Source organism: Cupriavidus sp. MP-37 (assembly GCF_020618415.1).
Classification (GTDB): domain Bacteria; phylum Pseudomonadota; class Gammaproteobacteria; order Burkholderiales; family Burkholderiaceae; genus Cupriavidus.
Map to the genome: position 1 here is coordinate 3,088,628 of NZ_CP085344.1, position 114,019 is coordinate 3,202,646.

Below are 114,019 nucleotides of genomic sequence, written 5' to 3' on the forward strand. Positions count from 1 at the left end.
CCAACGAGCCGTACCAGACCGACGCCAACGCCGGCCTGGTCACCAAGGGCACGCCGTCGACCAGGCAGGTGCACCAGGCTGGCGCCGACCGCAGGCTGGTACAGGTGCCGGTGGTGGACTGCAACGAGCTCGCCTCGTCCAAGCAGGCCACGGTGGCCTCCTGGGCCTGCATGCTGCTGGTGCAGCCGATGCAGGAACCCAGCGCAAAGGACGTGACCTACATCGAGTACCTCGGCGACTCGAAGGACCCGACCAGCCCGTGCGCAACCCAGGGCGTGCCCGGTTCCAGCACGGGCAATGGCCCGCGCGTGCCGGTGCTGGTGCAATAGGAGCCGATCATGAAGCGATGCTGGCAACGCAGGTGCAATCGACGCGGCGCGGTCGCCGTGGAGTTTGCGCTGGTCCTGGTGCCCTTGCTGATGCTGGTGACCGGGGTGGCGGAGTACGGGCGCGCCATCTACCAGTACAACGCCCTGGCCAAGGCCACGCGCGACGCGGCGCGCTACCTGTCGCAATACGCGCCAAGCGAGCCGAATTATCCGGTGGAGCAGGCAAAATGCGTCGCCGTCTATGGCAAGACCACTTGCGGCGGCACGGCGCTGGTGAAAGGCCTCAGCACGTCCATGGTGGTGGTCTGCGACCGCGTCGACGCCACCGGCTGCGCCGGCAAGCAGTATGCCAACGTTGCCATCTACGAAGGCGGGGGCAGTTCCGGCACGCCGGCGGGGACAATCAACCTGGTGGAGGTGAAGATTTCGGGCTTCACCTACTCGCCCATGCAGAGTTACCTCAATGTGGGGGCGCTCGCGTTCTCCGATATCGCAACGGTAATGAGGCAGGTGCTATGACCCCGCTCCGCACCCCGCGCCTGCGTACGCGCCAGACCGGCGCAGCCGCCATCGAGTTCGCCCTGGTCGCCAGCATTTTCTTCATGCTGCTGATCGGCATCGCCGAGTTTTCGCGCGTGCTGTTCTACTGGAACACCGCCGGCGAAGCCACCCGGCTGGGCGCGCGCATCGCCGTGGTCTGCGACGTCACCGATAGCGCCCTCAAGGACCGCATGACGCATCTGATGCCCTTGCTGAAGGCCAGCAATATCCAGGTCGCCTACGAGCCCAGCGGCTGCGACGCCGACGATGACATGGCGCGCAATTCCTGCCGCTCCGTCACCGTCAGCGTGGCCAATGTCACGGTCAAGACCTTCATTCCGGTGGTGCCGATCACGGTGTCGCTGCCTCCGTTCACGACCACGCTGCCGCGGGAGAGCCTCGACTCCTCCACCGGCGGCAAGATCTGCAACTAGCGCGCACGAGCCAGGAGCTCATCATGCTCAAGATTCTGATCGTTTCCGAAGACGCCAACCGCCTGGCCGAGATCCACCGGATCAGCGCCGCGGTGGGCAACTTCCAGGCCATGACGCTGCAGGAGGGCCTGGGCCGCTTCCCCCTGCATGCCAGCCGACTGCGCATGGCGGACCTGCTGGTCCTGGAGCTGCCCGCCATCAGCCCGCAGCAGATGCAGGCAGTCGAGATGCTGCGCCAGCAGCATCCCGAGCTGCCGTGCATCTTGATCACGCCGGCGCCCAACTCGGAGGTGCTGATCAAGGCGATGCGCGCCGGCATCCGCGACGTGCTGCCGTGGCCGCTGGACAAGGTCCAGCTGGCCGAGGCGCTCAGGCGCGTCGAAGCCGCCCACGTGCCGCGCGCGCAGGACAACGGGCAAGTGATTTCCGTGATTTCCTGCAAGGGCGGTGCCGGCACCAGCTTTATCGCGGCCAACCTCGGCGACGCGCTGGCGCGGCATCTTGGCAAGCGCGTACTGGTGATCGACCTGAACCGGCACTTCGGCGACCTGACCTATATCGTCAGCGACAAGGTCCCGCCGTCCACGCTGCCCGAAATCTGCAGCCAGATCGACCGCATGGACAGCGCCTTCCTCGAGGCCTGCCTGGTGCACGTGGACAACGACTTCGACATGCTGGCGGGCGCGTCGGACCCGGTCAAGGCCAGCCAGATCCAGAAGGACAAGCTGGAGTGGATCCTCTCGGTGGTACAGCCGGCCTACGACTTCGTGATCTTCGACCTGGGTCAGAGCATCGACCCGCTGTCGATCGGCGTGCTGGACCACAGCGACCGCATCTGCGTGGTCGCCGAACCCGCAATCTCCTTCGGCCGTCCTGGCCGCCGGCTGCTCGATATCCTGGGCGCCCTTCACTACCCCGCCGACAAGGTCCGCCTGGTGCTCAACCGCACCGGCCGCAAGCACGAGATGCCGCGCGCGACGATGGAAGAAATCTTCGGCATGAAAGCCGCGTTCACGCTGCCCGACGACCCGGCCGCGGTGGACGAAGCCATCAGCCACGGCGAGCCGGTGGCCAAGCTGAGCCGGCGCAGCGCCATGACGCGCGCGCTGCAGGCGATGGCCACGCAGCTCTGCACGCCGGCCGAGGCCGAGCGGCGCAGCCGCACCGAAACCGCATCGCCGCTGCGCCGGCTGATGCTGCGCGCGAAGAGCACCTGATTGCACCGATTGCAGCCGACCGGCCACGGTCATCCGCACCCGCCAACGAGGAGTCCATCATGTCGATCCGAGAACAACTGGCCAATGCCGAGCCTGCCTTCACCGTCAACGGCCACGCCGCGATCCAGTTTGCGACCTCGGCCGCCTCCGTCTCGGGTGGCTACCATCAGCTCAAGCGCGACGTGCACGAAACCGTGCTCGACCGCGTCGAGCTGGAGCGCCTGGCGCGCTATCCGCAGGAACAGGTGCGCCAGGAGATCACCGCGCTGGTCAACCTGATCGTCGACGAGCAGAAGGTGCTGCTCAACGACAACGAGCGCCGCCAGCTGACGGTGGAGATCTACGACGAGATGTTCGGCTTCGGCCCGCTCGAGCCGCTGCTGAAGGACCCCACGGTATCCGACATCCTGGTCAACACCGCGCGCCAGACCTACGTGGAACGGCGCGGCAAGCTGGAGCTGACCGATGTCCTGTTCTACGACGACGCGCACCTGATGAAGGTGATCGAGAAGATCGTGTCGCGCGTGGGGCGCCGCATCGACGAGACCAGCCCGATGGTCGATGCGCGCCTGCCCGACGGCTCGCGCGTCAACGCCATTATTCCGCCCTCGGCCATCGACGGGCCGCTGCTGTCGATCCGTCGCTTTGCCGTGAATCCGCTGCAGGTGGCCGACCTGGTCAACTTGCGCAGCCTGACGCCGCCGATGGCGCAATTGCTGCAGGCGCTGTCGCAGGCCAAGGTCAACGTGCTGGTGTCCGGCGGCACCGGCAGCGGCAAGACCACGCTGCTGAACATCCTGTCCGGCTTTATCCCGGAGGACGAGCGCGTGGTCACGATCGAGGATGCCGCGGAACTTCAGCTGCGCCAGCCCCACGTGCTGCGGCTGGAAACGCGCCCGCCCAATATCGAGGGCAAGGGCGAGATCACGCAGCGCGCGCTGGTGCGCAATGCACTGCGCATGCGGCCTGACCGCATCATCCTGGGCGAAGTGCGCGGCGGCGAGGCGCTGGACATGCTCAACGCGATGAACACCGGCCATGAAGGCTCGCTGACCACCATCCACGCCAACACCCCGCGCGATGCGCTGACGCGGCTGGAGAACATGGTCAGCATGGCGGGCCTGACCATGCCGGCCAAGGCCATGCGGCAACAGATCGCCTCCGCCATCACCGTGATCGTGCAGGCCGCGCGCATGACCGATGGCCGCCGCAAGATCATCAGCATCCAGGAGATCACCGGCATGGAGGGCGACATCATCAACATGCAAGAGATCTTCACCTTCCAGCGCACCGGGGTGGACAAGGACGGCACCGTGCGCGGCAACTTCCGCGCCACGGGGGTGTATCCCAAGTTTGCCGAGCGGCTGCGCGTGTTCGGCGTTGGATTGCCGGATGACACCTACGACCCGGCCAAGCGCTACGAAGTCTGACCTGCCAGGGCCCATACCAATGCGATCCATCCGGGGGAGCTACCCATGAGCACGATCTTCTACGCCTTCGGCATCCTGCTGTTCGTTGCCGTGGTGCTCTGCGTCGAGGGCATCTACCTGTGGTGGAACAATGCCCACGGTCCCGCGGCCAAGCGTATCGAAGCCCGGCTGCGCGCGCTGTCGGCCGGCGGACACGTCGGTGCCGAGCAGCTCTCGATTCTGAAGAAGCGCATGCTGGCCGACTCGCCGCGCCTGCAGCAGTGGCTGATGCGCGTGCCGCGCATTGGCGCGCTCGACCGCTGGCTCGAGCAGTCCGGCAGCACCTGGTCCGTGGCGCAGCTGCTGGGCTACTGCGCCATGGTGGTGTTGTGCACGCTCGCACTGATTCCGCTGCTGCCCGTGCCGGCCTCGCTGGTGCTGCTCGGCGCGGTGCTGACCGCCATGCTGCCGGTGCTGCATGTGGTGCGCCTGCGCGGCAAACGGCTCAAGCAACTCGAGGCGCAACTGCCCGATGCGGTCGACATGATCAGCCGCGCCCTGCGCGCCGGGCACTCGTTCAGCGGGGCACTCAGCATGGTCGGGCAGGAAATGAAGGCACCGATCGGGCCGGAGTTCCGCACCACCTTCGAAGAGATCAACTACGGCGTGGCGCTGGACGAAGCCATGACCAACCTGGCCATACGCGTGCCGGTGGCCGACCTGCGCTACTTTGTCATCGCGGTCCTGATCCAGCGCGAAAGCGGCGGCAACCTGGCCGAGATCCTCGACACGATCGGCACCATGGTGCGCGAGCGCCTGAAGCTGTTCGACAAGATCCGCGTGCTGTCGGCCGAAGGCAAGATGTCTGCATGGGTGCTGGGACTGCTGCCCTTCTGCACCGCGGGCCTGATCCTGTTGGTCAATCCGGGCTTCATGAATGTGCTGTGGGAAGATCCGCTGGGGTTGCGCCTGATCGGCGGGGCGCTGGTGTCGATGAGCTTCGGGGTGCTGTGGATGCGCAAGATCATCCGGATCCGGGTCTGAAACCGGCTGCGGTCACCTCAGCGCAGTACGAGAAGAAGCAGGCCTTGGACAGCCATACTGACGGGAGTCCATCATGCAAGAGATTTTCCAGGGGTTCCAGGGCGACCAGATGATCGTACTCGTTCTGGTCTTCGTGGCGGCGTTCGGCACGGTATTCGGCGTGCTCTATGTGTTTGCGCCCCACCGGCTGCGTGGGCGGGCCGAGCAGATCGCCGGCCAGGCCGGGCCATTCGAGGCCGACTCGGGTCGGCAGCAGGCAGTGATCGAGCAGCTGGTGAAGTGGGCGCAGCCGGTATCGCGGCTTTCGCTGCCCAAGGAGGGCTGGGAGAATTCGCAGCTGCGCGTGCGTTTCATGAATGCGGGCTGGCGCAGTGCCAGCGCCGCACCGCTGTACTTCGGCGCCAAGACCGTCCTGGCCGTCGGGCTGCCAATGCTGGGACTACTGGCGGTCAGCAGCCAGCCCGGGCTGCAGAACCAGCAGCTGATGTTCGTGCTGCTGGCAGTGCTGGGCGCGATCGGCTATTACCTGCCGAATCTGGTCCTCGCCCGCAAAGTCTCCCAACGCCAGCGCACCGTCTTCGAAGAATTCCCCGACGTGATCGACCTGCTGACCGTCTGCGTCGAAGCCGGCCTCGGCCTGGACGCGGCGCTGATGCGCGTGGCCGACGAACTGGCGCTGCGCTGCCCGGTGCTGGCCGACGAGCTGCAGCTGATGCTGCTGGAACTGCGCTCGGGTTTCTCGAAGGAAAAGGCCCTGACCAACCTGTCGCTGCGCACCGGGGTGGAGGACGTGGACAAGTTTGCGTCGATGCTGGTCCAGGCCGACCGCTTCGGCACCAGCCTGGGTGAGTCGCTGCGCGTGCTGTCCGACATGCTGCGCACCAAGCGCCGCATGCGCGCCGAGGAGCAGGCCGCCAAGATTGCGCTGAAGCTGCTGTTCCCGCTGATCTTCACCATCTTCCCGTCATTGCTGCTGGTGCTGCTGGGACCGGCCTTCATCCAGATCTATCGCGTGCTGCTGCCAACCATGGCGGGACAAGGAGGATAAAACTCCCGGGAAACCGCGACCGTTTCCCCCGGCTGTCTCCCGGTGCAATGCCGGCAAGACAGTCACTTGCCCGGAACCAGGTTCCGGGCTTTTTTGCTTTCCGGGGCAAACCCGAGGGCTTGACCGGACGGGCTGGCTTCTGAAGAATGCAGGCAATCCCCCTGCCGGCGCCGAGACCCTGCAGCGCGCGCCCTACCCGCCCGGAGTCCCGATGAAGCTACGCATCCTGAGCGACCTCCACATCGAACACCACTTGCCGGAATCGGTGCCCCCGTGCGACGCCGACCTCGTGGTACTGGCCGGCGACATCGCCAACGGCCGCGACGGCATCGACTGGGCCGTCAGCACGTTCAGCCAGCCGGTGGTCTATGTGCCGGGCAACCACGAGTACTACGAGAGCAATTTCGAGGTCGTGGACCAGCAGATGGCCGAGGCCGCCGCCGCGCATCCCCGGGTGCGCCTGCTCAATGGCGCGGTCGCGGAATTCGACGGCGTGCGCGTCATCGGCACGACCTGGTGGACCGACTACACGCTGTTCGGCACCGACCGGCGCGACGAGGCGATGCAGGCGTGCGCAAAGGCAATGTACGACCACCGGCTGATCGAAATCCGCGGCGATGACGGCCACATGCGCCAGTTCACGCCGCAGGACGCGCTGGCACGCCACCTGGCCGCGTCTGGCTGGCTGCAGGCGCAGCTGGCGCTGCCCTACGCCGGCAAGACGGTGGTGGTCACGCACCACGGCCCGGATCTCGGCAGCCTGGACCCGCGTTTCTCGCACGATCTGGTCTCCGGCGGCTTCCTGTCACGCCGGCCCGACCTGGTGGCGCAGGCAGACCTGTGGATCCACGGCCATACCCACACCAGCTTCGACTACTGCGTCGACAATTCGCGCGTGGTCTGCAATCCGCGCGGCTATGTCAGCCGCCGCACCGGCGAGGTGGAGAACAAGTCCTTCGACTGGTGCTGCGTGGTCGAGGTCTGACCCGGCCTGGCCTGCTGTCTGCCGCGCCGGCGATCCAAACGTCGGCGATCCAAAGAAAAACCCCCGCGGGCTCGCACCCGCGGGGGTTTTTCATGACAGCCTGCCCGTGAAGGCAGTCGGTCGGCAATGAATTACATCATGCCTTCCATGCCGCCCATGCCGCCCATGCCGCCCGGCATTGCCGGAGCCGACTCTTCCTTCGGCGTTTCGGCCACGGCGCAGTCGGTGGTCAGCATCAGCGAAGCCACCGAAGCGGCGTTCTGCAGTGCGGTGCGGGTGACCTTGGTCGGGTCCAGCACGCCCATTTCAACCAGGTCGCCGTACTCGCCCGAAGCGGCGTTGTAGCCGTAGTTGCCCTTGCCTTCGATCACCTTGGCAACGACCACCGAAGCTTCTTCACCGGCGTTCAGCACGATCTGGCGCAGCGGCTCTTCCATCGCGCGCAGCACGATCTTGATACCGGCGTTCTGGTCGGCGTTGTCGCCGGTCAGGGCCGAGATCGCGGCGCGGGCGCGCAGCAGGGCCACACCACCGCCGGGGACGATGCCTTCTTCCACCGCAGCGCGGGTGGCGTGCAGGGCGTCTTCCACGCGGGCCTTCTTTTCCTTCATTTCGACTTCGGTGGCAGCGCCAACCTTGATCACGGCAACACCGCCGGCCAGCTTGGCCACGCGCTCTTGCAGCTTTTCACGGTCGTAGTCCGAGGTCGCTTCTTCGATCTGGGCGCGGATCTGCTTCACGCGGCCTTCGATGCCAGCAGCGTCACCGGCGCCATCGATGATGATGGTGTTTTCCTTGCCGATCTCGATGCGCTTGGCCTGGCCCAGGTCCTGCAGCGTGGCCTTTTCCAGCGTCAGGCCGACTTCTTCGGCGATGACGGTGCCGCCGGTCAGGATGGCGATGTCTTCCAGCATGGCCTTGCGGCGGTCGCCGAAGCCCGGGGCCTTGACGGCGGCGGTCTTCAGGATGCCACGGATGTTGTTGACCACCAGCGTTGCCAGGGCTTCGCCCTCGACGTCTTCAGCGATGATCAGCAGCGGGCGGCCGGCCTTGGCCACTTGCTCCAGCACCGGCAGCAGGTCGCGGATGTTGCTGATCTTCTTGTCGAACAGCAGCACGAACGGGTTGTCCAGCTGGACAACTTGCTTTTCCGGGTTGTTGATGAAGTACGGCGACAGGTAGCCGCGGTCGAACTGCATGCCTTCCACGACTTCCAGCTCGTCGGCCAGCGACTTGCCGTCTTCGACGGTGATCACGCCTTCCTTGCCGACCTTGTCCATGGCTTCGGCGATGCGCTCGCCGATCGAGGCGTCGCTGTTGGCCGAGATCGCGCCAACCTGGGCGATTTCCTTGCTGGTGGTGGTGGGCTTGCTGATCTTCTTCAGCTCTTCCACGGCCGCGCCGACAGCCTTGTCGATGCCGCGCTTCAGGTCCATCGGGTTCATGCCGGCGGCAACGTACTTCATGCCTTCGCGCACGATCGACTGGGCCAGCACGGTTGCGGTGGTGGTACCGTCACCGGCGTTGTCGCTGGTCTTGGAAGCCACTTCCTTGACCATCTGGGCGCCCATGTTCTGCAGCTTGTCCTTCAGCTCGATTTCCTTGGCCACGGACACGCCGTCCTTGGTCACGGTCGGGCCGCCGAAGCTGCGCTCCAGCACCACGTTGCGGCCCTTCGGGCCCAGGGTCACCTTGACTGCGTTGGCGAGGATGTTCACGCCTTCGACCATCTTGGCACGTGCGGCGTCGCCGAACACTACGTCTTTTGCTGCCATGTTCTGAATCTCCTGAAATCTGTACGGGTGGGGCTACAAGTAACGGATTACTTGTTGACCACGGCCATGATGTCTTCTTCGCGCATGACCAGCAGTTCCTGGCCATCCACCTTCACGCCCTGGCCGGCATACTTGCCGAACAGCACGCGATCGCCGACCTTGACGTCCAGGGCGATGTTGTTGCCCTTGTCATCCTTCTTGCCGGGACCGATTGCCAGCACTTCGCCTTGATCGGGCTTCTCGGCAGCGTTGTCGGGAATCACGATACCGGACGCGGTCTTGGTTTCGTTGTCCAGACGCTTCACGATCACGCGGTCGTGCAGAGGACGCAGATTCATACGGACTCCTAGATACAAAGTGAGTTTTTGATCACAAATCGGCCGGCTACCGAGGCGACGGCCGTCAGAAATGTTCAGGTGTCGCAGAGGGCTGTTAGCACTCCCCCCTGACGAGTGCTAATTATAGGGACGGGGTGGGGGCATTTCAAGACAGGTGCCGGATACGGGTTTTCCCCCGGGTGAGCGGGGCACTTGTAGGAACAAGGCCGACCTCTGATCGGCGCATGCCCGACAGCGCGAAGCCAACCCGCTGCCTAGACTGGCCTTGTCGCCGCGTGGCCTGCCAGGCAGGCCGGTGCGGCATACGTGGCGCCGCGCCTGCCAGGCCGGCGCTTCCGACCCTAACCCTGGAGGTATTCCATGGATCCGAAACAACCCGCTCGCCATACCCGAATCGCCAGCGTGATTGCGGCAGGCCTGGCAGGCCTCAGCTGTGCCGCCGCCATCGCCCAGACCACCACCACGCCCGCCACGCCCGCCACCCCGGCCACGCCGGCAAGCCCTGCCGCGCAGGGCATGCCCGCAACCCCCGCAACGCCTGCCGTGCCGGCCACCGCGGCCAGCCCCGCCGGCGGTCAGGGCGTCGCTCCCGGTGTGACCCAGATCCAGCCGCCGAAGGACCCGCTGGTCGAGCGCCGCGAGGCACGCCGGCAGGCCGCCGCCGAATACAAGGCGAAGAAAAAGGCCGCCAAGGGCGAGTACAAGGATGAAGTCGGCGCTGCCAGGCAGGAACGCAAGGTCGAGAACAAGGCAGCGGATGCCGCCGCGCGCCAGGAAATGACTGCGCCGAAGCAGTGATGCAGCGGTCGCGGTGAGCGCCGCCGCGCCAATGCAAACGGGCCCCGCGGGGCCCGTTTTGCCGTGTCAGTCGGCCAGTCCGCTGGCGTCGATATAGCCCAGCGCTTCGGTGACGGCGCGCCGCGCCTTCAGCACGTAGCAGACCCGCCGCTCCTGGATCGACAGCGCCAGCACGTCGGCCTGCACCAGCTCAGAGAACACATGGCCGGCACGCCCCAGGCTCAGCCGCGCCACCTGCGCCAGGTCGGTGGCCGGCAGCCCGGCCTCGCCTGCCTCAAGCAGCGCGCGGCAGATGCGGATGCGCGCGGGTTCGGTCATCAGCGCCAGCGTCAGCGTACTTTCCTGGGTCTCCATGATCACACCTCGGTCTCCGGGCACGGCTCCCGGGCCGGGCGGTCATGCGGCGTCGGGGCGATGCGGGGTCATTCTTGCCACGCGCCTGGCGCACGCGGTTTTCCCCGTTCTACGCGGCTCGCCCCGCAAAGGCAATAGGGTGCTGCCACGGCCGGGCGGGCACTGGCGCGATTACAACAGCGCCAGTGCCGCCCGGCCGCGCTCAGGCCAGCACAAACGGCAATTGCCGCTGGCGCTTGCCGGTCAGCGTGAACAGCGCATTGGCCACCGCCGGCGCGATCGGCGGCACGCCGGGTTCGCCCAGCCCGGTGGGGTTGTCCTGCGACGGCACGAAGAACACGTCCACCACCGGCGCGTCGGTGATGCGCGGCGGCGGATAGTCGGGGAAGTTGCTGTTCTTCACCGCGCCGTTCTCGATCTCGATGGCAAACCCCGGGCGGGTCATGGCCAGCCCGAACACGCAGGCGCCCTGGATCTGGGCCTCGGCCGACAACGGATTGACCACGCGGTTGGCATGCACGCCGGCGGTGACGCGGTGCACGCGCGGCTCGCCCTTTACCAGCGACACGTCGACCACATAGGCCACCACGGTGCTGAACGACTCATGCACCGCCACGCCCCAGGCATGCCCCTTGGGCAGCTTGCGCTTGCCGTAGCCGGACTTCTCCACCGCCAGCTGCAGCGCGGCGCGATGGCGCGCGTGCTTGTTCTCGTCGAGCCGCGCCAGGCGGAACGCCACCGGGTCCTGCCTGGCGGCGGCAGCCATCTCGTCAGCCAGCGTTTCCTTGACGAAGGCGGTATGCGTATTGCCGACCGAGCGCCACCACAGCACCGGCACATCCACCTGCGGGTGGTGCACCGACATCTGCAGCGGCAGGTCGTAGTCGTTCTCGACAATGCCTTCGGTCATGGTGGCGTCGACGCCGTTCTTGACCATGAAGGGCTCGAACGGCGTGCCCTTCAGGATCGACTGGCCGACGATGGTGTGCTGCCAGCCCACCACCTTGCCCTGCGCGTCCAGGCCGATGCGGGCGCGGTGCAGGTGCAGCGGGCGGTAGTAGCCGCCGCGGATATCGTCCTCGCGGCTCCACACCACCTTGAGCGGCTCGGTGTGGCCCGCGGCGACCCAGGCCTTGAGCACGTTGGCCGCTTCGACGATGTAGTCGGAGGTCGGCACCGCGCGCCGGCCGAAGCCGCCGCCGGCCATCATGGTATTGAGCACCACCTTGTCCGGCGCGAGTCCGAGCGTGCGCGCCACCGCGGCCTGGTCGACGGTCTGGAACTGCGAGCCCACCCAGACCTTGACCGACTGCACCTTGCCGCCGGCCACCTGGGGCTGCAGCGTGCAGTTGAGCGGCTCCATCGGCGCGTGCGCCAGGTACGGAAAGCGGAAGTCGGCCTCGATCTTGCGCGGCGCGCGTTGGATCGCCGCGGCGATATCGCTTTCGCCCGCGCCCTCGCCCGCGCGCGCGACCGTGCCGGGCTGCCCGGCGAGCTTCGCGTATTCATCGAACAAGGCCTGCGACGAGACCTTGGAGCCCGCGTCTTCCCACTGGATCTCGAGCGCATCGCGGCCCATCTTGGCGGGCCAGTAGCCGCTGGCGATCACGGCCACGCCGCTGCCGCCGCGGTCGACCGGCACCTGCAGCACGCCGCGCACGCCTTGCACCGCGCGGGCCTTGTCGGCGCTGAAGCTTTTCACCTTGCCGCCAAAGCGCGGCGGACGCGCCACCACGGCCACCACCATGCCCTTGAGCTGGGTGTCGATGCCGAACGGCGTGGTCGCTTCCATCTTGCCGCGCGCATCCAGCCGCGGCGTGGGCTTGCCGACGATGCGGAACTGCGCCGGATCCTTCAGCGTGACCTGCTGCGGCACCGGCAGCTCCATCGCCGCCGGCGCCAGTTCGCCGAAGGTGGCGCGCTGGCTGCCGGACGTGACCACGCCCTGCTCGACCTTGCAGCTGGCCGGGTCGACCTTCCAGCGCTGCGCCGCGGCCGCGACCAGCATCGCGCGGGCGCGCGCGCCGAGTTCGCGGTACTGCTGGAACGAGTGGTTCAGCGCGGTCGAGCCGCCGGTCATTTGCATGCCAAAGCCGCGATCCTTGTACGGGTCGCCCGCCGGCGCCAGTGCCGCGCGCACGTTGCGCCAGTCGGCATCCAGCTCTTCGGCCAGCGCCATCGGCAGCGCGGTATGCACGCCCTGGCCGAATTCGAGCCGGTTCACGGCCACGGTCACGGTGTTGTCCGGCGCGATCACCAGGAAAGCCTGCGGCGGCGACGGCGGCGCCTTGGGCTTGGCGCCTTCCTGCGCCTGCGCCAGCGGTGCCACGCCCAGCGCCAGCCCGCCGCCGGCGAGCCCGGTCAGCTTGAGGAAACTGCGGCGGTCCAGCGTCGCCACGCCGACGTCCGCACGTGCCTCGCCGCTATTGCCTGCCTGGCCGCCGGCCAGGGCTTCGATGCCTCGGATACGCATATCGGTTCGCTCCCGCTCAGGCCAGCGCACGGGCGGCGTCTTTGATCGCCGCGCGGATGCGCTGGTACGTGCCGCAGCGGCACAGGTTGCCGGCCATGGCCTGGTCGATGTCGGCGTCGGTGGGCCGCGGCTTGCTGCGCAGCAGGCCGACGGCGCTCATCACCTGGCCGTTCTGGCAATAGCCGCACTGCGCGACATCGTGCTTGATCCAGGCATCCATCACGGCGCGCCCGACGCGGTCGGTGCCGATGCCTTCGATGGTGGTGATGCGCGCACCGGCCACCGCGGAGGCCGGCGTCACGCAGCTGCGCGTGGGCTGGCCGTTGACGTGCACGGTGCAGGCGCCGCACGCGGCCATGCCGCAGCCGAACTTGGTGCCCGTCATTTCGAGGTTGTCACGCAGCGCCCACAGCAGCGGCGTGGACGGGTCCACGTCGACTTCGCGGGTCTTGCCGTTGACGTTGATGGAGAGGGTGGTCATTTTGGGGGACACTCCTTGGGTACGTTGCCCGCTGGTCATTGCCTTTGCGCGCAGCCTGGCGCAACGGACAAGTGAGGATAGTGCAATTTCCGGCACCTTGCCGGAGGCTTTGCGCACTACCGTGCCCGTCAGCGCCGGCTGCACGAACTTTGTGCAAGGAACCGCTGTCCCTCATGGATTGCCTTGCGATCCCGGCGGGACCCGGTTCCTGCCGCTGAAACAGTGCCATCGACTATTCCAGAAAACGCGTTGCCCGCAGCCGGCACCACCCCGGCCTCGAATGCCGCGGCCACGCCCGCCATCTCCGCCTCCGCGGCAGCCCGCGCCCGCGCCACGCAGTCACCTGCGGTGGCGCGGCTCGACAGCATCCAGGCCTTGCGCGGCCTGGCCGCCGCGCTGGTGGTGGTCTACCACTCCGGACTCACGCTGGGCGGCACCAATGCGCCGGTGCTGAACTGGCTGACCCACAACGTGATCAAGCGCGGCCATGTCGGCGTGGATGTGTTCTTCGTCATCAGCGGTTTCATCATCGCCTGGGTCGCGGTGCTGGCCCGGCCCCGCCCGGAGCGTCCGCTCAGCTTCATGATCCGGCGCCTGTGCCGGCTGGCGCCGCCGTACTGGACCATGTCGGCGCTGCACGCGCTGCTGCTCAATCCGGTCACGCCGGCGGTGTTCGCCGCGTCGCTGGCGTTCCTGCCGACTGCCACCAGCCATGCGCCTTACTACGGCTATCCGGCGCTGTACGTGGGCTGGTCGCTCAACTACGAACTGGCGTTCTACGCGGTGTTTGCGCTCGGGCTGCTGCTGGCCGGGCGGCGCGCGCTGCTGGTGGTGCTGGCGGTGTTCGCGCTGTTCACGCTGTTGCTGCCGTGGTGGCGCTTCGGCACGCTGGTGGCCGATCCCGCGCAGGGCTACCCGTTCGCGGCGCCGTGGCTGGCCATGGCCAGCAATCCGCTGGTGCTGGAGTTCCTGCTGGGCTGCGGGCTGGCCTGGGCCTATGCGCGCTGGCGGCACTGGCTGACACCGGCACTGGCGCTGGCGTTGCTGGCCGTCGGCAGCGCGGCGTTCGCGCTGTCGCTGCCGCTGGTCGGGCCGGACTTCAGCCTGGCGGGTCGCGGCCTGCCCGCCGCGCTGCTGGTGGCCGGCGTGGTGGCGGCCGAGCACACCGGCATGCTGCGCGTGCCGCGCGCGCTGATCTGGCTGGGCGAACTGTCCTACGCGCTCTACCTGACCCATCCCACCGTGATCGAGGCGGTCAAGCGCCTGATGCCCGAGCTGGGCCCGGACCAGACCGCGATGCAACTGCTGCGCTTTGCCATCGATGCCGTCCTCGCGCTGGCGCTGGCCTGGCTGCTGCACCGCTGGGTCGAGCTGCCCGGCATCGCCGCCGGGCGCCGGCTGGCCCGCGGCTAGCGTTGCGGCAGGCCGGCCAGGAACAGGTACAGGGCGGTCAGTTCGGTATCGTTCATGCGCCCGAAGGAATCGAACGGCATCACCCGGCTGAGCGCGGTGCCGTCAGGGCGCTTGCCGCTGCGCATCATCTCGATAAACGCCGCGGGCTGGCCGTAGCGCGCCATCGCGCCGCCGGGCACCGGGCGCAGGTCCGCGGCCGGCGGCCAGTCGGGCGGCGCACCCGGGATTTTGCCGCCGCGAAACGCCGGCCCATGGCATCCCAGGCAGACGTTGGCCACGTAGGCGCCGTAGCGGGGCGTCGGCTCCGGCACCATTGCCTGCTGCGCCGGCAGGCTGTGGTCGATCTTGGACGCTGCATCCTTCACCACGCCCACGCCATACAGTGCCCGCACCGGCCACGGCATGGTGATCTCGGCCGGCGCGCCCATCGCCGCCGGCAGGCTGCGCAGGTAGCCGATCAGGGCGCCGAGATCCTCGTCGCTGAGCCGGTTGTAGTCTTCACTGGGCATCACCAGCAGCGGGCGCAGCGACGGCGCCACGCCATGGCGGATGCTGCGCACCCAGTCCACCGGCTGGTAGGCGGCGATGGCCGGATTGGCGGGGGTCAGGTCCGGCGCGCGCACGCGCAGGCCGCCGGGGTCGTCGATCACCTGCTTGCCGCCCCCGCCGGCGCCATGACATTCCATGCAGCCGCGCGACTCATACAGGTACTTGCCGTGGGCGATGGCGGCGGGATCCTCGCGGATGGCGACCGGGGCGACCTGGATCTCCACCACGCGCTGCGCCTTGCGCTCGCCCACCCACGCCGCGGCGAACGCCGCCGCGGCCACGACCGCAGCCGTGCCGGCAAGCCCCCATGCCGCCCTCCGCAGAACCCGCGCCATTTGCCGCCCCCTGTCCGCCGCACTGGATGCAGCAGCTTGCCGCCAGGGGCCGGGGGGCTGTCGGTGGGCAAGGCCACACAGGGCAGCGCCCGCCGCGCTCAGGCAAGCCCGGCCGGGGCCCGGTCGATGAAGCCGGTCATGCGCGCCAGCCGGCCATCGGCCGACACGGTGGCAAAGTCGGTGCCGACCACCAGCGCCTCCTCGCCGGCGGGGCCCAGCTCCCAGGTAAAGCGCAGGTGTTCGCCGTGCGCATCGACCGGGCTGACGCGGGTGAAGCGGAAACCGGGAAACTTCGCCTGCACCGCGGCGATCATCGCGTCGATGCCGGCATGGCCATCGCCCCGCATCAGCGGATCCACATAGCTCGCCGTTTCCGTCCACGCCGCCGCGATCAGCTCGCGCCGGCGCGCGGCATCGGTCTCGTTCCAGGCGGCGAGGTAGCGGTCGGCGAGCGTGGCAGCGTGTTCAGCCTGGGGGGACTGGGTGGCAGCGGACATGGCTTTCTCCTTGGGTTGGGGTGGTCAGGGTCTGGGAGGCCTGCGTCAGGCCATGGCCGCATGATCGGCGCGGGGGCGCAGCGGCGCGATTACCGGGGAGGTTATCGGCGCGGATACCGGCATCGAGGAACCCCGCGCTTGCCGCGCCTACCAAAAAATCGCCCCCAACACCAGAGGCAAGTAACCCCCAACCTGCCCCCTGTCCTGCCGATGGCCGTGCGCTTATCCTCGCTACATTGCCCCTACGCTGGGCGGCAGTCTGTCCGGGCGTTTCGGGGGCATGCCGCCGGGCGCGCCGGTCATGCCGCCTCCTTCCCGAACCCCATCGCACCGCCTTTGCACCGTTCTGCTCCATGACGCCCGACACGGCCCCGCCGAGCCTTCCGGCCGCCCCAGCCCCTTCCGCCGCGCCGCGCCGCTGGCTGCCCTTGCTGCTGGCCGGCGCCTGCTACTTCGTGCTGGCGGCGGCGGCGCTGTGGCTGGCGCGGCTGCCCGGCACCGTGGCCGCGGTGTGGCTGCCCAACGCGTTCGGGCTGGGCCTGCTGCTGAACCGGCCCCGTGGGGAGGGGCCGTGGCTGCTGGCCGGCATGCTGGTGGCCAGCGTGCTGGCCAACCACGGCGCCGGCGACAGCGTCGGCACCGCGCTGATGCTGACCGGCGCCAACCTGGCCGAGATGCTGTCCGCGCTGCTGCTGTTGCGGCTGCTGGACCGGCATGGCGTGACCGGACGCCACGGCCCGCTGGCCGCATTCGCGGTGATGCTGGCGGTCGGCGGCATCCTGGCGCCGATGGTGGGCGCCAGCGCCGGCGCAGCGGCCATCGCCGCGGTCAAGGGCAGCCGCTTCGCGCCGGTGTGGTGGACCTGGTGGCAGGCCAGCGCGCTCGGCATGGCGCTGCTGCTGCCGCTGATGCTGTCGATGACCGCGGTGCGCGTGCGCGCTGCCGCCGCGCGGCCGATGCTGGCGCCGCAGGCGGGCGCGCTGGCGCTGAGCCTGGCCATCGGCGCGCTGGCGCAGTGGCAGGGGCACGACCCGTTCGCGGCGATGTCGCTGCCGCTGGTGCTGCTGGCGCTGGCCGGCAATCCGTTTGCCACCGCGCTGCTGGCGCTGGTGGCGACGCTGTGCCTGCAGGCGCTGATGCTGCTGTCGCATCGCCATGAAGCGGTGCCGCTGTCGGCCGCGGTGATCATGGTGCTGCCGGTCTGCATCGCCTACCTGGCCGAGCAGAACCGGCACGGCCGCGCCAGCCTGCGCAGCAGCGACAAGCGCTTTCGCCAGGCCATGGAGCATTCGGCCATCGGCATGGCACTGGTCGACATGGATGGCCGCTGGCAGACCGTCAACCGCGCCATGACCGAGTTGCTGGGCTACAGCGCGGCCGAGCTGCGCGAGCTGAGCTACCAGCAGCTGACCCACCCGGACGACCTGACCGGCGACCTGCGCCAGGTCGCCAACCTGTTGTCCGGCAAGGTCGAGGCCTACCGCCTGGAAAAGCGCTACCGCCACAAGGACGGCCACTACCGCTGGGTACTGCTGGCGGTTTCGCTGGTGCGCGACGAGCAGACCGGCGAGCCGCAGCACTTCATCACGCAGGTGGAAGACATCCACGCGCGCAAGCTGGCACAGCAAGAGCTGGAACGGCTGTCGCGGCGCATCCAGCTGGCCGTCGAGGCCGGCGGCGTCGGCATCTGGGAATGGGACCTGGCCAGCGCCGGCATCACCTGGGATGCGCGCATGCATGCGCTGCACGGCACCGATCCCACCGGCGGCGCGCCGCTGTCGGAGCAATGGATCGCGCTGCTGCATCCCGAAGATGTCAGCCGCGTGCGCGGCGAGATGCGCCGCGCCATCCGCGGCGAGGCGGCGTTCGACACCGAATACCGCATCGTGCGCCCGGGCGGCGAGGTGCGCCACGTGCGCGCCATGGCGATGGTGACCCGCGGCGCCGACAGCACTGCGCACGCGCTGGTGGGCACCAACTGGGACATCACCGAGCAGCGCCGCCTGACCGAGGCGCTGTTCGAGGAAAAGGAGCGCCTGCATATCACGCTGCGCTCGATCGGCGATGCGGTGATCTGCACCGACGCCGCCATGCACGTGACCTTCATGAACCCGATCGCGGAGCAGCTGACCGGCTGGACCATGGCCGGCGCCACCGGGCTGCCGCTGGAACGGGTCTTCCGCATCGTCGACGAGAGCACCGGCGAGCCGATCCCGAGCCCGGTCGAGGCCTGCCTGCGCACGCTCACGCCGGCCTACCTGCAGGAAGGCGCGGTGCTGCAGAGCCTGACCGGCGAACGCCACGACGTGCAGGACTCGGCCGCGCCGGTGCTGACCGCGCGCGGCGAGGTGCTGGGCGCGGTGCTGGTGTTCCAGGACATCACCGCCGCGCGCGCGCTGCAGCGCGAGCTGGCGCGCTCGGCCATGCACGACGCGCTGACCGGCCTGCCCAACCGCACCTGGTTCGAGAAGCGCCTGCGCGAATCGTGCGAGGCGGCGCGGCTGCACGGCCATCGCGCGGCGCTGTGCTTTATCGACCTGGACCGCTTCAAGATCGTCAACGACACCGCCGGCCACGGCGCCGGCGACGTGCTGCTGCGCGAGCTCGGCTACCTGATCCGCCACCATGTGCGCCCGGACGACGTGCTGGCGCGCCTGGGCGGCGACGAGTTCGCGCTGCTGCTCAAGGACTGCACCGTCGACCAGGCCGAGCAGGTCTGCCAGGGCGTGATCGACGCCATCCGCGGGCGCCGCTTCCCGTGGGAGGGGCGCGTGTACGACGTCGGCGCCAGCATCGGCATCGCCGCCATCGACCTCGACGTGCCGCCGGTCAGCGAACTGATGAGCCGCGCCGACGTGGCCTGCTACGCGGCCAAGGCCGCGGGGCGCAGCCGGGTCTCGGTCTACCGCCGCGACGAGAGCGACGCGCGCCGCCACCACCGCGAGCTGGAAGTGGCCGCCGGCATCCACTCGGCGCTGGAGGCCAACCGCTTCCGCCTGTTCGCGCAGGAGATCCGCGCGCTGCAGCCGGAACAGAACGCGGACGGCAGCGCCCACCGCCATATCGAGATCCTGGTGCGCATGGTTGACGAGCACGGCGAGCTGATCCTGCCCGGCGCCTTCATTCCCGCCGCCGAGCGCTACGACCTGATGGGCCATGTCGACCGCTGGGTGATCCGCAACGTGCTGCGCGGCTACGGCGAACGGCTGGGCGCGGTGCCGGGCTTGTCGGTATCGATCAACCTGTCGGCCAACTCGCTGGGCGAGCCCTTCCTGCTGCCGTTCCTGCATGCCGAGCTCGAAGCCAGCGCCCTGCCCGCCAGCCGCATCCGGCTGGAAATCACCGAAACCGCGCTGATCAACAACATGGCCGCGGCCAACCGCCTGGTGGCGGAGATGCGGCGCGCCGGCTGCACGGTGTCGCTGGACGACTTCGGCTCGGGCCTGTCGTCGTTCGCCTACCTGAAGCAGTTCCCGGTGGACTACCTCAAGATCGACGGCAGCTTTATCCGGCAGCTGGCCGACAACGCGGTCGACCGCGAGATCGTCAGCTCGATCAACGACATCGGGCACCGCCTGGGCGTGCGCACGGTGGCGGAATGGGTCGAGGACGAACGCACCCTCGACGCGCTGCGCGCGATCGGCGTGGACTACGCGCAGGGCTATGCGATCGGGCGGCCGGTGGCGCTGGACGTGTTCCTGGCCGGGCACGCGCAGCGCAACGCGCAGGCCTCGTAGCGGGTGCGCCGTGCCGTGATACATTCGGCGCCTGTCGCATGGCCGCCTGGCCGAATCCAAGGGGAACCCGTTGTCGCTCGTGTCCGACCCGATGCCGGCGCCGCTCTATGCGCGCGTCAAGCAGCACATCAGCAGCCGGATTGCTGACGGCAGCTGGCCGCCCCATCACCGCGTACCGTCCGAGACCGAGCTGGTAGAAGCGCTTGGCGTCAGCCGCATGACCGTGCACCGCGCGCTGCGCGAGCTCACCGCCGAAGGCATGCTGGTGCGGCTGCAGGGCGTCGGCACCTTCGTGGCCGAACCCAAGCGGCGCACCGCGCTGTATGCGGTCAACAATATCGCCGACGACATCGCCGCGCGCGGACACCGCCATCGCGCCCGCGTGGTCAGCCTGGAGGCGGAGCGCGCCGGTCCGGCGCAGGCCGCGGCGCTGGAGGTCGCGCTGGAGGCGCGGGTGTTCCATTCGGTGATCGTCCACTACGAGGATGACGTGGCAATCCAGCTGGAGGACCGCTATGTCAACGCCGTGGTCGCCCCGGACTACCTGGCGCAGGACTTCACCAAGGAAATTCCCTACCAGTACCTGTCGCGCATCGCCCCGCTGACCGAGGGCGAGCATGTGGTCGAGGCCGTGCTGGCGCTGCCGGAAGAGTGCCAACTGCTCGCCATCGAACGCGGCGAGCCGTGCCTGCTGATCCGCCGCCGCACCTGGTCCGCCGGACGCGTGGTGACGTCGGTGCGGCTGGTGCATCCGGGGTCGCTGCATCGCCTGGAAGGCCGGTTCACGTCCTAGGCCCGGTGCCGAAACCGCAACCTTTTCCCCGCTTGTAACGAAAGCGGCGCATCGCGCGCCCTCATCCTACGGGATTACCCCGATTCATACGTACTTGTATATACAGGAACATACATGCCTATGCGTTGACCAAAGCGCGCGTTCCAGACCCGCCAGACCGAAGGAGTTTCCCGTGACCCAGACCCCCACCCAACCTACTCGCTTCCGCGACACCGAAATCCGCGCCCCGCGCGGCACCGCGCTGACAGCCAAGAGCTGGCTGACCGAAGCGCCGCTGCGCATGCTGATGAACAACCTCGACCCCGAGGTGGCGGAGAACCCGAAGGAACTGGTGGTCTACGGCGGCATCGGCCGCGCCGCGCGTAACTGGGAATGCTATGACCGCATCGTCGAGGCCCTGACCCGGCTGGAAGACGACCAGACCCTGCTGGTGCAGTCGGGCAAGCCGGTCGGCGTGTTCCGCACCCACCGCGACGCCCCGCGCGTGCTGATCGCCAATTCCAACCTGGTGCCGCACTGGGCCAACTGGGAACACTTCAACGAGCTCGACGCCAAGGGCCTGGCCATGTACGGCCAGATGACCGCCGGCAGCTGGATCTACATCGGCAGCCAGGGCATCGTGCAGGGTACGTATGAAACCTTCGTCGAAGCCGGCCGCCAGCACTACGGTGGCGAGCTGAAGGGCCGCTGGGTGCTGACCGCGGGCCTGGGCGGCATGGGCGGCGCGCAGCCGCTGGCGGCGACGCTGGCCGGCGCCTGCTCGCTCAATATCGAATGCCAGCAGAGCCGCATCGATTTCCGCCTGAAGACCCGCTATGTCGACGAGCAGGCCACCGACCTCGACGACGCGCTGGCCCGCATCGACCGCTACACCTCGCAGGGCAAGGCGATCTCGATCGCGCTGTGCGCCAACGCCGCCGAAGTGCTGCCCGAACTGGTGCGCCGCGGCGTGCGCCCCGACATGGTGACCGACCAGACCAGCGCGCACGACCCGCTCAACGGCTACCTGCCGGCCGGCTGGAGCTGGGACGAATACCGCGAGCGCGCGCAGCGCGAGCCGGCCGTGGTGGTGAAGGCCGCCAAGGCCTCGATGGCCGCGCACGTGCGCGCCATGCTGGATTTCCAGAAGCTGGGCGTGCCGACCTTCGACTACGGCAACAACATCCGCCAGATGGCCAAGGAAGAAGGCGTGGCCAATGCGTTCGACTTCCCCGGCTTCGTGCCCGCCTATATCCGCCCGCTGTTCTGCCGCGGCATCGGCCCGTTCCGCTGGGCCGCGCTGTCGGGCGATCCGCAGGACATCTACAAGACCGACGCCAAGGTCAAGGAACTGATCCCCGACGACGCGCACCTGCACCGCTGGCTCGACATGGCGCGCGAGCGCATCAGCTTCCAGGGCCTGCCGGCGCGCATCTGCTGGGTCGGCCTGGGCCTGCGCGCCAAGCTGGGCCTGGCGTTCAACGAGATGGTCCGCAGCGGCGAGCTGTCGGCGCCGGTCGTGATCGGCCGCGACCACCTGGACTCGGGTTCGGTCGCCAGCCCCAACCGCGAGACCGAGGCGATGCAGGACGGCTCGGATGCCGTCTCTGACTGGCCGCTGCTCAACGCCCTGCTGAACACCGCCAGCGGCGCGACCTGGGTCTCGCTGCACCACGGCGGCGGCGTCGGCATGGGCTTCTCGCAGCATTCCGGCGTGGTGATCGTCTGCGACGGCACCGACGAGGCCGCCGCGCGCATCGCCCGCGTGCTGCACAACGACCCCGCCACCGGCGTGATGCGCCATGCCGACGCCGGCTACCAGATCGCCGTCGACTGCGCGCGCGAGCAGGGTCTGGACCTGCCGATGCTGGGCGGCTGAGCAGCGTTCAGTTCAAGTCAGAACCCCGTGTTCGCTCCCCTCTCCCGCTTGCGGGAGAGGGGCGGGGGTGAGGGCGGGCGTTCGCAATGACGACACCCCCTCCTCCATGGAGACGCCTGCCCTCACCCCCGGCCCCTCTCCCACTGGCGTGGGAGAGGGGAGCAAGCAACGCATTTCACAGGAGACAACCGCATGCCATCTGATACCACTGTGCCCGCCTACGATGGTGTCGCCGGCGCCCGGGCCGGCGCCCACACCCCAGCCCTGTCGCGCACGCGCGCCATTGCCGCCATCACCATCGGCAACGGCCTCGAGTTCTACGATTTCGTGGTCTACAGCTTCTTTGCCACGCTGATCGGCCGCCTGTACTTCCCCGTCGACAACCCCACCGGCCAGCTGCTGATGTCGTTCGCCACCTTCGGCGTCGGCTTCCTGATGCGTCCGCTCGGCGGCCTGCTGATCGGCATGTACGCCGACCGCGCCGGGCGCAAGCCGGCGGTGGCGCTGACGCTGTGGCTGATGGGCCTGAGCTCGCTGATCTTCGTGGTAACGCCGACGTACGCGCAGATCGGCATCCTCGCGCCGGTCATGGTGGTGGTCGCGCGGCTGGTGCAGGGCTTTGCCATCGGCGGCGAGATGGGCGCGTCGACCGCGCTGCTGCTGGAGTACGCCGACGACCGCACGCGCGGCTTCTATACCGCGTGGCAGCCGTTCAGCCAGGGCCTGGCCGCACTGTTGGGCGCCGTTACCGGCCTGGTGCTGAGCAACCTGCTGGCACCCGCCGAGCTGGAAGCATGGGGCTGGCGCCTGGCCTTCCTGATCGGCATCCTGGTGATCCCGGTCGGCCTGCTGATCCGCCGCCGCCTGGAAGAGACCGCCACGCCCGCGCACCACGGCGAGCACGCCGCGCAATGGCCGCTGCTGCGCCGGTATGCGCGCGAGGTCTTTGCCAGCATCCTGCTGATGATCGGCCTGGCCTCTTCCACCTATATCGTCGTCTATTACCTCAGCAACTACGCCGTCAGCGTGCTGAAGATGCCGCTGTCGCTGGGCATCTGGGCCGGCTGCATCGCCGCCGCGGTGCAGGTGGTGCTGTCGCCGTTCGCCGGCTGGCTGGCCGACCGCGTCGGCCGCAAGCCCGTGGTGCTGTGGTCGCGCGTGGCGCTGCTGGCGATGGTCTACCCGGCCTTCGTGCTGATCAACGCCGAGCCCTCGCTGGCGCGGCTGCTGGTGGTGGTGGCGTGCCTGTCGGTGCCGATGTCGATGACCGCGCCGGCGTCGATGGTGCTGGTCAGCGAGGTGCTGCCCAGGCGCCTGCGCGCCACCGGCCTGTCGATCGCCTATTGCGTGGCCATCGCCATCTTCGGCGGCTTTGCGCAATACTTCTCGACCCAGCTGATCCAGGCCACCGGCGACGTCAACGCTCCGGCGCTGTACGTGATCGGCTGCGGCCTGGTGTCGCTGCTCGGCCTGCTGATGGTGCCTGAAACGCTGGGGCGGCGGCTAAAATGAGCGACCTGGCAGAGCTCGCGCCGGTAACGGACGCGACCGCCCTCACCCGCGACGATACGGTCTGGCGCGGCCGCCGCGACATCGGCGAGGCCGGCGACACCCGGCGCCTGTTCGATGTCGTCGCCGGCCCCGCCACGCCGCGCACGCCCGGCGTGCCGGTGCTGCTGGGCTTTTGCTGCGACGCCGGCGTGGTGCGCAACCAGGGCCGGCCCGGTGCCGCCGGCGGCCCGCGTGAACTGCGCCGCGCGCTCGCCGGCGTGCCGGCGCACGGCATCGGCCGCCTGATCGACGGCGGCGACATCCACTGCGCAGGCGATGCGCTGGAGTCCGCGCAGCAGCGGCTGGCGCAGGCGGTGGCCGCCGAACTGGCGGTCGGTGCCTGGCCGCTGGTGCTGGGCGGCGGCCATGAAGTGGCCTGGGGCACGTGGCAAGGCCTGCGCATGCATCTGGACGCGCGCGGCGACCGCGGCCGCGTGCTGATCGTCAACCTCGACGCGCACTTCGACCTGCGCGGCAGCCGCCCCGCCAGCTCCGGCACGCCCTTCGACCAGATCTCCGCCGACTGCCGCCAGCGCGGCCTGCCGTTCGACTACGCCTGCCTGGGCGTCAGCCGGCTCGCCAACACCGCCGCGCTGTTTGCGCGCGCGCACGCGCTGGGCGTGCGCCATGTCGAGGACACCGAGATGCAGGAGCGCCATCTCGACGCGCGCCTGGCCGAACTGGAGCGCTGGGTCGCCGATGCCGACCACGTCTACCTGAGCATCGACCTCGACGTGCTGCCCGCCGCGGTCATGCCCGGCGTCTCGGCCCCGGCCGCCTATGGCGTGCCCCTGGCCGTGGTCGAAGCCATCGCCACGCTGCTGCGCGACAGCGGCAAGCTGCGCGTGGCGGACCTTGCCGAGTTCAATCCGGCGTACGACCGCGACGGCTGCGGCGCGCGGGTGGCGGCAAGGCTGTGCTACCGCTTGCTCGGCGGCTAAATTTGCATCATCGCCAACGCACCGACGGTGTACTCCCTCTCCCCTCACGGGGAGAGGGCCGGGGTGAGGGGCGGTCTGGCAAGGCACCACCTCAGCAAGGCCCCCGGTTTTAAACCCAAAACCTCAGCCGCCGACCCACCCCGCCCTCACCCCTCTCCACCCGCCCAAACCCCCGGGTTTACACCTAGAACCCCGTTCGGTTTCCCGAACGAGGTTTCCGCCCACGCATCCGGTTTCCCGAACCGTGCGCCGGCATCACATCATTTTCCCCTTTGTATTCAACAGCTTGCATAGTGCCGGCGGCACCTTCGCGCTGGCACGGCGCGTGCAATATAGGCCGCCGCTCACAGCGCCAGACAGGTACGCCGGCACGCTGCCAGCATCCCGGCCGATGCCAAAAAACAAAGGAGGACACACCCATGACCGACCCCGCCTTGCCCACCCCCGTCGCCATCCCGGCGCACCTCCGGCACCTGTTGCCGCGCTGAACCTGACACGGCCGGCCCGGCGCCCCGACGTCGCCCAGCCTTCCTGCAATACACAGTCGTCCGTCCCGCCAGCGGGAACGGTCGCACAGGCCTGATCCACGATGAAACTGAATCGACTGCCCACCCTGATCTTCATTGCGATGCTGCTAGGCGTGCTGGCCGGCACCGCCGCGCACAACCTGGCGCCGGATGCCGCCACCGCCAAATCGATTGCGAACCACCTGTCGATCCTGACCGACATCTTCCTGCGGATGATCAAGATGATCATCGGCCCGCTGGTGTTCGCCACGCTGGTGGCCGGCATCGCCAGCATGGGCGACGGCCGCGCCGTCGGCCGCATCGGCATGAAGGCGATGATGTGGTTCATCGGCGCCTCGGTCACCTCGCTGCTGCTCGGCCTGGTCATGGCCAACCTGCTGCAGCCCGGCCACGGCATGAACCTGGCGCTGCCCGCGGCGGACGCCACCTCGAACCTGAAGACCGGGGCGCTGAACCTGCGCGACTTTATCGCGCACATGTTCCCCAAGAGCTTCGTCGAGGCCATGGCGCACAACGAGATCCTGCAGATCGTGGTGTTCTCGCTGTTCTTCGGCTTTGCGCTGGGCACCGTCAAGGACGGCGTCGGCAAGCCGGTGCTGCAAGGCATCGAGGGCCTGGCCGACGTGATGCTGAAGGTCACCAACTACGTGATGGCGTTCGCCCCGGTGGGCGTGTTCGGCGCGATCGCGGCCGTGATCACCGCGCAGGGCTTGGGCGTGCTGGTGGTCTACGCCAAGCTGCTGGGCAGCCTGTACCTGGCGCTGGCGCTGCTGTGGGTAGCGCTGATCGGCGGCGGCTACTGCTTCCTGGGCCGCGACGTGTTCCGCCTGCTCAAGGGCATGCGCGCGCCGCTGATGATCGGCTTTGCCACCGCCAGCAGCGAATCGGCCTATCCCAAGGTGATCGACCAGCTGACCCGCTTCGGCGTCAAGGAGCGCATCACCAACTTCGTGCTGCCGCTGGGCTACTCGTTCAACCTGGACGGCTCGATCATGTACACCTCGTTCGCCGCGCTGTTCGTGGCCCAGGTGTACGGCATCGAGCTGTCGCTGAGCCAGCAGATCACCATGCTGCTGGTGCTGCTGGTCACCAGCAAGGGCATCGCCGGCGTGCCGCGTGCCTCGCTGGTGGTGGTCGCCGCGGTGCTGCCGATGTTCGGCCTGCCCGAGGCCGGCATCCTGCTGGTGCTGGGCATCGACCACGTACTCGACATGGGTCGCACCGTGACCAATGTGCTCGGCAATGCGATTGCCACCGCCGTCGTCGCCAAAAGCGAAGGCGCCATCGGCGCGCCGGTACCGTCCGAGGAGGATGAACCCGCCGCGGATACCACCACCGGCCTGGCACCTGCCCAGGTCCTGGCGGCCAAGTAACACCGTCCGCCAGGCGTGCCAGGGCCCGGTTGCCGAACAGGCAACCGGGCCTTTTTGCATTGCGGCGGCCGGCACCCCCCGTTGGTGTGGTAAAAGTAGGCTCCCGCGCCCGGCTGCCGCCCATTGCCGGCGCGGCGGCTTTGCCACCTGCCTCGCCCAACACCTGATGACCGGCCCGCTACACCCTCCCGGCGATACCCCCAGCGCCACCACCGCCAGCCCTGCCGCCTCCGGGACTTCGGCTGCCTCGGCCCACGGCGCGCGCCTGCCCCACGGCCTGCGCGGCGCCGCGCCGCTGCTGGCGCTGCTGGCGCTCGCCGTGCTGGTGGGCCTGGCCGGCGCGCTCGGCTACCGCTACACCTACGACACCGCGCTGGCGCGCCAGGCGGAACGCGGCCAGGTGCAGCTGCGGCTGTACACGCAGGCGCTGGAAAGCGAGCTGGCCCATTACGACTACGTGCCCGGCCTGCTGTCGCTGGACGAGCGCATCGCCGCGCTGCTGCTGCGGCCCGACGACGCCGCGCGCACCGCGCGCGCCAACGAATACCTGAGCGCCCTCAACACCCGCGCCGGCACGCGCGTGATCTATGTGCTGGATGCGCATGGCAAGGTGCTGGCCACCAGCAACTGGCAGCGCCCGGACAGCTACCTCGGCGAAGACCTGAGCTTCCGCCCGTATTTCCGCGCGGCCATGGAGGGCCAGCTGGGCCGCTTCTACGGTGTCGGCACCACGCGCAGCGAGTCCGGCTACTACCTGTCGGCGCCCTTGGGCGAGCGCGACAACCCGGTCGGCGTGGCGGTGGTCAAGATCGGCCTGGAGCCGCTGGAAAACCGCTGGCAGGGTGCCGACAGCCAGATGCTGCTGACCGACGAGAACGGCGTGGTGATCCTGGCCTCGGACCCGTCGTGGAAGCTGGCCGCGCTGCGCCCGCTGTCGACCGACGCACGCGAGCGCCTGGCGCGCAGCCTGCAGTACAACCGCGCCCCGCTGCCGCAGTTGCCGCTGACCCTGGTGCGCAAGGTCGACCACGGCAATGGCAGCAGCAGCGACGAGCTGGTGCGCCTGCGCCGCGGCCCGCCGATGCTGGCCCAGCATGCCGCGCTGCCCGGCACCGACTGGCAGCTGACGCTGCTGACCAATACCTCGCAGGCGCGCGTGGCCGCGCTCAACACCGCGGCGCTGGCCGGCGTGCTGACCGCCTTCGTGCTGCTGCTGGGCGCCGCCTGGAACGTGCGCCGGCGCATCATCAACGAGCGCCTGGCGGCGCGCGCGGCGCTGGAGGCGGCCAACAGCGAACTCGAGCGCAAGGTGGCCGAGCGCACCGCCGACCTGTCCACCACCAACCAGCGCCTGCAGGCCGAGGTCACCGAACGCATCCGCGCCGAGACCGTGCTGCGCCAGGCCCAGGACGGGCTGCTGCAGGCCGGCAAGCTGGCCGCGGTGGGGCAGATGTCGACCGGCATCGCGCACGAGCTGAACCAGCCGCTGGCGGCGCTGCGCACCATCTCCGGCAATACCGGCAAGTTCCTCGAGCGCGGCGACTACGCCACGGTGCGCGCCAACCTCGACACCATCATCGGCCTGGTCGAGCGCATGGGCCGCATCACCGGCGCGCTCAAGTCGTTCGCGCGCAAGCCCGGCAACGGCAGGCGCCAGGCCAGGCTGGCCGAGGCGGTGGACAACGCGCTGTTCCTGCTGCAAACCCGCGTCGACGCCGTGCAGCCGGCGCTGCAGCGCGATGTCGACCCGGCCCTGGCGGTGGTGTGCGACCCCAACCGGCTGGAACAGGTGCTGGTCAACCTGCTCGGCAATGCGCTCGACGCGGTCGCCGGCAGGCCCGAGCCGCGCATCGCGCTGCATGCGCACGTGGCCGGGGGCATGGTCCACCTGACCGTGCGCGACAACGGCGCCGGCCTGTCCGAGGAAGCCTTCGCGCGGCTGTTCGAGCCGTTCTTCACCACCAAGCCCGCGGGCCAGGGGCTGGGGCTGGGCCTGACGCTGTCGGCCGGCATCCTCAACGAGAACGGCGGCAGCCTGTCCGCCACCAACCATCCGGACGGCGGCGCCTGCTTCACGCTGGTGCTGCCGCTGGCGCCGGAATCGAATTCACAGGATGCCGAACATGCCGGCTGAGCTGAACGTACTGGTCGTCGAAGACGATGCCGACGTGCGCTTGGGTTGCGAGCAGGCGCTGCGCCTGGAGGGCATTGCCACGCGCGGCGTGGGCAGCGCCGAAGCCGCGCTGCGCGAGGCCGGCCCGGGCTACGCCGGCGTGGTGGTCAGCGACATCCGCCTGCCCGGCCAGGACGGCATGGCGCTGCTGGCGCAATTGCGCGCGCGCGACCCCGCGCTGCCGGTGATCATGATCACCGGCCACGGCGATGTGGGACTGGCGGTGCAGGCGATGAAGCAAGGCGCCTACGACTTCCTGGAAAAACCGTTCTCGCCCGAGCAGCTGGTCGACGCCACCCGCCGCGCGCTCGAACAGCGCCGGCTCGCGCTCGAAGTATCAGAACTGCGAGAACGGCTGGCCGGCCGCGAGAAACTCGAGACCCGGCTGATCGGCCATTCGCCCGCGGTCGAACGGCTGCGGCGCCTGATCGCGGACCTGGCCGGCACCGACGCCAACGTGCTGATCCACGGCGAGACCGGCACCGGCAAGGAACTGGTCGCGCGCTGCCTGCACGAGGCCAGCCAGCGCCACGCGCGCAACTTTGTCGCGATCAACTGCGGCGGCCTGCCCGAGCAGCTGTTCGAAAGCGAGATCTTCGGCCACGAGGCCGGCTCCTTCACCGGCGCCGCGCGCCGCCGCATCGGCAAGATCGAGCATGCCGAAGGCGGCACGCTGTTTCTCGACGAGATCGAGAGCATGCCGATGCCGCTGCAGATCAAGCTGCTGCGGGTGCTGCAGGAACGCGTGGTGGAGCGCCTGGGCTCGAACCAGCCGGTGCCGGTCAATACCCGCGTGGTGGCCGCCACCAAGGCCGACCTGCGCGCGCTGTCCGATGCCGGCCAGTTCCGCGCCGACCTGTACTACCGCCTCAACGTGATCACGCTGGAGCTGCCGCCGCTGCGCGAACGGCGCGAGGACGTGCCGGCGTTGTTTGAACATTTCGTCGCGCAGGCCGCGTTGCGCTTCGAGCGCGATGCGGTGCCGGCCACGCCGGCGGAACTGTCGGCGCTGGTGGCCTACCCGTGGCCGGGCAATGTGCGCGAGCTGCGCAACCTGGCCGAGCGCCACGTGCTGGGGCTGGGCTGCAACCCCGGCCAGGGCGCCACCGCGCCCGAGGCCATGCCGCTGGCGCAAGCCGTCGAGCAGTTCGAGCGCGCGCTGATTGCCGACGCCATGCGCCGCCACGATGGCAACCTGAGCCGCGCCAGCGAAGCGCTGGGCGTGGCCAAGACCACGCTGTTCGACAAGGTGCGCAAGTACGGATTGTGAAACTGGCGGTAACGCGGTGTTTGAAGCGGTACCGGGAATCGGAACCGTTTGCGCGGAAACGTTACGTGGAACTGTGAAGCGCCCGCTGAATTCAGCACGCGCTGCAAACATTGCAGTCATGGGAACCATGACGACGCTGGCAGGTCTGCACTGACAACCCTGTTGTCATCACAATGCACTCAATGTGCGTTAAGAAACAAAAGCCCCGCAGATTTATGTTTTTTCCTACAGATACTTTGTCGTTTGCGGCATATTATTAGCTTCCAGCAAATCCGGCATGAAGACATCCCATACATTGGGATCGCGCTGCGCTTGCTGGAAATGCAGAAAAGATCAAAACAACCACAAAAAGCAGCCTGGCCGGCGGGGGAGCGGGCCGGGCACACAGGGTCAGTCAACTGTTGGCAGTGACAATCGCGCGGCGCCAGTGCCAGGGGCCGCGTGCGCCATGACGGCGCGACTGCCATATGGACTACGGGTGATGGGATGAAACTTGATCCGGCACTGGCTGAAAAGCCTTACTACAGCACGCGTACAGCGGCAAAACTGCTCAACGTCTCACTGGGCACGGTCCAGAAGATGGTCGAGCGCGGCGAACTCGGGGCCTGGAAGACCAACGGCGGCCACCGGCGCATCCACAAGGAAACCGTGCATCGCCTGCTGGCGACGCGCATCGGGCCCGAGTCGGCATCGCCGCACGGGCTGGACCTGGTGGTGTTCCACCCCAACCACCAGGAGGCACAGCGCATCCACAGCCAGCTCGGCAAATGGGGGCTGCCGCTCAAGAGCGTGGTGGTCGACGATGTGCTCGACACCGTCATCACCTCGGTCAGCGAGCATCCGCGCGTGGTGCTGTACTACGTCGACGAGCTCAACGACGCCGAGTCGGCCACGGTCGAGAAGCTGCAGAACTTCTTTGCCAGCCAGCACGTGATCTTCGCAGTGATCACCAACCGCCAGGCCTATGACGGCGTGGCCGATGCGCTCCAGCACTGGGGCATCATGGTGTTCCTGAAGACGCCCTCGCTCGAAGAGGTCAAGGGCTTCCTGCGGGCGCAGCTGATGATGGGCCGCGCCGCCTGAAGCCTCAGGTCACGCTTCAGGCCACGGCCGCCGGCCGTGGCAGTGGCCGCCCGGCGCCGCCGCCGTCGGCCTGCGCCAGCATCCAGCCGTACAGGTTGCGCGGGTCGGGCGGCATCGCCACCAGTTCCACCGCCGTGCCGGCACGGTGCGCCTGCGCCGCGGCGTAGAGCCAGCGCAGCGCGGCATAGTCTTCCAGCGCAAATCCCACCGAATCAAACACGGTCACCTCGTCCGCCGCGGCGCGGCCGGGCGCATGGCCGGCCAGCACCTGCCACAACTCGGTCACGGGCGCGTCGGCAGGCAGCTGCTGGATCTCGCCCTCGATGCGGGTCTGCGGTTCGTACTCCACCACGATGCGCGCGCGGCGCAGGATCTCGGCATGCAGCTCGGTCTTGCCCGGGCAATCGCCGCCGACCGCGTTCAGGTGCATGCCGGGCCGCACCATGTCGGGCGTCAGGATGGTCGCGCGGGTCTTGTCGGCGGTGACGGTCGAGACGATGTCGGCGCCGGCCAGCGCGGCCCCGACCGAATCGGCGCGCCGGATGGCAAGGCCGGGCACGGCGGCAAGATTGCGCATCAGCCGCGCGGTGGCGGCGGGGTCGATGTCATAGGCGGCGATCTCGCGCACGCCCAGCATCGCGTGGAAGGCCAGCACTTGGAATTCCGCCTGCGCACCATTGCCGATCAGCGCCATGGTGGCCGCGCCCGGCCGCGCCATGGCGCGCGCCGCCAGCGCCGAGGTGGCCGCGGTGCGCAGCGCGGTGGCCAGCGTCAGGTCCGCCAGCATCAGCGGGAAGCCGGTTTCGACCTCGGCCAGCAGGCCGCACGCCATTACCGTCGGCATGCCGTGCTGCGCATTGCGCGGATGGCCGTTGACGTACTTGAACGCATACTGGCTGCCGTCGCTGACCGGCATCAGCTCGATCACGCCGCGCGCCGAATGGCTGGCCAGCCGCGCGGACTTGTCGAAATCGGCCCAGCGCGCGAACGCCTGGCGCACCTGCGCGGCCAGGTCGACGATGGCGGCCTGCGGGCCGATCGCGGCCACCAGCCGGGCGACCTCGGCCGCGTCGAGAAACAATGTTCGGACGGTGTTCTTCATGACCCTCTCCCTGGCTGTTCCTGCCCTGCCCTGCGCTCAGGCGGCCGCCGCGGCGAGGCCGCGTCCGCTGCTGCGGTCCAGCCGCAGGGTCATGCAATAGGCGCCGCCGCCCGACAGCATGTACGGCGACAGGTCGACCTCATGCAGCTGGTAGCCGCGCCGTCCAAGTTCGGTGCGCAGATGCGGCGTGGTGCGGGTCATCACCACCTGGTCGTCGAGGTTGACGGCATTGACGCTGAAATGGCGCAGGTCGTCGGCGCTGGCCTCGATGCGCAGCCGCGCCGGCACGCGCGCGCGCAGCTCGCGCAGCGCCGCTGTGCTGAACGCCGGCGGGTAGTACAGCACCTCGCCGCCCGACAGCGGGCAGAAGCACACGTCGAGGTGGTAGCTCTGCTCGGTGGCCAGCTCCAGTGGCACCACGTCCTTGCCGAAATAGCGCGACACCGCCAGCGCCGCCTCGTGCGAAGAACGCGGCCCGAACCCGGCCCAGAAATGCCCGCGGCCCGCGTCCCAGATACAGTCGCCGGCGCCTTCCTGGTAGCAGCCTTCCGGCAGCAGCGCGACTTCGTCGAGCAGCCCCCGCGCGCACAGCTTGCCGAAGATGTCGGCGAACGGCGCTTCCTCGCCGCGGCGCTGCGGATAGCGGAAGCGCGCCAGCAAGGCGCGCCCGTCGAGCACCACGGCGGCATTGGCCGGGAACACCATGTCCGGCAGCCCGGGCGCGCCGGGCGCCACCTCCACGGCGAAGCCCGCGCGGCCGAGCGCGTCGCGCAACGCCTGGAACGACTGCATCGCATTGCGGTGCATGCCGTGCGGATCGCGCGCCCAGGCGGCCGGGTCCATCCACGGATTGATGCTGTAGGACACGTCGTAGAAGGTCGGCTCGACTAGCAGGATGGTCGGGGTCTGGATCACGGCGGCTCCTGGTTGCATGGCGGGGCGACGGGCTTCCGTTTGGGAAATCCATCCGTCGATTGAATTCTGGTGCAAGCCCGCGTTAGCCAAAAGCCAGCAAACTGCCCGCTTTGCGCCTACCATTGTTCAAAACGCCAGGTTCCGCTGTCGTTTTGCCAATCGCCCCAGCCCGCCCCCGACCCGCACTTACCGCCCATGGATGCCACCGACCAGCAACTGATTGCCCTCCTGCGCGACAACGCGCGCACCCCGGTGACGGCATTGGCGCAAGCGCTGCGGGTGTCGCGCGCGACCGTGCAGAACCGTATCGACAAACTGGAACAGGAAGGGGTGATCGTCGGCTACACCGTGCGCCTGCGGCCCGAGGCCGAGGCGCACCGCATCCGCGCCTGGATGACGGTCGCGGTCGAAGGCAACAAGACCCGCGCCGTGCTGCAGGCGCTGCGCGGCGAGCCCCACGTGCAGGCGCTGCACACCACCAACGGCCGCTGGGACATCATCGCCGAGCTGCGCGCCGAGACGCTCGAGGCTTTCGATCGCGCGCTCGACCGGATCCGGCTGATCGACGGCATCAGCGCCACCGAGACCAGCATCCTGCTGTCGACCTACAAGTAGGCAGGGCTCAGGCCGCGGCGCGGCCGCGCAGGCGCTCGCGCCGCGACTCTTCGTGGAACACGCTGCCGCTGGGACGCAGCAGGTCGCGCAGCGACACGATGCCGGCCAGGCGCATGGTTTCCACGCTTTCCACCACCGGCAGGCGCGCCACGCTCAGCGCCGCCATGCTGCCGGCGGCGGCGCGCGCGGTCTGGCCCGGCAGCAGTACGTGCGCGGGCGCGCTCAGCAGGTCGCGGCAACGCATGCCGGGCGGCACCTCGCCCGCGGCCAGGGCACGGATCGCCGTGCGTTCCAGCATGCCGAGCACGCGGCCATCGGACACCACCGGGTAGGCGCGATGCGCTGCGTGTTCGCCGAAATAGCGCACCATCGCGTCCGCGACCGGCAGGTCAGCGTCGATCGCCACCACCTCGCGCGTCATCAGTTCGTCCACATGGGCGCGCTCGAGCGGATCGACACTGTATTCGCGGTAGATATGCAGGCCGCGCCGGGCGATTTTCTCGGTCATGATCGAGCGCTTCATCGCCAGCACCGAGAAACCGTACGCCACCGCGGTGGTCAGCAACAGCGGCAGCAGCGCCTGCGTGTCGTGGGTAAGCCCGAAGGCGAAGACGATGGCGGTCAACGGCGCGCCCAGCACGCTGCCCAGCACCCCGGCCATGCACACCAGCGCCCACAGCTGCGGCGAACCACCCGGCAGCCACGGCGCCAGCACCACGCCCAGCCCCGCGCCCAGCATCAGCAGCGGCGCCAGCACGCCGCCGGAAGTGCCCGAACCCAGCGCGGCGATCCAGATCACGGCCTTGACCGCCAGCAGCGCCAGCGCGATCTCGATGGCGATGCGGTTGTTCAGCAGGTCGCCGATCACGTCATAGCCCACGCCCAGCGCGCGCGGCTCGAAATACCCGCCGATGCCGACCACCAGCCCGCCCAGCGCCGGCCACCACATCCAGTGCAGCGGCAGGCGCGCGAACGCGTCTTCGGTGCGGTACAGCGCCAGCGTCAGCCCGGCGCCCAGCACGCCGCACAGCAGGCCGGCCAGCACGCACGACAGCAGCGCCGGCGTGCCCGCCGCCGCGGTCTGCAGCGGAAACAGCGGACCGGCCTCGAACAGCAGCGGGCGCAGGAACCCGGCCACCGCGCACGCCAGCGCCACCGGCAGCAAGCTACGCGGGCGCAGTTCGAACAGCAGCAGTTCCACCGCCAGCAGCACCGCCGCCACCGGGGTGCCGAAGATCGCAGTCATGCCGGCGCACGCGCCCGCGACCAGCAGCGCCTTGCGCTCGCCCGCGGTCAGGTGCAGGTACTGCGCCAGCAGCGACGCCAGCGAGCCCCCGGTCATGATGATCGGCCCTTCGGCGCCGAACGGCCCGCCGCTGCCGATCACGATCCCCGACGACAGCGGCTTGAGCACCGCCACCCGCGGCGACATCTTGCTCTTGCCGAACAGCACCGCCTCGATCGCCTCGGGAATGCCGTGGCCGCGGATCTTGTCGCTGCCATAGCGGGCCATCAGGCCGACGATCAGTCCGCCCACCACCGGCACCGCGATCACCCACGCACCCAGCGCATGGCCCGCCGGCGAGCGCTCCGCCAGCGACAGCGTCTGGTAGAAAAACAGGTTGGTGAAAAAGCGGATCAGGTTCACCAGCACGTCCGCAGCCACCGTGCTGAGCGCGCCGATGCCCAGCGCGATGACCGATAGCAGCAGCAGGCGGCGGTTGACGGCATAGTCGCGTTTTTCGACCGGCATGACAGACGACATTGGTGAGGACTCCTGGCTGGTGGGCGTGCTGGCACGCTCTTGTGCGGTGCGGCATGCCCCAGAAGCGGGATGCGCTGCACCAAAGGCGGCCAAATATATCACCCCGTGATATATTACGCGCACCATTCCAAAGCGCCCCCCGTCCCGAGAATGCCAACCGCCCCCGTCTCCGCCCTGGCGCATAACGCCCGTGCCTGGCTGCGCACATTTGTTCCGTTACCCGTCGCCGCCAGCCGCAAGGAGCGCCTCAAGAGCTGCTTCGGCGCCCTGCTGGGGCTGCTTTGCACCGAATGGATCAGCCACCAAACGCTGGGCGGCTTCAATCCCTGGTTCGTCGCGCCAATGGGCGCCTCGGCGGTGCTGCTGTTCGCAGTGCCGTCCTCGCCACTGGCGCAGCCTTGGTCAATCATCGGCGGCAACCTGATCGCAGGGGTGGTCGGGGTAGCCTGCGCGCGCTGGATCCCCGACCCCGGCCTCGCCGCCGCCGTCGCGGTAGCCGTCGCCATCGCCCTGATGTTCCAGTTCCATTGCGTGCACCCGCCCAGCGGCGCGGTGGCCATCACCGCGGTCTTCGGCGGGCCCGCCGTCAGTGCGCTGGGCTTCGGCTTCGTGGCGGTGCCGGTGCTGTTCAATTCGATGCTGCTGCTGATGATGGCGCTGGCCTTCAACAACCTGTCGCGCCGGCGCTACCCGCATCGTCCGCCCGAACCCGCGGTGCAGCATGGCACCAGGGACGTGCCGCCTTCCCAGCGCGTCGGCGTGACCCGCGCGGACCTGGATGCCGCGCTGAAGGTGCGCGGCGAATTCCTGGATATCGAGGAAGACGACCTCGAGCAGATCCTGGTCGCGGCGCAACTGCGCGCCTATCGCCGTCATTTCGGCAACGTGCTGTGCGGAGAGATCATGTCGCGCGATGTGATCACGGTGACGCCAGACCAGCCCGCGCATGAGGCGGGACACCTGCTGTCGCGGCATCGCATCAAGGCCCTGCCGGTGGTGGACGCGACGCGCAAGCTGGTGGGGATCATTACGCAAAGCGATTTCTTTGCCGCGCAGCGCGATACGGGGGCGCGGCGGCTGGCCGGCACGGTGCGCAACCTGATGACGCGGGCCGTCGTCACCGCGCGGCCCGATCAGCCGATGGTCGAGCTGGCGCAGGCGTTTTCCGATGGCGGGCTGCATCATGCGCCGGTGATCGATGACCAGCGGCGGGTGGTGGGGATGGTGACGCAATCGGATCTGGTTGCGGCGCTGTTGAAGAGTGGGGTGATGGCGGTGCCGGACTGAGAGGGGCTGGGGTTTGGGTCTGGTTTGGGGTTTGTCGCTTTTGGTGACATGCTGTCGGCTTTTGAACCGCCTGGTTCCGCCCTCCTGGGCGGGTCACTTTTTGTCCGAGCGACAAAAAGTAACCAAAAAGCGCGTTTACGGCCCTGCGGGCGGCATGTCTTATCGTAGTGTGCGCTGGGTTTTCGTACGGGGCTTGGCTTCCTCACATAGCTGGACTGCCTGCCGCAGGGGTGCACTACGGTGGCAGGGGCGTTGGAGTGGTGATTGAACGAGCCCAGAGCGGTCAGTGGCAGCCTGCTGCTGGCCTTGTCGTAGGAACGCCTTCGGCTGCTGCGCCGTCAGTATCGCGGGGCGCCGGCCCTGGCTCGGTACGCGTCGCTGCGCTCGCTTGGCGCTGACAGGCCCGGCGCGGATGGGGCTTTCGAAATCGCACGGCCCTTCGGCTGCTCGCAAAACGCCAATGACCGTCACCGCAAAATTGAGCCGCGCGCCGGCCACAGGCGTCCCGCGATAGGGCCGGCAGCAGGCTGCCGGCCGGGTCATCGACCAGCCGCGCCAAGCGAGCGCAGCGACGCGGTTCGAGCCAGAGCCCCTGACCTACGCGCAGCGCAGCCGTAGGCGTTCCTACGATAAGACCAGCAGCAGGCTGCCACTCCGCGCTCTGGGCTCGTTCAAACACCACTTCAACGCCCCTGCCACCGTAGTGCACCCCTGCGGCAGGCAGTCCAGCTATGTGAGGAAGCCAAGCCCCGTACGAAAACCCCCAGGCACACTACGATAAGACATGCCGCCCGCAGGGCAGTAAACGCGCTTTTTGGTTACTTTTTGGCGCTCGGCCAAAAAGTGACCCGCCCAGGAGGGCGGAACCAGGCGGTTCAACAGCCGACAGCATGTCACCAACAGCGACAAACCCCACAAAAGCCCTCAGCTACCCCGGCGAACCCCCCACGCCCGCCAAACACGACAGCCTCTCACAAGCCTGGACTTTCACAGTCCCCCCTCCCCCGTAAGCTATATTTACGCCGTCCCCGTCACCCCCGACCCAGGACAATCGGAGAACCCCAACCATGAGTTCCGGCCAGTTAATCGAAAAAATCGCCGCCGTCTTCGCGCTGATCGTGCTGATCGGCGGCTCGCTGCTGGTGCTGGCGCCGTTCACCACGGCGCTGCTGTGGGGCGCGATCCTGGCGTTCAGTTCCTGGCACCCGTACACCGTGCTGTCGCGCTGGCTCGGCAACCGGCGCGGCCTGGCCGCGTTGATTTGCGTGCTGCTGGCCACGGTGATCGTGCTGGGTCCGTTCGTCTACGCCGGCGCCAGCTTCTCCGCGCACCTGGACGACCTCGCCGCGCTGGTCGACCGCTATATGGAGCAGGGCTTGCCGCAGCTGCCGCTGTGGCTGAGCAGCCTGCCCTATGTCGGCAGCTACCTGCAAAGCTCCTGGGACAGCCTGATCAATGCCGATTCCGAGATGGTCGCCAACCTGCGCAAGCTGATCGCGCCGGTCGGGCACGTGCTGCTGGGCGCGGGGCTGTCGATCGGGGCCGGGCTGGGGCAGCTGGCGCTGTCGATCATCCTGGCGTTCTTCTTCTACACCGGCGGCGAGTTCGCCATTGCCTGGCTGCGCGCCGGCATGCGCCGCATCGCCGGCGAGCGCGCCGACCATCTGCTGGAGCTGGCGGGCAGCACCGTCAAGGGCGTGGTCTACGGCGTGCTGGGCACCGCCTTCATCCAAGCCGTGCTGGCCGGCATCGGCCTGTGGATCGCGGGCGTGCCGGGCGCCGCCATCCTCGGCTTCGTGACCTTCTTCCTGTCGGTGATACCGGTAGGGCCGCCGCTGGTGTGGCTGCCGGCAGCGCTGTGGCTGTACCACACCGGCGCCACCGGCTGGGCCATCTTCCTGGTGGTGTGGGGCGTGGGCGTGGTCAGCATGGCTGACAACATCGTCAAGCCGCTGCTGATCAGCAAGGGCACCGGCATGCCGCTGATCTGGATCATGCTGGGCGTGCTCGGCGGCGCGCTGGCGTTCGGCTTCCTGGGCGTGTTCATCGGCCCGACGCTGCTGGCGGTGGCCTATGCCCTGCTGCGCGACTGGACCATCGGCTCGCAGGGCGAGCTGCAGCGCGACCTGCAGCAAGGCGCAGCGCTGGCGTCCGCACCGGCGCCGGCCGCAGCGCCGGCGCCGGCCGTGGTCGACAACCCCGATGTACCGCCGGCAGCCACCGGCAAGCGATCCGGCTGATGGCGGCACACGACGTACCCACGGCGCGGCCCGATTCCTTGCCGCCCGATCCCTTGCTGTCCGACACCGCGCCGGCCGCGCTGCACCGGCTGGTGGCCTGCGAATACTGTGACGCGGTCTACGAACGCACGCCGATCTCGCCCGGCGAGCGCGCGCTGTGCCTGCGCTGCGGCGGCCAGCTCTACCGCGAGAGCCGGCGCCACTACCACCGCCTGCTGCCGCTGGTGATCACCGCGCTGATCCTGTTCCTGATCTCCAACGCCTACCCCATCGTCGAGATGGACCTGAAAGGCGTCCGCACCCAGACCACGCTGCTGGGCGCGGTGCAGGCGCTGTATGCGGACCAGATGGCGCTGGTGGCGGCGCTGGTGTTCGCCACCACCATCCTGTTCCCGCTGTCCGAGCTGCTGATGATGATTTACCTGCTGGTGCCGATGGCGCAGCACCGCATGCCGGCCGGCTTCGACCGCATCGTGCGCGGCATCCGCCAGACCCGGCCGTGGGGCATGATCGAGGTCTTCATGATCGGCGTGCTGGTGACGCTGGTGAAGCTCTCGACCATGGCGCGCGTGCTGCCGGGGGTGGCGCTGTGGTCGTTCGCGGCGCTGGTGATCGTGCTGGCGGCGATGCTGTCGTTCGATCCGCGCGACCTGTGGCGCCACTTGGAAACGCCCGACGACAAGGCCACGGCGGCGGACGGGGAGCGCTGATGACGCAACCGCAGCGACCGCCATCGCCCGCCGGCCGCCTGGCCCGCCCGCGCCAGCTCGCGCGCGAGGTGGTGGCGGAACTGACCGACGACGACGAGACCACTCCGCTGCCGCAGGTGCCCACCGCGACCAGCCTGGGCCTGGTGTCGTGCCACGCCTGCGACCTGGTCAGCCCGCGCACGCTCGAAGGCGCGCCCTGCCCGCGCTGCGGCGCGACCCTGCACCATCGCAAACCCGACAGCCTGGCGCGCACCTGGGCCTTTCTGCTGGCCGCGTACATCCTCTATATTCCTGCCAACATGCTGCCGGTGATGGTGACGCAGTCCATCCTCGGCACGCAGCAGGACACCATCCTGTCGGGCGTGATCTACCTGTGGCTGTCCGGCTCGCACATGCTGGCCGTGCTGGTGCTGGTCGCCAGCATCGTGGTGCCGCTGCTGAAAATGGTGATCCTGACCTTCCTGCTGCTGTCGGTGCATTTCCGCTCGAGCTGGCGGATCCGGCAGCAGACCCGGCTGTACGGCCTGGTGGAAGTGATCGGCCGCTGGTCGATGCTCGATATTTTCGTGGTGGCGCTGCTGGCCTCGCTGGTGCGGGCCGGGGCGCTGGCCACCATCATCCCCGGCGGCGGCGCGCTCGCCTTCGGCGCGGTCGTGGTGCTGACCATGCTGGCCTCGCTCAGCTTCGATCCGCGCCTGCTGTGGGATTCGCTGGAACCTGACAATGCCCGACACTGACAACCAAGCCGCGGCGGGTGCCACGCCGCCCCCATCGCCCCCATCCCCGCCATCCGGCCTGCCGCGGCCCGAACGCCGCCGCCGCGCGCGCTGGCTGCCCTCGCTGGTTTGGCTGATCCCGATCGTCGCCGCGGTGGTCGGGATCTCGCTGCTGGTGCACACGCTGGCCTCGCGCGGGCCCGAGATCACCGTCAGCTTCCGCACCGCCGAAGGCCTCATCCCGGGCAAGACCGCCGTGCGCTACAAGGACGTCGACATCGGCCTGGTCAAGTCGGTGCGGCTGGCGCGCGACCGCTCGCACGTGGTGGCGACGATCGACCTGACCAAGGACGCCGAGAACTTCGCCGTCGCCGACACCCGCTTCTGGGTGGTGCGCCCGCGCTTCGCCGCCAGCGGCGTGTCGGGGCTGGAGACGCTGCTGTCCGGCGCCTATATCGGCGTCGACGCGGGCAAGTCGAAGGAATCCGCGCGCGACTTCAAGGGCCTGGAAGTGCCGCCGGTGGTGACCACCGACGCGTCCGGCAAGCAGTTCGTGCTGCGCGCGGCCGAGCTGGGCTCGCTCGATATCGGCTCGCCGGTCTACTACCGGCGCGTGCTGGTCGGCCAGGTGGTGGCCTACCAGCTCGACCCCAACGGGCGCGACATCACGCTGCGGGTGTTCGTCAACAAGCCCTATGACAAGCTGGTCACCGCCGACACGCGCTTCTGGCATGCCAGCGGGGTCGACCTGAAGCTCGATGCCGGCGGCCTCAAGCTGTCGACGCAATCGCTGGTGACGGTGCTGCTGGGCGGCGTCGCGTTCCAGGCGCCGGACCATACCACCGCCACCGACGCTGCCGCCGAGAACACCCAGTTCCTGCTGGCCGGCGACCAGGCCGAGGCGATGAAGGAGCCGGAAGAACTGGCGCCGACGCTGGCGGTGCTGAATTTCGACCAGTCCGTGCGCGGCCTGTCGCCGGGCGCGCCGGTGGACTTCCGCGGCGTGGTGGTGGGGCAGGTGCGTTCGATCGGCATCGAGTTCCAGCGCGAAAAGCGCGCCTTCCGCATGCCGGTGGTGGTCGAGCTGTACCCGTCGCGGATGGGCTTCCGCGAACGCGACGTCGAAGACCGCGAACGCGCGCGCAAGATCATCCAGGGCCTGCTGCAACGGGGCATGCGCGCACAGTTGCGCACCGGCAACCTGCTCACCGGGCAACTGTACGTGGCGCTCGATTTCTTCCCCAAGGCGGCGCCGGCCAAGGTCGACCTGGACGCGCCGATTCCGGAGTTCGCCACCACGCCGGGCACCTTCGACCAGCTGCAGGCGCAGGTGGGCGACATCGTCAACCGCATCGACAAGGTGCCGTTCGACCAGATCGGCCAGGACCTGCGCACCACCGTGGCCAGCCTGAACAAGACCCTGGCCACCGCCGACCAGCTGGTGCAGCAGCTCAACGGCGATGTCGCGCCGCAGGTGCTGGCCGCGCTGCAGGACGCGCGCAAGACCCTGACCGCGGCCAACGGCACGCTGGCGTCGGACGCGCCGCTGCAGCAGGACACGCGCCGCATGCTGCAGGAACTGACGCGCACCGCCACGTCGCTGCGCGCGCTGACCGATTACCTGGAACGCCACCCTGAAGCGCTGCTGCGCGGCAAGCCGGAGAAAGAATGATGAAGCGCCTTTCGCTCACCCTGGCCTGCGCCAGCGCCGCCGCGGCGGTACTGGCCGGCTGCGCCTCGCCCGAGCCGCGCTACTACACGCTGGCGCAGGGGCCCGTCGCGGTGGCGGCGCCGGTTCCGGCCGCGGCCCCGTCGACCGACACGCTATGGCTCGAAGTCGCGCCGGTGCGCGTGCCGGAGCGCCTCAACCGGCCGCAGCTGGTAGTGCGCGACAGCGGCAACGGCAATGGCAGCGATGCCGGCGTGCGCCTGCTGGACCTGTCGCGCTGGTCCGCGCCGCTGCCGGACGAGCTGCGCGATGCGCTGTCGCAGCGCCTGCAGGCCACGCTGGGCGCGGTCGACACCTACCAGCAGGGCCTGTCCGACGTGCAGCCGCTGTACCGCATCACCACCGAAGTGCTGCGCCTGGATGCCGACCTGGGCCAGCGTGCCGGCGCCACCATCAACTGGACCGTGCGCCGGCTGCCCGACGGCAAGGTGGTCAGCGGCAGGACCCAGGCCGAGCTGCCGGCGCCGGGCGCGGTCGACGGCGTGGTGGCGGCGTATCGCGAGATCGTCGCGAGTACCGCCAACGACATCGCGGCCGGCGTGCAGGCGCTGCGGCGCTAGCCGCCGCCGGCAGCCGCGTCGCGTTGCTGGCGGGCGGCGGCCATTGCCGCCAGGCATTCGGCCGCGCCGCCCTGCACCAGCCGCACCGAACACGCCAGCATCAGGTTCTTGCCCAGCCCGAAATCCTCGACGGTGAAGCCGCGCGCATCCAGCGGCGTGCCGTCGGCATCGGTGGCCACCGTGACGCGCTCGCGCAGCGTGCCGGCATCGGCGCTGTAGCCCCATACGGGCTTCTGCAGCGCCACGGCAAAGCCGACCTCGAAGGCCGTGCCGGAGTCCGGCTCGCCAGGACCGCGGAAATCGTCCAGGTTGGCCATCACCAGGTCGGCGCGCCGCAGCAGCGCGATGTTGGCGTCATAGATCCAGCGTGCGGTGTCGGGGCCGGACAGGCCTGCGGGCGCGGACTGGTCGAGCGGATACAGGCCGGTGAAACCATGCGCCGCGCACAGCGCCTTGAGGTGCTCGCCCCAGGCGCGCGCATCCTTGCGGAACACGTCAAAGCCGGCGAGGTAGATGGTGGTCATGGCACGTCGAAGCAACGGGGCGCGGCGGCAAGCCGCGAGAATCGCAGCATAACCCGGGGCCGCGCACGTGGCACCCGGCCATCGCCCAAACAGCGCCCAAACAGAGCGCCCGAACATCGCACAGCTTGCGCGCCCTCGCCCGGCCGCGCGCCGGCGCGGGCCGCGCCCTTGCGCTACCATTGCCCGTCACGCCTCGACCTTCCCGTTCCCCCGATGCCCGCTCCCCAGATCCTCCAGGTCGGCCCGCTCGCGCCGCAGACCAATGCCACCCTGCAACAACAGTACGGCGCCGCCGCGCTGTGGCAGCACGCCGACCCACTGGCCTGGGCGCGCAGCGAAGGGCAGCAGGTGCGCGTGGTGGTGACCTCGGCGCGCCACGGCTGCAGTGCCGCGCTGATCGATGCGCTGCCGCGCCTGGAAGCCATCGTCAGCTTCGGCGTCGGCTATGACGCGATCGCGCTCGACGCCGCCCGCGCGCGCGGCATCCAGGTCAGCAACACCCCCGACGTGCTCAACGACTGCGTCGCCGACCTCGCCTTCGGGCTGCTGCTGGATGCGGCGCGCGGCATCGCCCATGGCGACCGCTTCGTGCGCGCCGGGCGCTGGCCGCAGGGCGGCTTCCCGCTGACCACGCGCGTCTCCGGCAAGAAGCTGGGCATCGTCGGCCTGGGCCGCATCGGCGAGATCGTCGCGCGCCGCGCGCAAGGCTTCGACATGGAGATCGCCTACCACAACCGCCGCCCGCGCGCGGGCGCGCCGTGGCGCTTCGAAGCGGACCTGAAGGCGCTGGCAACGTGGGCGGATTTCCTGGTGGTGGCCACCGTCGGCGGGCCGTCGACCGCGGGGCTGGTCTCGCGCGAGATCCTCGATGCGCTCGGCCCGCGCGGCATCCTGGTCAACGTGTCGCGCGGCAGCGTGGTCGACGAGGCCGCGCTGGTCGCGGCGCTGGCCGAAGGCCGCCTTGGCGGCGCGGGGCTCGATGTGTTCCAGCACGAGCCCAACGTACCGTCGGCGCTGCTGGCGATGGACCATGTCGTGCTGGCGCCGCACGTGGCCAGCGGCACGCATGAAACGCGCGCCGCCATGACCGCGCTCACGCTGCAGAACCTGGATGCCTTCCTCGCCGGCGGCAAGGTGCTGACGCCGGTGCTGTAGCGGCCGGCCGGCTGCCTATACTGGATGCACCGGCCCCGGCCAATGCCGTGGGCCGGCGTCAGGAGGCATCATGGCACGCAAGTTTATCGATTGCCGCGAAGTCCCGAGCGACACCCACTGCACGGTCGCATTGAGCGCCGACAGCGAAGACGAACTGCTCGAGGCCGCGGTCCAGCACGCCGTGGCAGTGCATCAGCATCAGGACACGCCTGAGCTGCGCAGCCAGTTGAAATCGATGTTCAAGGAAGGCACGCCGCCGGCCTGAAGCCGGGGGCCGGCTGGCGCCAGGCCGCGCCAGCCGCTTCGCGCGGGGCACATTCGCTGTCCCTGATACACCACTTATGTCGGCTGGAATACCCATGGCGCCCGCCATGGCGCATCATTGACGCCGCGCTATATACAGACGTATATTGCGCCTGACCGTCCACCCCCTCCGGCCTGGCCGCGCCTGCCATGCGGGCCGGTGGCCGCTTCCCGAGGATTCCGATGCCTGCCTTCCGTTCCCGCCGCCGCGGGCTGCTGCTGGCCGCCGCCGCGGCGCTGGCGCTGGCTGCCCCGCCCGCCTTTGCCGCCGACCTGGTGGTATCCGCCGCCGCCAGCCTGACCAACGCCTTCAAGTCGCTGGCCGAGTCCTACGAGCGCGCCCACCCCGGCACCCACGTGGTGCTGAACTTCGGCGCCTCCGACGTGCTGATGCAGCAGATCGTCAAGGGCGCGCCGGCCGATGTGTTCGCCTCGGCCGACCAGGAAGCGATGAACAAGGCCGAGGCCGAAAAGGTGATCGCGCCGGCCTCGCGCCGCAACTTCGCCGCCAACCAGGTGGTGCTGATCGTGCCGGCCGACAGCAAGCTGCCGATCGCCTCGCTGCAGGACCTGACGCGCCCGGAGGTCCGGCGCATCGCCTACGGCAACCCGGCCTCGGTGCCGGTGGGCCGCTACACCCGCGGCGCGCTGGCAGCGGCCGGGCTGTGGGACGCGGTCGCGGCCAAGGGCGTGCCGGCGCAGAACGTGCGCCAGAGCCTGGACTACGTGGCGCGCGGCGAGGTCGAGGCCGGCTTCGTCTTCGCCACCGACGCCACCGTGATGCCCGACAAGGTCAGGGTCGCGGTGCGCGTGCCCAGCCGTACGCCGGTGACCTACCCCATCGCCGTCACCAGCCAGGCGCGCCAGCCGCAGGCGGCGGCGCAGTTCGTCGACTATGTCGCCTCGCCGCAAGGCCAGGCGATCTTGTCGCGCTTCGGCTTCCACAAGCCCTGAGGCCGCGCCGGCGCACGCCATGGATGCTGTCTGGGTACCGCTGCTGCTGTCGCTGAAGGTGGCCGGCTGGGCCACGGCGCTGAACGCCGTGCTCGGCGTGGGGGCGGCCTGGGCGCTGGCGCGCTGGCGCTCGCCGCTGCGCGACGTGGTCGATGCGGTGCTGACGCTGCCGCTGGTGCTGCCGCCGACGGTGCTGGGCTATTACCTGCTGGTGCTGGTGGGGCGCCGTGGCGTGTTCGGCGAGTGGCTGGCGCGCCTCGGCATCGAACTGGTCTTTACCTGGCAGGGCGCGGTGCTGGCTTCGACCATCGTTGCCTTCCCGCTGGTGCTGAAGTCCGCGCGCGCCGCCTTCGAAGGCGTGGACCACCAGCTGGAAAACGCCGCGCGCGTGCTGGGCGTGCCCGAAGCCGGCATCTTCTTCCGCGTCACGCTGCCGCTGGCGGCGCGCGGCATCATCGCCGGCGTGCTGCTGGCCTTTGCCCGCGCGCTGGGCGAGTTCGGCGCCACGCTGATGATCGCCGGCAACCTGCCCGGGCGCACGCAGACGCTGTCGGTGGCCATCTATGAGGCGGTCCAGGCCGGCGACGACAATACCGCCAACCTGCTGGTGCTGGTGACTTCGGTCACCTGCGTGCTGCTGCTGGTGGTTGCCGGACGCCTGGTGCCGGCGGCCGCGCGCCATCCCGCTGAACTCTACGAACGCAGGCGCTTGCGCCCGCGCGTCCGCTAACGCCAGGGCCACGCATATCGCCATGAGCATGCACGTCAGCATCCGCAAGCAGATGGTCTCGGCCGACCGCCACTTTGCGCTGGATATCGACTTCGATTCGGCCAGCCGGCGCATTGCCCTGTTCGGCCCCTCGGGCGCCGGCAAGAGCCTGACGCTGCGCGCCATCGCCGGCCTGCTGGCGCCGGACAGCGGCCGCATCGTGCTGAACGGCCGCACCCTGTTCGACGCCGACGCCGGCATCGACGTGCGCCCGCAGCAGCGCCGCGTGGCTTATCTGTTCCAGGAGTATGCGCTGTTCCCGCACCTGACCGTGGGCCAGAACATCGGCTTCGGGCTGGCGCGCGGCTGGCGCAATCCGCGCCGCGGCGCCATGCATCCGCAGGCCCAGCGCTGGATCGATGCCTTCGGCCTGGCCGACATCACCGGCAACTACCCCGCGGAGATCTCCGGCGGCCAGAAGCAGCGCGTGGCGCTGGCGCGCGCGCTGGTGGCACAGCCCGACATCGTCTTGCTGGACGAGCCGTTCTCGGCGCTGGACCCCGCGCTGCGCGCGCGCATGCGCGCGGAGCTGCGCACGCTGCAGGCCAGCCTGGACGTGCCGATGCTGGTGATCTCGCACGACCCCGCCGACGTCGAGGCGCTGGGCGACCACGTGCTGGAGATCCGCGAAGGCCGCATCTTCGGCAGCGGCACCAGCCGCCACCATGCGCCGGTCTACGCGCCGGTGTCGGCGCGCGTGGCCTGAGCCGCGCGCAGCAGGTCGACGTACGCGCCTTCCACCAGCGCCGACGCAGGGATGCCCAGCCGCGCCAGCAGCGCATGGGCTTCGGCCACACCGTCCGCCGCGCTTTCCGCATCGGCCAGCACCACTTCCAGTTCCAGGAAATCGCCTAGCGCCTCGACCCGGTCCAGGTGCACGCGCGTGCGTCCCGCCAGGTACAGCGTGCGCAGCTTGCGCACCCGCCCGCCCTCGCCGTGCGCGGCGGCCAGCGCGGCGCGCAGCGTGCCCGGCGATGGCGTCGGCGACAGGATGTAGAAGCTCTCTTTCGGGCCGGCCTCGTCGGCGCGCGCATAGAAGATCAGTTCGCCGCGGTCCGGCGCGAACTCGCGCAGCTTGAGGCGGCCGTTGGCGCAGCGGAAGAAGGTATCGTCCTGGCGGATATGTTCGGGCCCGTGGTCGGCCAGCGCGGCGGCGCGCGGCAACAGCGCCTCGACGCTGTCGATGCGGGCCTTGATCTCGACGTTTCTCGGCATCCTTGCTCCTGCGGTTCAAGCGATCAGCAAACGCGCGGCAATCACCCACATGGTGATGCCGATCACCACTTCCAGCACCTGCCACGCCCGCGGCCGCGCGAACACGGGCCGCAGCAGCGCCGCGCCGTAGCCCAGCGCAAAAAAGAACAGAAACGACGCGCTCATGGCACCCGCGGCGAATTCACGCGTGCTGCCCGCGAACTGGGTCGATACCGAACCGATCAGCATCACCGTGTCGAGGTACACATGCGGATTCAGCCAGGTAAAGGCCAGGCACACCGCAAGCGTCGCCGCCAGCGGCCGCGACGCGACATCGCTGGGGTCCAGCACCGCGTTCGAGCGCCACGCCGCGACGAAGCTGCGCGCGCCATACCAGACCAGGAAAGCGGCGCCGCCATAGCGCATCGCCTCGCCAGCCACGGCAGCGTGCGGATCATCACGGCAAAGCCGGACACGCCAAGCAGGATCAGCAGCGCATCCGACAGCGCGCATACCAGGCAGACCCAGAACACATGCTCGCGCCGCAGGCCTTGCCGCAGCACGAACGCATTCTGGGAACCAATCGCAAGAATCAGGGAAAGACCGAGGGAAAAGCCAGCCAGCGCGGCGTGCATTGCGGGGAAAACGACATGCTTTGGGGCGGCTATTATTGCACGCCGCAGCCGCTACCCGACCACGCCGAGGATCACGCTCGAGGCCTTGAATATCGCCACCGCGGCCACGCCGGCCTGCAGCCCCAGCGCCTCGACGCTGCCGTTGGTGACGACGGCCGCCACCGTGCCGCCGCCGTCGAGTTCGATCACCACCTCGGCATTCACCGCGCCCGGCATCACGCGCGTCACCACGCCCGCCAACTGGTTGCGCGCCGACAGCCGCATGCCCGGCTCGGGCAGCCCCACCAGCACCGACGACGCCTTGATCAACGCAAAGGCCTCGACGCCCTCGGCCAGCTCCAGCGTCTCGACACTCTCGTGCGTGATGGTGGCGACGATGCGCTGGCCGCCGGCCAGTTCCAGCACCACCTCGTCATTGACCGCGCCGCCGCGCACGCTGGCGACGCGCCCGAACAGCTTGTTGCGCGCACTGGTCTTGATCATCATTCGCCTCATCAGGTGGATATCGTCGGCCACGCCCTCGCCCAGCCGCGACAGCTGCGCGACAAAGCGCCGGTGCTCGTCCTCGAGCGCGCGATAGGTGCGGATCAGCTGTTCGCCGCGCGTGGTCAGGCGCGTGCCGCCGCCGCCCTTGCCGCCCGCGGCGCGCACCACCAGCGGCTCGCCGGCGCTGTTGTTCATCGCGTCGATGGCGTCCCACGCCGCCTTGTAGCTGATGCCGACGGCACGCGCGGCGGCCGTGATCGAGCCGTGCGCGCCGATGGCGGCAAGCAGCGCGATGCGGTCCTTGCCGCCCCAGTCTTGCGAGCCGGAGCGGAACCAGATGGCTCCCTGGAGTTCAAGCATGGGGGTCGGGCGCCGCTGGCCGGCACCGCAATGAAGTCGGAAACGCGCTTATGGTAATCCCGGCCATCCCGTTTGGCGATCCGTCCCGCGGCCCTGAGCCACGCTGGACGCCATGACCCAAGCCCGGTACCCTGAACGGTGCGTTGTCCACGGAACATCGTCATGACTGCTGCCTCGTCTGCCACGTCCGCCATGTCCGCACTTGCCGCACACTCCGCGCCGGCGCCGGACAAATACGCCACGCTGCTGGCGCGCTGCGCCGGGCTGCCGCCCATCCCGACCGCGGTGGCGCATCCGTGCGATGCCGCCTCGCTGGGCGGCGCGCTGCAGGCCGCGCAGCTTGGCCTGATCGTGCCGATCCTGGTCGGGCCGGCGGCGCGCATCCGGCAAGTGGCGGCGGAGCACGGCATGGCGCTGGGCGACACCGTCATCATCGACACCCCGCACAGCCACGCGTCGGCGGCGCGCGCGGTCGCGGCGGTGCGCGCCGGCGAGGCCGAGCTACTGATGAAAGGCAGCCTGCATACCGACGAACTGCTGCACGAGGTCACCGCCTCGGCCAGCGGGCTGCGCACCGGGCGGCGCCTGTCGCACGTGTTCGCTATGGACGTGCCGCGCTACCACAAGCCGCTGTTCATCACCGACGCCGCGGTCAACATCTTCCCCACGCTGAACGAGAAGGCCGATATCTGCCGCAACGCCATCGACCTGCTGCGCACGCTGGGCATCGAGCGGCCCAAGGTGGCGATCCTGTCCGCGGTCGAGACCGTCACCGACAAGATCCCTTCGACCATCGACGCCGCCGCGCTGTGCACCATGGCGCGGCGCGGGCAGATCACCGGCGGCGTGCTCGACGGCCCGCTCGCCTTCGACAACGCCATCAGCCGCGAGGCCGCGATCACCAAGGGCATCGATTCCGACGTCGCCGGCGATCCCGACATCCTGCTGGTGCCGGACTTGGAAGCCGGCAACATGCTGGCCAAGCAGCTCACCTTCCTGGCCGGGGCCGAAGCCGCCGGCATCGTGCTGGGCGCGCGCGTGCCCGTGATCCTGACCAGCCGGGCCGACAGCGTGCGCGCGCGCATCGGCAGCTGCGCCATCGCGGTACTGCTGGCCCACGCGCGCCGCGGCGCCGAAGCCGCGGCGCAGGTCTGAGCGGGCCGCCACCCGTGCCCTGACAACGGAGCTTTCCAGCGTGACCACCCTCCACACCGCCGCGCCCGCCGTCATCCTCGTCGTCAACGCGGGCTCGTCCAGCGTCAAGGTCTCGGTCTATGCCGTGCCCGAGGCCGCGCACGGCAATGCCGACATCAACCCGATGCTGAGCGCGCACGGCCAGATCGAAGGCATCGGCGTTGCGCCGCGGCTGCGCGCCAGCATGGCCGATGGCCGCGTGGTCGCCGACGAGAGCTTTCCGCAGGCGCAGGTGGCCGACCACGACGCCGCCTTCCGCCTGGTGCGCCTGGTGCTGAGCGTGGGCCTGCGCGACCACCCGCCGGTGGCGATCGGCCATCGCGTGGTGCATGGCGGGGCCAGCTACGCGCAGGCGGTCTGCATCGACGACGCCGTGCTCGAGCACCTGGAAGCGCTGGTGCCGCTGGCGCCGCTGCACCAGCCGCAGAACCTCACCGCGATCCGCGCGGTGCGCCAGGCCATGCCGGAGCTGCTGCAGGTGGCTTGCTTCGACACCGCCTTCCACGCCGGCCACGACGTGCTGGCGCAGCTGATGGCGCTGCCCTATGCGTATTTCGAGCGCGGCATCCGGCGCTATGGCTTCCACGGCCTGTCGTACGAGTACATCGCGCGCCGGCTGCGCCAGGTCGCGCCCGACCTGGCCGAAGGCCGCGTGGTGGTGGCGCACCTGGGCAACGGCGCCAGCCTGTGCGCGCTGCGCGACGGCCGCAGCGTCGACAGCACCATGGGCCTGACCGCGCTCGACGGCCTGCCGATGGGCACGCGCTGCGGCGCGCTCGATCCGGGCGCGCTGCTGTGGCTGGCGCAGCAAGGCATGAGCGCCGCCGAGATCCAGGCGATGCTGTACCAGGAATCCGGCCTGAAGGGACTGTCCGGCGTCAGCAGCGACATGCGCGCGCTGCTGGCCAGCGAGGCGCCGCGGGCGCGGCTGGCGGTGGACTTCTACGCCTACCGCGCCGCGCAGGAGATCGGCAAGCTCGCCACCACGCTGGGCGGCCTCGACGCGCTGGTGTTTACCGCGGGCATCGGCGCCAACTCGCCGCCGGTGCGCGCGCGCATCTGCGAACACCTGGCCGGGCTGTTCGGCATCACGCTCGATGCCGGCGCCAACGGCAACAACAGCCAGCGCATCAGCCGCGACGACAGCCGCGTGCCGGTGCTGGTGCTGCCGACCGACGAAGAAGGGATGATCGCGCTCAGCACCGCGCGCATCCTGCGCGACAGCGGCAGGCTATGACTCAATCGGCCAGGTAGTGCGCGCGCAGTTGCGCGACGTCGACCTGCAGCGCGTCGCGCAGGTAGTTGCCGACGCTGCCCCAGCCCGCGTCGATGGCCTGCATCGACGCGTCGAGATAGCTGGCGCGGACTTCCAGCAGCGGCATCATCACCGCGGCATCGATGCCGAGCCCGCCCATCTGCGCCAGCGCGGCGGCGTTGAACTGCGCGTTGCGCTGGTTCGATTCCAGGTAGTTGGCCAGGATCTCGTCCTGGCCGACACCCAGCGCGGCCAGCAACAGCAGCGCGGCAAAGCCGGTGCGGTCCTTGCCCGCGGTGCAGTGGAACAGCAGCGTCTGTCCGTCCTGCAAGGTGCGCATGAAACCGCCGAAGGCGGCGCGGTAGCGCACCGGGAAATCGCGGTACACCTCGAGCATGAAGGCATCCATCTGCGCCGGCGTGCTCGCGCGCAGGCGCGGCATCAGCACATCCATTGCCATGCTGCCTTCCAGCACCGGCACCGCCTGCCAGCGGAAGCGCTGGCCGAAGGCCGCTTCCCCGGGCGACTTCTCGCCGGGCGAGCGGAAATCCACCACCCTGTCGAGCCCGAGCGCCTGCAGCCGCTCCAGGTCGGCAGCGCTCGCCAGCGCCGGGTTGCCGCTGCGGTAGAGCCGGCCATGGCGCACGCGGCGTCCTTCCGCGCCCACCAGCCCGCCCAGGTCGCGCGCATTGCTGATGCGCTCGAACACCAGGCCTTGCACGTCTTGCACGTCTTGCACGTCTTGCGCGGCGCCGGTCGCCGCCGGTGCCGGCGGCATGGCCGCGAGGGCATGCGGCCAGGCCGCGGGTTGAAGCCACTTGAGCATTGTTCGTTCCGATTATCGTTGCGGCGTGTGCTGGCACCGCTGCGTGCGCTTCAGCGCGCGCGGTACGCCGGCACATGCCAGTGCAGGTGGCAGCCGGCGATATAGCGCCGGTCCAGCCGCGCCACCAGGTTCCATACCGCCAGCGGGCTGGCGTCGATATCGACCCACGCCCAGGGATGCCTGGGGTCGCCTTCCTCGACCAGTTCCACCGAACGGATCTTCGCATACCGTGCCAGCGCGTTGCGCAGCGCCGCCGGTTCCAGCCCGGGCTTGAGGCCGCGTACTAAAACCTTCATGGTCGGCTCCAATTATTTCAGATCACTCCGGCTCGTGCCTCACGCACCCCGGCGCGGCGCCGGTGCCGGATCATGCGGACTGCCGCGCAGGCCTTGTATGGCGAGCCTGTTACTGGTATGACGCGTGCGGCGGCCGGAGAATCCGGCGATCTGCCATCGTCTTGATCTTGCGCATCACGGGCGTAACTATTCCGCCCCGGTCCTCGACATCGCCCGCCGCGCGCCGGAAAATTTCAGACAGGTCGAACTACAAGGAATGTCGGCAATGCCAGAACTTCCCGCCTCCCAGCCGCCTGCCCCTGCCGCTCCGGCCGCGGCCACGCCGGCACCCGCAGCCACACCCAAGCTGACCCTGCACTGGGGCCTGTTCGCCGCCGCCGCCGCGCTGCTCGCGGTGCTGGCGATCCCGCAGCCCGACGGCCTCACCATCGCCGGCCAGCGCATGCTGGCGATCCTGGCGTTCGCCATCGTGGTGTGGATCACCGAGGCGGTGTCGTACGAGACCAGCGCCATCATGATCACCTCGCTGATGGCCGGGCTGATCGGCTTTGCGCCGACCGTGAACGACCCCTCGGTCCAATACGGCACCTCCAAGGCGCTGGGCATGGCGCTGGCCGGATTCTCCAATACCGCACTGGCGCTGGTCGCCGCGGCGCTGTTCATTTCCGCGGCGATGACGGTGACCGGGCTCGACCGGCGCATCGCGCTGGTGACGCTGGCGGCAATCGGCACCAGCACGCGCCGCATCCTGGTCGGCACCATCGCGGTCACCATCGTGCTGAGCCTGGTGGTGCCCAGCGCCACCGCGCGCAGCGCCTGCGTGGTGCCGATCATGATGGGCGTGATCGCCGCCTTCGGGGTCGACAAGAAGTCCAATATCGCGGCCGGCATCATGATCACGGTGGCGCAGGCCACCAGCATCTGGAACGTCGGCATCCAGACCGCGGCCGCGCAGAACCTGCTGACGGTGGGCTTCATGGACAAGCTGCTGGGCGAGCGCATCACCTGGCTGCAATGGCTGATCGCCGGCGCGCCGTGGGCGCTCGCGATGTCGGTGGTGCTCTATGTGCTGGTGCGCTGGCTGCTGCCGGCCGAGACCGAAGCCATTCCCGGCGGCAAGGAGGCGGTGCAGCGCGAGCTGGCGGCGCTCGGCCCGATGAGCCCGCCGCAGAAGCGGCTGGCCGCGGTGTCGCTCGGCCTGCTGCTGTGCTGGGCCACCGAGGGCAAGCTGCACAGCTTCGACACCGCCACCGTGACCTTTGTCGGGCTGGTGATCCTGATGCTGCCGCGCCTGGGCGTGATGGACTGGAAGACCATGCAGCAGCGCACGCCGTGGGGCACGCTGATCGTGTTCGGGGTCGGCATCAGCCTGGGCACGGCGCTGCTGTCGACCCAGGCGGGCCAGTGGCTGGGCCAGTTCGTGGTCACGCGTTCGGGCCTGGCGGCGCATGGCGCGCTGCTGGTCTTCGCGATCCTGTCGGCCTTCCTGATCCTGATCCACCTGGGCTTCGCCAGCGCCACCGCGCTGACCGCGGCGCTGTTGCCGATCCTGATCTCGGTGCTGCAGACCCTGCCCGGCGACATCCACCGCGTCGGCATCACCATGCTGCTGGGCTTTACCGTCAGCTTCGGCTTTATCCTGCCGATCAACGCGCCGCAGAACATGGTGTGCCTGGGCACCGAGACCTTCAACGGACGGCAGTTCGCGCGCATCGGCATCCCGGTCACGCTCATCGGCTACGCCATGATGCTGCTGTTCGCCGCGACCTACTGGCGCTGGCTGGGCTGGGTGTAGCCAGACTCGCGCGGGCGGCGCGGCGGCTGGCACAATACGCGCCATGAAACGCCTCTGCTCCGCCCTGCTCAAGCTGCTGCTGCTCGCCGCGATCGGCGGCGCGCTGCTGGCCGCCATCGCCATCCTCGCCGCCAACCGGCAACTGCCGTCGCTCGACGCGCTCACCGCCTTCCGCGATACGCCGGACTACGTGCCCATTGGCAAGATGCCGCGCGCGCTGACCGAAGCCGTGGTGGCGATCGAGGATGAGCGGTTCTACCTGCATGACGGCATCGACTATGTCGGCGTCATCCGCGCCGGCGTCGCCAACCTGTCGGACGAGCTGTCGCAGGGCGCCTCGACCATCACCATGCAGGTCGCCCGCAATTTCTACCTGTCGCGGGAGAAGACCTATACGCGCAAGCTGTACGAGGTGCTGCTGTCCTACCGGATCGAAAAGGCCCTCAGCAAGGACGAGATCCTCGAGCTGTACCTGAACAAGATCTACCTGGGACAGGGCGCCTATGGCTTTGCCGATGCCGCGCGGACCTACTTCGGCAAGCGGCTCGACCAGCTGACGCTGGCCGAATGCGCGATGCTGGCGGGCTTGCCGAAGGCGCCCTCGGCGAACAACCCGGTGGTCAACCCCAGGCGGGCGCGGCAGCGGCAGATTTATATCCTGCAGAGGATGCTGGAGCTTGGGCGGATCTCGCGAGGGGAATATGACGTGGCGTTGCTGGAGCCGTTGAGGTTGAGGTAAGCGTGGGTGCTGGCGCTGGCGGAAAATATCCCGTCCCGGGGGCAGGATCAGAGCCCGGCCACGATTCGGCGAATCGACGGAACGCCGTCAATCTCGATAACGCATTCGGCAGCGGACTGCCAAACGCTGCCAAGGCTGCCATCGCGCAACAGGCCCGGGGGCCAGTCGTCTCGCATTGACCTTGGCCCGATAACGCCGTCGCCTGACGAGCCAGGCCGGGATGCATCGGCCAGCCGCCTGAGCGAAAGCTGGAGACGATCACGCCAGCCTGGCCGATGATGGGCCCAGAGGGCATCAACCGCCGCGGCCAGACAGGTGCGGTCCGCCATGTGCGTGTGGCGGTGAACGATTTGCACCAGGTCGGTAAGCCACTGCGCGGGCGCGGCAAGGATATGGCCGGCCCATTGGGCGCTAGCGGCCTGCCAGACCACCAGCGGATAGCGGCGCCCGACCCGGTCATGCGATGCAGCGAGGACACCGAGCAGGTAGCTGCTCTGGCTGGGGAACTGCAGGCCGCGCGGCCGCAGGATGAAGAGGCATGGTTCAGACGGGCGCAAGCGGGACTGAGCCGAGAGAGCGGGCGGGGTCAGGTGCAGCCAATGCCGGACTCTGCCGCCCGCGGAATGCGACGCCGCCCTCGCCGGGAGTTCGTCGTCCCGATGATCGAACCAGCTCCGCCACGCCTGCACCTGGTCCAGCGGCGCATTGTGGCGAACAAAGTCTCCCAGCGCTGGCAGCTTGCCGAAAATCGACGGCGCCGTGATCACCCGGACCTCCCGGGACACTGGAAGCCCTGCAGCAGCCCGGTGGTCCAGGGGTTGGCGACGCTGCCGGTATTGATATCGAGCTTCGCCTTGCGGCCGTCGAAGTCATATTCGGCCATGAAGTGGCTGGCGCTTGCAGATCCGGCGAGCCTGCCCTTGGCGATCACCCGCATCAGGGCCCACGGGCCGTTGGCGGCCAGCGTCGAGGTATCCGGACGAATCCGGGGGCTGGCAGTGATCTCAGCCCCTTGCCCGCCCCGCGGCCCCGGCCAGGTCACCTTGAGCGGGATGACCGGCCCGTGCACGTAACGCTGGCTCTGTCCGTCGAAGTCCATGTTCAGCTCGACGATTTCGGGATCGAGTTCCGCCACCTTCAGGTCGACCTTCCAGGCCATCTTCTTCGCTCCCGGATCCCGGAAGAACACTTCCCGGATCTCCCTGGCGCGCTGGAACGGCACCAGACTCGGGCCAGCCACGGGCGGCACGTCGGGAGCGGTCAGCTTGTAGCGCCAAGGCGAGATGGTGGTATCCACGTGCGGCGCCAACACCTTCTGGAAAAAGTCGTCCAACACTCCGCCCGCGGCGAAGACGCGTGCAAAGTCTTCCGGGTCCACGTCCTGCATCGACGTCGGCGCGAACGGATACTTGCCGTCGATGGCGCTGCGGCAGCTCTCGCCGATGACGGCGTCCATCTGCGCGATCAGGATATCGCCCACACCCTTGTTGACGTCCCTGGCGCCCTGCACCACCAGATCGGCCAGCACCGCCTTGAAGGGCGCCGGCAGCTTCGCCGCCTCCATGCGCAACTGCTCGCCTGCATCCGCGGGCGGCGGCAGGTTCCGGGTACTCAGCGCGTTATTGGCCACTACCAGACTGGTGTAGTAAGCGTTGACGAGGCCGGCAATCGCATCCAGTTGCGGCTTGCCAGCGGTTTCCCGCGCACCTGGCGCCGCCAGGTCGGCCTGACCGGTAACCACTTCGCGCAGCGCGGCGAAGCGGTTATCGACCAGTTCACGTTCCTGACGGGCCTCGGGACGCACGCTCAGGGCACTGCCTGTTGCGGCCTTCTTGTCCAGCGCTGACAACGCCTTCTCCGCAAGAGACTTTTCCTCGGGCTCGAGCGGGCGGCTGAGCGTCGTCTCTTGCACTGCTGCCCGGCCCAGCCGGGCAAGCGGTGAATCGGGCGCGGCGAAGTTGCGCAGAATCTCCAGGTCAAAGACCAGATTGCTTCCCGTCACGGTCCGGATGTCACCCAGAAACTTCTCCCAGTTCCGGGCATATTCGCTCAGGTAAAGGCGCCGGATCTCGCGCGTGAGCGGATCATTGCCGGTGAGCCGGCCGACGGCATTGTCAGCCGTTTTTTTTTGAGCGCCGGGCCCTGTTCCACGCCCCATCACCCACATGTCGACCGCCTGCGCCCTGGCGACAAACTCCGGCAGCCGGACATTGAACAGGTCGTGGTAGCCGGCATAGGTGAAAAGCCCCGGAATACCGCGCTCCAGCGGCTCGCCGCTGGCCCGGGTAAAAACCGTTCCTGCCTGAGGACCGACCGCGCGCACCAGCGTGAAGTCCTGCGGTGCCTCTTCCATCATGGCCGCCTTGGCGCGGTCATACAGGCGTTCGACCGAGGTATCGCTGTCCAGCAAATCGCGCGCGGAACGGATCAGTGCCTCGTTCTTTGCATAGGGCGACAAGACAGGCCGGCTGCTATCCAGCAGGCTGTCCAGATGCTCCAGCACGGCCACGCGGCCACCAAAGGCATCCGCCCCGTTGCTCGTCGCCCAGTCGCTGCGCACCCAGCCACGCACGTCAGATGCGTTGAACTTGTCCTTGTCATGCAGCATCAGGTAGACCCGCAGGGTGTCGTAGGCCTGCTTGGCGTCGCGCTGGCTGACCGCCGTCGACAGCACCGCTTCGACCCGGCGCACCAGGTACGGTACCAGCAGGTTGTCCTGCAGCCTGGTATGGGTCAAGGTCGCGGCGCCCAGCACCGGCGCTACGCTGTATAGGCCATAACGCCAGTCGACAGACGGATCGGCCAGGTTCAGGCCGGCGTATGCAGGCAGGTCGCGGGCGGCCGCCAGCACTTCGGGCATCGCATCCGGCGCCGGCTTCTTGTAGAACGCCGTTACCGTCGCTGCCAGTGCCCTGGCTTTCTCCTGCACCACGTCAAGGTAGCTGCGGTTATGGCCAAAACTGGCATACAACGCGCCGACCAGCCACAGGAAGATCACCAACGCCAGCGCGTGCCCTGCGAGGCGCAGCACGCGGAAGCGGAATTCCCAGCGCAGGTTTGGCTTCACCAGGTGGGCTTCCGGCACGATGATGCGCTTGAAGACATCCTGCAGGAAGTAGCTGCGGTTGCCGGCGGCCTGATCCGTGGCGGCGCCGACGGCCTGGCTACCGGACTGCGCCGCGCCGCACACCTGCCTGATGACAGTGCCTGCATCCGCGACGACCGCCTCTCCGGTTTGCGCGGCGCTGGTGAAGTACACGCCGCGCAGCATTGCGTTCCGCTCGGTATCGTCGTACCGCGAGTCCAAGAATATCTGCTCCAGCATCGCCACAAGCGGTTCTGTCACGCTTGCAAGCTCATCGCTCAGGCCGTACAGCGCCTTGCGCCGGCTCAGGTCAAATTCCTCATACAGCCGCCCGTCCAGCCCCGTCTCCAACCGCGCCACCAGAGACCGCATCTCCTCCCGGCACAATGCGGAAACATCCACAGCGGGCTGTCCCCGCCGCTTCGCCACGACGGGCAAGGTGAAACCCCAGGGCTGGGCCCGCCCCTCGCTGGTCAGGTACTGGAAGTAGTCGGCAAAGCCGGCGAGCTGGTCGAGCTTGGTCACCAGCACGTAGATGGGAAACTGGATACCCAATTCCTCGCGCAGTTCGGCCAGGCGTGCCCGGATCCTGGCCGCTTCGGCCACCCGCGCCTCTTTGGTATGCCGCAGCAAGTCCCCTACGCTGATCGTCACCAGCGCGCCGTTGATCGGGGCGCGGGCGCGATACTTGCGCAGCAGGCCGAGGAATCCCTTCCATTCTGCCGGGTCAATCATCGAACCCGCTTCCTGCGCCGTGTAGCGGCCCGCCGTGTCAATCAGCACCGCCTCATTGGTGAACCACCAATCCGCCTGCTCGGTGCCATGCCGCGCGCGGGCCGCCAGGCTCATCTGCTCCGCGATGGGGAATTGCAGACCGGCATTCAGCAACGCTGTGGTCTTGCCGGCCCCGGGCACGCCGACCATCATGTACCAGGGCAGTTCGTAGAGATACCGGCGGCCCTCGAACAGGCGAGCCATCCGGCTACCGGTGCGCATGCTCCTGAGCTGCCCCAGCGCAGTCTGGATAGCCGCATTCAGCCTGGCGATTTCGTCCCTGGCAACGACTTCCTGCCGCTTGCCGCCAAAGTTCAGCAGGCTCTCGACCAAGGTCTTGTCCGTGCGTGCGCGCTGCCAAAGCAGGTACAACAGATACGCGGCAAATACGAACACGATCGCCGCGATCAGCAGAATACGCACCGAATCTGACTCCAGCGGATGCGTGGCGCCAATGGCCAGCAACGGGCCGGCATGCCAGATCAGCAGGCACAGCGCGGCCACACCGATGGTAGAGACCGGCCAGCCAAGCAGCCAAAACAGTGTCAGCGCCAGCAGCAGCACGATCAGCGTGACGCGCGCGCCGATGCCCGCCAGCGGATGCATGCCGTTGAAACCGAGAAGCGGTCCGATAAACCAGATGGCTGCCGCGACCATGAGCCCGGCAATGAGAGCGAGCGTCTGCCGGGAGAACAACACCGCGCCAATACGTTTCAGGAATTCCATGCCTTGACCTTGACCCCGATTACGGCGTTACCACGATCTCCACCCGGCGATTCCTTGCCCGGGCGGCTGGTGTCTTGTTGTCGGCAAGCGGCTCGGAATCACCCTTACCAATCGCTTCAAGGCGACTCTTTGCCACGCCCTTGCTGGCCAGGTACTCGGTCACGGTCGCAGCGCGCTCTTCCGACAGCACCTGGTTCGACGGGTACCTGGCCGTCTTGATGGGAACGTTGTCGCTGTGGCCGATCACCGTCACCTTGCCGGTGACCTTGTTGATCTCCGCAGCCACCTTGTCGAGCAACGGCAGGATCCTGTCGCTGACTTCGGCGCGGCCGCCGCCGAACATGTCATCGCCGCGGAACGTTACGGCACTGCGCGCCGCATCCTCCTGGACGCTGACAACACCACGCGCGATCTCGTCCTTGAGCAACGCTGCAAGGCGCAGAGCTTTAGGCGGCTCCGGTGGTGCTGCCTTGCCGATCGCAAGAATCTGCTGCTCGAGATCGTGGGTGCGGAGCAAGAGCTGGTATTTGTACCAGGCAAACAAGCCAAAGACCGCCAATGCCAGCACCGACACCGTGCCCCATACCGGCACTGTGCGCAGCAGCCTGAGCCGCCCGGCGTCCGCGCCCCGCCAGTGCGGCGACAAGTCGCGCGGCACGCTTTCGCGCCCTCCGCTGATCAAGTGCAGGAGGCGTTGCCGGATCTCGTCGAGTTGACGATGACCGTCAGTGTGGCCGGCATATCGGCCGAGGAAGCCAAGTGACAGGACGTGGTAGATCACTTCGATCACGTCCATGTGTTCGGCGGGCGAGGCCACCAGCCTGCCAAGCAGCTGGAACACCTTCTCGCCGCCATCGTTTTCGCCGTGTAGCTGGATCAGCAAGCTATTGTTCGCCCAGCTATGGTGCCCCCAGGACATGCCGTTGGCGGCCTCATCCAGCGCCGTGCACAGGCAGTACTGTGCGGCCAGAACGTGCTCGCGCCGGAGATTGGCGCGCTCGCAGACTGACTGAAAATCCTTCGCTTCCCGCACCAGAGTTTTCTTCAGCGCGGCCGCCTGGTCCTGTCGCAGCGATGTCGGCATGTCCGCCAGTGCGCGCAACAGCGGGCGCGCTGCCGCAAGCAACGAATTGGCCTTGCGGCTGATCTCATCCACACGCTGCGCAACGGACGTGCGCGCGTCGCTCCGGCTGGTCGCCTCTGCCGCGGCGCCTGGGCTCGCGTGGTCTCCTGCCTTGGCGGGCTGCGCTGCTTGCGAGTCAAGCTGGGGATCACTCGACACAAGTGGACTGCTCATTGCCGCACTCCCCACAGTTCCATACGCAACTCAGGAAAGCTCCCCGCTACGTGCAACGCCAGCCCACCGTACTGCGCAACCTGGTCCCAGAGCGGGTGCTGCTGGGATAGTTCAAAGTAGACATGGCCAGCATTGAACGGGATCTGCCTTGGCGGCACCGGCAATGACTGCAACGGAATGCCGGGAAGATGGGACCGAATCAGTTCCGCCAGTCGCCCGGACGGCCCCACCTTGGTCTGGGCAGGAAACTGCTGCTGCAACAGATCCGCCGGAACCTGCGCGGTCACCGCGAGCACAAAGGTCGCGAATCGGCCGATCTCGCTCGGATCGAGCACCGCCAGCCGGACCCCATGCGACTGCTCCGTGATCTCAATCCGCTGCGCAGCGCGTTCCAGCACCACATTGAGCAAGAAGCGCAGATCGTCAACCAGTGGCTTCAGGCACAGATGCGGGGCATCATGCCGATAAGCCGCATGTTCGGCCGGACGACGGGTCTGTGTGCGCACGAACGTCGACAGTTCCCCGGACAATGCCGCCAAGTGCAGGTACAGCGCCTCTGGCGACGCGGCCTTTGCCTTCAGCAGGTGGGTCAGAATCGGCTCGTACCGGTTCAGCAATTGGAGGATCAGGTATTCCGATACTTCGGCAGCGTCCCCGCCCCGCATAGTGGCGGCAGACAGCCGCTCTGCCATCGCATCGGCCCTGAGATGCAGGAGGCCATGGATTTCGGTAAGCCATGTTTGCAGCAATGCACTGGCTGTGTAGGCATTGACCGGCGGAATCAGCGCGGTATCCAGCCTGGCACTACCATCTGCGCGGACTTCGGTCACTCTTGTCAACGGCAGGCCAAGCCAGGACTCGGAGAGCTCCTTCTCCGGCAACAGCCGAAGACGCAAGTCTGCCAACTGCACCAGCTTTGGTCCCTGTGCGATCGAATTCGCATCCAGCAATTCCTGCTCAAAGGCACGGTATCGCGCCAGCGAATCGGTGGCATCCTCGAAGTTCGTCTCTTCCGCATTGGGCGCGCGGATCGGCACCGCCAGACAGATGATCTGATTCAGGTGCTCGGCCTGAAGCGCAAGCGGCGCCGGCACTGCCGTGTGCGCCGGCGCGTCAAAGGGCGTGCCGTCCTGGAAGATTCCAGCGGCACTGGAGACGACCAGCTTACCTAGTGAGAGCGCTTCAGCATCGATCGAGAAATGGTGAAAGCCCCAGAAGAACGGGCTCAACGCGGCGCTACGCTTGTGCGCGTAGTGCTCCAGATAGCGCTCCTGCTGCTGAAAGAGTTGCGGGCGCAGGAACAATCCCTCGCTCCAGACGACCTTGTTGTACCAGCTCATGGATTCAATCAGGTTTGGAAATTGTGATGGTCTGCTGGTCCAACGAGACTTGCAGCTTGACCTTGCGTGCCGGAATTGCCATGCGGTACCACGCGGCGTCCGGCGCCGTCGGCAGTTGGTAGACAGATCTCCAGGTGGCCTTGCCAAGCTCCCTGTACCCGACCAGAATGCCGATGGCTTGCGTGTCCGGATTGAGCTTGCGCTCAATGTCCCGCGACTCGCCCGGCCGGAGGATGAACTCGTCTCGTGCCAGCAGATCCTGCGTCAGCAGCGTCTTGTCTGACTTCTCCAGCGAGTAGTAATCCGCATTCTCAAATGCGCTGTCGGTCTTGAGTTCGTAGATGCGAACCAGGACCGGCGAGGGCCTGCCCTTGTCGTCAGGGTTGACGGTATCTTTGGCGGTTACAGCCAGATCCAGCTTCATCTGCTCGCGCTGGGCCGGCGCCGTGGAGCATGCCGAGCCAAGGACCGATACTGCGATCAGGCCAAGCAGCGACACGGTCCTCGCCATCCTGCGCCGTATCGAGGCAACCTTGCGAGTCATGAGCCCACCCGCGCCGACACCGAGCCAATCAGAACCGCTCCGCATTCCGTCATATCACCGCTTGCCGCACCGGGCACGCCATCCACCTTGTACAGGCCCCTTACCTGCGAAATGCGGCTTATCCCATGCAAGGGACAACTGATGGCATCCCCCTGACGTGCAATGGGGCGACCGTTGACCTTGTGGTTGGGCGAGCCTGCCAACACGAAGCCACCATGCGTGTGACCATCGCCAACGACAACAATGGAATCTGCCATTGATAGCTTTGCTCCCCGGTAAACGACGTACTGACTGCAATGGGCCGGTACAACCTTCGCCGGCAGCGGACTTATTTGCATAAGGCAATCATCTTCGCGGCCGCGGTAGGACTTGCCGACTCAAAGAAGGCTTCCAGGTCGCGACTGTCCTGCGGCGGCTTGGCCAGCCGAACCAGGCCTTGGCATTCACTCTCCTTCGGAGCACTGCGCTTATCCATGCAAGCACCGACCGCCCTGGAAAAACCAGCCTCTCCCTCACTATCCACTCCGAACGCAACATATAAGTCGTGGGCAGCTGCACGCAGCGCTGGATAGGTCTGCGCGCACCCTTCGACCACGGCAATCATGGCGCCCGTCGCCGCCACTTCCTGCATCGCTGCCTGGCCTTGCAGTTCCATCAACTGCCCGGCTGTGATATCTGCCCTGGCAAGACCAGAAAGCAGGCAGGTCGTTGCAGCAAGAACAACCGCAGTACATCGAATGGGATTCATCATGAGGAGCTACTCCGTGTTAATGGCCTGTGCGGCCCTTGTGTGCGCAAATCACTGTCAACCCCCATGGGGCGTCCCGTCTGCATAGTGCGCGTCCGTCTGCTTGCCGAACCACGGGTAGTAGGCAGTTGTCCTGCCCCGCGCCCGCGGCCATTCCTTGGGCGGCTCGCGCTTGGTCCAGCCTGCCGGGGGCGCCACCAGCACCGTCCACGCATCGTTGGGATTCGCCACACTGGTCACGACTGCGCTATGCCCGGTCTGGTCCGCATACGCGACCGCATAGGCAATGTTCAGTCCCGCGCTGGCCGCGCGGGCCGGGCCCACCATATGCTCCGAGACGCTACGAAAATCCTTCAACTGGTCCAGGTCCGGCCACTGCTGATGCACCGCCGCGCGCAAGGGCGCAAGCTCCGTATTCACATTGGGCGCGCGCCGGTCAATATCGTGGTAGATGCGGTCAACCGGATGATCCTGTGGCGCCTGCGCGTGCACCGCTCGCAGCAGGCCCTGCCAAGCGCCGCCAGGCGTAGCAGCCTTCGCACCAATGCCGCCCTCGTGCTGCTGCGGGGTGTACAACGCCGCCAGCGGCGCATAGCCCCAGTCCGCGCTGGGATGGCCCAGGATCAGCAGCACCGAATTTTCGTTGGTCTGCTCGCCTTTCGGATAGTTGGGCGCGTCCATGGTGTACACCCACACCGTCTTCTTCGGATTGGCGTTAAGGTAGGCAATTGCCGCCTGGAGGTCATAGAAGCCCACCGTTTCCGCGCCCGCCATCACCGTGACGTTGGGTAGCTTTGGTTCGGAGAACGCCTCCAGATCCATTGCCTCGGCCGCGCTATAGATCTCCATGAAGAACAACCGGCGCGCCGCGCTAAGCGTGAAAGTCGGTGAACCAACCACCATATCTGAACCGTGAGCCAAGCCTCGTTGCGAGCTGCCGCGATCGCTATAGACCTTCACAAACAGATCATTCATGCGCGCCTCGGCGTGCTCCTCGTTCTCCGCCAATATTGAGGGTGCCGGCATGCCAAGCCGGGTATGTTTCGCCAATCTGTCGAGACCGTCCCTATACCGATTGGACTCTTTGATATATGTCGGCGTATTGATCCACGCCTGTGGCATTCCGGCGAATACGCGGATGTCGGCAAAGTCTGGCCGTCGTGTGCCGTTGTGGATGGAATAGAAGTAATTCGCGTTGACGGCCGTGTGATAGCTCAGGGGATAAAGCGGCTCCTTGATCAGATCTTCCAGCGCCTCCCAGTAGACGGGATTAGGATTGTCATCCTTCCAAACCGGGTTGACCCCTTGCACGAGCAGACCCGGCGCATCACCGAGCTTCAGATGCGGGCTGTCAGTATCGGACGGATTGCGATCCGCCAACCCCTGCGCCCACAGCAGGTTCCACTGGGTCGGATAGTCCTTCCACATCAGCGGATTCATCCATTGCACGCCCAACACATATGCAGCCGGTGCGTTGGGGCCGCTCGCGGGTGTTCGCGCAGCAAGTGGATACGGCGACGGATCTCGGTGATAGTTGGACATGGGCTTTCCCGATGAACAGGCCGCCAGCAGCGCCGCGACGGCGGCGCCCACCAAGACGGCAATCGCGCGCCGTACGACCACCTTGTTCATGCAAGTGACCATTGTTCTCATCCCCTCAACGCCGGTCTGTCTGCTTGCCGAACCATGGGTAGTAGGCAGTTGTCCTGCCCCGCGCCCGTGGCCATTCCTTGGGCGGCTCGCGCTTAGTCCAGCCTGCCGGGGGCGCCACCAGCACCGTCCACGCATCGTTGGGATTCGCCACACTGGTCACGACTGCGCTATGCCCGGTCTGGTCCGCATACGCGACCGCATAGGCAATGTTCAGTCCCGCGCTGGCCGCGCGGGCCGGGCCCACCATATGCTCCGAGACGCTACGAAAATCCTTCAACTGGTCCAGGTCCGGCCACTGCTGATGCACCGCCGCGCGCAAGGGCGCAAGCTCCGTATTCACATTGGGCGCGCGCCGGTCAATGTCGTGGTAGATGCGGTCGATCGGAAAGGCCTGCGGCGCCTGCGCTTGCACCGCTTGCAGCAGGCCCTGCCAAGCGCCACCAGGGGTAGCTGCCTTCGCTCCGATGCCGCCCTCGTGCTGCTGCGGGGTGTACAACGCCGCCAGCGGCGCATAGCCCCAGTCCGCGCTGGGATGGCCCAGGATCAGCAGCACCGAATTTTCGTTGGTCTGCCTGCCCTTTGGGTAATTGGGCGCGTCCATGGTGTAGACCCACACCGTCTTCTTTGGGTTAGCGTTGAGGTAGGCAATCGCCGCCCGCAAGTCATAGAAGCCCACGGCTTCCGCGCCCGCCATCACCGTGACGTTGGCTAGCTTTGGTTCGGGGAAGATCTTCAGGCTCATCGCCTCGGCCGCGCTATAGATTTCCATGACGAACAGCCGGCGCGCGGCATTTGGCGTGAAGGTGGGTAGGCCAATCACCATGTCGGAGTCATAAGGAAGTCCCCTTCTGGGCTGACCGTCATAGCCCGAATAGTCTTTCACAAAGTAGTCCGCCATACGCTCATCGGCATGCTCTTCGTTTTCCGCCAGAATCGACGGTGCCGGCATGCCCCAATCGACCTGCTCTGCCAATCGATCCCGGCCATTCATGTACCGATTGGACTCCTTGATATAGGTCGGTGTATTGATCCACGCCTGCGGCATGCCGGCGAATACACGGATGTCGGCAAAATCGGGCCGTCGCGTGTCGTTCCGGATCGAATAGAAGTAATTCGCGTTGACCGCGGTGTGGTATCCCAGCGGATAGAGCGGCTCACGGATCAGGGTATTAAGCGCTTTCCAGTACACCGGGTTGGGATTGTCGTTCTTCCAGACCGGATTGACGCCGCCGACGAGCAGCCCCGGCGCATCACCGAGTTTCAGATGCGGGCTGTCAGTATCAGACGGATTGCGATCCGCCAACCCCTGCGCCCACAGCAGGTTCCAGTGGGTCGGGTAGTCCTTCCACATCAGCGGATTCATCCATTGCACGCCCAGTACATATGCGGCTGGGGCATCGGACCCGCTCGCGGGCGCGCGCACAGCAAGTGGATACGGCGACGGATCTCGGTGGTAGGTAGACATGGGCTTTCCCGATGAACAGGCCGACAGCAGCGCCACGATGGCGACTCCTGCCATGACGATGGCAAGGCAATTGATGAGTAATGAATCTCGATTAGCGGTTTTCACCGGGCTCTCCTTGCAGGATCTGCCCGCCGAAGACCAGGTCACGCTCGCTGGGTCGTTGATGCTTGCTTGCAGAAAGTGTCTGTGAGATACGGCTGTCCGAACGCTCGTCGTCCATACCAAGCACTCCCGGAACATCCGCTCTGTAATATTTTTGGCTCTCCAGCCGATCTCCGTTGATCCGACCAGAACCGTAGTACCAACTCCATTCCTTCATTTGATCGTCTTTCGGATCACAACGCCGCCAGTCCGCCAACTGCCGCAGCCACTTCAGCTCGTTCGGCGGCATCATGCAGATGCCTACATCAACGTCATAGGCGAGCACCTTTTCGCAGTGCACCGGATTGGTCAGAATGGTCGAGTGGTTCATAGCATTCAGGTCCACCGCATACTTCAGGAAGTACTCGCGCTTTTCGGTATTGAACTCGCGGAATTCCGCAAACTCGTCCCCCGTAAGATCCCCGCCATCCCTCATCTGCTCAATGCCCGCCTCATAGGGGTCGCCAGCCTTGCGCCGGGCAAGTTGACGCACGCTGGCATTGTGTTCATAGCGCAGCGCCGCTTCGTCGCTGTAGTCCGCCGCGCCCTGCCCCGCGCTCCGGTACTTGTCGTAGACGTCGTCGCTCCTGCCTGCCGGATTGAGCGCATCGGTGTGCGACTCCGGTCCCTGGTTGAAGATTCCCTGTACTTTCCCTGCTTTCCCGCTTTGTCCGCCATCGTCAGGCGCCTGCTTGTCGGTGTGATACAGGTGAATTGCCCGCGCGGCGATGGGCTCCTTCACGGCTGGTGCATTGATCGGCACGGACCAGCCGTTCGGCGGATCGGCGTTTACGGGTACATAACTGACGTGTCCGAAGGTCGTTACCCGCAGCAGGGCGAAAGTCATTTCGTAGATGCCACCGAGCACGGTCGCGCCGAGCTTCTCTCCAACGCCGCGCTGGTCGTCCTCCCATACCCGCGTCAGGTGAAAGCGCAGTGGCAATGGCTTGCGGTACCAGAATGCATTCCCATCGCCCTGGATCGGATCGGCCTTCGACGGGTTACCCTTGTCGTAGTAGACGAAGCTGCTTGGCTTGCTGCCCACTTCGAATGGCATCTGGCCATACTTGCCCGGATTGCCCTGCGCCCACACACGCTGGAACAAGACGTCCGCGTGATGCGCGAAAGCATAGGGGCGATCGCCGCGCGCCTTGGCCGACTCCCGCATGTCGTGATCGGTGCCGGCCAGCACCTCCTTCGACAAGCCCAGCCAGCCCATGCCCTGCACGGTGCTTACTGAAATCACTTGATCGTGGGGATTGCTGTAGAGGAAGACATGCTTGCGCGTCTGACGCCCCTTGCTGTCTTCGCCTGCCGTCCATGGGACTTCGCCTTCCTTGGGCCGCCGCGTTGGTGTCATGGCGTTGACACAGTCATCACTGGCATGATCAAAGCTGGAGCTACCAACAATCTCAAAGAAGCGATCCAGCGTCTTGCGCCGCGCATAAACCGTGACGCGGCCCAGGTCAGTATCGGCGTTGTACTGCGCGAAGTTCTCAAAGAAGTTAGGCAGCACACTGTAGGGAGGATTCGCCAACACGTAGGTATCCGCCACGCCGTCGCCGGCGAAGTCATGCTTGCCAATAAATGCCGAGGCCATGCCAACCATATTGCCCTGGCTGTGACAGACCACCGTGACCGGACACACCTTGCCATAGGCTTCCTTGTGCTTGGCCCGGACTTGCGCCACCAGTGCGGCCAGGCGCCGGGCGGCATGCGCGCCGTAGTGGCGCGGTGGGCAGCCGTAGATCAGTCGGCTGGTGTCCGTGTTCATGTCCTGCGCCTGCAGCCCGGCAAACAGGTCAGTGACCGTGCCGGTGGTCCACAGATCCGGCAGAGCAGAGCATCCGTTGGCGAAGGGACCGCCGCCCCAGGCATCCTCTTCGTCAAGCAAGATGTTTGGCCCAACTGTCGCCAAGTCTTCCTTGGAAGCTTTATAGCCCCAACGGAATCGGATAACGGGGCTCTGGTCGCCATCGGCTACGAAATTCTCCGCATCAACTTCTCGGGACAAGTAGCCTTTTGGCGTCAGCTCTGGCAGATACTGCGCTGGTCGTAGCGACCCGGCATCATACGTGTCGCCTGCCTCCCCGCGCTGCTGGCGCTGATTTATGCCTTTGCACAAGCCTTCTTCGGCGCTGGCGAACCATTCGCCGTTCGAGTTCACGCCATGCACGAAGATGATGATGCCGGGCAGGGTCTTCAGGTCGAGCTTTCGGGCTCCCTTACTTGGGACGTGAATGTCGTCGGCGCTGGCAATCGGGTTGGCCCCTTGCTTGGATACGGTGGATGCACTCATTTCTGGTTCCGTGGTGATCGATGCAAACCGGGCTCAGTACAGCTTGGGCGCGAACATCTTGACGCTCACCGCCTCGATCAGATCCGAAGCCGACTGCTCGGTTGCGCCAGCGGCGTTGGTCACACCTTCCATCACACTGCCATCCGCCCTGACAATCTGGTAGGGTGCATTGGCGACCGGTCGCTCAAGCTCGCCTGCCTTCAGCAGGAACTTCCGGCCCGCGTCACCCTGGCTAAACTGCGGCAACGGTCCGCTCAGGCTGGACGGCCCGACGATGTCGAAATCCGAGGTATGCAGCAGGATCCCGCCAGGACCATGGATGTCCACCTTGCCTCCGCCAATGCGGATCCCAGCCCCGTCCGCCGTCATCAAGCTCAGGCTCTTGCCCGCATTCAGAACGATGTTGCCGTCGGTTGCGGTCACCACTACGTTGTGCCTGGCGTTCGCTTCGATGTTGGATTTCTGCGCCTGCAGAACCAGATTGCCCTGGTGCGCGATGCCTCGCAGCTCACCGCTGTGCGCGAAGAATCCGATCCCCTGCCCCGCATTGACAACGAACTGCTGCCCTGCGGTCATTTGCTGGTTCAACCGTGAAACGGCGTCGATATGCGCGCCGGCATACGTCGTCAATACCTTGGGCGTGGCCAGCACCATGCCCGCCGGCGCATAGGCACCGATCAATGGCTGACCTCCCTTACCAGGCGCGTCCTTGTGGTTGTTGGCACCAGCGTCCCACTCCCTCACGGCCCGTGCGAGTTCGGCCTGCGGATCCGTATCGGCAGCCAGCCCTTCATGGGCATGGCCATAGTCGCCCAACGACTTCGCCGCCTCCAGCGCCGCCTCCATGCAGTGAATAAGCTCGTCGCGTGACAGGTGCCCGCCCATGGCCCTTACCTGCCCTTCGGCCGTGACGAACAGTCCCTTCGCGCCGCGTATCGCACCCTGGCCATCGGTGCGCAGATCAAAGCCTTCACCGCGCCGGTCCTTGCGCCCGGCGTGGTCCGGCACCCCGGTCAGATAGCCCAGGTTCAGTTGCGATGTCTGGTGATCCGAGGACAGCTGCGCCTGGATCTGGTCCTGCGTGTCGTCCATCAACAGGTGGTTGTGGCGCCCGCCGAACAACTCCTTGCTGCGGATTCCCGACAAGGCATGCTGCCCCGGCAGCGCCCAGGGCGGCAGATTGAGCTGGTTCGGCGCCCGCCCGACAATCACCGGACAATCCGGATCGCCGTTGATGAACGCCACAATGACCTCCTGCCCGATACGCGGAATATGCATCGCGCCGAACTGGTCGCCCGACCAGCCATTGACCACCCGAATCCATGGCGACGAGTTCTCGTCGTACTTCCCGTAGCGATCCCATTCGAATTGAATGATCACGTTGCCGTGATCGTTGCACCAGATCTCCTGGTTCTTCGGGCCGGTCACTACCGCCCGCTGCACGCCGGCCACGTATGGCTTGCCGACCGTGCGCGGCGGGCGAAAGACTTCATCAGTGGGGTGCGCTTCAAACGCAACGCGGCACGAAAACTGTTGCCCGCTGCCGGATTCGCCGCCGATATCCTCCAGGTCCAGCGTCGCACCGGTCACCAGGTACTCGCGGTTCATCGCCGGGTTGCTGTGATTGCTCACCAGGTAGGTGCAGCCCGCCGCCACCCCGCGCAGCGCACCCACGCCACGTGCGCGCCGGCCGCGTGCGCGGCGCTCTTCCATACGAATCCTCGCCCGGATCTCGCCCACCGCCGGATCGACATAGTCGCCCGGGTACTCGTAGCGCTCGAGATCGGCGAAGCTGGTGTCGCGCGGCTGGCTGTTGCCGGTGGTCAGATTCGCGCGCGGCTTGCGCGGATCGTAGTCGTTCAGCGTCACCTTGCCCGTGCGCAGCCGGTTCACCGGATCGAAGCGAACCAGATGTTCCTCGTCGATCTTGAAGCCACGCGGATAGAGTGGCAGCGTGCGATAGGCCTCGCTGGGGAACGCGCGGTACGCGCCCGATTCGGCGGCCAGGATCAGCCGATGGTGTCCGCCGTCATGCTCGAAGAAGTAGGTAATTCCGTACTCTTCGGTCAGGCGCTGGATGAAGTGCGCATCGCTCTCTCCGTGCTGCACCTCCCAGGCGAGCTTCGGATACACCGAGGTGTCGAGGCGCTTCTCCACCGAGAACGGGTAGTCCGCAAGCACCTCGTCAAGAATCTCAATCACCGTCTTCTTCTGGAAGGGCTTGTAGTCCGACGTCTGCGTCGCAAGCCACAGCCAGGGACGCAACGTGAACCGGTACATGCGATTCTCCGCAACGCCGCCGACATGTTCGATGTCGGAGATAACGCCGGTGATCTCGCGATACCCAGCCCCCACCCCACCCAGCAGGCCGGTGCCCATGCCATCGAGCTGGATGGTGACGGTCATCTCGCGGCCGATCATCGCATCAGGATCTGCCTCGGCAAGATACTGTTCCGCGGCAGGCGAGACCGTACGCAGGTCTACCTTGTAGGTGAAGAGTTCGCTTAATCCCTCATGACCTGAGAGCCTCACGAACGCCAGCTGCGGCTGTCCCAACAGGTCAGGAATCGCAGAGCTGGAGACGCTGACGGTGCGATTCCGCCCAATGGCCAGGTTCTTCAGATTGTTTAGCGCACTCATGAGGTCATCTCTTTAACGGCCGCTCGGAGTCGGGCCGTTGTCATCCGCATGGATTCCGCACTCGGTCAGTGCCAGACTCCTTGGCCTCGCCAGCTTCAACACTGGTGATCGGCGAGGCCAGTCATGACAATCAGGCTTCCTTGTTGCCCTTGATGTCGTAACCCGCGGTCACCGCGCCACCGCTGCCGCCCTGGGCGTTCTGCACCACGTACTCCTGCTTCACCCTGGAGAACGACAGCGCCACCTTCTCGCGCATGCGCACTTCGTCATCCACCGAGCCCTTGGGGCTTACCTGGGTGACGATCACGTCGGTCATGGTGAGCTTCAGGTATTCGAGCGGATTGCCGCCGGCCTTGCGCACCACCAGCACGGCCTCGTTGATGTGCTTGCCGGTCAGGCAGTACTTCATCAGGTTGGGCGAGGCGCGATCGATGAAGTGCTCGAAGCACAGGTCCGACACGGTCGCCTTGCCGGCGCCGCCGCCACTGCCCGCGTGCATGGTGGACTGCTGCTCGATGCTCCAGTCCCAGGCCAGTACTTCGACTTCGTTCTTGTGCGACGAATCCTGCGACTCGCCATCGATGCCGTTGATCTTCAGGAAAATGTCCTGTGCCATTGCAAAACTCCTTCACGTTAAGACAGGTACTGCAGACAAGAGCCACAGCCAGGGCCGCGCCCCAGTCAGGTCAGGGGCGCGATACCTCGGCGTGGAACTACCGGTGCGTTTGAACGCCTGAGCGACGCTCAGGCGGCGTCCTTGACCGACGGCAGGCGCGCCACCAGACGCAGCGAGACGGTCAGGCCCTCGAGCTGGAAGTGCGGACGCAGGAAGAACTTGGCGCTGTAGTAGCCGGGGTTGCCTTCCAATTCCTCGACGACCACCTCGGCTGCCGCCAGTGGTCGGCGCGCCTTGGTCTCCTGCGACGAGTTGGCCGGGTCGGCATCGACGTAGTTCATGATCCATTCGTTGAGCCAGCGCTGCATGTCCTCGCGCTCCTTGAAGGCGCCGATCTTGTCGCGCACGATGCACTTCAGGTAATGGGCAAAGCGCGAGCAGGCGAACAGGTACGGCAGGCGTGCGGAGAGGTTGGCGTTGGCGGTCGCGTCAGCGTCGTAGTACTCGGCCGGCTTCTGCATCGACTGGGCGCCGATAAAGGCTGCGTAGTCGGTGTTCTTGCGGTGCACCAGCGAGATAAAGCCGTTCTTCGACAGTTCGGCTTCACGGCGGTCCGAGATGGCGATCTCGGTCGGGCACTTCATGTCGATGCCGCCATCGTCGGTCGGGAAGGTGTGGCACGGCAGGTTCTCGACCACGCCGCCGCTTTCGACGCCACGGATCAGCGTGCACCAGCCATAGAGCTTGAACGAGCGGTTAATGTTGACCGCCATGGCGTAGGCGGCATTGCTCCACACGTACTTGCGGTGATCCGCACCGTCGGTGTCTTCCTCGAAGTCAAATTCATCGACCGGATTGGTCTTGATGCCGTAGGGAAGGCGCGACAGGAAACGCGGCATGGCGAGGCCGACATAGCGGGCATCTTCCGAGTTGCGCAGGCTGTTCCACGGCGCGTACTCCAGGTTCTGGAATATCTTGGACAGATCGCGCGGATTGGCCAGTTCCTGCCACGAATCCATCTGCAGCACGGACGGCGAGGCGCCGGCAATGAACGGGGCGTGAGCCGCTGCCGAGATCTTGGCGAGCGAGCCAAGGAGTTCGACGTCTGGCGGCGTGTGGTCGAAGTAGTAGTCGGCTACCAGGCAGCCGTAGGGCTCGCCACCAAGCTGGCCGTACTCTTCCTCATAGACACGCTTGAAGAACGGGCTTTGGTCCCAGCCGATGCCCTTGTAGCGGCGCAGGGTTCGGCGCAGCTCTTCCTTGGACACATCCATCACGCGGATGCGCAGCTTGTCGTCGGTTTCGGTGTTTGAGACCAGGTGGTGCAGGCCGCGCCAGGCGGACTCCAGCTTCTGGAAGTCCTCATGGTGCAGGATCAGGTTGATCTGCTCGGAGAGCTTCCTGTCGATGGCGCCGATGATGGCTTCGATGCTCTTGTAGGCATCATCGCTCATGGTGAACGAGCTGGCGAGCGCCTGCTCGGCCAGGGTCCTGACGGCGAGGTCGACAGCCTCGCGGGCCTGGTCGGTCTTGGGCGAGAATTCGCGGCTGATCAGCGCGGCGAATTCCGAATGGTCAGCGCTCGCGAGCGCTTGCTGTTGGGCTTGTTGGGCGGAGGGCATGGAGTCCTTGCTTGATGAGGTCGTTCAGGTAGGCAAGCAGCCGATCCATTCAGGACTGCGGCGACTGCGGTTCGTCGTCGCCTGCCCTGGGCTTGGGCGCCTTGGCAAGCGACTGCAGCAGCGCGGGATCCTGCAGCAACTGGTTGATCAGCGATTCGGCGCCCGACTTGCCATCCATGTAGGTCTGCAGGTTGGCGAGCTGGGTGCGGGCTTCGAGCAATTGCCTGAGCGCATCGACCTTTCCGGCTACTGCCGCGGGCGAAAAATCCTCAATGCTCTCGAATGTCATGTCGACCATGAGCTGGCCATCGTCGGACAGCGTATTGGGCACGGCAAACGCCACGCGCGGCTTCATGGCCTTCATGCGCTCGTCGAAGTTGTCGATATCGATCTCAAGAAACTTGCGATCGGCAACCGGCGGCAGCGGCTCGGCTGGCGTGCCCGACAGATCGGCCAGCACGCCCATCACGAAAGGCAGCTCGATACGCTTCTCCGAGCCATAAACTTCGACGTCGTACTCGATCTGCACGCGCGGCGCACGGTTGCGCGCGATGAATTTCTGCGAACTGTTCACAACAGACATGGATCTCCCCAGCGGGTTACATGGACATGCCGGCCGGCGTCAAGCCGGGCCGGCCTCGGGACACTCCGGCACAACGGCATCGTGGCCAGCGCGGTATTCGGTGTGGTAGGCGAGCCCGGCAGGCGCGTTGTCGGCAACGCTGATCCCGATCACCCCGAGCTGGCGCTTCTCGGACAGGGCCAACAGCCACAGGCGTGCCAGTTGAGGCTGGATGACCTGTTCAATAAAGCCGATCAGCTGCCGGGCGCCGGTCTCGCCGACCGGACAGCGCGCCACGATGAACTCGACCACCGGGTCGTCGTAAGTCAGCACAATGCCGTGCTGCTGCTGCATGCGCACCACCACCCGATCGAGGTGCAGCCGCACGATGCGGCCAAGGTTGTCGGCCGCCAGCGGCAGATACGGCAGGACTACCAGCCGGCCAAGGAACGCCGCCGGAAACACCTTGCGCAGCTCGGGCATCAGCGCGTCGCGCAGCGCCGCGGGCTGCGGCATCAGCGCCGGGTCTTCACAGAGCTTCGCCAGCAGATCGGCTCCGGCATTGCTGGTGAGCAGCAAGATGGTGTTCCTGAAGTCGATATGGCGCCCCTCTCCGTCCTCCATGTAGCCCTTGTCGAAGACCTGGTAGAAGACTTCGTGGACATCGGCATGGGCCTTCTCGACCTCGTCGAGCAACACCACGCTGTAGGGCCGGCGGCGCACCGCTTCGGTCAGTACGCCCCCTTCGCCGTAGCCGACATAACCCGGCGGTGCGCCCTTGAGCGTCGAGACGGTATGTGGCTCCTGGAATTCCGACAGGTTGATGGTGATGAGGTTTTGCTCACCGCCATACAGGGCGTCGGCCAACGCCAGCGCGGTCTCGGTCTTGCCAACCCCCGACGGGCCCGCCAGCAGGAAGACCCCGACCGGCTTGTTGGGGTCAGTCAGTTGTGCACGGGCGGTCGTGACGCGCTCCCCAAGCTGGATCAGCGCGTGACCTTGCCCGATCACGCGTTCGCCAAGTGTCTGCGGCAACTGCATCAAGGTTGCCACCTCGTCCGCGACCATGCGCCCAACCGGGATACCGGTCCAGTCGGCGACGATGGCAGCGACCACGCGTTCATCCACTTCGGTGTACACAAGCGACGCATCCGCTTGCGCGGCATGAAGATGGCCCTCGAGCTCATCCAGGGATCGTCGCGCCGGGGCGGTGAGCGGCGATTCATCCGACACGAACTGCACCAGTGCGTGTCGGCGGGCGACCAGGTCGGTCGCCAGACCGCGCACCCGGTCCCAGCGCGCTTCGGCCAAAACCAGGTCGGCTTCGAGCTGATCGCGCCGAACCCGTGCGAGCTCAATCCGCGCGGCGTCCGGCCGGCCAAAGCCGGCTTCCCGGGCCAGTAGCGCGCACTCGGCGTCGGCCGCGGCGAGTTCGTGGCGCAGATGTTCGACTGCTGCCGGGGGCGCATGCAATGACAGCGCTACGCGGGCACAAGCGGTGTCGAGCAGGCTGATCGCCTTGTCGGGCAACTGCCGCGACGGGATAAAGCGATGCGATAGCCTGACGGCGGCGCGCACCGCCTCGTCGCGGATCAGTACCTGGTGATGCGCCTCGAACGTCCGGACCAGACCTCGCACCATGGCGACCGCCCTGGCTTCATCCGGTTCCATGACCTGCAGGACCTGGAAGCGGCGCGTAAGCGCCGGATCCTTTTCGATATGGCGCTTGTATTCGCTCCAGGTGGTGGCACCGATCGTGCGCAGTGCCCCACGCGCCAGCGCCGGTTTGAGCAGGTTCGCGGCATCGCCGGTGCCGGCCTGGCCACCGGCGCCAACCAGCGTGTGGACTTCATCGATGAACAGGATCACGGGCGTCGGGGATTTGGCAGCTTCCTCAAGCACGCCCTTCAACCGCGCCTCGAACTCGCCCTTCATGCTGGCGCCCGCCAGCAGCGCACCCACGTCGAGGCTCAGCAGCCTGATGTCCTTCAGGCTGGGCGGCACCTCACCCGCGGCAATGGCCTGTGCCAGCCCCTCGATGACGGCGGTCTTGCCGACACCCGCCTCTCCGGTCAGAAGCGGATTGTTCTGACGGCGGCGCAGCAGGATGTCCGTCATGGTGCGGATCTCATGCTCGCGGCCGATCACGGGATCCAGCCGGCCCGCGCGTGCCTCCTCGGTCAGGTCGCGGCAGTACCTGCCCAGGCCAGGCTTGCCGGCACCGGCTGGTGCCATCGCACCATTGGATTCACCCGGTGTGGCGGGTACCAGGCCACTGCCGTCATAGGCCGCTTCACGGCTCTCAGGCGATTGCGCGATGAGCGCCGGTGCCATTTCCACCAGGTCATCGGGCCGCAGCTTCGCGAACTGGCTTGAGATGCCCAGCACCGTACGGCGCAACTCCGGCGTTTTGAGCAGCGCAGCGAGCAGGTAGGCGCCGCGCACGCGGTCATCGGAAAAAGCAAGCGTCGCATAAACCCAGGCCCGCTCGATCGCCGACTCAAGCTGGAACGAGAAGTCGCTGATCGAGGTGGCGCCGGCTGGCAACGCCGCCAGCGCGCGGATCAGGTCGGTTTCCAGCGCGGACAGGTCGGCGCCGGCATGGCGCAGCATCCGCTGCAGGTCGCCATCCGGGGCTTGCAGCAGTTGGTGGAGCCAATGCACAAGCTCCACGTACGGGTTGCCGCGAAGCTTGCAAAAGGCCGTCGCACTTTCGATTGCCTTGAAGAGCGTGGGATTGAGCCGGCCAAATAGCGCCTGACGCGAAATATCCATTCGATACCTTTTGCCTTGCGACCCTCTTGAGAGGACTGCCATGGCACAGCGATTTCTTATCGGTTTTTCAGGATATGGCCAAAACAATACGCCGGCAAACTTCTAATCCGCGGCAAGGCCTCGCAGGCATCGACATCCGAAATTGATATAACCATTTGATTTACATAGATTATTCACTTCATCGCGCGACTATCACGATTCCCTCCCGCCGACAATGACCCAATACCATGCCTCTATGGAATATTACGAATTTTGACAATCCACCCAAGACACACATCATTTTCATCCTGCGTCCATAGGCTCACCCTTAAATCCCAGTAAATCATTTTTTAATTCTGATTTATTGAATATTTAATAGGAAGATTCCATTCGACTTATCATTTCATTACGCCGCGATTTGCGATTATCATCAGACGCTTTCGAAAACCAATAAACTCAGGTGGCTGGGCTATGAGCGACTGGCAGAACCGCACAGCAGGCATCAAAGCCGTCGTCGCCGGAGTCGGCGGCGACAGCCATGCGCCCTGGCCTTGGGATGCGCCCGGCCGGACGCAGCCGGACGCTGCCGATCCGTTCTCGCTGGTGAAGCCAGCCGGGGGCGCAGGGACCACAGCGGCGGCTGCCCCTGACCCGGCCGACGTGCTCGATCGGCTCAAACGCGAGGCCGAGGCGGCGCTATGCGATCCGAACTACGTCAGTGCACATGCCAGCTTCCATGCAACGTCGACGGCTCCGATCCCCGCACAGGGCGACCCGAAGCCACTGCAAGCGCTCGCGCGCGAAGCGAACCATGCCGATAGCCTGATGGACATGCTGGGCACGGCTGGCCGTATTGATTCCCTGATCGGCTCCCAACAATCCCTGGAAGGGCAAGAACTCTTTTCACCCCCCGCTGCGCCGGACGTGCTGTGGCTGTTCGCTGGCGACATAGCGCCCGCGCGGCGCCGCGATGTCACGGCCCCGCTTACCCGTCGCGAACACCACCTGGTCTTGATGGATAGCGCCTACCGTCCCGCGCTGGCGCAAACGCCTGATTCTGATCATGACGCTTGAATCGCGCATCCCTCGTCAGGGACCCGACACGAGGCTGTCTTCATTCCTTCGCCGAGGCGGCTCGGTCAACGGCGCGCTGGCCGAGACGGAGGCGCAGGTCCGCGAGCATCCTGGCTCTTTCGCTTTCCGTTGGCAGCTGTTCCAGTGGCTCTGCGTGGTTGGTGACTGGCCCAGGGCCCTCAAGCAAGTGCAGGTCGCCACACAGCTTGCGCCCGACTTCGCGCAAACCGCGCACGTGTACCGCGATCTGATCCGTGCGGAGGTGTTCCGTGGCGAGGTATTCGCCGGCCAGCGCACCCCCGGCTCCCTGCTGCCGGCCCCAGCGTGGGTGGCAAAGCTCCACACAGCCCTGGCGGAGAACAACACCGGCGATTGCTCAGCCGCGGACATCAGCCGCGACCTGGCCCTGTCCCAGGCGCCAGCCTCAGCCGGCGCGCATGACGGCGTGCGCTTTGCCTGGATCACCGACACTGACACACGGCTGGGACCGACCTGCGAAATCGTGACCGCTGGGCGCTACGCCTGGCCGCCCTTCGCGCAGATGCGCAAGATCGAGTTGGGAAAGACGTCCGGGTTGCTGGATCTGTTATGGCGCCCGGCCACGGTGACACTCGCCGATGGGGTGGTCAGCCATGGCTTCCTGCCGGTGCGCTACCCGAGCTCCGAGCAAGGCAGCGACGGAATCCGGCTGGCTCGCGAAACCAGCTGGGCTGAAGCGGGCGAGACCGGGGTCATCGGTATCGGCCAAAAGACCTGGATGACAGACGCGGGGGATGTCGCCATGCTGGATGTGACAACGCTCACCCTGGACGCGGAGCATGGCTGAACACCGCCCGCCGCGCCGCCCGAATTCGCAACTGCTGCCGACGTTGCTGGACCGCCTGCGCGACGACGCGCCCCAGCGCCAGACGGAAAGCGCGGACGAATACACCGTCACGCGTGCCCAGATGCGCGAGATCATCCAGCGCGATCTCACCTATCTGCTCAACACCACCAATCGCGAGGATGAAATCGATCGCAAGCGCTATCCCGCTGCAGCCGCATCGACCATCAACTACGGCGTGTCCCCGGTCGCCGGCAGTTATCTGGCCGAACACAAGTGGAACGATATCGTCACCATCGTCAGGCGTGCGATCCTGGACTTCGAACCGCGGCTCATCCCCGGCTCGCTGGAAGTGAAGCCGCTTCTGAAAGAAGATGCGCCGCAACGTTACAACACGCTGGTGTTCGAGATCAAAGGCCTGATCCATATGAACCCGTATCCGATGGCGTTCACTGCCCAAAGCTCGCTCGACCTGGAAACCAGCCGGATGAGCGTTCAATCGATCCACGCCAGCTGACACCATGGATCCGCAACTGCTCGACTACTACAACCGCGAGCTCGTCTATATGCGCGAGCTGGCGGGTGAATTCGCCAAACAGCACCCGAAGGTCGCGAAACGGCTGGGCATGCAGGGCATCGAGGTAGCAGACCCCTACGTGGAGCGGCTGATCGAGGCGTTCTGCTTCCTGTCAGCGCGTACCGAGATCAAGCTGGACGCAGAGTTCCCACGCTTCACGCAGCGGCTGCTGGAGGTGATCTACCCGAACTATGTGGCGCCGACGCCATCGATTGCGGTCGCGCAGTTCCGTCCCAGCCAGAGCGAGGGCGATTTTTCGCATGGCGTGGAGGTTCCGCGCGGCACGGAAGTCAACGCGGCGACGGCGCCCGGAGAGAAGACGGCCTGCCAGTTCAGGACCACGCAGCCGTTGATACTGTGGCCGGTTGAGATCACCGAAGCGCGGCTCACCGGGATTCCGCCCGATGTCAGGGGGCCGGAGCGCTATCTGCCCGCCCATGTGACAGTCCAGGGAGCCCTGCGGCTGCGCCTGCGCTGTACGCGAGACGCCACCTTCGACCAACTGCAGGGCCTGGACCACCTGCCGGTCTATCTGCGCGGCGATGACCTGATCGCCTCACAACTGTTCGAACTGTTGCACAGCGCCGGTGTGGCGACGCTGATCGGACGGCCCGGGGCCATGAACGAGCGCCCCTGCGCAGTGGCGCAGGATGCTGTCAGTTACGTGGGAATGGGACCGGGCGAAGGCGCGCTGCCTTTGCAGTGGAACAGCTTCCACGGGCACAACCTGTTGCATGAGTACTTCGCTTGCCCGCAACGCTTCTACTTCTTCAGCCTCAACAGGCTCGCTCAGGGCCTGAGCCGGATCCGCGGCAAGGAAGCCGAGATCGTCGTGCTGCTGTCAAAGCCGCCTCGGGATCTCACCGGCAAGGTCGACCGCGAACAGTTTGCGCTGTTTTGCACACCGGTGGTCAATCTGTTTCCAAAGCGCACCGATCGCATCGAGGTCACGCCGGGCCGCGTCGAGTTTCATCTGGTCGCCGACCGGCAGCATCCGCTTGATTACGAAATCCACGCGGTCAAGCAGCTCAGTGCGCAGAGGTCCCAGCACAGCGCAGGCATTAACTTCCAGCCGCTCTTTACCACCCTGAATGGTGATGAAGGCAACCACGGCCGCTATTTTTCCGTGCGGCGCGAGCGGCGGCTGATCTCTGAGCAGGCTCGCAAGTACGGCACGCGCACGGCATACATCGGCACCGAGCTGTTCGTGTCGCTGGTGGACCAGAACGAAGCGCCCTACCCAGACGCCTTGCGCTACTTGTCAGTGGAATCGCTGGTCACAAATCGCGATTTGCCCAATCTGGTACCGCGCAATGGCCGGCACGACCTGACCCCGGCGGCTTCCATCCCCGTCGAGGGGATCGGCCTGATCCGCGCGCCGTCGGCTCCACGGCCGCCCTTTGCGGACGGTGAAATGGCGTGGCGCCTGATACGGCTGCTAGGCTTCAACTACTTGTCGCTGACTGACCTGGAGCATCGCTCAGGCGGCCAGGGCCTGCGTGACATGCTGCGTCTTTTCGTAGCGAACGACGACCTCGCGCACCAGGGGCAGATCCAGAGCCTAATCGGCGCCAACGTGAAGCCAGTCATGCGCCGGCTGCCAGGCAACGGACCCTTGATCTACGGCCGCGGCATCCAGTGCCAGCTCACGGTGGACGAAGGCGGCTTCTCCGGCATCAGCCCATACCTGTTCGGCGTAGTGCTGGAGCATTTCCTGGCGCGCCACGTCTCGGTCAATGTCTTCACGCAAACCGAATTGCACTCCATGCAACGCGGCCTGGTGCATCGTTGGCCCGTGCGCATGGGCGGCCGCAGCGCCGTGTAGCCATGTTCAAAGGCAACGACGACAATGTGCCGCTCTCGCCGGCGGCGACGGCCGCGCCCGGAAGCTATGCCGGCCAGGCGCCGTGGAAGCTGAGTTTCCTGGGGCTCCTGCGGCATCTGTCCGCCCGGCACCCTGATTTGCCCCCGATCGGGCAGGCGAGCCGGCCCCGCGACGAGCCTTTCCGGGCTGGCCAGCAGGCCGCTCTCACCTTCGCGCCCCGCGAGATCGCGCACGTGCAGCCGCTGCCCGGCCGGCTCAAGGTGCAATTGTTTGGTTTGGGCATGCTGGGGCCGAACGGGGCGCTGCCGATTCATCTGACGGAACTTGTACGCGAGCGTAGCGAGGCACACCGGGACACCACCACCGCCGACTTCCTGGACCTCTTCCACCATCGCGCCTTCACGCAGTTCTACCGCGCGTGGGCAGGCGCGCAAGCCAGCGCGGGCCTCGATCGGCGCGACGACGAGGTGTTCTCCCGCTATGTCGGCTGGCTGGCGGGCAATGAAGCCGACGAAATCGCGCACAGCACCCTGCCGCCGCACGCCCGGCTCGCTGCGAGCGCACACCAGGTGCGCGAAGCACGAAATCCCGACGGCATTGCGGCCACGCTTTCACACTTCTTTGGTGTGCCCGTCAGGCTTGAAGAATACATACTGCACTGGATCGCCGTCGATCCGGCCGAGCACAGCCGCCTGGGACACCCGGGCGCCCCCGGCGTCATGGGACAAGGCGCCATGCTTGGCGAAATGGTGCCAGACCGCCAACACAGGTTCCGCCTGGTAATCGGCCCGCTCGGGTTGCAGCAATACTTGAACTTCACGCCGAACGGCAGGGATCTTCCAACGCTCATCGAATGGGTGCGCGCCTTCGTCGGTTTCGAGTTCGTCTGGGAAGCCGAGCTGCAGGTGATCGCGGACTCGGCGCCACCTGCCATCCTGGGCTCGCAGGAACGTCTGGGCTGGTCTACATGGCTGGGCGAGCCGGATCGCAGCCGCGCCATCACCGGCATGGTGTTCGAGCCCGAGCACTATGCAACACACTGACCATGAATGCCAAAGCCAAGGCCGTATCGGCGCAAAGACCTGAATTTCCTTTCCCAGAACTACTGGAACCTGTCGCACCCGACAGGCCATGCGGTGACGACCTGGAGTACGACCCTGAGTTCGTCGTGCTGCTGGCCAAGGCGGCGCCGAAGCCCGACGCGCAATACGGCAACTTCGTCAGCGAGCCCGAGGCCATCAACTGGGCGGATCTGGAGCGCGACTGCCGGCACCTGCTTCTGCGCACGCGCGACATCCGCATCCTGGTGCTGTTGCTACGCTGCCGTACCCGGCTGGGCCAGGCAAGCGGCTTGCGCGACGGACTCGCGGCCATGGCGCACCTGCTGGCAAAATGGCCGGATGCCATCCATCCGCAGTTATGCGTCGATGGCGAGACCGATCCCGCGATGCGCGCCAACGCGCTGGCCGCGCTGACCGACCCGGAGGGGCTGATGCGGGACGTGCGGGAGTTGACGATCACAGGCAATGCAGCGCTCCGGCTGCAGATCCGGGATGTCGAGCGGTCGCTCGGCGTGCCGCGCCCCGCGGACGCCCTGGCGCCGGAATCGGTGCGGCAGCAGATACTGGATCTGCGCCGGCAGAACAGCCCCACCCTCACGGCACTCGACGAGGCCGCAGGCGAAGCAGCGGCCATTGACGGTTGGGCCAAAGCCAAGCTCCGGCAGGACGGCCCCGACTTGAGCCCGCTGCTAAAGCTGCTTGGCATGATGGCGAGCACTGCCGCGACCGCCCCGGCACCGCCGGTCGCCGCATCAACCAGCGCGCCAGTCGCTTCTCCTTCCTGCGGCGATGCTGTCGGGCGTCTTTCTCCTGCCGCAACCGCCGCGTACTCAGGCGCCGGCGAACCGCGGGATCGCGCTGCCGCCCTGGCCGGCATCCGCACCGCGCGTCAATGGTTCGAACTCCACGAACCCAGCAGCCCGGTGGCGCTGCTGCTCAGGCAGGCCGAGCGGCTGGCCGGCAAGCGCTTCGATGAAGTGTTCCAGGCGATCCCTGCGGAACTGGTGGAGCGCTGGGCGCAGGACACATAGCAGGGACCGGCCGCAAGCTACTCCAGCATCCCCCGATGCCGGCCCAGCGCCTCCCGCACGATCTCCAGCAGCCCGCTGCCGGCGTCGGCATCGACATGCCCGAGCAAGGCCCGGCGCATGCGCGGTTCCCAGAAGCGCTTGATATGCCCGGCGATATCCGCGACCGCCTCCTCGCGATCGGGCATGGCTTCGAAGAAGCTGCCGATCTGGTTGGCCATGGTGACAAGGTTATCGATCTTCATGCCAGGCTCTCGTGGGTGCTGCCGTGCTGCAGGCGTTGGGGATGGGCGTAGACCACGTGCGCGCCGGCGCGCACGAAGCCGGCCAGCGTGATGCTGGCTTGTTCGGCAAGCCGCACCGCCAGCGCCGTCGGCGCGGACACTGCTGCCAGCACGCCGGCGCCGATGGCGGCGGTCTTCAGCACCATTTCATAGCTGGCGCGGCTGGTCACCAGCACCGCGCCGCTGGAGATGTCCTCGCCGCTGCGGGCGAGCGCGCCCGCGAGCTTGTCGAGCGCGTTGTGGCGGCCCACGTCTTCACGCACCAGCGACACATGGCCGTCGGCACGCAGCCAGGCTGCAGCGTGCGTCGCACCCGTGTGTTGCTGCAGCGCCTGTCGCAGTTGCAGCTGCACGAACGCGGCCTGGATCACGTCGGTATGGAAGCTGGCATCGCTGCGCACCGGTGCCGGCAGGCGCATCACCTGCTCCAGCGATTCGTTGCCGCACAGCCCGCAGCCGGTGCGCCCGGCCAGTGAGCGGCGGCGGTCCTTGAGCCGCATGAAGGCTTCAGAGGCGATTTCCAGCTGCACGGCGATGCCATGCGCGCGCGTGTCGATGTCGATGCCGTAGACCTCGCGCGCGCTGCCGACGATGCCTTCGCTCAGGCTGAAGCCGAGCGCGAAGTCTTCCAGGTCGGCCGGCGTCGCCAGCATCACCGCATGCGAGATGCCGTTGTACTCCAGCGCCACCGGCACCTCCTCGGCCACCTCGTCGGGGGCGAGCATCAGCTCGCCGCCGCGCCAGCGGTTGACCGCGAAGGTGCTGCGGGTCGCGCTCACGGCGTCTTCGGCGGCGGCCGGATCGCGTTCCGGCGACTGCATGCAGCGCATCATCGCAACGCCCTCCGCTCAGCCCGCGGCCTGCGCCGGATCGGCGCTGGCCGCCTCCAGCAGCCGCAGCTGCGTGGCGTTGAAGTCCTGGTACTGGCGCTGCCACGCCGACGGCTGCGCCACCGGCAGCACCTGCACCGCGGTCACCTTGTACTCGGGGCAGTTGGTGGCCCAGTCAGAGTTGTCGGTGGTGATCACGTTGGCACCCGATTCGGGGAAGTGGAAGGTGGTGTAGACCACGCCCGGCTGCATGCGCTCGCTGACGATCGCGCGCAGCACGGTGTCGCCGGCGCGGCTCTGCACCCCGACCCAGTCGCCGTCCTTGATGCCGCGCTCTTCCGCGTCGTGCGGATGGATCTCGAGCCGGTCCTCGGCATGCCAGTGGACGTTGTCGGTGCGCCGCGTCTGCGCGCCGACGTTGTACTGTGACAGGATGCGCCCGGTGGTCAGGATCAGCGGGAAGGCACGCGTGACCCTCTCGGTGGTCGGCACATATTTGGTGATGATGAACTTGCCCTTGCCGCGCACGAAGGCGTCGATATGCATGGTCGGCGTGCCTTCCGGCGCGTCGGCATTGCACGGCCACTGGATGCTGCCCAGTTCCTCCAGCCGCTGGTAGCTGACGCCGGCGAAAGTCGGCGTCAGCCGCGCGATCTCGTCCATGATCTCCGACGGATGCTGGTAGTCCATCGGATAGCCCAGCGCATTGGCCAGCAGCATGGTGGCTTCCCAGTCGGCATAGCGCGCCTTGGGCGGCATCACCTTGCGCACGCGCGAGATGCGGCGCTCGGCGTTGGTGAAGGTGCCGTCCTTTTCCAGAAACGACGAGCCCGGCAGGAACACGTGCGCGTACTTGGCGGTCTCGTTCAGAAAGATGTCCTGCACCACGATGCATTCCATCGACGACAGCGCCTCGGACACGTGCTGCGTGTTCGGGTCCGACTGCACGATGTCCTCGCCCTGGCAGTACAGGCCCTTGAAGCTGCCGGCCAGCGCGGCCTCGAACATGTTGGGGATGCGCAGGCCCGGCTCGGGGCTGATCTCGACCTTCCAGGCATCTTCGAACAGGCCGCGCACGGTCGAGTCCGACACGTGGCGATAGCCCGGCAGTTCATGCGGGAACGAGCCGATATCGCAGGAGCCCTGCACGTTGTTCTGCCCGCGCAGCGGGTTCACGCCGACGCCCTCGCGGCCGATATTGCCGGTGGCCATGGCAAGGTTGGCGATGCCCATCACGGTGGTCGAGCCTTGCGCGTGCTCGGTCACGCCCAGGCCGTAGTAGATCGCGGCATTGCCGCCGGTCGCGTACAGGCGCGCCGCGCCGCGCAGCTGATCGGCGGGGATGCCGGTGACGCTCTCCATGGCCTCGGGCGAGTTCTCCGGCAGCGCGACAAAGTCGCGCCACTGGCCGAACGCGCGGTCCTCGCAGCGCTCGGCGATAAAGGCCTCATTGAGCAGGCCTTCGGTGACGATCACGTGCGCCAGCGACGTGACCAGCGCGACGTTGGTGCCCGGGCGCAGCTGCAGGTGGAAGTCGGCGCGGATATGCGGCGAATCGACCAGGTCGATGCGGCGCGGATCGACCACGATCAGCTTCGCGCCGGCGCGCAGGCGCTTCTTCATGCGCGAGGCAAAGACCGGGTGGCCATCGGTCGGGTTGGCGCCGATCACCATGATCACGTCGGCCTTCTCGACCGACCTGAAGGTCTGCGTGCCCGCCGATTCGCCCAGGGTCTGCTTCAGCCCGTAGCCGGTCGGCGAATGGCACACGCGCGCGCAGGTGTCGACGTTGTTGTTGCCGAACGCGGCACGCACCAGCTTCTGCACCAGGTAGCCCTCTTCGTTGGTGCAGCGCGACGACACGATGCCGCCGATCGAGTCCTTGCCGTGCTGCGCCTGGATGCGCTTGAATTCCGACGCGGCGTAGTCGATCGCCTCCTCCCACGACACTTCGCGCCACGGATCGGTGATCTTCGCCCGGATCATCGGCTTGAGGATGCGGTCCTTGTGCGTGGCGTAGCCCCAGGCAAAGCGGCCCTTGACGCAGGCGTGGCCCTCGTTGGCCTTGCCGTCCTTGTACGGCACCATGCGCACCACTTCATTGCCCTTCATCTCGGCCTTGAACGAGCAGCCCACGCCGCAATAGGCGCAGGTGGTCACGGTGCTGTGCGAGGGCTGGCCCAGCTTGATGATCGAGGTCTCGGTCAGCGTCGCGGTCGGGCACGCCTGCACGCAGGCGCCGCACGAGACGCAGTCCGATTCCATGAACGGCTGGCTGGTGCCGGGCGAGACGCGGGAATCGAAGCCGCGGCCGCTGATGGTCAGCGCGAAGGTGCCCTGGGTTTCCTCGCAGGCGCGCACGCAGCGGTTGCAGACGATGCACTTGGCGGGATCGTAGGTGAAGTAGGGATTGGACTCGTCCTTCTGCATCTGCGTGTGCGTCGCGGTCGGCACGCTCGAGGCGGCCTGCGGGCCGCCGTCGTGGTAGCGCACTTCGCGCAGGCCGACCACGCCGGCCATGTCCTGCAGCTCGCAGTTGCCGTTGGTGGGGCAGGTCAGGCAATCGAGCGGGTGGTCGGAGATATACAGCTCCATCACGCCGCGGCGCAGGTCGGCGAGCTTGTCGCTCTGGGTCTTCACCTTCATGCCGGCTTCCACCGGCGTGGTGCACGAGGCCGGATAGCCGCGCCGCCCTTCGATCTCGACCAGGCACAGCCGGCACGAGCCGAAGGCATCCAGGCTGTCGGTGGCGCACAGCTTGGGCACGGCAATCTGCGCCTCCATCGCGGCGCGCATCACCGAGGTGCCGGCCGGCACGGTGACGCTGACGCCGTCGACCTCCAGCGTCACCATCTCGGTCGAGGGGCTGGCGGGCGTGCCGAAATCTATCTCGTTGCGGGCGTTCATGGCGGTTGGTCTCCCGTGTCTCTGCCTGGCTCAGGCGGCCCTGGCCGGATTGGATGCGAGGCCGAAGTCCTCGGGGAATTCATTCAGCGCGGACAGCACCGGGTACGGCGTCATGCCGCCCATCGCGCATAGCGAGCCGTTGAGCATGGTGTCGCACAGGTCGCGCACCAGCTTGACGTGCCGGACCGGCTGCTCGCCGGCGATGATGCGGTCCATCACTTCGACGCCGCGGGTCGAACCGATCCGGCACGGCGTGCATTTGCCGCATGATTCGATCGCGCAGAATTCCATCGCGTAGCGCGCCTGCTTCGCCATGTCGACGGTCTCGTCGAACACCACGATGCCGCCGTGGCCGACCACGCCGCCGAACGCGGCATAGGCTTCGTAGTCCAGCGGCACGTCGAAGCGCGACTCGGGCAGGTAGGCGCCCAGCGGCCCGCCCACCTGCACCGCGCGGATGGCGCGGCCGCTGCGCGTGCCGCCGCCGTAGTCGACCAGCAGCTCGCGCAGCGTGACGCCGAACGCCTTCTCCACCAGCCCGCCGTGGCGGATATTGCCGGCCAGCTGGAACGGCAGCGTGCCGCGCGAGCGGCCCATGCCGAAGTCGCGGTAGAACTGCGCGCCACGCGCCAGGATCAGCGGCACCGTGGCCAGCGAGATCACGTTGTTGATCACCGTGGGCTGGCCGAACAGCCCCTTCAGCGCCGGCAGCGGCGGCTTGGCGCGCACCACGCCGCGCCGGCCTTCCAGGCTCTCCAGCAGCGCGGTTTCCTCGCCGCAGACATAGGCGCCGGCGCCCTTGCGCACTTCAAGATGGAAGCGCCTGCCGCTGCCGCGGATGTCGTCGCCGAGCCAGCCGGCGGCGCTGGCGATGCCGATCGCGCTTTGCAGCGCGGCGATCGCGTGCGGGTATTCGGAACGGCAGTAGATGTAGCCCTGCTCCGCGCCCACCGCCAGGCCGGCGATGGTCATGCCTTCGATCAGCATGAAGGGATCGTCTTCCATCACCATGCGGTCGGAGAACGTGCCGGAGTCGCCTTCGTCGGCATTGCAGACGATGTACTTGGTTGCGGACTGGGCGCCGAGCACCGTCTTCCACTTGATGCCGGTCGGGAACGCCGCGCCGCCGCGGCCGCGCAGGCCCGAGTCGGTGACCTCCTGCACGATCTCGGCGGGCTGCATGGCCAGCGCGCGTTCCAGGCCGGCGTAGCCCTCGTGCGCGCGGTAGTCGTCCAGCGACAGCGGATCGGTGATGCCGACGCGGGCGAAGGTCAGGCGCTCCTGTCGTTTCAGGAACGGGATCTCGTCGGTCGGGCCTTGCGCCAGCGCGTGCGCGCCACCCCGCAGCAGGCCGGCATCGAACAGCCCCGGCACGTCGGCCGCGCTGACCGGGCCGTAGGCCACGCGGCCGGCATCGGTCTGCACCTCGACCTGCGGCTCGAGCCAGAACATGCCGCGCGAACCGTTGCGCACGATGCGCACGGCCTCGCCGCGCGCGGCGGCTTCGCGCGCGATGGCGCGCGCCACAGCATCGGCGCCCAGCGCGAGCGCGGTGGAGTCGCGCGGCACGAACAGGGTGGTGACGGTGCTCATGCCTGTGCCTCCAATTCTGCCGGGGTGGACGGTGCGCGCAGCGCGCGCACCAGCGCGTCGAAGCGCGCGCCATCGACATAGCCGTGCAGCTGCTCGCCGACCATCACCGCCGGGCCGCAGGCGCACTGGCCCAGGCAATAGACCGGCTCCAGCGTCACCTGCCCGTCCGCGCTGGTTTCATGGAAGCCGCAGCCGAGCGCGCGCTGCGCGTGCTCGGCCAGCGCCTCGGCGCCGACCGCCTGGCACGCCTCGGCGCGGCACACCTGCACCACGTGGCGGCCGGCGGGCTGCTGGCGGAAGTGATGGTAGAAGGTGATCACGCCGTGGACCTCGGCGCGCGACAGGTTGAGCGCGCGGGCGATCACGGGCACGGCGGTGTCGGGAATAAAGCCCTGGGTGTCCTGGATCTCGTGCAGGATCGGCAGCAAGGCGCCCGGCATGTGCTGGCGGGCCGCGACGATGGCGGCAATGCGCGCGGCATCCGGGGATGCCGGGGCACCGGGGGCACGGGGTGCGTGGGGGGCGATATCTGGCATGGCGTCTCCTGTGAGGGCTCGCCAGGACCGGCCGAAGTGCCTGCCGGATCCCGCTTATATGCTATTTTTTTCCTATTTTCCGGGCTACCGGATCGCCGTTTCGCCCGTTAGGCGGACTATATGGGAGTGACAGCGGCCCTTCAATAAGCTATTTTCTACATATGATCCGCATCTCGATCCAACCTCACCTGCAAATCCGCGACGACGCCCGGCCGGGCGGCGAGCCGCTGGACGTGTCGCGGCTGGTGGCGCTGCTCGGCCATATCGGCGAATCCGGCAGCATCAGCCAGTCGGCCCAGGCGGTGTCGCTGTCGTACCGCTATGCCTGGGGCATCCTGCGCGATGCCGAAGCGCTGTTCGGCGGCCCGCTGATCGACAAGACGCGCGGGCGCGGCAGCGTGCTGACGCCGCTGGCGCAGCAGCTGGTGTGGGCCAGCAAGCGGATCGGCGCGCGGCTGTCGCCGACGCTCGACAGCCTGGCGTCCGAACTGGAGATCGAGTTGAAGAAGCTGATGGCGCAGCCCGAGGCCACGGCGCGGCTGCATGCCAGCCACGGCTTCGCGGTGGCGGCGCTGCGCGACTTCCTCGACGAGCAGCAGGTGCGGCACGACCTGAAGTACTGCGGCAGCGTCGAGGCCGTGGCGGCGCTGGCCGAAGGCGCCTGCGACATCGCCGGCTTCCATGTGCCGGTGGGCGAGTTCGAGCACGGCATGTGGCGCCACTTCACCACCTGGCTCAAGCCCGAGACCCACTGCCTGGTGCACCTGGCGGTGCGCAGCCAGGGGCTGTTCGTGCGGCCGGGCAATCCGCTCGGCATCCATACGCTCGAGGACCTGACCCGGCGCGAAGTGCGCTTCGTCAACCGGCAGGTAGGGTCCGGCACGCGGCTGCTGCTGGACCTGATGCTGGCGGCGCGCGGCATCGACGGCGCGCGCATCGAGGGCTACAGCAATGGCGAATTCACCCACGCCGCGGTGGCGGCCTACATCGGCAGCGGCATGGCCGATGTGGGCTTCGGCGTGGAGACCGCGGCGCGGCGCTTCGGGCTGGCCTTCGTGCCGGTGATCAAGGAGCGCTACTTCTTTGCGATCGAGCGCGCCAAGCTGCGCAGCGCGGCGCTGGCCGGCGCGGTCGGGGCGCTGACCAGCGAGGCCTTCCGCCAGCGCGTCAATGCGCTGCCCGGCTACGACGGCACCCTGACCGGCACCGTGCTGACCTTGCCGGAAGCCTTCCCGGACTACCGTGACAACTACCGCGACAACTAGCGCGTCACGCCGCCGCGCTAGCGTTGCAGCAACGACAGCCGGTCAGGATGGCCGGCCCACTGCTCATGGTCCGGCAGCGGTCCCTTCGCCTGGGTCAGCGGCAGCCAGTCCGGCCGCCGCGACAGTTCGGCATTGAGCGCAACGAAATGGCGCTGGTCCTCGGGCAGGTCATGCTCGGAATAGATCGCGCCGACGGGGCACAACGGCACGCACATCGAGCAGTCGATGCATTGGTCGGGATCGATGGCAAGGAAGTTCGGCCCTTCGTGGAAGCACGACATCGGGCAGACTTCGACGCAGTCGGTATGGCGGCACTGGATGCAGGCATCCGTCACGACAAAGGTCATGGGGCAGTTACGGCACGGCAAATCAGTGCGTGATGGTAACGGCCGGCCGGGGCGCGTGGGGCACCCCGGCTTGTGCGACTTCTTCAAATCCGCTGAAGCGACGGGGCGCCGCGCACGCCCCGCCCTGGCCCGCCCTGGCCCGTCATGACCTGCCGCGTCAGGCGGTCTCGCGCATCAGCTCTTCCTTGCGCGCGGCCATGGCCTGCGCGACCTCGCGCAGGTTGATCTTTTCCTTGATCACGTTCTTGAACAGCTCGCCTTCCTCTTCCTCGACGTGGTGCGAGACATATTCCGACAGCACCGTGAAATTGGCCTCGAGCATGTCGCCGGCCGGGTCTTCCTCGATCGCGGCGATCAGGTCCTTGGCGACCTGGTGCTCGACCTGGGCCTCGTCCAGCAAGTCGTCGATCTCGTCGCTGACGCCCCGCAACGCCGGGTAGAACAGTTCTTCCTCGAGGGTGGCATGCACCGTGAGCTGGTGGCACACGTCGAGCGCGATCGATTCCTTCTCGTCGCGGTCATCGACATCCTTGAACGCCTTGAACTGCTTCTTGACCGCGCGATGGTCATCCATCAAGGCACCGAGGGCCTCGGCCTGGTCTGCGGGGATCTTCGACTTGTCCACGGTTCTCTCCTGGTGGGGAGCCGGCACTCCGGCTTCGACCCGTAGGCAGGCAGGTTCCGTGCCCGCGTCGCAGCAGGCGCCGTGGCGCGCGCGCGGCGTACCCGCCTGCGAGTCATTGCAATTCCTGCGCGAAGCCTTGTAATTGTGCCCGCGGCGGCGCGTGGGGCGCGCATGGCGTTCTCGCACCGGCTCTGCGCGCCGGTATAACGTTGCGCCGCTTTGAGGGGAAGGCGGGACGCGCGGCATGAAAGTTGCGGCAGCTACGGCAACCGTTGCGGCATGCCGCAACCAGCCGGAACAGAATCCTCTGCCCGGAGCGCCAACACCAGCGTGCGGCGCGCGCGCCGTCCGACACCATCATGCCGACCACCTTCCTCTACTCGAATTGCGCCGATGCACCGTCGGCCGTCCAGGATGAACTGCAGGCCGCCAGCGCCGCCGGCTATGGCGTCGCCCCGCAGCACGTGTTCTGGGAGGCCGCGCCGGCCTCGGTGCCCGCCTTGCAGCGCCCGCGCCTGCGCGCGCTGCAGCACCAGGTGCAGCCGGGCGACGCGGTCGTCGCGCTGCGCCTGTGCAGCCTGGGCTGGAGCGTGCCCGAGGTGCTGGCCACGGTCCGGCGCTTTCGCCTGCTGGGCGTGACGCTGTACTGCGTGCAGCTGTCGCGCGATAACCTCGCCGACGCAGCGCCGCCTGAAGCCGTCGAGGTGTTGCGCGCGGTGGCTGCGCTGGAAGGCGCCACGCGCAGCGTGCGCGTGCGCGAGAGCCTGGCCGCGGCCAAGGCGATGGGGCGCCAGGTGGGCCGTCCGCCCAAGCACACGCCCGAGCAGCGCCACGCCATCCTGAGCGCGCTGTCCGCGGGCTATTCGGTCAGCGAGACCGCACGGCGCTTCAGCACCTCGCGCCAGACCGTGCTGCGCATCCGCGCCGCCGAGCCGCTGGCGCAGCGTGCGGCAGCCATCGCCCTGGCCGACGCCGAAGAATCCGCCACCGAAACGGCGACCGAATGAAACCCGCCGCCGCAACGCGCGCTACGGCTGCGTCGGGCAGGCTGCCATGACCGACCGGGTGCCCAATGCCACGGACCTGCCTGTGGCTCTGGTCGATGCCATGGGGCCGTCCGAGACTATCCCCCTGCCCGCGCGCTTCGCCAGGCCGACGCTGCTGCTCGAAACGCTGCTGGCGACACGGCTGGAATTGCTGAGCCGCGACCATGCCTGGCCGCCGCACACGCTGGCGCAGCGGCGGGCCGTGCTGATGCGGCTGTGGGAACAGCGCGCGCCGGGCCTGTTCGAGCAGGACGGCACCGCCGACAGCATCGAACGCTGCCTGCAGGCGGCGTTTGCCGAAGCGGGCGCCGGACGCCGGCTGGAAGCGGCGCTGCAGTTCAAGCGCGCTTACTACCTGGTGTGCTGCACGGCATCGTCGGGCAGCCGCGCGCGGCTGCATGGCGGCGGTAACAGCGGCAACAAGGGCGACCCAGGCTAACCGGCACGTGCGCTGGTCACGCGCAAGCCGCGCGCAGCGTCTCGTCCCACTCCGCGACGAAGCGGCCGATGCCGAAGCGCTCGCGCGCCAGGCGGCAGCCGCGCTCGCCCCAGACCCTTGCCAGTTCCGGATCATCGAGCAGTTCGCGCATCACGCTGACCAGCACCTCGGGGCGCGTATCGACATAGCCGTTGTTGCCGCTCTGGATCACCGTGGCCAGCTCGGTGGTGGCCAGGCCGACCACCGGCACCCCCAGCATCATCGCTTCGACCACCGCCAGCCCCAGGCTGGTGTAGCGGATCGGGTTGAAGAAGAAGCGGTAGCGCGCGACCAAGGCTGCCAGTTCCGGGTTGGGCACCTCGCCCAGTCCGCCCGCCTCCTGCGCCGCCATGCCGACCAGGTCCAGCGGCACCTGCTCGCGCACGCGCGCGAACAGGTCGGCGCCGAGGCGGCGGCCGCGCCGCGCCAGGTGATTGACCACGCTGATGCCGCGCGCCAGTTCGCCGCTGTAGCGCACCGCCGGGTCGACCAGCACGCCGTGTTCGATCACGCGGCACGGCGTGACGCCGCTGTCCCACATCAGCGCGTTGAACGGCGTCACATGCACCAGCAGCATCGACGGGTCCTGCACCGGATGGCGCGTGTTGGTCGGATGTTCCTGCGGCGGATCGTGTTCCAGGTAGATTGCGGGCAGCGCGCGCTGCGCGGCGCTGAGCAGCGCCACGCGGTCGTGCTCGTAATGGTGGCGGTGCTGGTACAGCACGCAGTCGAAGCGGCCGGCCGGGACCGCGTCATAGGGCACCTCGTGCACGTTGGCACCCCACGGCAGCGCGCCGCCGGCGCCGGCATAGCCCGGGGTGCCGTCAGTGCGCGTGACCAGGTACAGCTCGTGCGGGATCTGCGACAGGTAATACAGGTAGTTGCCGTGCACGTGCCAGGTCAGGATGCGCAGCCGCCTAGCCATGGCCGCGCTCCTGCGCCGCCAGCGCCAGCGCCGCCTCGACCACGCGCGCCACGCTGATATTCGATGCGCACGGATGCCCGGCGAGCGGGCAGCGCTGATGCATGCACGGGCGGCATGCCGGCTGGTCGGCCAGCACGCGGTGCAGCGTGGTGTCGAGCGGCGCCCAGCGCGCGCTGTCGCTGCCGCAGGACACCACCACGCTGGGCGTACCCACCGCCGCGGCAATATGCGAGGCGCCGGTATCGTTGCACAGCAGCAGCCGCGCGTCGCGGATCAGCGCGGCCAGCGTGCCCAGCGCGGTCTGCCCGCACAGGTTGACCACCGGCTTGCCCAGGCGCCGCGCCAGTTGCCCCACCAGTGCGGACTCGTCGCGGCTGCCGGTCAGCACCACCTTCCAGTGGCGCCGCAACGCGCGCCCGGCCGCGGCAAAGCGCTCCACCGGCCAGCGCCGCGACGGCATGCGCGCGCCGGCGTGCAGGCACACATAGTCGCCGGCCACCAGCCCGTGCTCGGCGGCCAGCAGCCGCCAGCTGGCATGGTCGAGCGGGCGCAGCGGAAATTCCAGGCTGCGGTCCGGGCACGGATAGCCCAGCGCCTGCATCAGCGCCAGCAGCCGCTCCACCTCGTTGCCCTGCGGCCACGGCACCAGCATGTCAGCGCGATTGCAGCGCGCCGCGGCGGGACCGGGGCAGAACCCCGCCATGCGCTTCGCGCCCAGCCGCTGCACCACGGCGTTGGTGAGCGCGCCGCTGCCGTGCAGCTGGATCGCCAGGTCGAAGCGCGCCGCGTGCGCAGCGGCGTAGAACGGGTCCACCGCCGCCTCCGCGCAGGGTTGCTCGGGCATGCCGGGCGCGCCGGGAAACACCATCAGGTCGTCCACCAGCGCGCTGAAGCGGGACACGAACTCCTGCGCCCACGGCAGGCCGATCAGCGTGATGCGGGCCTCGGGCTCGCCCGCGCGCAGCGCACGCAGCGCCGGCACCGCGCACAGCATGTCGCCGAGCTGTAGCGCGCGGAACACCGCGATGCGCCGCGCGCGCGGCGCCGCCGCGTGGCGCCGATGCGGAGGCTGCGCCAGCGGCACGGCCTTGACGGGTTCGACGCACGCGCTCATAAGAACACCACCCGGAACGCCAGCGCGCCGCGCAGCCGCCAGTACAGCGACAGCGGCGGTATCAGCATGGAGGTGAACGCCATCTCGGCCACATGGGCCGGCGTCAGCGCCGCGCCGCGCAGGCGCCGCGCGCAGAATGCCGCGGTCAATCCCAGCCACAGCAGGCCCGCCGCCGCGGCCATGGCAGGCGCGCCCGCCAGCCAGGCGATCGGCGCGGCCAGCAGCGCCAGCACCGTCACGTAGTAATGCCAGGGCGGCACGCGCCGGATGCGCTGCCGGTACAGGCGCGGATGCTTCTTGTACAGCAGCGCGTCGAAGTACACCTTGGCCTGCGCCGCGACGCTGCTGCCCCAGGCGGCGGGCCGCACCGGATGCGCGACCACGGCCGCCGGCGCGCGCCCCACCGGGCACACTTGCCGGATCAGGCGGAACTGCAGGTCCGAATCCTCGCGCCAGGCGCGCGTGAAGCGCTCGTCGAAGCCGCCGATGCGCACCAGCGCGTCGCGCCGGACGAAGCAATTGGCGGTGACGAACTCGGCGTGCGCAAGGCCGCCGGTATCGCGCTCGTGGTCGGTAGGCCGCGCCGGCAGCGGCACGTGCACGGTGCCGGCGACCGCGCAGCATTGGGGCTGGTCCGCGAGCGCGGCGCAGCCCGCTTCGAGCCAGCCCGGCTCCGGCACGGTGTCGTCGTCGGTAAAGGCGATCACCGGCGCGCGCGCGCGGCGCCAGCCGGCATTGCGCGCGCCCGACGGCCCTTGCGTGCCCGGCACCGGCACATAGCGCAGCGCATGGTGCGGATGCTGCGCGGCCATCAGCGCCACCAGCCGTTCGATGCGGGCCTCGCAGCCATCGTCGGCGACGATGATCTCGTATGCCTGCGCGGGCAGGCGCTGGGCGCACAGCGCGTGCAGGCAGCGCGCCAGCAGCGCCGGCCGGCGCCAGGTGGGAACGACCACCGAGACCCTGAGCTCAGGCCTGTCCATGGGCGCCTCCCGTCTGTCCATGGGCGCCTGCGGCGGCGGGCTTTTCCAGCAGGAACGGGCCGATCACCAGCGCGTCCAGCGGCGAGGTCCAGAAGCACTCTACCGCATCGCGCGGCGTACACACGATGGGCTCGCCGCGCGTGTTGAACGAGGTGTTGACCAGGATCGGCACGCCGGTGCGTTGCTCGAACGCGGCCAGCAGGTCGTAGTAGGCGGGGTTCTGCTCGCGCCGCACGGTCTGCACGCGCGCGGTGCCGTCGACGTGGCAGACCGCCGGAATCCGCGCTGCCTGCTCGGGGCGCACGTCGTAGATAAACAGCATGAACGGCGCTTCGCCGCGGCCCGGCTTGGCCGCGCTGAACCACTCCGGCGCGCGCTCCTGCATCACCACCGGCGCCACCGGGCGGAAGTCTTCGCGGTCCTTGATCTGGTTCAGCCGCTGCTGCATGCCCGGATCGATCGGCGAGGCCAGGATCGAGCGCGCGCCCAGCGCGCGCGGGCCGAACTCCATGCGGCCCTGGAACCAGCCGATGATCTTGTTCTGCGCCAGCAGCTCGGCGGTCTGCCCGGCCAGGTCGTCGAGCCGGCGGTAAGGCAGCTTGGCCCAGTCGAGGAAGGCCGCGATCTCGTCCTCGCCATACGCCGGCCCCAGGTAGGCGTGCTCCATCGACCATTGCCGCGCCGGACGTCCGCGTTGCAGGAAATCGATCCACAGCGCCGCGCCCAGCGCGGTGCCGGCGTCTCCGGCGGCGGGCTGGACCCAGACCTCGTCGAACGGGCTCTGGTCGCGCACGCGCGCGTTCATCACGCAGTTCAGCGCCACGCCGCCGGCCATGGCCAGTTGCCGTTCGCCGGTGGCCTCGGCCAGCCAGGTGGTCATGCCGACCACGGTTTCCTCCAGCACCTCCTGCAGCGAGCGCGCGATATCGAAATGCGCGGCGCCGAAGGCTTCGCCGCGCTGGCGCGGGGGGCCCAGCAACGCCGCCAGGTCGGCCTGCGCCACGCGGTAGCCGCCTTCGGCATCGCGCCGGACCATGTCGCGGAACACGCCGAGATGCGCTGGCTTGCCGTAAGACGCCAGCGCCATCACCTTGTACTCGTCCGACGAATGCAGGAAGCCCAGGTGGCGCGTAACGCGTTCGTACAGCAGCCCGAGCGAATCCGGCAGGTCGATCTGCTTGATGCGCCGGTATTCCTTGCCGTCGAACACGCCGTAGCTGGTGGTGGCGCGCTCGCCGCGGCCGTCCATGGTCAGCACCGCGCAGCGCGCGAACGGCGCCGCCAGGAAGGCACTGGCCTCATGCCCCATGTGGTGCTCGACGAAGTGCCAGCGGAACGGCCCGTCGTGGCGCACGCCGCGAAAACGCGCGGCGAGGTGGTGCGGCGCGCCGCTGGCCAGTTGCCGCGGCGCGTTGACCACGTAGGACAGGAACAGCGGATCCCACGGCGACTCATGCCCGCCGGGCGCACCCTGCGCCGACGGTTCCAGCGGCAGCGTCACGGTGGCGTCATGCCGGCGCGCGCCGAGCATCAGCGCCGGATCGAAGGCGTAGGCGACATGCTCGACGTCGCGCAGCGCGATGCCGGCCTCGGCCAGGCAGTAGTCGATGGCATGGAACGGCAGCTCCCACGCCGTGAACGGCACCGGGCGCTTGCCGTGCTTGATATGGGTAAAGCGCTCGTCCTCGGCCGCGGCGACGACCTCGCCATCGCGCACCAGGCAGGCGGCGGAGTCATGATAGGCGGCGTTAATGCCAAGGGTGTACATGGTCGGCCTCGTCGTGGGAGCGTTGGCGGGTGGGAATGTCGTCGGGCATGGCCGGCGCGGCGTCGGACTGCCGCGGCACTGCGGCGGCAACCGTGCCGGGCCAGGGCAGTTCGACCGCGGGCATGCTGTCGGCATTGCCGCCCAGCAGCGCCAGCGCGGCCTGCACCGCCTGCGCGGCCGGCACGTCTTCGAGGCAGCGATGATGTCCCTGCGGGCACATGCTCTTGTAGCAATAGCGGCACGGCACGTCGGCAAACAGCGTGCGGTGCGGCACTTGCCACGGGGTGTGCTGCGGGTTGGTCAGCGCGTACAGGTCGACCACGGGCGTGCCCAGCGCGGCGGCAATATGGACCGGCCCGGTGTTGTTCGACACCAGCAAGTCGGCGGCTTCGAGCAACGCGCCCATTTCGCCGAGGCGCAAGGCGCCGGCGAGCGGCACCACGCGCGCGTGGCCGGCCGCGGCGCAGACCGCGCGCACGATGTCGTGCTCGGCGGCATCGCCGGTCACCAGCACGTGCGCGCCGGCCTTCAGCGCCAGCGCGTGCGCCACCTGCGCAAAGCGCGCCGGCGGCCAGCGCCGCGAGGGCGCGCTGGCGCCGGGATGCACCACCACCACCGGCCCGCTGCGGCCGCCGCGGATGGCTGCGAGGCGCGCGGCGAGCGCGGCGCGGTCGGCGGCCAGCACGCGAAAACGCATGCGCGTATCGCGCGGGACGGCTCCCACCTGCGCCACCAGGTCGAGCTGGCGCTGCGCCTCGTGGCGCGGAAGCTGGCCCGGCTGCGTGCCCGGCTCGGTGTCGCGGATCCAGTCGCTCAGCAGTGTGTACGGGTTCTCGCGGCAGCTGGCCAGCCGCAGCGGAATGCCCGCCAGCGCGCACAGCACCGCGGCGGGCAACGGGCTCTGGCTGTAGACGGTAAAGATCACGGCGGCGTCGAAGCGGAAGCGCGCCAGCCAGCGCGCGCACGCGGCAATCTCCGGCCCCGGCGCCGGTGCCGCTTGGGCCTCGGCGTGTTTGGCCCAGGGCGCGTCCCAGGCCAGCACGCGGCTGACCATCGGCAGGTGCGGCGCCAGTGCCGCCGCGCTGTGCGAGGTCAGCAGCGTCAGCCGGCGCGACGGCAGCGACTCGGCCAATGCCTGCATCGCCGGCGTGCTCATCAGCACGTCGCCCATATTGTCCAGGCGCACGCACAGCACGCTGCGCGCGGATTGCCAGTTCATGGCGCCTCCGCTTGGCATGGTGGCGCGGCCGGCGCGCACGCGCGCGCGCCCTGCGTCGAGGCCCGGGTACGGGCGACGACCAGGCGCGCGGCGTCTTCCAGCGTCGGCACCACGTAGTCGGCCTGGCGCGCGGGCGAGAGCTGCCATTCGGTCTCGTTGCCGCAGTCGACCAGCACGGTGGTGCAGCCGGCGCGGTTGCCGGCCTCGACGTCATTGAGGATGTCGCCGATCATCCATGACCGCGCCAAGTCGAGCCGCCATGCCGCGGCCGCCTGCAGCAGCAGCCCCGGCATCGGCTTGCGGCACAGGCACGCGCGCGCATAGGGCGCCACCTGCCCTTCGGGATGGTGCGGGCAGTACAGGAAGCCGCTCAGCACGGCGCCATGCCCGGCAAACATCGCCGCCAGCCGCTCGCGCACGGCCACCAGCTCGGCTTCGCCGTGCAGGCCATGGGCCACCCCCGGCTGGTTGGTCACCACCACCAGCGGCAGGCCCAGCCCGCCCAGCAGCCGCAGCGCGGCGGCGGCGCCTGGCGCAAGCCGCATGCGCGCCGGATCGACGTTGTACGGGACGTCCTGCAGCACCGTGCCGTCCTTGTCGAGCAGCACGGCCGCGCGCAGCGGATGTGCGGGGCTCATGGCCACGAGGTCTCCTTCATCGGCAGCACCATCACCTCGGGGATCACGGTCTCTTCCGGCTGCGTCAGCACGAAGCGCACCGCGTTGGCGACATTGGCCGGATCCTGCAGGTTGCCCTGGTCGATATCGGGAAAGCGATCGAGCAGGAACGGCGTGCGCATGCCGCCCGCCACGATCGCCGACACCTTGATCCCGTGCGGCCGCAATTCCGCATGCAGCGCGTGCGAGAAGCCCAGCAGGCCCCACTTGGTGGCGTGGTAGGCCGAGGCATTGGGCCACGCGCGCTTGGACGCGGTCGAGGCGATGTTGACGATATGCCCCCCGCCCTGCGCCTTCAGCACCGGCACCGCGGCGTGCGCCATCAGGTAGGGGCCGTACAGGTTGACCATCAGCACTTTGCGCCAGGTCTCGGCATCGACCTCGTCCACCGGCAGCGTAATGTCGATGGCGGCGTTGTTGACGATGCCGTCGAGACGCCCGCCGCGCGCACGCACGGCTTCGAAGGCAGCACGCACGGAAGCGGGGTCGGAGACATCCAGGTGCAGCGGCCACGCCTGCGCGCCGGCCTCGGCCAGGCCGCCGGCGCTGTCGCGCGCCAGCTTGTCGTCGATATCGGCCACGATCACGGCGGCGCCGGCGGCGCTCAGCGTGCGGCAGATGGCCGCGCCCAGGCCCCGGCCCGCGCCACTGACCAGGTAGGTGCGGTCCTGCAGCGGCATGGCGCTCTCGGTGTGCGCGGCGGGGCGTGGCGGATGCGAAGTTTGCATGGTGGTTCCCTGGCGATCAGTGTGTGGTGGACGGTGATTCGGACAACGAATCGGACATCGGTGCTGGCACCCTGTGGGCCGCGGCATGCTGCGTTCAGGACAGGCACTCCTTGTGCGCAGGCTTGCTGCCGGTGCGAAATGTGTGCCAACCGTCAGGCGCTGGCACGGGCACGGCCATCAGCCGGCCGGCTGCGCGCTTGCGCAGGATCCTTGCGCTACCGCCCGCAGCAGCATCGCCACGCAGCCGGCAAAGGCCTCGTCGTACCACGCGTTGGCACCGCTGACGGCGACCACGATGCCGTCCACCACGGCGGCACCGCCGAGCAGGGTGTCATCGCTGCGCAGCCGGTGCGGACTGCAGTGGACCACCTGCGCGCTGGCCATGCCGGTGCGCCAGCTCAGGCTGGCCTTGGCGCGCGCATAGCGGCTGTAGTCGGCGTCCCAGGCCTCGCGCGACGGCAGCGAGTGCTCATAGAGGATCGCTTCCTCGAAGGCGCAATCGCCCGGCTGCAGCGTCGGGTCCATCACCACGACATGCATGCAGCCGCTGTCGCCGACGGCCTGGTCGCGCAGCGAGGCTTGCAGCATCGGCAACGCCAGTTCTACTGCGCGCCGCGCCGCGGCGGGATCGCTGAAACGGCTGGCGCCGGCGTGGGAGGCGCGGGGCGGCTGGCCCGCATCGGGGGTCATCGGCATGGGCAACTCCATCGATGGTTGAACGGCAGGCGGGGCGGCGCGCATATCGGCAGCGCGTGCCGCAAGACCTGCATGAGCGCCATCGACGCAGCAAACATCGGGCCGGTTGCAACGCTGCGCATCGCGGGACGGCAAATGAAAAATCGGTAAGCGCAAATTACAAAGGGGCGGCGTAAGAATGACCAAAGCGCGCAAGGCGCCGCCGGTGCGTCTTCTGCGCTATGCGGTGCGCCATGTCGGGCGAGAACCGTTATATCGCTTCTCCAACGGTTCCACGTCAGGAAGGACGAATGAACGTGGCAGCCGGCATTGCATTGGCACGCTAGCTGCAGGGGCCACCACCTCCCGGCCCCTGACCGCATTGCGGGCACGGCCGCAAAACACCGGAGCCCACCATGCGCAAGATCGCGCTGATCAGCGAACATGCCTCGCCACTCGCCAGTGTCGGCAGCACTGACTGCGGCGGACAGAACATCTACGTGGCGCATCTTGCAAGGCAGCTTGGCAGCCGCGGCTACCAGGTCGATGTCTTCACGCGGCGCGACAAGGCGCTGCTGCCCGAGGTGGTGGCGTTCGCGCCCAACGTTCGCGTGATCCATGTCACCGCCGGGCCGCCGGTGCAGATCCCGAAGGAACAGTTGCTGCCGTATATGGACGACTTCGGCGCGTTCCTGGCCGACTTCGTGCGCCGCGATGCCACCGGCTACGACGTGCTCCATGCCAACTTCTTCATGTCCGGGCTGGCCGCGCTGCGCGCCCGCCACACGCTCGGCATCCCGCTGGTGATGACCTTTCACGCGCTGGGCAAGGTGCGCCGGTTGCACCAGGGCAGCACCGACGGCTTCCCCGACGACCGCTTCGAGATCGAAGACACGCTGGTGCGCGAGGCCGACTGCGTGGTGGCGGAGTGCCCGCAGGACTTCGACGACCTCGTCAACCTCTACCGCGCCGATCCCGCGCGCGTGCAGACCGTGCCGTGCGGCTTCGACGCCGCCGAGTTCGCGCCGGTGCCGCGCGACGCGGCGCGGCGCGCACTGGGCTGGCCGCTGCACGGCTTCCGCGTGCTGCAGCTGGGCCGGCTGGTGCCACGCAAGGGCATCGACAACGTGATCCGTGCGCTGGGCTGCCTGCGCCGCGACACCGGCCTCGACGCGACGCTGTACGTGGTGGGCGGCAATGCCGAGCAGCCAAGCGTGCTGGCCACGCCGGAAATCGGCCGGCTGCAGGACGTGGCCAGCGCCGAGGGCGTGGCCGAACGCGTGGTGTTTACCGGCCGGCGCGGGCGCGACACCTTGCGCCTGTTCTACAGCGCCGCCGATGTCTTCGTGACCACGCCGTGGTACGAGCCCTTCGGCATCACGCCGGTGGAGGCCATGGCGTGCGGCGCGCCGGTGATCGGCGCCGACGTCGGCGGCATCCGCTCCACCGTGGTGGACGGGCACACCGGCTTCCTGGTGCCGCCCAAGGCGCCGGCGGCGCTGGCGGCGCGGCTGGCGCAGCTGGCCGCCAACCCTGCGCTGGCGCGCAGGCTGGGCGAAGCGGGCCGGCGCCGCGCGCAGGCGCATTTCACCTGGACCGGCGTGGCCCGGCAGATGGAGGCGGTCTACGCGCGCGTCTGCGCCGGGGCGCCGGCGGTGCAGGCCGGGGCCCGCCGCGCCGCGGCCTGATGGCGGCACGGCGGCACACCCGCACAAGCAAGCAATCCAAGGAGAGCGGAAATGAAGGAAAGCGATCGCAAGCGCATCCTGGTCACCGGTGGCGCGGGATTCCTCGGCTCGCACCTGTGCGAGCGGCTGGTGCGCGCCGGGCAGGACGTGCTGTGCGTGGACAACTTCTACACCGGCACCAAGGAGAACATCGCGCACCTGCTGGGCCGGAACAATTTCGAGCTGCTGCGCCACGACGTCACCTTCCCGCTGTACGTGGAAGTCGACGAGATCTACAACCTGGCGTGCCCGGCCTCGCCGGTGCACTACCAGCACGACCCGGTGCAGACCACCAAGACCAGCGTCAACGGCGCCATCAACATGCTGGGGCTGGCCAAGCGGCTCAGGGCGCGCATCCTGCAGGCCTCGACCAGCGAAGTCTATGGCGACCCCGAGCACCATCCGCAGCAGGAAGGCTACTGGGGCCACGTCAATCCGGTGGGCATCCGCTCCTGCTACGACGAAGGCAAGCGCTGCGCCGAGACCCTGTTCATGGACTACCACCGCCAGCACGGGCTGGACGTGCGCATCGCGCGCATCTTCAACACCTACGGGCCGCGCATGCACCCTGCCGACGGCCGCGTGGTATCCAACTTCATCACGCAGGCGCTGGCCGGGCAGCCGCTGACCGTTTACGGCGACGGCGCGCAGACGCGCGCCTTCTGCTATGTCGACGACATGGTCGACGCGCTGATCCGGCTGATGGAAGCGCCTGCCAGCGGCACGCCGGTCAACCTGGGCAACCCGCGCGAGACCACCATGCTGGAGATTGCGCAGGCGGTGCTGCGCGCCACCGGCTCGCAGTCCCGCATCGCGATGCGCCCGCTGCCGGCCGACGACCCGCACCAGCGCTGTCCCGACATCACGCTGGCGCGCCAGCTGCTGGGCTGGGAGCCGCACACCGCGCTCGAAGACGGCCTGCGCCGCACCGTCGATTACTTTGCCGCGCGGCTCGCCGCGCAGGCGCATGCCGAAGGCGCCCCGGGCAACGTGGTGCCGGTGTCGGCCACCGCGCGCGAAGCGCGTGCCGCGCTCAGTTGACGGCGTGCCGGAGCGCGCGAGGGGGCGGCATGGGCACGGCGATGGTGGTCGATCTCGCCGCCGCGGTGACCGTGATCTCGCCGCACCTGGACGATGCCGTGTTCAGCTGCGGCGGGCTGATCGCGGCCGCGCGCGCGGCGCGCGTGGTGACGGTGTTCGCGGGCGTGCCGCCGGCGGACATGCCGGCCCCCGAGTGGGACCAGGCCGCCGGCTTTGCCAGCGCCGAGCAGGCGGTACTGTCGCGCCGCCGCGAAGACAACCACGCGCTCACCATGCTGGGCGCGCACGCGGTGTGGCTGGATTTCTGGGACAGCCAGTATGGCCGCCGCTACACCCCGCAACAGCTTGCCGACGCGCTGCACACCGTGCTGCTGACGCAGACCGAGGGCGTGGTGGTGGCCCCGCTCGGGCTGTTCCATTCCGACCATGCGCTGGTGCATGACGCCTGCCGGCTGCTGATGCTGGCCGCGCACGCGCGCGGCCCGGCCTGGCGCACGCCGCCCGCCGCGGCGCCGCCACCCGTGCAGTGGCTCTACTACGAGGACGCGATCTACCGCCGCATGCCCGGCCTGCTGCAGCAGCGGCTGGTGCAATGCCGGGACAGCGGCCTGCGCGCCACGCCCGTCAACCTGCCGGTGACGCAGTACCTGACGCAGAAGAGCTACGCGCTCAACGCCTACCAGAGCCAGCTGCAGCTGTTCAGCGAAGACCGGCTGTGCGACCTGTGCGCGCCCGAGCGCTACTGGATGCTGCAGCCGGCTGGCGCCGGGCCTGCCTGAGCCATGCCTCATCCCATGCCACTACCCATGCCGATAGCAACCACCGCCGCCCCTGGCCACCCTGCCCCGCGCGCCCGCCCCTGCGACATCAGCGTGGTCGTGCTGACGCACAACCGCCGCGATTCGGTGCGCACCGCGCTGGCGCGCCTGAGCGCGCTGCCGGAACGCCCGCCCATCGCCGTGGTCGACAACGCCTCGGACGACGGCACCGCCGCCATGGTGCGGTGCGAGTTTCCGCACGCCGCGCTGCTGCGCAGCGCGCGCAACCTCGGCGCGGCCGGCCGCAACCTGGGCGCGGACTGGGCCTGCACCCGCTATGTCGCGTTCTGCGATGACGACTGCTGGTGGGCCCCCGGATCGCTGTCGGCGGCCTGCGCCATGTTCGAGCGCCATCCGCGCGTGGCCGCGCTGACGGCGCGCATCCTGGTGGGCGAGCACCGTGGCGAGGACCCCACCTGCGCGCGCATGGCGGCCAGCCCCCTGCCCTCCGCCATGCTGCCGGGCCGCGCCATCCTGGGCCTGATGGCCGGCGCCACCGCGTTCCGCACCGATGCGTTCCGCCAGGCCGGCGGCTATCATCCGCGCTTCTTTCTCGGCGGCGAGGAAACGCTGCTGGCGCTGGATCTCGCTGCGCGCGGCTGGCAACTGGTGTACGCGCCGCAGCTGGTGGTGCATCACCATCCCAGTCCGCTGCGCAATCCGGCGCAGCGCCGCTCGCTGCTGGCGCGCAATGCGATCTGGTCGGCCTGGCTGCGCTTGCCCTGGCAGGTGGCGCTGGAGGAAACCGCGGCGGCCCTGCCGCAGCTGTGGCGCTGCCAGGGATGGCGCGGCCTGGCCGAGGTGCTGGGCGGCATGCCCTGGGTCTGGCAGGAGCGCCGCGTGATCCCGCCGGAGGTGTTGAAACTGCGCCGCCGGCTGCGCGACCCGCGCGCCTGAGGCGCGGCCGCTGCAGTCATTGGCGCCGCGCTACGCCTCCTGCGCGTCCTGCGTGGAGCGCACCGCCAGCGAGCGGATCGCCGCCACCAGCTCGCCCACCCGCACCGGCTTGGACAGGTGCAGCTGGAACCCCGCCATCAGCGCGCGCATGCGGTCCTGCGGCTCGGCATGCCCGGACAGCGCGATCGCGGTCATGCGTTTGCCCAGCGGCACCTGCATCTGCGCTTCGAGCCGCCGCACCCGACGCAGCACGGTGTAGCCGTCTTCCTCGTCGAGCGCGAGGTCGCACAGCAGCACCTGCGGCCACTGCCCCGGATGCGTTCCCGCCAGCAGCGCGATCACGTCGTCGCCGCGCTGCTGCGCGATGGCATGGGCGCCGTAGTCTTCGAGCGAGGCGCTCAGCACCTCGCGCGTGGGCTCGTCGTCGTCCAGCAGCAGCACCCGCAGGCCCTTGAGCGCCTGCGCATCGGGCACCTCCGGCGCCTCGGGCGCGGGCCCGGCGCCTGGCGCCGCGGCCGGCGCGCGGCGCGGCTCGGGCTCCTGCACGGCGCGCATCGGCATCAGCAGCTGGTAGGCGTGCGTGGGGCCGTCGGCCGTCAGCGTGACGCCGTGCTCGGCCAGCCATTCGCGCAGGCCCTGCACATCCGGCAACGGCAGCTCGCCCGGGGTGGCGGACAGGCGCAGGCCGGCCTGGCCGTCCAGCCGCTCCAGCCGCAGTTCCAGCCGTCCGCCCGGCTCGATGCTGGCGATCATGTGCTGGCACAGCTCCCAGATCGCCTTCTGCAGCACGCCCGGATCGCCAGTGACGCGCAGCTCGGACTCGCTCTGCACCGTGAACAGGTTGATATGGCGCTCGGCGATCAGTTCGCGCAGCCCGTCGACCACGCTCGCCAGCAGGATCTCGAGGCGCACCGGCTGCAGCGCCAGGCGCCGCTCGGCGCGCTCCAGCTCGCGCTGCTGCTGCTGCAACTGCCACATCTGCGTGTAGATGCCGCCGCGCTCCAGCAGCGTGGCGTGGTTGCCGTCTTCGACGATGCGGCCATGCTCCATCACCAGGATGCGGTCGGCATCGACGATGGTCGAGAGCCGGTGCGCGATGATCAGCGCGGTGCGCCCGCGCGCAACTTCGGACAGCTCCTGCTGGATCGCGCGCTCCGCGCGCGTGTCCAGCGCCGAGGTAGCCTCGTCGAATACCACGATGGGCGGGCGCTTCAGCATCGCGCGCGCAATCGCCACGCGCTGGCGCTCGCCGCCCGACAGGCGCACGCCGCGCTCGCCCACCTGGGTTTCGTAGCCGTCGGGCAGGCGGTCGATAAAGGCGTCGAGCTGCGCCGCGCGCGCCGCCGCGACGATGTCGGCACGGGTGGCGCCTTCGCGGCCGTAGCCGATGTTGTAGGCGATGGTGTCGTTGAACAGGATGGTGTCCTGCGGCACGATGCCGATCACTTCGCGCAGGCTGCGCTGCGTCACCAGGCGCAGGTCCTGGCCGTCGATGCTGATGCTGCCGCTGTCGGGCTGGTACAGCCGGAACAGCAGGCGCGCCAGCGTCGACTTGCCCGAGCCGCTGCCGCCGACCACCGCCACGGTCTGGCCCGCGCCGGCGCGGAAGCTGACGTCCCACAGGGTCTGGTGGCTGGGGTCGTAGCTGAAGTTGACGCGGTCGAACACGATCTCGCCGCGGCTGACGCGCAACGGGCGCGCGGCCGGCGCGTCGCTGTCCTCGCCGGGCTTGCCGTGGGCGTCGAGCAGCGCGAACAGCCGCTCGACGTTGGTCATGGCGTCGTTCGACTCGCGGAAGATAAAGCCCAGCGTATTGAGCGGCAGCACCACCTGGATGATGTAGGCGTTGATCAGCACCAGGTCGCCCACCGACAGCGAGCCCTGAATCACCCGCTGCGTGGCCAGCAGCATCACCGCGCCCACCCCCACCGCGATGCACAGGCTCTGCCCGATATGCAGGGCCGACAGCGCATACTGGTTTTCGACGCTGATGCCGATCCAGCGCTGCAGCATCTCGGACAGCCGTCGGGTTTCGAAGGACTCGCGCGCGAAGAACTTGACGGTGTCGTAGTTGAGCAGGCTGTCCACCACCTTGCTGTTGGTGGTGGCCTCGACCGCATTGACCTGGCGCTGCACGCGCATGCGCCGCTGCGTGAAGACATAGGTAAAGCCGGCGTACAGCACGAACACGCCCAGGATGATGGCGGCGAAGGCCGCGCCATAGGCACCGATCATGATGGCCAGCACCGACACGATCTCCATCAGCGTCGGCACGATGGTGAAGACCGCCACGCCCAGCAGGAAGCCGATCGCCGCGGTGCCTTTCTCCAGGTCGCGGATCACGCTGCCGGTGGCGCGCTGCGCGTGGAAGCGCGCGCCCAGCGCATGCAGGTGCGCAAAGGCGCGTTCCATGAAGCCCGCCACCGTGCTCTGCGTCACGTAGGCAAAGACCACGTCGCGCAGCTCGCTGAAGGCGTTGCCGAGCAGCCGCAGGATGGCATAGGCCAGCACCAGGAACACCGGCATCGCCACCAGCCCCAGGCGCGCGGCATCGGTGCCGGCCGCCGCCGGCGTGACCTCGTCGACCACCAGCTTGAGCATCAGCGGCACGGCCACCGCGCAGGCCTTGGCCAGCAGCAGCAGCGACACCGCGACCAGCACGCGGGCACGGAAGCGCCAGATCGCGCGGAACAGTTCCGCGGCGATGCGGCGGCGCGAGGCGGGGCGGATGGTCTGGGGCATGCGCGCGGTTCAGGCGTCAGGCGTTGGGTACGGCAAGGCTAGCCGCGGCGCGCCGTGGCGCGGCCGTCGCGGGGGTGTTGGGGGAAGGCAAATTCCATACCGATGCCGTCACGGCGCTGGCGGCGCTGGCGGCGCTGGCGCCCCGCCAGCGCGCGTTGCCATGGCGCGAAACCTGCTGCAAAGCGCATGCAGCGCCCGCGCGCTGCATCTCTGCCATCGCCATGCCCGAGCGCAACAAGCCGCCTGTCAGCCGCGGCGAACTCAACGAATGCCGGCGCTGCCCGTTGTGGCGCAACGCCACCCAGGGCGTGCCCGGCGCCGGCGCGGCCCACGCGCGCATCATGCTGGTCGGCGAACAGCCGGGCTCGCAGGAAGACCTGCAGGGCTCGCCCTTTGTCGGGCCGGCCGGACACCTGCTCGATGAAGCGCTGCAGGCCGCCGGCCTGGACCGCGACAAGCTCTTCATGACCAACGCGGTCAAGCATTTCAAGTTCGAGTGGCGCGGCAAGCGCCGGCTGCACAAATCGCCCGCGCAGCAGGAAATCGAAGCCTGCAACCTGTGGCTGGAGCGCGAGCTGGAGCAAGTGCACCCGACCGTGGTGGTGGCGCTCGGCGCCACCGCGGCGCGCGCGGTGCTGGGCCGCAAGAGCGTGACGCTGGCGGGCATGATGGAGACACCGGTGGAGCATGAGGGGCGGCTGGTCATCGCGACCTACCACCCCTCCTTTGCCCTGCGCCAGCGCAGCGACGAGGCGCGTGCGGCGGCCTTCGACCGCATCGTGCGCAGCCTGCAGGCTGCCGCGCGCCTGGCGCGCGGCGCCAGGCCCTGAGCGGTCAGGACCGGTTCACGGTCGGCGGCGCGTCGGGATCGCGGCTGCCGGGATCGTGCAGGTCACGCGCGCCGACGCCGGGTGGCATTTCGCCCTTGCCGGACGGCGCGGTCCCGGGCCGTTTCGGTTCTTGCTTGCGGTGTGATGCGGCATCCTCCCAATCGGCGCGGGCACGTTCGCGGGCGCGCTGGTTGTCCGCCGCGTTTTCCTTCAGTTCACGGTCATCCAGGCCCTGGCGCCGGTCGAGCGAAGGGTTGTTCGAGGTGTCGTGCTTGCTGTGCTTCATAACGCCTCCGGTAGTGCCGGCGACAAATGCCGGCCAACACCGCGATGCGCGCAACTTCCGTTCCCACCCCTGCCCGCACGCTACGCCGGCATCCGGCGGCTCCCCGGCCACCCATGCTTGTAACAACCGCCGGCGCTTGTAGAAAGTGCTTTGCGCCGGGCAGCCGCCACGCCGTGCGCGCCAGCGCGCAGGTTGGCCCGGCAAATGCTTTTCCCGTACCACCAGCCTGCTTTTGCTTACCAGGAGACTCCCGATGCGATCCACCATCCCACATGCCGCAGCGCTCGTGCTGCTATCCGCGTTTGCAGGGGCGGCGCTGGCGCAGCCGGCCGATACCGGCGTGCGCACCGACAAGGGCCCGAAGGGCAGCCAGACCATTCCGCCCCCCGGTGCCAGCACCACGCCGGGCAGTACGCCGGGCGCCACGCCGACCAATCCCGGCGGCCTCGCCAAGGACCTTGGCGACGTGCCCAAGGAGCCGCACACCGCGGGCGGCCTGCCCGGCCGCGACAAGCCCAAGCCGGCCTCGGAAAGCGCCGGCAAGGCCGACCGTGACGGCCTGCACGGCAAGCCGCGCAAGGGCACCGGCGGGGCCTCGATCGACCAGACCCGCGTGCCGGATTCCAAGGCGCGCTGATCGCTTCAGGGCACGAGCACGAAGCGCTGGCGCGCCCCCTTGGCTTGCGCCGCCCACACCCGCCCGACCGCTTCCAGCGGTTCGGCGACGATATCGATTTCCATGCGGCCGGCCGCGGTGTGGCGGCATAGTTCGGCATAGGCCTGTGCCTGCGCCTCGATGGGGGCGTGATAGTAGGCGAAGCCCATGATGTCGAAGCAGGCCTGGCGCGCGGCGCCGCCGGCAAAGGTGATGGTCGGCGCCACCGTGGTGCCGATGTGGACCAGGCGCCCGCCGTGGCCCAGCGCCAGCAGCGCGGCTTCGGCGGGCGCGCCGCAGAGATAGTCGAGCACGACGTCGACGTTGCCGTCGGCGGCGTTGCGATACGCGTCGAGCAGGTCGCCCGGCTGATCGAGCGGCACCACCGCATCCGCGCCCAGCCGGCGGGCCCGCTGCAGGGCCCGCACGTCGCGCCCGGCGGCGATTACGCGGCCCGCGCCCAGCAGCTTGGCCGCGGCCACCGCCAGCAGCCCGGAGATGCCAGTGGCGCCGAGCACCAGCACGGTTTCGCCCGGCTGCATGCGCGCGCGCCATGACAATGGCAGCCATGCCGCCAGGCCGGCGTTGCCCAGCGCTGCCGCGCGCGCGTCGTCGATGCCGTCCGGCACCGGGAAGGTCAGCGCCGGGTCCACCAGCGCGTGCTGCGCCATCGAGCCGTACGGCGCGCGCGGCGCATTGACGTTGAAGTAGACGCGCCGGCCGTCGGCAAGGCGCCCCACGCCCTCGCGCCCCACCACGAAGCGGCCCGCGGCCGGCTTGATGTAGTGGCGGCCTTCGGCAATGGCCATGTCGAGCCGCGTCAGCGCTGCCGCGGCAACCTTGACCACGACCTGGCCGGGCCCGGCGGCCGGGTCATCGAACTCCTGGTACACCGGCGCCTGGCCGGCGAGCGATACCGCTGCTTTCATTCCTGTCTCCCCATACTGGCTGGCCCCGGGCCGGCACGCCTTGGCATGGCCGCCGGGGCAGATTACAATGCAATCGATTGCACGACAAGCGCCAAGCCTGCGGCATCCGGGCGGATTCTAGCCACGGCCGCCGGCTTGCGTCCAATCCACTTTTTGCCGGTATCCCGATAACCAGGCGGTATGGCGTCATGGCGTAACGCCTGCCGCACGCGTGCACCATGCGATGAGCAAACCCACCATCAAGCAGATTGCCGAAGCGCTCGACGTGCATCCGTCGACGGTGTCGCGCGTGCTCAACCCGCAGACCCGCCACCGCATCGGCGACGAACTGGTGGCACGGGTGCTGAAGGCGGCGCAGGACCTGCACTACTCGCCCAACCGGATTGCCGCGGCACTGCGCACGCGGCGCTCGGGCACCATCGGCGTGGTGGTGCCGGACATCGGCAGCCCGGTGTTCCCGCCCATCGTGCTCGGCATCGAGAACGCCCTGTCGCGCCACCGCTATATCCCGATCGTGGCCAACGCCGGCGGCGACAAGGCGCGCCAGACCTTTATCGTCGACCAGCTGCTGGCGCGGCAGGTCGACGGCCTGATCCTGGCCACCGCCGAGCGCAACGACCCGGTGGTGGACCATTGCCTGGCACAGGGCGTGCCGCTGGTGATGGTCAACCGCAGCGACGATGGCGGGCGCGTCTCCAGCATTGTCGGCGACCACCGCCAGGCGATGGCGCTCGCCGTCGGCCACCTGCACGCACTGGGCCACCGGCGCATCGGGCATGTCGCCGGCCCGTCCAGCCTGTCGACCGGGCATGAACGCGAAGCGGGCTTCCTGCAGGCGGTGGCCGAGCTGGGCCTGCGCGGGTCGCACTGCCCGGTGGTGCGGGCGCCGGCCTACACGGAGGCCGCCGGCGAGGCCGCGTGCGCGCAACTGCTGGCGCAGCGCCGGCGCGTCACCGCGGTGGTGGCCGCCAATGACTTCCTGGCGCTGGGCTGCTACGCGGCCGTGCGCGCCATCGGCGGCAGCTGCCCGTCCGACCTGTCGGTGGTCGGGCACAACGACATGCTGCTGATGCATGCGGTCGCCCCGGCGCTGACCACCATCCGCGTGCCGTTCTACGAGATGGGAACGCGCGCCGCCGCGTTGATGCTGGGCGCGCTGGACGGCAGCATCACCACCACGGCGCGGACCCTGCTGGCGCCGGAACTGGTGGTCAGGGCATCGACCCGGGCTGTGTAAAGCGGGCGCCCCGGCCACCGCTTTTTTTTGTGAATTTTGTGCAATCGATTGCACACGCATGACAGGAGTACCGGCCATGGACCTTCGCCAACTTCGCTATTTCAAGGTGCTGGCCACGCTGCAGCACTTCGGCCGCGCCTCGGCGGCGCTGCATATCGCACAGCCCGCGCTCAGCCGCCAGATCCGGCTGCTCGAGGAAGAGCTGGGCGTGCGGCTGCTGGAGCGCCACGTGCGCGGCGCCACGCCCACGCCCGAGGGCCTGGTGCTGCTGGACCGCGCGTCGTTTTTGCTGCGCTATGCCGACCAGGTCAAGGTCGACATCGCCGACCTCGCTGCCTCGCCGCGCGGGCTGGTGGCGCTGGGACTGACGCCGGCGCTGGCGCCGCTGCTGTTCATCCCGCTGGCCGAGGCGTTGCGCGAGCAGTATCCGGAGATCCGGCTGCGCCTGGTGGAGAACTTTGCGCCCGCGCTGCAGGATGCGCTGCTGCAAGGCACGCTCGACGTGGGGCTGCTGAGCGGGCCGGTGTCGAGCCCCGGGGTCTCGGCGGTGCCGCTGGTGGCGGAGAGCCTTTGCGCGATCGGGCCGTGGGGCGACGCGGCGCTGGGGGATGGGCCGGTGGAAATCGAACAGCTGCAGGGCCTGCCGATGATCCTGACCGGCGTGCCGAAGTCAGGCGTGCGGCTGGCGCTGGAAGCGCTGGCGGCGCGCCAGGGGCTGGAGCTGCAGGTCACGATGGAAGTCGAGTCGATCGAG

General features: G+C 68.2%; 100 protein-coding genes and 1 pseudogene (2 of these 101 cut by a window edge). 52 read left to right on the plus strand and 49 right to left on the minus strand.

The window, feature by feature from the left end; translation table 11 throughout:
* The 8 genes from LIN44_RS14235 to LIN44_RS14270 all read left to right on the plus strand — a co-directional run.
* On the plus strand, positions 1-329 hold the 3' portion of the coding sequence (locus LIN44_RS14235) for a pilus assembly protein TadG-related protein (RefSeq protein ID WP_227312621.1). 928 nt of this gene lie to the left of the window's left edge; the window shows 329 of its 1,257 coding nt (coding positions 929-1,257); its start codon lies beyond the left edge, outside the window; its stop codon occupies positions 327-329.
* Between the two features lie 9 nt (positions 330-338).
* The gene (locus LIN44_RS14240) at positions 339-848 is read left to right on the plus strand and encodes a TadE/TadG family type IV pilus assembly protein (RefSeq protein ID WP_227312622.1); all 510 of its coding nucleotides are present in this window, start codon (positions 339-341) and stop codon (positions 846-848) included.
* The gene (locus LIN44_RS14245; RefSeq protein WP_227312623.1) at positions 845-1,303 is read left to right on the plus strand and encodes a TadE family protein; all 459 of its coding nucleotides are present in this window, start codon (positions 845-847) and stop codon (positions 1,301-1,303) included. The genes LIN44_RS14240 and LIN44_RS14245 overlap by 4 nt, the downstream gene beginning before the upstream one ends.
* A 23-nt stretch (positions 1,304-1,326) precedes the next feature.
* Positions 1,327-2,520, plus strand: a complete 1,194-nt coding sequence (locus tag LIN44_RS14250) for an AAA family ATPase (protein ID WP_227312624.1) — start codon at positions 1,327-1,329, stop codon at positions 2,518-2,520.
* 59 nt (positions 2,521-2,579) lie between these two features.
* Complete coding sequence (locus tag LIN44_RS14255; RefSeq protein WP_062797211.1) at positions 2,580-3,950, plus strand: CpaF family protein; 1,371 nt, start codon at positions 2,580-2,582, stop codon at positions 3,948-3,950.
* Positions 3,951-3,995: 45 nt separating this feature from the next.
* On the plus strand, positions 3,996-4,973 hold the full coding sequence (locus tag LIN44_RS14260; RefSeq protein WP_227312625.1) for a type II secretion system F family protein: 978 nt from the start codon (positions 3,996-3,998) through the stop codon (positions 4,971-4,973).
* Between the two features lie 73 nt (positions 4,974-5,046).
* Positions 5,047-6,021 carry a type II secretion system F family protein gene (locus LIN44_RS14265; RefSeq protein WP_227312626.1) on the plus strand — a complete coding sequence of 325 codons (975 nt, stop codon included), beginning with the start codon at positions 5,047-5,049 and terminating at the stop codon, positions 6,019-6,021.
* Positions 6,022-6,232: 211 nt separating this feature from the next.
* Entirely contained in the window at positions 6,233-7,006 is a 774-nt protein-coding gene (locus tag LIN44_RS14270) for a metallophosphoesterase (protein WP_227312627.1), read from the plus strand.
* 131 nt (positions 7,007-7,137) lie between these two features.
* On the opposite strand, the gene groL is transcribed toward LIN44_RS14270, so the two are convergent.
* Positions 7,138-8,781, minus strand: coding sequence for a chaperonin GroEL (gene groL, locus LIN44_RS14275; protein ID WP_227312628.1), 1,644 nt, complete (start codon positions 8,779-8,781; stop codon positions 7,138-7,140).
* 47 nt (positions 8,782-8,828) lie between these two features.
* On the minus strand, positions 8,829-9,119 hold the full coding sequence (gene groES / locus LIN44_RS14280; RefSeq protein ID WP_008644494.1) for a co-chaperone GroES: 291 nt from the start codon (positions 9,117-9,119) through the stop codon (positions 8,829-8,831).
* 360 nt (positions 9,120-9,479) lie between these two features.
* On the opposite strand from groES, the gene LIN44_RS14285 reads away from it, so the two are divergent.
* Positions 9,480-9,917 carry a hypothetical protein gene (locus LIN44_RS14285; protein WP_227312629.1) on the plus strand — a complete coding sequence of 146 codons (438 nt, stop codon included), beginning with the start codon at positions 9,480-9,482 and terminating at the stop codon, positions 9,915-9,917.
* Positions 9,918-9,983: 66 nt separating this feature from the next.
* On the opposite strand, the gene LIN44_RS14290 is transcribed toward LIN44_RS14285, so the two are convergent.
* From LIN44_RS14290 to LIN44_RS14300, 3 genes are all read right to left on the minus strand, one after another.
* Positions 9,984-10,271, minus strand: a complete 288-nt coding sequence (locus tag LIN44_RS14290; protein WP_092308394.1) for a transcriptional regulator — start codon at positions 10,269-10,271, stop codon at positions 9,984-9,986.
* A 202-nt stretch (positions 10,272-10,473) separates the two neighbouring features.
* Positions 10,474-12,744, minus strand: coding sequence for a xanthine dehydrogenase family protein molybdopterin-binding subunit (locus LIN44_RS14295; protein ID WP_227312630.1), 2,271 nt, complete (start codon positions 12,742-12,744; stop codon positions 10,474-10,476).
* A gap of 16 nt (positions 12,745-12,760) precedes the next feature.
* On the minus strand, positions 12,761-13,225 hold the full coding sequence (locus LIN44_RS14300) for a (2Fe-2S)-binding protein (protein ID WP_227312631.1): 465 nt from the start codon (positions 13,223-13,225) through the stop codon (positions 12,761-12,763).
* Between the two features lie 300 nt (positions 13,226-13,525).
* On the opposite strand from LIN44_RS14300, the gene LIN44_RS14305 reads away from it, so the two are divergent.
* Positions 13,526-14,638: an acyltransferase family protein gene (locus LIN44_RS14305; protein ID WP_370641651.1), complete on the plus strand. Its 1,113-nt coding sequence runs from the start codon at positions 13,526-13,528 to the stop codon at positions 14,636-14,638.
* Here LIN44_RS14305 and LIN44_RS14310 read toward each other — a convergent pair.
* A complete protein-coding gene (locus tag LIN44_RS14310; protein ID WP_227312633.1) occupies positions 14,635-15,522 on the minus strand; it encodes a cytochrome c in 888 nt (295 codons plus the stop codon). The genes LIN44_RS14305 and LIN44_RS14310 overlap by 4 nt on opposite strands.
* Positions 15,523-15,620: 98 nt before the next feature.
* The gene (locus LIN44_RS14315) at positions 15,621-16,019 is read right to left on the minus strand and encodes a nuclear transport factor 2 family protein (RefSeq protein WP_227312634.1); all 399 of its coding nucleotides are present in this window, start codon (positions 16,017-16,019) and stop codon (positions 15,621-15,623) included.
* 353 nt (positions 16,020-16,372) lie between these two features.
* Here LIN44_RS14315 and LIN44_RS14320 point away from each other — a divergent pair, with 353 nt between their 5' ends.
* From LIN44_RS14320 to LIN44_RS14360, 9 genes are all read left to right on the plus strand, one after another.
* Positions 16,373-19,756: a diguanylate cyclase gene (locus LIN44_RS14320; RefSeq protein WP_227312635.1), complete on the plus strand. Its 3,384-nt coding sequence runs from the start codon at positions 16,373-16,375 to the stop codon at positions 19,754-19,756.
* Positions 19,757-19,847: 91 nt separating this feature from the next.
* Complete coding sequence (hutC, locus tag LIN44_RS14325; RefSeq protein ID WP_370641653.1) at positions 19,848-20,549, plus strand: histidine utilization repressor; 702 nt, start codon at positions 19,848-19,850, stop codon at positions 20,547-20,549.
* Between the two features lie 172 nt (positions 20,550-20,721).
* A complete protein-coding gene (hutU, locus tag LIN44_RS14330) occupies positions 20,722-22,407 on the plus strand; it encodes a urocanate hydratase (protein WP_227312637.1) in 1,686 nt (561 codons plus the stop codon).
* A gap of 192 nt (positions 22,408-22,599) precedes the next feature.
* Positions 22,600-23,919 (plus strand): MFS transporter, encoded by a 1,320-nt coding sequence (locus LIN44_RS14335; protein WP_227312638.1) that lies wholly within the window; start codon positions 22,600-22,602, stop codon positions 23,917-23,919.
* Positions 23,916-24,899 (plus strand): formimidoylglutamase, encoded by a 984-nt coding sequence (gene hutG / locus LIN44_RS14340; RefSeq protein ID WP_227312639.1) that lies wholly within the window; start codon positions 23,916-23,918, stop codon positions 24,897-24,899. The genes LIN44_RS14335 and hutG overlap by 4 nt, the downstream gene beginning before the upstream one ends.
* Before the next feature lie 589 nt (positions 24,900-25,488).
* A complete protein-coding gene (locus LIN44_RS14345; RefSeq protein WP_227312640.1) occupies positions 25,489-26,799 on the plus strand; it encodes a dicarboxylate/amino acid:cation symporter in 1,311 nt (436 codons plus the stop codon).
* Positions 26,800-26,965: 166 nt separating this feature from the next.
* Positions 26,966-28,933 (plus strand): ATP-binding protein, encoded by a 1,968-nt coding sequence (locus tag LIN44_RS14350; RefSeq protein WP_227312641.1) that lies wholly within the window; start codon positions 26,966-26,968, stop codon positions 28,931-28,933.
* Positions 28,923-30,242 carry a sigma-54 dependent transcriptional regulator gene (locus LIN44_RS14355; RefSeq protein WP_227312642.1) on the plus strand — a complete coding sequence of 440 codons (1,320 nt, stop codon included), beginning with the start codon at positions 28,923-28,925 and terminating at the stop codon, positions 30,240-30,242. Before LIN44_RS14350 ends, LIN44_RS14355 begins: the two co-directional genes overlap by 11 nt.
* A 486-nt stretch (positions 30,243-30,728) precedes the next feature.
* Positions 30,729-31,325 carry a helix-turn-helix domain-containing protein gene (locus tag LIN44_RS14360; protein WP_092308012.1) on the plus strand — a complete coding sequence of 199 codons (597 nt, stop codon included), beginning with the start codon at positions 30,729-30,731 and terminating at the stop codon, positions 31,323-31,325.
* A 16-nt stretch (positions 31,326-31,341) separates the two neighbouring features.
* On the opposite strand, the gene LIN44_RS14365 is transcribed toward LIN44_RS14360, so the two are convergent.
* Positions 31,342-32,427: an ornithine cyclodeaminase gene (locus LIN44_RS14365; RefSeq protein WP_227312643.1), complete on the minus strand. Its 1,086-nt coding sequence runs from the start codon at positions 32,425-32,427 to the stop codon at positions 31,342-31,344.
* Positions 32,428-32,463: 36 nt separating this feature from the next.
* Complete coding sequence (locus LIN44_RS14370) at positions 32,464-33,342, minus strand: dimethylarginine dimethylaminohydrolase family protein (protein WP_227312644.1); 879 nt, start codon at positions 33,340-33,342, stop codon at positions 32,464-32,466.
* A gap of 195 nt (positions 33,343-33,537) precedes the next feature.
* Between LIN44_RS14370 and LIN44_RS14375 the strand changes: the two genes are divergently transcribed.
* Positions 33,538-33,957 (plus strand): Lrp/AsnC family transcriptional regulator, encoded by a 420-nt coding sequence (locus LIN44_RS14375; protein ID WP_227312645.1) that lies wholly within the window; start codon positions 33,538-33,540, stop codon positions 33,955-33,957.
* Positions 33,958-33,964: 7 nt separating this feature from the next.
* Here the strand turns inward: LIN44_RS14375 and LIN44_RS14380 are convergent, their stop codons facing one another.
* Positions 33,965-35,722 (minus strand): chloride channel protein, encoded by a 1,758-nt coding sequence (locus LIN44_RS14380; protein WP_227312646.1) that lies wholly within the window; start codon positions 35,720-35,722, stop codon positions 33,965-33,967.
* Positions 35,723-35,872: 150 nt separating this feature from the next.
* Between LIN44_RS14380 and LIN44_RS14385 the strand changes: the two genes are divergently transcribed.
* The 6 genes from LIN44_RS14385 (at position 35,873) to LIN44_RS14410 (ending at position 42,964) form a co-directional block, all read left to right on the plus strand.
* The gene (locus LIN44_RS14385) at positions 35,873-37,009 is read left to right on the plus strand and encodes an HPP family protein (protein ID WP_227314404.1); all 1,137 of its coding nucleotides are present in this window, start codon (positions 35,873-35,875) and stop codon (positions 37,007-37,009) included.
* 1,067 nt (positions 37,010-38,076) lie between these two features.
* A complete protein-coding gene (locus tag LIN44_RS14390) occupies positions 38,077-39,249 on the plus strand; it encodes an AI-2E family transporter (protein ID WP_227312647.1) in 1,173 nt (390 codons plus the stop codon).
* Positions 39,249-39,959, plus strand: coding sequence for a paraquat-inducible protein A (locus LIN44_RS14395; RefSeq protein ID WP_227312648.1), 711 nt, complete (start codon positions 39,249-39,251; stop codon positions 39,957-39,959). Before LIN44_RS14390 ends, LIN44_RS14395 begins: the two co-directional genes overlap by 1 nt.
* A complete protein-coding gene (locus LIN44_RS14400) occupies positions 39,959-40,696 on the plus strand; it encodes a paraquat-inducible protein A (RefSeq protein ID WP_227312649.1) in 738 nt (245 codons plus the stop codon). The genes LIN44_RS14395 and LIN44_RS14400 overlap by 1 nt, the downstream gene beginning before the upstream one ends.
* Entirely contained in the window at positions 40,683-42,347 is a 1,665-nt protein-coding gene (locus LIN44_RS14405; protein ID WP_227312650.1) for an intermembrane transport protein PqiB, read from the plus strand. The genes LIN44_RS14400 and LIN44_RS14405 overlap by 14 nt, the downstream gene beginning before the upstream one ends.
* Positions 42,344-42,964 carry a membrane integrity-associated transporter subunit PqiC gene (locus LIN44_RS14410; RefSeq protein WP_227312651.1) on the plus strand — a complete coding sequence of 207 codons (621 nt, stop codon included), beginning with the start codon at positions 42,344-42,346 and terminating at the stop codon, positions 42,962-42,964. The genes LIN44_RS14405 and LIN44_RS14410 overlap by 4 nt, the downstream gene beginning before the upstream one ends.
* Here the strand turns inward: LIN44_RS14410 and LIN44_RS14415 are convergent.
* Positions 42,961-43,488, minus strand: a complete 528-nt coding sequence (locus LIN44_RS14415; RefSeq protein WP_227312652.1) for a nucleoside 2-deoxyribosyltransferase — start codon at positions 43,486-43,488, stop codon at positions 42,961-42,963. The genes LIN44_RS14410 and LIN44_RS14415 overlap by 4 nt on opposite strands.
* Positions 43,489-43,701: 213 nt before the next feature.
* Between LIN44_RS14415 and LIN44_RS14420 the strand changes: the two genes are divergently transcribed.
* From LIN44_RS14420 to LIN44_RS14440, 5 genes are all read left to right on the plus strand, one after another.
* Positions 43,702-44,643 carry a 2-hydroxyacid dehydrogenase gene (locus tag LIN44_RS14420; protein ID WP_227312653.1) on the plus strand — a complete coding sequence of 314 codons (942 nt, stop codon included), beginning with the start codon at positions 43,702-43,704 and terminating at the stop codon, positions 44,641-44,643.
* A gap of 70 nt (positions 44,644-44,713) precedes the next feature.
* Entirely contained in the window at positions 44,714-44,908 is a 195-nt protein-coding gene (locus LIN44_RS14425) for a DUF1059 domain-containing protein (protein ID WP_018008955.1), read from the plus strand.
* Positions 44,909-45,129: 221 nt separating this feature from the next.
* A complete protein-coding gene (modA, locus tag LIN44_RS14430; RefSeq protein WP_227312654.1) occupies positions 45,130-45,900 on the plus strand; it encodes a molybdate ABC transporter substrate-binding protein in 771 nt (256 codons plus the stop codon).
* A 19-nt stretch (positions 45,901-45,919) separates the two neighbouring features.
* Positions 45,920-46,630, plus strand: a complete 711-nt coding sequence (modB, locus tag LIN44_RS14435; protein ID WP_227312655.1) for a molybdate ABC transporter permease subunit — start codon at positions 45,920-45,922, stop codon at positions 46,628-46,630.
* A gap of 22 nt (positions 46,631-46,652) precedes the next feature.
* A complete protein-coding gene (locus LIN44_RS14440; RefSeq protein ID WP_227312656.1) occupies positions 46,653-47,375 on the plus strand; it encodes an ATP-binding cassette domain-containing protein in 723 nt (240 codons plus the stop codon).
* On the opposite strand, the gene LIN44_RS14445 is transcribed toward LIN44_RS14440, so the two are convergent.
* From LIN44_RS14445 to LIN44_RS14455, 3 genes and pseudogenes are all read right to left on the minus strand, one after another.
* On the minus strand, positions 47,345-47,884 hold the full coding sequence (locus LIN44_RS14445; RefSeq protein ID WP_227312657.1) for a class IV adenylate cyclase: 540 nt from the start codon (positions 47,882-47,884) through the stop codon (positions 47,345-47,347). The genes LIN44_RS14440 and LIN44_RS14445 overlap by 31 nt on opposite strands.
* Before the next feature lie 15 nt (positions 47,885-47,899).
* Positions 47,900-48,498 (minus strand): annotated as a pseudogene (locus tag LIN44_RS14450) (LysE/ArgO family amino acid transporter).
* A 51-nt stretch (positions 48,499-48,549) separates the two neighbouring features.
* Entirely contained in the window at positions 48,550-49,344 is a 795-nt protein-coding gene (locus tag LIN44_RS14455) for a TOBE domain-containing protein (protein WP_227312658.1), read from the minus strand.
* A gap of 162 nt (positions 49,345-49,506) precedes the next feature.
* Between LIN44_RS14455 and LIN44_RS14460 the strand changes: the two genes are divergently transcribed.
* Positions 49,507-50,499 (plus strand): phosphate acetyltransferase, encoded by a 993-nt coding sequence (locus LIN44_RS14460; protein WP_227312659.1) that lies wholly within the window; start codon positions 49,507-49,509, stop codon positions 50,497-50,499.
* A 40-nt stretch (positions 50,500-50,539) separates the two neighbouring features.
* Positions 50,540-51,775 carry an acetate/propionate family kinase gene (locus LIN44_RS14465; RefSeq protein WP_227312660.1) on the plus strand — a complete coding sequence of 412 codons (1,236 nt, stop codon included), beginning with the start codon at positions 50,540-50,542 and terminating at the stop codon, positions 51,773-51,775.
* Position 51,776: 1 nt separating this feature from the next.
* Here LIN44_RS14465 and LIN44_RS14470 read toward each other — a convergent pair whose 3' ends face one another.
* Both LIN44_RS14470 and LIN44_RS14475 read right to left on the minus strand, forming a co-directional pair.
* Positions 51,777-52,619 carry a tyrosine-protein phosphatase gene (locus LIN44_RS14470; RefSeq protein ID WP_227312661.1) on the minus strand — a complete coding sequence of 281 codons (843 nt, stop codon included), beginning with the start codon at positions 52,617-52,619 and terminating at the stop codon, positions 51,777-51,779.
* 50 nt (positions 52,620-52,669) lie between these two features.
* Positions 52,670-52,915, minus strand: coding sequence for an RNA-binding protein (locus LIN44_RS14475; RefSeq protein ID WP_227312662.1), 246 nt, complete (start codon positions 52,913-52,915; stop codon positions 52,670-52,672).
* 265 nt (positions 52,916-53,180) lie between these two features.
* Here LIN44_RS14475 and LIN44_RS14480 point away from each other — a divergent pair, with 265 nt between their 5' ends.
* Positions 53,181-54,710, plus strand: a complete 1,530-nt coding sequence (locus tag LIN44_RS14480) for a DASS family sodium-coupled anion symporter (RefSeq protein WP_227312663.1) — start codon at positions 53,181-53,183, stop codon at positions 54,708-54,710.
* A 43-nt stretch (positions 54,711-54,753) separates the two neighbouring features.
* The gene (locus LIN44_RS14485; protein WP_227312664.1) at positions 54,754-55,449 is read left to right on the plus strand and encodes a transglycosylase domain-containing protein; all 696 of its coding nucleotides are present in this window, start codon (positions 54,754-54,756) and stop codon (positions 55,447-55,449) included.
* Positions 55,450-55,496: 47 nt separating this feature from the next.
* Here the strand turns inward: LIN44_RS14485 and LIN44_RS14490 are convergent, their stop codons facing one another.
* From LIN44_RS14490 to tssH, 15 genes are all read right to left on the minus strand, one after another.
* Positions 55,497-56,216, minus strand: a complete 720-nt coding sequence (locus LIN44_RS14490) for a TagF domain-containing protein (protein ID WP_227312665.1) — start codon at positions 56,214-56,216, stop codon at positions 55,497-55,499.
* On the minus strand, positions 56,213-60,034 hold the full coding sequence (tssM, locus tag LIN44_RS14495; protein ID WP_227312666.1) for a type VI secretion system membrane subunit TssM: 3,822 nt from the start codon (positions 60,032-60,034) through the stop codon (positions 56,213-56,215). The genes LIN44_RS14490 and tssM overlap by 4 nt, the downstream gene beginning before the upstream one ends.
* 19 nt (positions 60,035-60,053) lie before the next feature.
* The gene (gene tssL, locus LIN44_RS14500) at positions 60,054-61,331 is read right to left on the minus strand and encodes a type VI secretion system protein TssL, long form (protein WP_227312667.1); all 1,278 of its coding nucleotides are present in this window, start codon (positions 61,329-61,331) and stop codon (positions 60,054-60,056) included.
* A complete protein-coding gene (gene tssK, locus LIN44_RS14505) occupies positions 61,328-62,671 on the minus strand; it encodes a type VI secretion system baseplate subunit TssK (RefSeq protein ID WP_227312668.1) in 1,344 nt (447 codons plus the stop codon). Before tssK ends, tssL begins: the two co-directional genes overlap by 4 nt.
* 4 nt (positions 62,672-62,675) lie before the next feature.
* Complete coding sequence (tssJ, locus tag LIN44_RS14510; protein ID WP_227314405.1) at positions 62,676-63,182, minus strand: type VI secretion system lipoprotein TssJ; 507 nt, start codon at positions 63,180-63,182, stop codon at positions 62,676-62,678.
* 29 nt (positions 63,183-63,211) lie between these two features.
* Complete coding sequence (locus LIN44_RS14515; RefSeq protein WP_227312669.1) at positions 63,212-63,472, minus strand: PAAR domain-containing protein; 261 nt, start codon at positions 63,470-63,472, stop codon at positions 63,212-63,214.
* Between the two features lie 71 nt (positions 63,473-63,543).
* The gene (locus LIN44_RS14520) at positions 63,544-63,966 is read right to left on the minus strand and encodes a hypothetical protein (RefSeq protein WP_227312670.1); all 423 of its coding nucleotides are present in this window, start codon (positions 63,964-63,966) and stop codon (positions 63,544-63,546) included.
* 54 nt (positions 63,967-64,020) lie between these two features.
* Positions 64,021-65,595, minus strand: a complete 1,575-nt coding sequence (locus LIN44_RS14525; protein ID WP_227312671.1) for a hypothetical protein — start codon at positions 65,593-65,595, stop codon at positions 64,021-64,023.
* Positions 65,596-65,620: 25 nt separating this feature from the next.
* Entirely contained in the window at positions 65,621-67,081 is a 1,461-nt protein-coding gene (locus LIN44_RS14530) for a hypothetical protein (protein ID WP_370641654.1), read from the minus strand.
* A gap of 91 nt (positions 67,082-67,172) precedes the next feature.
* The gene (locus LIN44_RS14535) at positions 67,173-69,521 is read right to left on the minus strand and encodes a DUF3274 domain-containing protein (RefSeq protein ID WP_227312673.1); all 2,349 of its coding nucleotides are present in this window, start codon (positions 69,519-69,521) and stop codon (positions 67,173-67,175) included.
* A 33-nt stretch (positions 69,522-69,554) separates the two neighbouring features.
* On the minus strand, positions 69,555-72,161 hold the full coding sequence (locus LIN44_RS14540) for a type VI secretion system Vgr family protein (protein WP_227312674.1): 2,607 nt from the start codon (positions 72,159-72,161) through the stop codon (positions 69,555-69,557).
* 130 nt (positions 72,162-72,291) lie between these two features.
* Positions 72,292-72,777 (minus strand): Hcp family type VI secretion system effector, encoded by a 486-nt coding sequence (locus LIN44_RS14545; protein WP_227312675.1) that lies wholly within the window; start codon positions 72,775-72,777, stop codon positions 72,292-72,294.
* A gap of 128 nt (positions 72,778-72,905) precedes the next feature.
* A complete protein-coding gene (gene tssC / locus LIN44_RS14550) occupies positions 72,906-74,399 on the minus strand; it encodes a type VI secretion system contractile sheath large subunit (protein ID WP_227312676.1) in 1,494 nt (497 codons plus the stop codon).
* A 49-nt stretch (positions 74,400-74,448) separates the two neighbouring features.
* A complete protein-coding gene (gene tssB / locus LIN44_RS14555; RefSeq protein ID WP_227312677.1) occupies positions 74,449-74,982 on the minus strand; it encodes a type VI secretion system contractile sheath small subunit in 534 nt (177 codons plus the stop codon).
* A gap of 39 nt (positions 74,983-75,021) precedes the next feature.
* On the minus strand, positions 75,022-77,736 hold the full coding sequence (tssH, locus tag LIN44_RS14560) for a type VI secretion system ATPase TssH (protein ID WP_227312678.1): 2,715 nt from the start codon (positions 77,734-77,736) through the stop codon (positions 75,022-75,024).
* 450 nt (positions 77,737-78,186) lie between these two features.
* Between tssH and LIN44_RS14565 the strand changes: the two genes are divergently transcribed.
* From LIN44_RS14565 to tssA, 6 genes are read left to right on the plus strand one after another with little or no spacing between them, the layout of a single operon-like run.
* Complete coding sequence (locus LIN44_RS14565; protein WP_227312679.1) at positions 78,187-78,789, plus strand: TagK domain-containing protein; 603 nt, start codon at positions 78,187-78,189, stop codon at positions 78,787-78,789.
* The gene (locus LIN44_RS14570; protein ID WP_227312680.1) at positions 78,779-79,615 is read left to right on the plus strand and encodes a type VI secretion system accessory protein TagJ; all 837 of its coding nucleotides are present in this window, start codon (positions 78,779-78,781) and stop codon (positions 79,613-79,615) included. The genes LIN44_RS14565 and LIN44_RS14570 overlap by 11 nt, the downstream gene beginning before the upstream one ends.
* On the plus strand, positions 79,608-80,129 hold the full coding sequence (gene tssE, locus LIN44_RS14575; protein WP_227312681.1) for a type VI secretion system baseplate subunit TssE: 522 nt from the start codon (positions 79,608-79,610) through the stop codon (positions 80,127-80,129). The genes LIN44_RS14570 and tssE overlap by 8 nt, the downstream gene beginning before the upstream one ends.
* 4 nt (positions 80,130-80,133) lie before the next feature.
* Entirely contained in the window at positions 80,134-82,014 is a 1,881-nt protein-coding gene (gene tssF / locus LIN44_RS14580) for a type VI secretion system baseplate subunit TssF (protein WP_227312682.1), read from the plus strand.
* A 2-nt stretch (positions 82,015-82,016) separates the two neighbouring features.
* Complete coding sequence (tssG, locus tag LIN44_RS14585) at positions 82,017-83,057, plus strand: type VI secretion system baseplate subunit TssG (protein WP_227312683.1); 1,041 nt, start codon at positions 82,017-82,019, stop codon at positions 83,055-83,057.
* 2 nt (positions 83,058-83,059) lie between these two features.
* Positions 83,060-84,106 carry a type VI secretion system protein TssA gene (gene tssA, locus LIN44_RS14590; RefSeq protein WP_227312684.1) on the plus strand — a complete coding sequence of 349 codons (1,047 nt, stop codon included), beginning with the start codon at positions 83,060-83,062 and terminating at the stop codon, positions 84,104-84,106.
* A gap of 17 nt (positions 84,107-84,123) precedes the next feature.
* On the opposite strand, the gene LIN44_RS14595 is transcribed toward tssA, so the two are convergent.
* Genes LIN44_RS14595 through LIN44_RS14615 form a run of 5 tightly spaced genes read right to left on the minus strand, consistent with a single transcriptional unit; the run spans position 84,124 to position 90,253 of the window.
* Positions 84,124-84,348 (minus strand): formate dehydrogenase subunit delta, encoded by a 225-nt coding sequence (locus LIN44_RS14595; protein ID WP_227312685.1) that lies wholly within the window; start codon positions 84,346-84,348, stop codon positions 84,124-84,126.
* Positions 84,345-85,220, minus strand: coding sequence for a formate dehydrogenase accessory sulfurtransferase FdhD (fdhD, locus tag LIN44_RS14600; protein ID WP_227312686.1), 876 nt, complete (start codon positions 85,218-85,220; stop codon positions 84,345-84,347). Before fdhD ends, LIN44_RS14595 begins: the two co-directional genes overlap by 4 nt.
* Positions 85,221-85,235: 15 nt before the next feature.
* A complete protein-coding gene (gene fdhF / locus LIN44_RS14605; RefSeq protein WP_227312687.1) occupies positions 85,236-88,124 on the minus strand; it encodes a formate dehydrogenase subunit alpha in 2,889 nt (962 codons plus the stop codon).
* Positions 88,125-88,154: 30 nt separating this feature from the next.
* Positions 88,155-89,717: an NADH-quinone oxidoreductase subunit NuoF gene (locus LIN44_RS14610; RefSeq protein WP_227312688.1), complete on the minus strand. Its 1,563-nt coding sequence runs from the start codon at positions 89,715-89,717 to the stop codon at positions 88,155-88,157.
* Positions 89,714-90,253: a formate dehydrogenase subunit gamma gene (locus LIN44_RS14615; RefSeq protein WP_227312689.1), complete on the minus strand. Its 540-nt coding sequence runs from the start codon at positions 90,251-90,253 to the stop codon at positions 89,714-89,716. The genes LIN44_RS14610 and LIN44_RS14615 overlap by 4 nt, the downstream gene beginning before the upstream one ends.
* A gap of 161 nt (positions 90,254-90,414) precedes the next feature.
* Here LIN44_RS14615 and LIN44_RS14620 point away from each other — a divergent pair, with 161 nt between their 5' ends.
* A complete protein-coding gene (locus LIN44_RS14620; protein WP_227312690.1) occupies positions 90,415-91,518 on the plus strand; it encodes a substrate-binding domain-containing protein in 1,104 nt (367 codons plus the stop codon).
* Positions 91,519-91,535: 17 nt separating this feature from the next.
* Here LIN44_RS14620 and fdxA read toward each other — a convergent pair whose 3' ends face one another.
* On the minus strand, positions 91,536-91,865 hold the full coding sequence (gene fdxA, locus LIN44_RS14625; RefSeq protein ID WP_227312691.1) for a ferredoxin FdxA: 330 nt from the start codon (positions 91,863-91,865) through the stop codon (positions 91,536-91,538).
* A gap of 157 nt (positions 91,866-92,022) precedes the next feature.
* The gene (locus LIN44_RS14630) at positions 92,023-92,490 is read right to left on the minus strand and encodes a hemerythrin domain-containing protein (protein ID WP_227312692.1); all 468 of its coding nucleotides are present in this window, start codon (positions 92,488-92,490) and stop codon (positions 92,023-92,025) included.
* 359 nt (positions 92,491-92,849) lie between these two features.
* Between LIN44_RS14630 and LIN44_RS14635 the strand changes: the two genes are divergently transcribed.
* Together LIN44_RS14635 and LIN44_RS14640 are read left to right on the plus strand one after the other, a co-directional pair.
* Positions 92,850-93,497 (plus strand): recombinase family protein, encoded by a 648-nt coding sequence (locus LIN44_RS14635; RefSeq protein WP_227312693.1) that lies wholly within the window; start codon positions 92,850-92,852, stop codon positions 93,495-93,497.
* Positions 93,498-93,543: 46 nt separating this feature from the next.
* Positions 93,544-93,975, plus strand: coding sequence for a hypothetical protein (locus LIN44_RS14640; protein ID WP_227312694.1), 432 nt, complete (start codon positions 93,544-93,546; stop codon positions 93,973-93,975).
* 16 nt (positions 93,976-93,991) lie between these two features.
* Here the strand turns inward: LIN44_RS14640 and LIN44_RS14645 are convergent, their stop codons facing one another.
* From LIN44_RS14645 to LIN44_RS14680, 8 genes are all read right to left on the minus strand, one after another.
* The gene (locus tag LIN44_RS14645; protein WP_227312695.1) at positions 93,992-94,939 is read right to left on the minus strand and encodes a glycosyltransferase family 4 protein; all 948 of its coding nucleotides are present in this window, start codon (positions 94,937-94,939) and stop codon (positions 93,992-93,994) included.
* The gene (locus LIN44_RS14650; protein WP_227314406.1) at positions 94,932-95,933 is read right to left on the minus strand and encodes a glycosyltransferase family 9 protein; all 1,002 of its coding nucleotides are present in this window, start codon (positions 95,931-95,933) and stop codon (positions 94,932-94,934) included. Before LIN44_RS14650 ends, LIN44_RS14645 begins: the two co-directional genes overlap by 8 nt.
* 116 nt (positions 95,934-96,049) lie before the next feature.
* Positions 96,050-97,036, minus strand: a complete 987-nt coding sequence (locus LIN44_RS14655; RefSeq protein ID WP_227312696.1) for a glycosyltransferase family 2 protein — start codon at positions 97,034-97,036, stop codon at positions 96,050-96,052.
* The gene (locus LIN44_RS14660; RefSeq protein WP_227312697.1) at positions 97,023-98,804 is read right to left on the minus strand and encodes a carbamoyltransferase C-terminal domain-containing protein; all 1,782 of its coding nucleotides are present in this window, start codon (positions 98,802-98,804) and stop codon (positions 97,023-97,025) included. The genes LIN44_RS14655 and LIN44_RS14660 overlap by 14 nt, the downstream gene beginning before the upstream one ends.
* Positions 98,785-100,023 carry a glycosyltransferase family 9 protein gene (locus LIN44_RS14665; protein ID WP_227312698.1) on the minus strand — a complete coding sequence of 413 codons (1,239 nt, stop codon included), beginning with the start codon at positions 100,021-100,023 and terminating at the stop codon, positions 98,785-98,787. The genes LIN44_RS14660 and LIN44_RS14665 overlap by 20 nt, the downstream gene beginning before the upstream one ends.
* Positions 100,020-100,667, minus strand: coding sequence for an HAD-IIIA family hydrolase (locus LIN44_RS14670; RefSeq protein ID WP_227312699.1), 648 nt, complete (start codon positions 100,665-100,667; stop codon positions 100,020-100,022). Before LIN44_RS14670 ends, LIN44_RS14665 begins: the two co-directional genes overlap by 4 nt.
* A complete protein-coding gene (locus tag LIN44_RS14675) occupies positions 100,658-101,428 on the minus strand; it encodes an SDR family oxidoreductase (RefSeq protein WP_370641577.1) in 771 nt (256 codons plus the stop codon). The genes LIN44_RS14670 and LIN44_RS14675 overlap by 10 nt, the downstream gene beginning before the upstream one ends.
* A gap of 177 nt (positions 101,429-101,605) precedes the next feature.
* Complete coding sequence (locus tag LIN44_RS14680) at positions 101,606-102,118, minus strand: hypothetical protein (protein WP_227314407.1); 513 nt, start codon at positions 102,116-102,118, stop codon at positions 101,606-101,608.
* 401 nt (positions 102,119-102,519) lie between these two features.
* Between LIN44_RS14680 and LIN44_RS14685 the strand changes: the two genes are divergently transcribed.
* From LIN44_RS14685 to LIN44_RS14700, 4 genes are read left to right on the plus strand one after another with little or no spacing between them, the layout of a single operon-like run.
* Positions 102,520-103,791: a glycosyltransferase gene (locus LIN44_RS14685; protein WP_227312700.1), complete on the plus strand. Its 1,272-nt coding sequence runs from the start codon at positions 102,520-102,522 to the stop codon at positions 103,789-103,791.
* Positions 103,792-103,842: 51 nt separating this feature from the next.
* Entirely contained in the window at positions 103,843-104,871 is a 1,029-nt protein-coding gene (locus LIN44_RS14690) for a UDP-glucuronic acid decarboxylase family protein (protein WP_227312701.1), read from the plus strand.
* Positions 104,872-104,900: 29 nt separating this feature from the next.
* A complete protein-coding gene (locus LIN44_RS14695) occupies positions 104,901-105,650 on the plus strand; it encodes a PIG-L deacetylase family protein (protein ID WP_227312702.1) in 750 nt (249 codons plus the stop codon).
* A gap of 27 nt (positions 105,651-105,677) precedes the next feature.
* Complete coding sequence (locus LIN44_RS14700; protein ID WP_227312703.1) at positions 105,678-106,586, plus strand: glycosyltransferase family 2 protein; 909 nt, start codon at positions 105,678-105,680, stop codon at positions 106,584-106,586.
* 30 nt (positions 106,587-106,616) lie between these two features.
* On the opposite strand, the gene LIN44_RS14705 is transcribed toward LIN44_RS14700, so the two are convergent.
* Positions 106,617-109,328, minus strand: coding sequence for an ABC transporter transmembrane domain-containing protein (locus LIN44_RS14705; protein WP_227312704.1), 2,712 nt, complete (start codon positions 109,326-109,328; stop codon positions 106,617-106,619).
* Positions 109,329-109,549: 221 nt separating this feature from the next.
* On the opposite strand from LIN44_RS14705, the gene LIN44_RS14710 reads away from it, so the two are divergent.
* The gene (locus tag LIN44_RS14710) at positions 109,550-110,158 is read left to right on the plus strand and encodes a UdgX family uracil-DNA binding protein (protein ID WP_227314408.1); all 609 of its coding nucleotides are present in this window, start codon (positions 109,550-109,552) and stop codon (positions 110,156-110,158) included.
* 4 nt (positions 110,159-110,162) lie between these two features.
* Here the strand turns inward: LIN44_RS14710 and LIN44_RS14715 are convergent, their stop codons facing one another.
* Positions 110,163-110,444, minus strand: coding sequence for a hypothetical protein (locus LIN44_RS14715; protein WP_227312705.1), 282 nt, complete (start codon positions 110,442-110,444; stop codon positions 110,163-110,165).
* 253 nt (positions 110,445-110,697) lie between these two features.
* On the opposite strand from LIN44_RS14715, the gene LIN44_RS14720 reads away from it, so the two are divergent.
* The gene (locus tag LIN44_RS14720) at positions 110,698-111,081 is read left to right on the plus strand and encodes a hypothetical protein (RefSeq protein ID WP_227312706.1); all 384 of its coding nucleotides are present in this window, start codon (positions 110,698-110,700) and stop codon (positions 111,079-111,081) included.
* A gap of 5 nt (positions 111,082-111,086) precedes the next feature.
* On the opposite strand, the gene LIN44_RS14725 is transcribed toward LIN44_RS14720, so the two are convergent.
* Positions 111,087-112,028: a zinc-binding dehydrogenase gene (locus LIN44_RS14725; protein WP_227312707.1), complete on the minus strand. Its 942-nt coding sequence runs from the start codon at positions 112,026-112,028 to the stop codon at positions 111,087-111,089.
* Positions 112,029-112,251: 223 nt separating this feature from the next.
* On the opposite strand from LIN44_RS14725, the gene LIN44_RS14730 reads away from it, so the two are divergent.
* A complete protein-coding gene (locus LIN44_RS14730; RefSeq protein WP_227312708.1) occupies positions 112,252-113,265 on the plus strand; it encodes a LacI family DNA-binding transcriptional regulator in 1,014 nt (337 codons plus the stop codon).
* 76 nt (positions 113,266-113,341) lie between these two features.
* Positions 113,342-114,019, plus strand: the 5' portion of a protein-coding gene (locus LIN44_RS14735; protein ID WP_227312709.1) for a LysR substrate-binding domain-containing protein. The gene runs 270 nt beyond the window's last position; the window shows 678 of its 948 coding nt (coding positions 1-678); it begins with the start codon at positions 113,342-113,344; its stop codon lies off the right edge, out of view.

Excerpts from the sequence above, each read along its gene's own strand:
- LIN44_RS14240 (WP_227312622.1), top strand. The coding sequence starts at position 339 with ATGAAGCGATGCTGGCAACGCAGGTGCAATCGACGCGGCGCGGTCGCC.
- LIN44_RS14245 (WP_227312623.1), top strand. The coding sequence starts at position 845 with ATGACCCCGCTCCGCACCCCGCGCCTGCGTACGCGCCAGACCGGCGCA.
- LIN44_RS14250 (WP_227312624.1), top strand. The coding sequence starts at position 1,327 with ATGCTCAAGATTCTGATCGTTTCCGAAGACGCCAACCGCCTGGCCGAG.
- LIN44_RS14255 (WP_062797211.1), top strand. The coding sequence starts at position 2,580 with ATGTCGATCCGAGAACAACTGGCCAATGCCGAGCCTGCCTTCACCGTC.
- LIN44_RS14260 (WP_227312625.1), top strand. The coding sequence starts at position 3,996 with ATGAGCACGATCTTCTACGCCTTCGGCATCCTGCTGTTCGTTGCCGTG.
- LIN44_RS14265 (WP_227312626.1), top strand. The coding sequence starts at position 5,047 with ATGCAAGAGATTTTCCAGGGGTTCCAGGGCGACCAGATGATCGTACTC.
- LIN44_RS14270 (WP_227312627.1), top strand. The coding sequence starts at position 6,233 with ATGAAGCTACGCATCCTGAGCGACCTCCACATCGAACACCACTTGCCG.
- groL (WP_227312628.1), bottom strand. The coding sequence starts at position 8,781 with ATGGCAGCAAAAGACGTAGTGTTCGGCGACGCCGCACGTGCCAAGATG.
- groES (WP_008644494.1), bottom strand. The coding sequence starts at position 9,119 with ATGAATCTGCGTCCTCTGCACGACCGCGTGATCGTGAAGCGTCTGGAC.
- LIN44_RS14285 (WP_227312629.1), top strand. The coding sequence starts at position 9,480 with ATGGATCCGAAACAACCCGCTCGCCATACCCGAATCGCCAGCGTGATT.
- LIN44_RS14290 (WP_092308394.1), bottom strand. The coding sequence starts at position 10,271 with ATGGAGACCCAGGAAAGTACGCTGACGCTGGCGCTGATGACCGAACCC.
- LIN44_RS14295 (WP_227312630.1), bottom strand. The coding sequence starts at position 12,744 with ATGCGTATCCGAGGCATCGAAGCCCTGGCCGGCGGCCAGGCAGGCAAT.
- LIN44_RS14300 (WP_227312631.1), bottom strand. The coding sequence starts at position 13,225 with ATGACCACCCTCTCCATCAACGTCAACGGCAAGACCCGCGAAGTCGAC.
- LIN44_RS14310 (WP_227312633.1), bottom strand. The coding sequence starts at position 15,522 with ATGGCGCGGGTTCTGCGGAGGGCGGCATGGGGGCTTGCCGGCACGGCT.
- LIN44_RS14315 (WP_227312634.1), bottom strand. The coding sequence starts at position 16,019 with ATGTCCGCTGCCACCCAGTCCCCCCAGGCTGAACACGCTGCCACGCTC.
- LIN44_RS14320 (WP_227312635.1), top strand. The coding sequence starts at position 16,373 with ATGACGCCCGACACGGCCCCGCCGAGCCTTCCGGCCGCCCCAGCCCCT.
- hutC (WP_370641653.1), top strand. The coding sequence starts at position 19,848 with ATGCCGGCGCCGCTCTATGCGCGCGTCAAGCAGCACATCAGCAGCCGG.
- LIN44_RS14335 (WP_227312638.1), top strand. The coding sequence starts at position 22,600 with ATGCCATCTGATACCACTGTGCCCGCCTACGATGGTGTCGCCGGCGCC.
- hutG (WP_227312639.1), top strand. The coding sequence starts at position 23,916 with ATGAGCGACCTGGCAGAGCTCGCGCCGGTAACGGACGCGACCGCCCTC.
- LIN44_RS14345 (WP_227312640.1), top strand. The coding sequence starts at position 25,489 with ATGAAACTGAATCGACTGCCCACCCTGATCTTCATTGCGATGCTGCTA.
- LIN44_RS14350 (WP_227312641.1), top strand. The coding sequence starts at position 26,966 with ATGACCGGCCCGCTACACCCTCCCGGCGATACCCCCAGCGCCACCACC.
- LIN44_RS14355 (WP_227312642.1), top strand. The coding sequence starts at position 28,923 with ATGCCGGCTGAGCTGAACGTACTGGTCGTCGAAGACGATGCCGACGTG.
- LIN44_RS14360 (WP_092308012.1), top strand. The coding sequence starts at position 30,729 with ATGAAACTTGATCCGGCACTGGCTGAAAAGCCTTACTACAGCACGCGT.
- LIN44_RS14365 (WP_227312643.1), bottom strand. The coding sequence starts at position 32,427 with ATGAAGAACACCGTCCGAACATTGTTTCTCGACGCGGCCGAGGTCGCC.
- LIN44_RS14375 (WP_227312645.1), top strand. The coding sequence starts at position 33,538 with ATGGATGCCACCGACCAGCAACTGATTGCCCTCCTGCGCGACAACGCG.
- LIN44_RS14380 (WP_227312646.1), bottom strand. The coding sequence starts at position 35,722 with ATGTCGTCTGTCATGCCGGTCGAAAAACGCGACTATGCCGTCAACCGC.
- LIN44_RS14385 (WP_227314404.1), top strand. The coding sequence starts at position 35,873 with ATGCCAACCGCCCCCGTCTCCGCCCTGGCGCATAACGCCCGTGCCTGG.
- LIN44_RS14390 (WP_227312647.1), top strand. The coding sequence starts at position 38,077 with ATGAGTTCCGGCCAGTTAATCGAAAAAATCGCCGCCGTCTTCGCGCTG.
- LIN44_RS14395 (WP_227312648.1), top strand. The coding sequence starts at position 39,249 with ATGGCGGCACACGACGTACCCACGGCGCGGCCCGATTCCTTGCCGCCC.
- LIN44_RS14400 (WP_227312649.1), top strand. The coding sequence starts at position 39,959 with ATGACGCAACCGCAGCGACCGCCATCGCCCGCCGGCCGCCTGGCCCGC.
- LIN44_RS14405 (WP_227312650.1), top strand. The coding sequence starts at position 40,683 with ATGCCCGACACTGACAACCAAGCCGCGGCGGGTGCCACGCCGCCCCCA.
- LIN44_RS14410 (WP_227312651.1), top strand. The coding sequence starts at position 42,344 with ATGATGAAGCGCCTTTCGCTCACCCTGGCCTGCGCCAGCGCCGCCGCG.
- LIN44_RS14415 (WP_227312652.1), bottom strand. The coding sequence starts at position 43,488 with ATGACCACCATCTACCTCGCCGGCTTTGACGTGTTCCGCAAGGATGCG.
- LIN44_RS14420 (WP_227312653.1), top strand. The coding sequence starts at position 43,702 with ATGCCCGCTCCCCAGATCCTCCAGGTCGGCCCGCTCGCGCCGCAGACC.
- LIN44_RS14425 (WP_018008955.1), top strand. The coding sequence starts at position 44,714 with ATGGCACGCAAGTTTATCGATTGCCGCGAAGTCCCGAGCGACACCCAC.
- modA (WP_227312654.1), top strand. The coding sequence starts at position 45,130 with ATGCCTGCCTTCCGTTCCCGCCGCCGCGGGCTGCTGCTGGCCGCCGCC.
- modB (WP_227312655.1), top strand. The coding sequence starts at position 45,920 with ATGGATGCTGTCTGGGTACCGCTGCTGCTGTCGCTGAAGGTGGCCGGC.
- LIN44_RS14440 (WP_227312656.1), top strand. The coding sequence starts at position 46,653 with ATGAGCATGCACGTCAGCATCCGCAAGCAGATGGTCTCGGCCGACCGC.
- LIN44_RS14445 (WP_227312657.1), bottom strand. The coding sequence starts at position 47,884 with ATGCCGAGAAACGTCGAGATCAAGGCCCGCATCGACAGCGTCGAGGCG.
- LIN44_RS14455 (WP_227312658.1), bottom strand. The coding sequence starts at position 49,344 with ATGCTTGAACTCCAGGGAGCCATCTGGTTCCGCTCCGGCTCGCAAGAC.
- LIN44_RS14460 (WP_227312659.1), top strand. The coding sequence starts at position 49,507 with ATGACTGCTGCCTCGTCTGCCACGTCCGCCATGTCCGCACTTGCCGCA.
- LIN44_RS14470 (WP_227312661.1), bottom strand. The coding sequence starts at position 52,619 with ATGCTCAAGTGGCTTCAACCCGCGGCCTGGCCGCATGCCCTCGCGGCC.
- LIN44_RS14475 (WP_227312662.1), bottom strand. The coding sequence starts at position 52,915 with ATGAAGGTTTTAGTACGCGGCCTCAAGCCCGGGCTGGAACCGGCGGCG.
- LIN44_RS14480 (WP_227312663.1), top strand. The coding sequence starts at position 53,181 with ATGCCAGAACTTCCCGCCTCCCAGCCGCCTGCCCCTGCCGCTCCGGCC.
- LIN44_RS14485 (WP_227312664.1), top strand. The coding sequence starts at position 54,754 with ATGAAACGCCTCTGCTCCGCCCTGCTCAAGCTGCTGCTGCTCGCCGCG.
- tssM (WP_227312666.1), bottom strand. The coding sequence starts at position 60,034 with ATGGAATTCCTGAAACGTATTGGCGCGGTGTTGTTCTCCCGGCAGACG.
- tssL (WP_227312667.1), bottom strand. The coding sequence starts at position 61,331 with ATGAGCAGTCCACTTGTGTCGAGTGATCCCCAGCTTGACTCGCAAGCA.
- tssK (WP_227312668.1), bottom strand. The coding sequence starts at position 62,671 with ATGAGCTGGTACAACAAGGTCGTCTGGAGCGAGGGATTGTTCCTGCGC.
- tssJ (WP_227314405.1), bottom strand. The coding sequence starts at position 63,182 with ATGGCGAGGACCGTGTCGCTGCTTGGCCTGATCGCAGTATCGGTCCTT.
- LIN44_RS14515 (WP_227312669.1), bottom strand. The coding sequence starts at position 63,472 with ATGGCAGATTCCATTGTTGTCGTTGGCGATGGTCACACGCATGGTGGC.
- LIN44_RS14520 (WP_227312670.1), bottom strand. The coding sequence starts at position 63,966 with ATGATGAATCCCATTCGATGTACTGCGGTTGTTCTTGCTGCAACGACC.
- LIN44_RS14525 (WP_227312671.1), bottom strand. The coding sequence starts at position 65,595 with ATGAACAAGGTGGTCGTACGGCGCGCGATTGCCGTCTTGGTGGGCGCC.
- LIN44_RS14530 (WP_370641654.1), bottom strand. The coding sequence starts at position 67,081 with ATGTCTACCTACCACCGAGATCCGTCGCCGTATCCACTTGCTGTGCGC.
- LIN44_RS14535 (WP_227312673.1), bottom strand. The coding sequence starts at position 69,521 with ATGAGTGCATCCACCGTATCCAAGCAAGGGGCCAACCCGATTGCCAGC.
- LIN44_RS14540 (WP_227312674.1), bottom strand. The coding sequence starts at position 72,161 with ATGAGTGCGCTAAACAATCTGAAGAACCTGGCCATTGGGCGGAATCGC.
- LIN44_RS14545 (WP_227312675.1), bottom strand. The coding sequence starts at position 72,777 with ATGGCACAGGACATTTTCCTGAAGATCAACGGCATCGATGGCGAGTCG.
- tssC (WP_227312676.1), bottom strand. The coding sequence starts at position 74,399 with ATGCCCTCCGCCCAACAAGCCCAACAGCAAGCGCTCGCGAGCGCTGAC.
- tssB (WP_227312677.1), bottom strand. The coding sequence starts at position 74,982 with ATGTCTGTTGTGAACAGTTCGCAGAAATTCATCGCGCGCAACCGTGCG.
- tssH (WP_227312678.1), bottom strand. The coding sequence starts at position 77,736 with ATGGATATTTCGCGTCAGGCGCTATTTGGCCGGCTCAATCCCACGCTC.
- LIN44_RS14565 (WP_227312679.1), top strand. The coding sequence starts at position 78,187 with ATGAGCGACTGGCAGAACCGCACAGCAGGCATCAAAGCCGTCGTCGCC.
- LIN44_RS14570 (WP_227312680.1), top strand. The coding sequence starts at position 78,779 with ATGACGCTTGAATCGCGCATCCCTCGTCAGGGACCCGACACGAGGCTG.
- tssE (WP_227312681.1), top strand. The coding sequence starts at position 79,608 with ATGGCTGAACACCGCCCGCCGCGCCGCCCGAATTCGCAACTGCTGCCG.
- tssF (WP_227312682.1), top strand. The coding sequence starts at position 80,134 with ATGGATCCGCAACTGCTCGACTACTACAACCGCGAGCTCGTCTATATG.
- tssG (WP_227312683.1), top strand. The coding sequence starts at position 82,017 with ATGTTCAAAGGCAACGACGACAATGTGCCGCTCTCGCCGGCGGCGACG.
- tssA (WP_227312684.1), top strand. The coding sequence starts at position 83,060 with ATGAATGCCAAAGCCAAGGCCGTATCGGCGCAAAGACCTGAATTTCCT.
- LIN44_RS14595 (WP_227312685.1), bottom strand. The coding sequence starts at position 84,348 with ATGAAGATCGATAACCTTGTCACCATGGCCAACCAGATCGGCAGCTTC.
- fdhD (WP_227312686.1), bottom strand. The coding sequence starts at position 85,220 with ATGATGCGCTGCATGCAGTCGCCGGAACGCGATCCGGCCGCCGCCGAA.
- fdhF (WP_227312687.1), bottom strand. The coding sequence starts at position 88,124 with ATGAACGCCCGCAACGAGATAGATTTCGGCACGCCCGCCAGCCCCTCG.
- LIN44_RS14610 (WP_227312688.1), bottom strand. The coding sequence starts at position 89,717 with ATGAGCACCGTCACCACCCTGTTCGTGCCGCGCGACTCCACCGCGCTC.
- LIN44_RS14615 (WP_227312689.1), bottom strand. The coding sequence starts at position 90,253 with ATGCCAGATATCGCCCCCCACGCACCCCGTGCCCCCGGTGCCCCGGCA.
- LIN44_RS14620 (WP_227312690.1), top strand. The coding sequence starts at position 90,415 with ATGATCCGCATCTCGATCCAACCTCACCTGCAAATCCGCGACGACGCC.
- fdxA (WP_227312691.1), bottom strand. The coding sequence starts at position 91,865 with ATGACCTTTGTCGTGACGGATGCCTGCATCCAGTGCCGCCATACCGAC.
- LIN44_RS14635 (WP_227312693.1), top strand. The coding sequence starts at position 92,850 with ATGCCGACCACCTTCCTCTACTCGAATTGCGCCGATGCACCGTCGGCC.
- LIN44_RS14640 (WP_227312694.1), top strand. The coding sequence starts at position 93,544 with ATGACCGACCGGGTGCCCAATGCCACGGACCTGCCTGTGGCTCTGGTC.
- LIN44_RS14645 (WP_227312695.1), bottom strand. The coding sequence starts at position 94,939 with ATGGCTAGGCGGCTGCGCATCCTGACCTGGCACGTGCACGGCAACTAC.
- LIN44_RS14650 (WP_227314406.1), bottom strand. The coding sequence starts at position 95,933 with ATGCTGTGCGCGGTGCCGGCGCTGCGTGCGCTGCGCGCGGGCGAGCCC.
- LIN44_RS14655 (WP_227312696.1), bottom strand. The coding sequence starts at position 97,036 with ATGGACAGGCCTGAGCTCAGGGTCTCGGTGGTCGTTCCCACCTGGCGC.
- LIN44_RS14660 (WP_227312697.1), bottom strand. The coding sequence starts at position 98,804 with ATGTACACCCTTGGCATTAACGCCGCCTATCATGACTCCGCCGCCTGC.
- LIN44_RS14665 (WP_227312698.1), bottom strand. The coding sequence starts at position 100,023 with ATGAACTGGCAATCCGCGCGCAGCGTGCTGTGCGTGCGCCTGGACAAT.
- LIN44_RS14675 (WP_370641577.1), bottom strand. The coding sequence starts at position 101,428 with ATGCAAACTTCGCATCCGCCACGCCCCGCCGCGCACACCGAGAGCGCC.
- LIN44_RS14680 (WP_227314407.1), bottom strand. The coding sequence starts at position 102,118 with ATGACCCCCGATGCGGGCCAGCCGCCCCGCGCCTCCCACGCCGGCGCC.
- LIN44_RS14685 (WP_227312700.1), top strand. The coding sequence starts at position 102,520 with ATGCGCAAGATCGCGCTGATCAGCGAACATGCCTCGCCACTCGCCAGT.
- LIN44_RS14690 (WP_227312701.1), top strand. The coding sequence starts at position 103,843 with ATGAAGGAAAGCGATCGCAAGCGCATCCTGGTCACCGGTGGCGCGGGA.
- LIN44_RS14695 (WP_227312702.1), top strand. The coding sequence starts at position 104,901 with ATGGGCACGGCGATGGTGGTCGATCTCGCCGCCGCGGTGACCGTGATC.
- LIN44_RS14700 (WP_227312703.1), top strand. The coding sequence starts at position 105,678 with ATGCCGATAGCAACCACCGCCGCCCCTGGCCACCCTGCCCCGCGCGCC.
- LIN44_RS14705 (WP_227312704.1), bottom strand. The coding sequence starts at position 109,328 with ATGCCCCAGACCATCCGCCCCGCCTCGCGCCGCCGCATCGCCGCGGAA.
- LIN44_RS14710 (WP_227314408.1), top strand. The coding sequence starts at position 109,550 with ATGCCCGAGCGCAACAAGCCGCCTGTCAGCCGCGGCGAACTCAACGAA.
- LIN44_RS14715 (WP_227312705.1), bottom strand. The coding sequence starts at position 110,444 with ATGAAGCACAGCAAGCACGACACCTCGAACAACCCTTCGCTCGACCGG.
- LIN44_RS14720 (WP_227312706.1), top strand. The coding sequence starts at position 110,698 with ATGCGATCCACCATCCCACATGCCGCAGCGCTCGTGCTGCTATCCGCG.
- LIN44_RS14725 (WP_227312707.1), bottom strand. The coding sequence starts at position 112,028 with ATGAAAGCAGCGGTATCGCTCGCCGGCCAGGCGCCGGTGTACCAGGAG.
- LIN44_RS14730 (WP_227312708.1), top strand. The coding sequence starts at position 112,252 with ATGAGCAAACCCACCATCAAGCAGATTGCCGAAGCGCTCGACGTGCAT.